The sequence below is a fragment of the Pelagimonas sp. genome, assembly GCF_050633425.1.
Lineage (GTDB): Bacteria > Pseudomonadota > Alphaproteobacteria > Rhodobacterales > Rhodobacteraceae > Pelagimonas.
The window spans coordinates 57672-171790 of sequence record NZ_JBOEGM010000002.1 but is presented as its reverse complement, the minus strand read 5'-3'; the positions used below and the strand labels follow the sequence as shown (position 1 = coordinate 171790).

Annotated in this window: 109 protein-coding genes (2 of these 109 cut by a window edge); 54 read left to right on the top strand and 55 right to left on the bottom strand. The window is 55.6% G+C overall.

All coding sequences use genetic code 11. The annotated features are described in order from the left end of the window. A protein-coding gene (locus tag ACRBB0_RS00805; RefSeq protein ID WP_431372482.1) for an RNA-binding protein crosses the window boundary here: on the top strand, positions 1-533 show its 3' portion. It extends 118 nt beyond the left edge of the window; the window shows 533 of its 651 coding nt (coding positions 119-651); its start codon lies off the left edge, out of view; its stop codon occupies positions 531-533. 8 nt (positions 534-541) lie between these two features. After that, positions 542-3034, top strand: a complete 2493-nt coding sequence (gene infB / locus ACRBB0_RS00800) for a translation initiation factor IF-2 (RefSeq protein WP_431372481.1) — start codon at positions 542-544, stop codon at positions 3032-3034. Between the two features lie 72 nt (positions 3035-3106). On the opposite strand, the gene ACRBB0_RS00795 is transcribed toward infB, so the two are convergent. From ACRBB0_RS00795 to ACRBB0_RS00780, 4 genes are all read right to left on the bottom strand, one after another. Continuing rightward, positions 3107-3250, bottom strand: a complete 144-nt coding sequence (locus ACRBB0_RS00795) for a hypothetical protein (protein WP_431372480.1) — start codon at positions 3248-3250, stop codon at positions 3107-3109. Positions 3251-3410: 160 nt separating this feature from the next. Then, positions 3411-3809 (bottom strand): 8-oxo-dGTP diphosphatase MutT, encoded by a 399-nt coding sequence (gene mutT / locus ACRBB0_RS00790; protein ID WP_431372479.1) that lies wholly within the window; start codon positions 3807-3809, stop codon positions 3411-3413. A gap of 13 nt (positions 3810-3822) precedes the next feature. Beyond that, complete coding sequence (gene argJ, locus ACRBB0_RS00785) at positions 3823-5043, bottom strand: bifunctional glutamate N-acetyltransferase/amino-acid acetyltransferase ArgJ (RefSeq protein ID WP_431372478.1); 1221 nt, start codon at positions 5041-5043, stop codon at positions 3823-3825. Then, entirely contained in the window at positions 5044-5892 is an 849-nt protein-coding gene (locus tag ACRBB0_RS00780) for a peptidylprolyl isomerase (protein ID WP_431372477.1), read from the bottom strand. 144 nt (positions 5893-6036) lie between these two features. Here ACRBB0_RS00780 and secA point away from each other — a divergent pair, with 144 nt between their 5' ends. The 3 genes from secA to ACRBB0_RS00765 all read left to right on the top strand — a co-directional run bounded on the left by secA (position 6037) and on the right by ACRBB0_RS00765 (position 11486). Continuing rightward, positions 6037-8790 (top strand): preprotein translocase subunit SecA, encoded by a 2754-nt coding sequence (gene secA, locus ACRBB0_RS00775; protein WP_431372476.1) that lies wholly within the window; start codon positions 6037-6039, stop codon positions 8788-8790. A gap of 130 nt (positions 8791-8920) precedes the next feature. Further along, on the top strand, positions 8921-9892 hold the full coding sequence (locus ACRBB0_RS00770; RefSeq protein WP_431372475.1) for a translocase: 972 nt from the start codon (positions 8921-8923) through the stop codon (positions 9890-9892). Positions 9893-9926: 34 nt separating this feature from the next. Then, the gene (locus ACRBB0_RS00765) at positions 9927-11486 is read left to right on the top strand and encodes a phosphate ABC transporter substrate-binding/OmpA family protein (protein WP_431372474.1); all 1560 of its coding nucleotides are present in this window, start codon (positions 9927-9929) and stop codon (positions 11484-11486) included. 12 nt (positions 11487-11498) lie between these two features. On the opposite strand, the gene radC is transcribed toward ACRBB0_RS00765, so the two are convergent. From radC to dnaK, 3 genes are all read right to left on the bottom strand, one after another. After that, entirely contained in the window at positions 11499-12263 is a 765-nt protein-coding gene (gene radC, locus ACRBB0_RS00760) for a RadC family protein (RefSeq protein WP_431372589.1), read from the bottom strand. Positions 12264-12383: 120 nt separating this feature from the next. After that, a complete protein-coding gene (gene dnaJ / locus ACRBB0_RS00755) occupies positions 12384-13544 on the bottom strand; it encodes a molecular chaperone DnaJ (protein WP_431372473.1) in 1161 nt (386 codons plus the stop codon). A 78-nt stretch (positions 13545-13622) separates the two neighbouring features. Next, on the bottom strand, positions 13623-15548 hold the full coding sequence (dnaK, locus tag ACRBB0_RS00750; protein ID WP_431372472.1) for a molecular chaperone DnaK: 1926 nt from the start codon (positions 15546-15548) through the stop codon (positions 13623-13625). A gap of 206 nt (positions 15549-15754) precedes the next feature. Between dnaK and ACRBB0_RS00745 the strand changes: the two genes are divergently transcribed. Further along, positions 15755-16384: an alpha-ketoglutarate-dependent dioxygenase AlkB family protein gene (locus tag ACRBB0_RS00745; protein WP_431372471.1), complete on the top strand. Its 630-nt coding sequence runs from the start codon at positions 15755-15757 to the stop codon at positions 16382-16384. Here the strand turns inward: ACRBB0_RS00745 and ACRBB0_RS00740 are convergent. The 3 genes from ACRBB0_RS00740 to ACRBB0_RS00730 all read right to left on the bottom strand — a co-directional run bounded on the left by ACRBB0_RS00740 (position 16381) and on the right by ACRBB0_RS00730 (position 18541). After that, positions 16381-16989, bottom strand: a complete 609-nt coding sequence (locus ACRBB0_RS00740) for an SH3 domain-containing protein (protein WP_431372470.1) — start codon at positions 16987-16989, stop codon at positions 16381-16383. The genes ACRBB0_RS00745 and ACRBB0_RS00740 overlap by 4 nt on opposite strands. A 12-nt stretch (positions 16990-17001) precedes the next feature. Beyond that, positions 17002-17601: a COG3650 family protein gene (locus ACRBB0_RS00735; RefSeq protein WP_431372469.1), complete on the bottom strand. Its 600-nt coding sequence runs from the start codon at positions 17599-17601 to the stop codon at positions 17002-17004. A gap of 109 nt (positions 17602-17710) precedes the next feature. Next, entirely contained in the window at positions 17711-18541 is an 831-nt protein-coding gene (locus tag ACRBB0_RS00730; RefSeq protein WP_431372468.1) for an ABC transporter permease, read from the bottom strand. Between the two features lie 124 nt (positions 18542-18665). Between ACRBB0_RS00730 and cysQ the strand changes: the two genes are divergently transcribed. From cysQ to ACRBB0_RS00690, 8 genes are all read left to right on the top strand, one after another. Continuing rightward, entirely contained in the window at positions 18666-19463 is a 798-nt protein-coding gene (gene cysQ, locus ACRBB0_RS00725; RefSeq protein ID WP_431372467.1) for a 3'(2'),5'-bisphosphate nucleotidase CysQ, read from the top strand. A gap of 3 nt (positions 19464-19466) precedes the next feature. After that, the gene (locus ACRBB0_RS00720; RefSeq protein WP_431372466.1) at positions 19467-20690 is read left to right on the top strand and encodes a glycosyltransferase family 2 protein; all 1224 of its coding nucleotides are present in this window, start codon (positions 19467-19469) and stop codon (positions 20688-20690) included. A gap of 148 nt (positions 20691-20838) precedes the next feature. After that, on the top strand, positions 20839-21732 hold the full coding sequence (gene galU, locus ACRBB0_RS00715) for a UTP--glucose-1-phosphate uridylyltransferase GalU (RefSeq protein ID WP_431372465.1): 894 nt from the start codon (positions 20839-20841) through the stop codon (positions 21730-21732). Positions 21733-21737: 5 nt separating this feature from the next. After that, on the top strand, positions 21738-22721 hold the full coding sequence (gene galE, locus ACRBB0_RS00710) for a UDP-glucose 4-epimerase GalE (protein ID WP_431372464.1): 984 nt from the start codon (positions 21738-21740) through the stop codon (positions 22719-22721). Beyond that, the gene (locus ACRBB0_RS00705; RefSeq protein ID WP_431372463.1) at positions 22702-23886 is read left to right on the top strand and encodes a glycosyltransferase family 4 protein; all 1185 of its coding nucleotides are present in this window, start codon (positions 22702-22704) and stop codon (positions 23884-23886) included. Before galE ends, ACRBB0_RS00705 begins: the two co-directional genes overlap by 20 nt. 53 nt (positions 23887-23939) lie before the next feature. After that, complete coding sequence (locus ACRBB0_RS00700; protein WP_431372588.1) at positions 23940-24950, top strand: glycosyltransferase family 2 protein; 1011 nt, start codon at positions 23940-23942, stop codon at positions 24948-24950. Beyond that, a complete protein-coding gene (locus ACRBB0_RS00695) occupies positions 24947-26647 on the top strand; it encodes a beta-1,6-N-acetylglucosaminyltransferase (RefSeq protein WP_431372462.1) in 1701 nt (566 codons plus the stop codon). Before ACRBB0_RS00700 ends, ACRBB0_RS00695 begins: the two co-directional genes overlap by 4 nt. Before the next feature lie 9 nt (positions 26648-26656). Next, complete coding sequence (locus ACRBB0_RS00690; protein ID WP_431372461.1) at positions 26657-28087, top strand: nodulation protein NodH; 1431 nt, start codon at positions 26657-26659, stop codon at positions 28085-28087. 75 nt (positions 28088-28162) lie between these two features. Here ACRBB0_RS00690 and ACRBB0_RS00685 read toward each other — a convergent pair whose 3' ends face one another. The 6 genes from ACRBB0_RS00685 to ACRBB0_RS00660 form a co-directional block, all read right to left on the bottom strand. Beyond that, positions 28163-28627, bottom strand: a complete 465-nt coding sequence (locus ACRBB0_RS00685; protein WP_431372460.1) for a PTS sugar transporter subunit IIA — start codon at positions 28625-28627, stop codon at positions 28163-28165. Positions 28628-28667: 40 nt separating this feature from the next. Then, positions 28668-29231, bottom strand: coding sequence for a ribosome hibernation-promoting factor, HPF/YfiA family (gene hpf, locus ACRBB0_RS00680; RefSeq protein ID WP_431372459.1), 564 nt, complete (start codon positions 29229-29231; stop codon positions 28668-28670). Between the two features lie 265 nt (positions 29232-29496). Continuing rightward, positions 29497-30255: an LPS export ABC transporter ATP-binding protein gene (lptB, locus tag ACRBB0_RS00675; protein WP_431372458.1), complete on the bottom strand. Its 759-nt coding sequence runs from the start codon at positions 30253-30255 to the stop codon at positions 29497-29499. Then, positions 30255-30737 carry a lipopolysaccharide transport periplasmic protein LptA gene (gene lptA, locus ACRBB0_RS00670; RefSeq protein ID WP_431372457.1) on the bottom strand — a complete coding sequence of 161 codons (483 nt, stop codon included), beginning with the start codon at positions 30735-30737 and terminating at the stop codon, positions 30255-30257. The genes lptB and lptA overlap by 1 nt, the downstream gene beginning before the upstream one ends. Positions 30738-30747: 10 nt before the next feature. Beyond that, positions 30748-31353 (bottom strand): LPS export ABC transporter periplasmic protein LptC, encoded by a 606-nt coding sequence (lptC, locus tag ACRBB0_RS00665; RefSeq protein WP_431372456.1) that lies wholly within the window; start codon positions 31351-31353, stop codon positions 30748-30750. A 19-nt stretch (positions 31354-31372) separates the two neighbouring features. Beyond that, positions 31373-31987 (bottom strand): ribonuclease D, encoded by a 615-nt coding sequence (locus tag ACRBB0_RS00660; protein WP_431372455.1) that lies wholly within the window; start codon positions 31985-31987, stop codon positions 31373-31375. A 952-nt stretch (positions 31988-32939) separates the two neighbouring features. Between ACRBB0_RS00660 and ACRBB0_RS00655 the strand changes: the two genes are divergently transcribed. Both ACRBB0_RS00655 and ACRBB0_RS00650 read left to right on the top strand, forming a co-directional pair. After that, on the top strand, positions 32940-33629 hold the full coding sequence (locus ACRBB0_RS00655; protein ID WP_431372454.1) for a sugar transferase: 690 nt from the start codon (positions 32940-32942) through the stop codon (positions 33627-33629). A 115-nt stretch (positions 33630-33744) separates the two neighbouring features. Further along, on the top strand, positions 33745-34143 hold the full coding sequence (locus ACRBB0_RS00650; RefSeq protein WP_431372453.1) for a VOC family protein: 399 nt from the start codon (positions 33745-33747) through the stop codon (positions 34141-34143). Here the strand turns inward: ACRBB0_RS00650 and ACRBB0_RS00645 are convergent. The 4 genes from ACRBB0_RS00645 to ACRBB0_RS00630 form a co-directional block, all read right to left on the bottom strand. After that, entirely contained in the window at positions 34140-34685 is a 546-nt protein-coding gene (locus ACRBB0_RS00645) for an NADPH-dependent FMN reductase (protein ID WP_431372452.1), read from the bottom strand. The genes ACRBB0_RS00650 and ACRBB0_RS00645 overlap by 4 nt on opposite strands. A 113-nt stretch (positions 34686-34798) precedes the next feature. Further along, on the bottom strand, positions 34799-35467 hold the full coding sequence (locus ACRBB0_RS00640; RefSeq protein WP_431372451.1) for an OmpA family protein: 669 nt from the start codon (positions 35465-35467) through the stop codon (positions 34799-34801). A 125-nt stretch (positions 35468-35592) separates the two neighbouring features. After that, positions 35593-36438, bottom strand: coding sequence for a methylated-DNA--[protein]-cysteine S-methyltransferase (locus ACRBB0_RS00635; RefSeq protein WP_431372450.1), 846 nt, complete (start codon positions 36436-36438; stop codon positions 35593-35595). 73 nt (positions 36439-36511) lie between these two features. Further along, positions 36512-37477 (bottom strand): Hint domain-containing protein, encoded by a 966-nt coding sequence (locus tag ACRBB0_RS00630; protein ID WP_431372449.1) that lies wholly within the window; start codon positions 37475-37477, stop codon positions 36512-36514. A 114-nt stretch (positions 37478-37591) separates the two neighbouring features. On the opposite strand from ACRBB0_RS00630, the gene nth reads away from it, so the two are divergent. Both nth and ACRBB0_RS00620 read left to right on the top strand, forming a co-directional pair. After that, positions 37592-38236: an endonuclease III gene (gene nth / locus ACRBB0_RS00625; RefSeq protein ID WP_431372448.1), complete on the top strand. Its 645-nt coding sequence runs from the start codon at positions 37592-37594 to the stop codon at positions 38234-38236. Further along, complete coding sequence (locus ACRBB0_RS00620) at positions 38233-39225, top strand: adenosine kinase (protein ID WP_431372447.1); 993 nt, start codon at positions 38233-38235, stop codon at positions 39223-39225. Before nth ends, ACRBB0_RS00620 begins: the two co-directional genes overlap by 4 nt. Positions 39226-39327: 102 nt before the next feature. Here ACRBB0_RS00620 and polA read toward each other — a convergent pair whose 3' ends face one another. The 3 genes from polA to ACRBB0_RS00605 all read right to left on the bottom strand — a co-directional run bounded on the left by polA (position 39328) and on the right by ACRBB0_RS00605 (position 43451). Continuing rightward, a complete protein-coding gene (gene polA, locus ACRBB0_RS00615; protein ID WP_431372446.1) occupies positions 39328-42126 on the bottom strand; it encodes a DNA polymerase I in 2799 nt (932 codons plus the stop codon). A gap of 123 nt (positions 42127-42249) precedes the next feature. Then, positions 42250-43161 carry a pirin family protein gene (locus ACRBB0_RS00610; protein ID WP_431372445.1) on the bottom strand — a complete coding sequence of 304 codons (912 nt, stop codon included), beginning with the start codon at positions 43159-43161 and terminating at the stop codon, positions 42250-42252. Positions 43162-43271: 110 nt separating this feature from the next. Next, a complete protein-coding gene (locus ACRBB0_RS00605; protein WP_431372444.1) occupies positions 43272-43451 on the bottom strand; it encodes a zinc-finger domain-containing protein in 180 nt (59 codons plus the stop codon). A gap of 75 nt (positions 43452-43526) precedes the next feature. On the opposite strand from ACRBB0_RS00605, the gene ACRBB0_RS00600 reads away from it, so the two are divergent. Beyond that, positions 43527-44444 carry an ABC transporter ATP-binding protein gene (locus ACRBB0_RS00600; protein ID WP_431372443.1) on the top strand — a complete coding sequence of 306 codons (918 nt, stop codon included), beginning with the start codon at positions 43527-43529 and terminating at the stop codon, positions 44442-44444. Positions 44445-44584: 140 nt separating this feature from the next. Here the strand turns inward: ACRBB0_RS00600 and ACRBB0_RS00595 are convergent, their stop codons facing one another. Beyond that, positions 44585-44953, bottom strand: a complete 369-nt coding sequence (locus ACRBB0_RS00595; RefSeq protein WP_431372442.1) for a histidine triad nucleotide-binding protein — start codon at positions 44951-44953, stop codon at positions 44585-44587. Positions 44954-45036: 83 nt separating this feature from the next. Then, complete coding sequence (locus ACRBB0_RS00590; protein ID WP_431372441.1) at positions 45037-46614, bottom strand: DUF5928 domain-containing protein; 1578 nt, start codon at positions 46612-46614, stop codon at positions 45037-45039. Between the two features lie 142 nt (positions 46615-46756). Here ACRBB0_RS00590 and ACRBB0_RS00585 point away from each other — a divergent pair, with 142 nt between their 5' ends. Continuing rightward, positions 46757-47575, top strand: coding sequence for a sulfotransferase family protein (locus ACRBB0_RS00585; protein WP_431372440.1), 819 nt, complete (start codon positions 46757-46759; stop codon positions 47573-47575). A 128-nt stretch (positions 47576-47703) separates the two neighbouring features. Here ACRBB0_RS00585 and ACRBB0_RS00580 read toward each other — a convergent pair whose 3' ends face one another. Continuing rightward, the gene (locus ACRBB0_RS00580) at positions 47704-48285 is read right to left on the bottom strand and encodes a DUF1285 domain-containing protein (protein WP_431372439.1); all 582 of its coding nucleotides are present in this window, start codon (positions 48283-48285) and stop codon (positions 47704-47706) included. Positions 48286-48354: 69 nt separating this feature from the next. Between ACRBB0_RS00580 and ACRBB0_RS00575 the strand changes: the two genes are divergently transcribed. The 4 genes from ACRBB0_RS00575 to ACRBB0_RS00560 are packed head-to-tail and all read left to right on the top strand — an operon-like array spanning position 48355 to position 55029. Beyond that, positions 48355-49362, top strand: coding sequence for an AAA family ATPase (locus ACRBB0_RS00575; protein ID WP_431372438.1), 1008 nt, complete (start codon positions 48355-48357; stop codon positions 49360-49362). Continuing rightward, a complete protein-coding gene (locus ACRBB0_RS00570; RefSeq protein WP_431372437.1) occupies positions 49359-50237 on the top strand; it encodes a DUF58 domain-containing protein in 879 nt (292 codons plus the stop codon). The genes ACRBB0_RS00575 and ACRBB0_RS00570 overlap by 4 nt, the downstream gene beginning before the upstream one ends. Beyond that, positions 50234-52993, top strand: coding sequence for a DUF4159 domain-containing protein (locus tag ACRBB0_RS00565; RefSeq protein WP_431372436.1), 2760 nt, complete (start codon positions 50234-50236; stop codon positions 52991-52993). Before ACRBB0_RS00570 ends, ACRBB0_RS00565 begins: the two co-directional genes overlap by 4 nt. After that, positions 52990-55029: a DUF7408 domain-containing protein gene (locus tag ACRBB0_RS00560; protein WP_431372435.1), complete on the top strand. Its 2040-nt coding sequence runs from the start codon at positions 52990-52992 to the stop codon at positions 55027-55029. Before ACRBB0_RS00565 ends, ACRBB0_RS00560 begins: the two co-directional genes overlap by 4 nt. Before the next feature lies 1 nt (position 55030). Here the strand turns inward: ACRBB0_RS00560 and ACRBB0_RS00555 are convergent, their stop codons facing one another. From ACRBB0_RS00555 to ACRBB0_RS00545, 3 genes are read right to left on the bottom strand one after another with little or no spacing between them, the layout of a single operon-like run. After that, entirely contained in the window at positions 55031-55405 is a 375-nt protein-coding gene (locus tag ACRBB0_RS00555; protein WP_431372434.1) for a hypothetical protein, read from the bottom strand. A gap of 35 nt (positions 55406-55440) precedes the next feature. Next, positions 55441-56151 (bottom strand): DUF599 domain-containing protein, encoded by a 711-nt coding sequence (locus ACRBB0_RS00550; RefSeq protein ID WP_431372433.1) that lies wholly within the window; start codon positions 56149-56151, stop codon positions 55441-55443. Beyond that, on the bottom strand, positions 56152-56562 hold the full coding sequence (locus ACRBB0_RS00545; protein ID WP_431372432.1) for a CopD family protein: 411 nt from the start codon (positions 56560-56562) through the stop codon (positions 56152-56154). 119 nt (positions 56563-56681) lie between these two features. Here ACRBB0_RS00545 and ACRBB0_RS00540 point away from each other — a divergent pair, with 119 nt between their 5' ends. The 8 genes from ACRBB0_RS00540 to ACRBB0_RS00505 all read left to right on the top strand — a co-directional run bounded on the left by ACRBB0_RS00540 (position 56682) and on the right by ACRBB0_RS00505 (position 64324). Continuing rightward, positions 56682-58130 carry an FAD-linked oxidase C-terminal domain-containing protein gene (locus ACRBB0_RS00540; protein ID WP_431372431.1) on the top strand — a complete coding sequence of 483 codons (1449 nt, stop codon included), beginning with the start codon at positions 56682-56684 and terminating at the stop codon, positions 58128-58130. A gap of 50 nt (positions 58131-58180) precedes the next feature. Beyond that, positions 58181-59311, top strand: a complete 1131-nt coding sequence (locus tag ACRBB0_RS00535) for an FAD-binding protein (RefSeq protein ID WP_431372430.1) — start codon at positions 58181-58183, stop codon at positions 59309-59311. Continuing rightward, the gene (locus ACRBB0_RS00530) at positions 59311-59658 is read left to right on the top strand and encodes a hypothetical protein (RefSeq protein ID WP_431372429.1); all 348 of its coding nucleotides are present in this window, start codon (positions 59311-59313) and stop codon (positions 59656-59658) included. The genes ACRBB0_RS00535 and ACRBB0_RS00530 overlap by 1 nt, the downstream gene beginning before the upstream one ends. Before the next feature lies 1 nt (position 59659). Beyond that, complete coding sequence (glcF, locus tag ACRBB0_RS00525) at positions 59660-60943, top strand: glycolate oxidase subunit GlcF (protein WP_431372428.1); 1284 nt, start codon at positions 59660-59662, stop codon at positions 60941-60943. A 179-nt stretch (positions 60944-61122) separates the two neighbouring features. After that, entirely contained in the window at positions 61123-61854 is a 732-nt protein-coding gene (locus ACRBB0_RS00520; protein WP_431372427.1) for a trypsin-like serine peptidase, read from the top strand. Then, positions 61851-62657 carry a trypsin-like serine peptidase gene (locus ACRBB0_RS00515; protein ID WP_431372426.1) on the top strand — a complete coding sequence of 269 codons (807 nt, stop codon included), beginning with the start codon at positions 61851-61853 and terminating at the stop codon, positions 62655-62657. The genes ACRBB0_RS00520 and ACRBB0_RS00515 overlap by 4 nt, the downstream gene beginning before the upstream one ends. Before the next feature lie 132 nt (positions 62658-62789). Beyond that, positions 62790-63263, top strand: coding sequence for an Hsp20 family protein (locus ACRBB0_RS00510; RefSeq protein WP_431372425.1), 474 nt, complete (start codon positions 62790-62792; stop codon positions 63261-63263). 101 nt (positions 63264-63364) lie between these two features. Next, on the top strand, positions 63365-64324 hold the full coding sequence (locus tag ACRBB0_RS00505) for a LysR family transcriptional regulator (RefSeq protein ID WP_431372424.1): 960 nt from the start codon (positions 63365-63367) through the stop codon (positions 64322-64324). Here ACRBB0_RS00505 and mbfA read toward each other — a convergent pair. Continuing rightward, positions 64264-65235: an iron exporter MbfA gene (mbfA, locus tag ACRBB0_RS00500; RefSeq protein ID WP_431372423.1), complete on the bottom strand. Its 972-nt coding sequence runs from the start codon at positions 65233-65235 to the stop codon at positions 64264-64266. The two genes, ACRBB0_RS00505 and mbfA, sit on opposite strands and share 61 nt — an antisense overlap. A 378-nt stretch (positions 65236-65613) precedes the next feature. Between mbfA and ACRBB0_RS00495 the strand changes: the two genes are divergently transcribed. From ACRBB0_RS00495 to ACRBB0_RS00470, 6 genes are all read left to right on the top strand, one after another. Continuing rightward, complete coding sequence (locus ACRBB0_RS00495; RefSeq protein WP_431372422.1) at positions 65614-66228, top strand: TetR/AcrR family transcriptional regulator; 615 nt, start codon at positions 65614-65616, stop codon at positions 66226-66228. 44 nt (positions 66229-66272) lie between these two features. Next, the gene (gene fghA, locus ACRBB0_RS00490) at positions 66273-67106 is read left to right on the top strand and encodes an S-formylglutathione hydrolase (RefSeq protein WP_431372421.1); all 834 of its coding nucleotides are present in this window, start codon (positions 66273-66275) and stop codon (positions 67104-67106) included. Between the two features lie 62 nt (positions 67107-67168). Beyond that, on the top strand, positions 67169-67636 hold the full coding sequence (locus tag ACRBB0_RS00485; protein WP_431372420.1) for a YaiI/YqxD family protein: 468 nt from the start codon (positions 67169-67171) through the stop codon (positions 67634-67636). Then, on the top strand, positions 67633-68253 hold the full coding sequence (locus ACRBB0_RS00480) for an HAD family hydrolase (protein WP_431372419.1): 621 nt from the start codon (positions 67633-67635) through the stop codon (positions 68251-68253). The genes ACRBB0_RS00485 and ACRBB0_RS00480 overlap by 4 nt, the downstream gene beginning before the upstream one ends. Then, positions 68250-69158, top strand: coding sequence for an ornithine cyclodeaminase family protein (locus ACRBB0_RS00475; protein ID WP_431372418.1), 909 nt, complete (start codon positions 68250-68252; stop codon positions 69156-69158). The genes ACRBB0_RS00480 and ACRBB0_RS00475 overlap by 4 nt, the downstream gene beginning before the upstream one ends. Beyond that, positions 69155-70060, top strand: coding sequence for an alpha/beta fold hydrolase (locus ACRBB0_RS00470; protein ID WP_431372417.1), 906 nt, complete (start codon positions 69155-69157; stop codon positions 70058-70060). The genes ACRBB0_RS00475 and ACRBB0_RS00470 overlap by 4 nt, the downstream gene beginning before the upstream one ends. On the opposite strand, the gene ACRBB0_RS00465 is transcribed toward ACRBB0_RS00470, so the two are convergent. Next, on the bottom strand, positions 70057-71295 hold the full coding sequence (locus ACRBB0_RS00465) for an MFS transporter (RefSeq protein WP_431372416.1): 1239 nt from the start codon (positions 71293-71295) through the stop codon (positions 70057-70059). The two genes, ACRBB0_RS00470 and ACRBB0_RS00465, sit on opposite strands and share 4 nt — an antisense overlap. A 139-nt stretch (positions 71296-71434) precedes the next feature. On the opposite strand from ACRBB0_RS00465, the gene zapE reads away from it, so the two are divergent. After that, a complete protein-coding gene (gene zapE, locus ACRBB0_RS00460) occupies positions 71435-72505 on the top strand; it encodes a cell division protein ZapE (RefSeq protein ID WP_431372415.1) in 1071 nt (356 codons plus the stop codon). A 76-nt stretch (positions 72506-72581) separates the two neighbouring features. On the opposite strand, the gene ACRBB0_RS00455 is transcribed toward zapE, so the two are convergent. From ACRBB0_RS00455 to ACRBB0_RS00430, 6 genes are all read right to left on the bottom strand, one after another. Beyond that, positions 72582-73289: a LysM peptidoglycan-binding domain-containing protein gene (locus tag ACRBB0_RS00455; protein WP_431372414.1), complete on the bottom strand. Its 708-nt coding sequence runs from the start codon at positions 73287-73289 to the stop codon at positions 72582-72584. A 211-nt stretch (positions 73290-73500) separates the two neighbouring features. Beyond that, on the bottom strand, positions 73501-74079 hold the full coding sequence (locus ACRBB0_RS00450) for a LysM peptidoglycan-binding domain-containing protein (RefSeq protein WP_431372413.1): 579 nt from the start codon (positions 74077-74079) through the stop codon (positions 73501-73503). A gap of 16 nt (positions 74080-74095) precedes the next feature. Further along, the gene (locus tag ACRBB0_RS00445) at positions 74096-74668 is read right to left on the bottom strand and encodes a rhodanese-like domain-containing protein (RefSeq protein ID WP_431372412.1); all 573 of its coding nucleotides are present in this window, start codon (positions 74666-74668) and stop codon (positions 74096-74098) included. A 131-nt stretch (positions 74669-74799) separates the two neighbouring features. After that, entirely contained in the window at positions 74800-76074 is a 1275-nt protein-coding gene (locus ACRBB0_RS00440) for a bifunctional folylpolyglutamate synthase/dihydrofolate synthase (RefSeq protein ID WP_431372411.1), read from the bottom strand. Then, positions 76071-77012, bottom strand: a complete 942-nt coding sequence (gene accD, locus ACRBB0_RS00435; protein WP_431372410.1) for an acetyl-CoA carboxylase, carboxyltransferase subunit beta — start codon at positions 77010-77012, stop codon at positions 76071-76073. Before accD ends, ACRBB0_RS00440 begins: the two co-directional genes overlap by 4 nt. A 96-nt stretch (positions 77013-77108) precedes the next feature. Next, positions 77109-77999, bottom strand: a complete 891-nt coding sequence (locus ACRBB0_RS00430) for a CPBP family intramembrane glutamic endopeptidase (RefSeq protein ID WP_431372409.1) — start codon at positions 77997-77999, stop codon at positions 77109-77111. Between the two features lie 111 nt (positions 78000-78110). Between ACRBB0_RS00430 and ACRBB0_RS00425 the strand changes: the two genes are divergently transcribed. Further along, complete coding sequence (locus tag ACRBB0_RS00425; protein WP_431372408.1) at positions 78111-79037, top strand: AEC family transporter; 927 nt, start codon at positions 78111-78113, stop codon at positions 79035-79037. An 82-nt stretch (positions 79038-79119) separates the two neighbouring features. Next, positions 79120-80100: a DUF3137 domain-containing protein gene (locus ACRBB0_RS00420; protein ID WP_431372407.1), complete on the top strand. Its 981-nt coding sequence runs from the start codon at positions 79120-79122 to the stop codon at positions 80098-80100. Here ACRBB0_RS00420 and ACRBB0_RS00415 read toward each other — a convergent pair. Next, a complete protein-coding gene (locus ACRBB0_RS00415) occupies positions 80097-80585 on the bottom strand; it encodes an N-acetyltransferase family protein (protein WP_431372406.1) in 489 nt (162 codons plus the stop codon). The two genes, ACRBB0_RS00420 and ACRBB0_RS00415, sit on opposite strands and share 4 nt — an antisense overlap. A gap of 334 nt (positions 80586-80919) precedes the next feature. On the opposite strand from ACRBB0_RS00415, the gene ACRBB0_RS00410 reads away from it, so the two are divergent. The 3 genes from ACRBB0_RS00410 to serB all read left to right on the top strand — a co-directional run bounded on the left by ACRBB0_RS00410 (position 80920) and on the right by serB (position 84521). Beyond that, positions 80920-81465 carry a hypothetical protein gene (locus tag ACRBB0_RS00410; protein ID WP_431372405.1) on the top strand — a complete coding sequence of 182 codons (546 nt, stop codon included), beginning with the start codon at positions 80920-80922 and terminating at the stop codon, positions 81463-81465. Positions 81466-81859: 394 nt separating this feature from the next. Further along, on the top strand, positions 81860-83518 hold the full coding sequence (locus tag ACRBB0_RS00405) for a Y-family DNA polymerase (protein WP_431372404.1): 1659 nt from the start codon (positions 81860-81862) through the stop codon (positions 83516-83518). Between the two features lie 139 nt (positions 83519-83657). Continuing rightward, positions 83658-84521 carry a phosphoserine phosphatase SerB gene (gene serB, locus ACRBB0_RS00400; RefSeq protein WP_431372403.1) on the top strand — a complete coding sequence of 288 codons (864 nt, stop codon included), beginning with the start codon at positions 83658-83660 and terminating at the stop codon, positions 84519-84521. 4 nt (positions 84522-84525) lie between these two features. On the opposite strand, the gene ACRBB0_RS00395 is transcribed toward serB, so the two are convergent. Further along, positions 84526-85527 carry an asparaginase gene (locus ACRBB0_RS00395; protein ID WP_431372402.1) on the bottom strand — a complete coding sequence of 334 codons (1002 nt, stop codon included), beginning with the start codon at positions 85525-85527 and terminating at the stop codon, positions 84526-84528. A 177-nt stretch (positions 85528-85704) separates the two neighbouring features. Between ACRBB0_RS00395 and ACRBB0_RS00390 the strand changes: the two genes are divergently transcribed. Further along, positions 85705-86241: an invasion associated locus B family protein gene (locus tag ACRBB0_RS00390; RefSeq protein ID WP_431372401.1), complete on the top strand. Its 537-nt coding sequence runs from the start codon at positions 85705-85707 to the stop codon at positions 86239-86241. 35 nt (positions 86242-86276) lie between these two features. Here ACRBB0_RS00390 and ACRBB0_RS00385 read toward each other — a convergent pair whose 3' ends face one another. Together ACRBB0_RS00385 and ACRBB0_RS00380 are read right to left on the bottom strand one after the other, a co-directional pair. Continuing rightward, positions 86277-86981 (bottom strand): helix-turn-helix transcriptional regulator, encoded by a 705-nt coding sequence (locus ACRBB0_RS00385; RefSeq protein ID WP_431372400.1) that lies wholly within the window; start codon positions 86979-86981, stop codon positions 86277-86279. Positions 86982-86996: 15 nt separating this feature from the next. Further along, positions 86997-87302, bottom strand: a complete 306-nt coding sequence (locus tag ACRBB0_RS00380; protein WP_431372399.1) for an antibiotic biosynthesis monooxygenase family protein — start codon at positions 87300-87302, stop codon at positions 86997-86999. Positions 87303-87455: 153 nt separating this feature from the next. On the opposite strand from ACRBB0_RS00380, the gene rlmN reads away from it, so the two are divergent. Next, complete coding sequence (gene rlmN / locus ACRBB0_RS00375; protein ID WP_431372587.1) at positions 87456-88646, top strand: 23S rRNA (adenine(2503)-C(2))-methyltransferase RlmN; 1191 nt, start codon at positions 87456-87458, stop codon at positions 88644-88646. A 40-nt stretch (positions 88647-88686) separates the two neighbouring features. On the opposite strand, the gene ACRBB0_RS00370 is transcribed toward rlmN, so the two are convergent. The 8 genes from ACRBB0_RS00370 to ACRBB0_RS00335 form a co-directional block, all read right to left on the bottom strand. Further along, positions 88687-89511, bottom strand: a complete 825-nt coding sequence (locus ACRBB0_RS00370; RefSeq protein ID WP_431372398.1) for a shikimate dehydrogenase — start codon at positions 89509-89511, stop codon at positions 88687-88689. Further along, a complete protein-coding gene (locus ACRBB0_RS00365; protein WP_431372397.1) occupies positions 89508-91442 on the bottom strand; it encodes a beta-galactosidase in 1935 nt (644 codons plus the stop codon). The genes ACRBB0_RS00370 and ACRBB0_RS00365 overlap by 4 nt, the downstream gene beginning before the upstream one ends. Then, positions 91439-92044 (bottom strand): 2-dehydro-3-deoxy-6-phosphogalactonate aldolase, encoded by a 606-nt coding sequence (locus ACRBB0_RS00360; RefSeq protein WP_431372396.1) that lies wholly within the window; start codon positions 92042-92044, stop codon positions 91439-91441. The genes ACRBB0_RS00365 and ACRBB0_RS00360 overlap by 4 nt, the downstream gene beginning before the upstream one ends. Then, positions 92041-92949, bottom strand: a complete 909-nt coding sequence (locus ACRBB0_RS00355; RefSeq protein ID WP_431372395.1) for a 2-dehydro-3-deoxygalactonokinase — start codon at positions 92947-92949, stop codon at positions 92041-92043. Before ACRBB0_RS00355 ends, ACRBB0_RS00360 begins: the two co-directional genes overlap by 4 nt. Beyond that, positions 92946-94994: an alpha-galactosidase gene (locus ACRBB0_RS00350; protein WP_431372394.1), complete on the bottom strand. Its 2049-nt coding sequence runs from the start codon at positions 94992-94994 to the stop codon at positions 92946-92948. Before ACRBB0_RS00350 ends, ACRBB0_RS00355 begins: the two co-directional genes overlap by 4 nt. Next, positions 94991-95839, bottom strand: a complete 849-nt coding sequence (locus ACRBB0_RS00345) for a carbohydrate ABC transporter permease (RefSeq protein ID WP_431372393.1) — start codon at positions 95837-95839, stop codon at positions 94991-94993. The genes ACRBB0_RS00350 and ACRBB0_RS00345 overlap by 4 nt, the downstream gene beginning before the upstream one ends. A gap of 117 nt (positions 95840-95956) precedes the next feature. Next, positions 95957-96862 carry a carbohydrate ABC transporter permease gene (locus ACRBB0_RS00340; RefSeq protein ID WP_431372392.1) on the bottom strand — a complete coding sequence of 302 codons (906 nt, stop codon included), beginning with the start codon at positions 96860-96862 and terminating at the stop codon, positions 95957-95959. Between the two features lie 118 nt (positions 96863-96980). Beyond that, positions 96981-98231, bottom strand: coding sequence for an ABC transporter substrate-binding protein (locus ACRBB0_RS00335; RefSeq protein WP_431372391.1), 1251 nt, complete (start codon positions 98229-98231; stop codon positions 96981-96983). 150 nt (positions 98232-98381) lie between these two features. On the opposite strand from ACRBB0_RS00335, the gene ACRBB0_RS00330 reads away from it, so the two are divergent. Together ACRBB0_RS00330 and ACRBB0_RS00325 are read left to right on the top strand one after the other, a co-directional pair. After that, a complete protein-coding gene (locus ACRBB0_RS00330) occupies positions 98382-99173 on the top strand; it encodes an IclR family transcriptional regulator (protein ID WP_431372390.1) in 792 nt (263 codons plus the stop codon). A gap of 16 nt (positions 99174-99189) precedes the next feature. Next, positions 99190-100248 (top strand): ABC transporter ATP-binding protein, encoded by a 1059-nt coding sequence (locus ACRBB0_RS00325; protein ID WP_431372389.1) that lies wholly within the window; start codon positions 99190-99192, stop codon positions 100246-100248. A gap of 59 nt (positions 100249-100307) precedes the next feature. On the opposite strand, the gene ACRBB0_RS00320 is transcribed toward ACRBB0_RS00325, so the two are convergent. Together ACRBB0_RS00320 and ACRBB0_RS00315 are read right to left on the bottom strand one after the other, a co-directional pair. Beyond that, complete coding sequence (locus ACRBB0_RS00320; RefSeq protein ID WP_431372388.1) at positions 100308-100814, bottom strand: DUF5946 family protein; 507 nt, start codon at positions 100812-100814, stop codon at positions 100308-100310. Positions 100815-100852: 38 nt separating this feature from the next. Next, entirely contained in the window at positions 100853-102070 is a 1218-nt protein-coding gene (locus ACRBB0_RS00315; protein ID WP_431372387.1) for a threonine synthase, read from the bottom strand. A gap of 195 nt (positions 102071-102265) precedes the next feature. Between ACRBB0_RS00315 and modA the strand changes: the two genes are divergently transcribed. Genes modA through modC form a run of 3 tightly spaced genes read left to right on the top strand, consistent with a single transcriptional unit; the run spans position 102266 to position 104821 of the window. Continuing rightward, entirely contained in the window at positions 102266-103042 is a 777-nt protein-coding gene (gene modA / locus ACRBB0_RS00310; protein WP_431372386.1) for a molybdate ABC transporter substrate-binding protein, read from the top strand. Between the two features lie 4 nt (positions 103043-103046). After that, complete coding sequence (gene modB / locus ACRBB0_RS00305; RefSeq protein WP_431372385.1) at positions 103047-103739, top strand: molybdate ABC transporter permease subunit; 693 nt, start codon at positions 103047-103049, stop codon at positions 103737-103739. Continuing rightward, positions 103736-104821 carry a molybdenum ABC transporter ATP-binding protein gene (gene modC, locus ACRBB0_RS00300; protein ID WP_431372384.1) on the top strand — a complete coding sequence of 362 codons (1086 nt, stop codon included), beginning with the start codon at positions 103736-103738 and terminating at the stop codon, positions 104819-104821. Before modB ends, modC begins: the two co-directional genes overlap by 4 nt. On the opposite strand, the gene ACRBB0_RS00295 is transcribed toward modC, so the two are convergent. After that, a complete protein-coding gene (locus ACRBB0_RS00295; RefSeq protein ID WP_431372383.1) occupies positions 104818-105594 on the bottom strand; it encodes an aldolase/citrate lyase family protein in 777 nt (258 codons plus the stop codon). The genes modC and ACRBB0_RS00295 overlap by 4 nt on opposite strands. 76 nt (positions 105595-105670) lie before the next feature. Beyond that, positions 105671-106060: a 5-carboxymethyl-2-hydroxymuconate Delta-isomerase gene (locus tag ACRBB0_RS00290; RefSeq protein ID WP_431372382.1), complete on the bottom strand. Its 390-nt coding sequence runs from the start codon at positions 106058-106060 to the stop codon at positions 105671-105673. Between the two features lie 205 nt (positions 106061-106265). Between ACRBB0_RS00290 and ACRBB0_RS00285 the strand changes: the two genes are divergently transcribed. The 3 genes from ACRBB0_RS00285 to ACRBB0_RS00275 all read left to right on the top strand — a co-directional run bounded on the left by ACRBB0_RS00285 (position 106266) and on the right by ACRBB0_RS00275 (position 110654). Next, complete coding sequence (locus ACRBB0_RS00285) at positions 106266-107210, top strand: MYG1 family protein (protein ID WP_431372381.1); 945 nt, start codon at positions 106266-106268, stop codon at positions 107208-107210. 14 nt (positions 107211-107224) lie between these two features. Continuing rightward, entirely contained in the window at positions 107225-107848 is a 624-nt protein-coding gene (locus ACRBB0_RS00280) for a glutathione S-transferase (RefSeq protein WP_431372380.1), read from the top strand. Positions 107849-108209: 361 nt separating this feature from the next. Next, positions 108210-110654 carry an ATP-binding protein gene (locus ACRBB0_RS00275; protein WP_431372379.1) on the top strand — a complete coding sequence of 815 codons (2445 nt, stop codon included), beginning with the start codon at positions 108210-108212 and terminating at the stop codon, positions 110652-110654. A gap of 915 nt (positions 110655-111569) precedes the next feature. On the opposite strand, the gene lpdA is transcribed toward ACRBB0_RS00275, so the two are convergent. Then, complete coding sequence (lpdA, locus tag ACRBB0_RS00270; protein ID WP_431372378.1) at positions 111570-113303, bottom strand: dihydrolipoyl dehydrogenase; 1734 nt, start codon at positions 113301-113303, stop codon at positions 111570-111572. Between the two features lie 11 nt (positions 113304-113314). Next, positions 113315-114119 carry the 3' portion of a dihydrolipoyllysine-residue acetyltransferase gene (gene aceF / locus ACRBB0_RS00265; protein ID WP_431372377.1) on the bottom strand. It continues 446 nt past the right edge of the window, so the window shows 805 of its 1251 coding nt (coding positions 447-1251); its start codon lies off the right edge, out of view; the stop codon is at positions 113315-113317.

The following is a 114119-nucleotide window of genomic DNA, read 5'->3' as shown; positions in this document are numbered from 1 at the left end:
GAATCGTTCCCGATCTTGCTGGAAAATTGCCCGGTCGGGGCGTATATGTAAGTTCTGACCGCAAATCGCTGGATATGGCCCTGACCAAGGGTTTGTTCCAGCGGTCACTAAAACAGCCGGTCCAAGTGCCCGATGGCATGATGGATTTGCTTGAACAGATGTTGACGCGGCGGGTGATCGATATGATCAGCCTCGCTCGGAAATCTGGTGACGCGGTCGCAGGCTATGAAAAGGTTAAGGATTGGCTGGGTAAAGAAGAAGCCAGCGTGCTGATCCAAGCCAATGACGGCTCTGAGCGTGGCAAGTCCAAGCTCAGCACACCTTATGGTGGCACCTATATTGGGTGGCTGACGGCAGATGAGTTGGGAATGGCGTTTGGACGTCAATCTGTGATACATGCGGCGCTTGGCACTGGCGGTCTGGCCTCACGTGTTGTAGAGGAAGCCCAAAGATTGAAGGGTATGCGTGTTGAGGCGTCCAAATCTGGGACGAAAAGCACGGATCGCGGCGGCAGCGGCCGCCGGAAAGGATAAGAAGCTTCATGAGCGATAACGACGGCAAAAAGACATTGGGTTTGCGTGGTGGGGCCCGTGCGGGCAACGTGAAGCAGAGCTTCAGCCATGGGCGCACCAAGAACGTCGTGGTGGAAACCAAGCGCAAACGCGTTGTGGTGCCCAAGCCGGGTGCCGGCGGCGGAAGAGGTCCGGGCGTAGGCCCATCCGGCGGTGGCGGTAAGCGCCCCGCAGGCATCACAGATGCGGAAATGGATCGTCGTCTCAAGGCGTTGCAGGCTGCGAAAGCCCGCGAAGCCGAAGAGACAGCCAAGCGCGCGGCCGAAGAAAAGGCCCGCGAAGAAGAGCGGAATCGTAAGCGCGCTGAGAACGAAGCTAAGGCAAAAGAAGCTGCCATAGCCGAAGAACGTGCGCGCCAAAAAGCCGAAGACGAAAAGCGGAAAGCTGAGGAAGCTGCGGAGGCCGCGAAACGCGCCGCTGCAGCCCCTGCGCCAACGCCGGCCCGTGGTGCTGATGACGCTCCGAATCGCAACAAGCCCAAAGAAGCGACACCGCGTCGCGACGACCGTGGCAATGACCGCAATGATCGTAACGCACGTAATACACGTGGCCGCGACGATAACCGCCGGTCCGGCAAGCTGACACTGAACCAAGCCCTGGGTGGCGGTGGCAACCGCACCAAATCCATGGCCGCGATGAAGCGTAAGCAAGAGCGCGCCCGTCAAAAAGCCATGGGCGGCACGCAGCAGCGTGAAAAGGTTGTTCGTGACGTTCAACTGCCTGAGGCGATCACCGTGGCGGAACTTGCCAACCGGATGACCGAAAAGGTTGGTGACGTTGTTAAGGCGCTGATGAATAACGGCATCATGGCGACGCAAAACCAAACGATCGACGCGGATACAGCGGAATTGATCATCGAAGAGTTTGGTCACAAAATCACCCGCGTTTCCGACGCGGACGTGGAAGACGTGATCCAGCAAGTCGAAGACAAGCCCGAAGATCTGCAGGGGCGTCCCCCTGTCATCACGATCATGGGCCATGTTGACCACGGTAAAACCTCGCTGCTCGACGCGATTCGTGACGCGAAAGTCACGGCTGGCGAAGCCGGCGGGATCACTCAGCACATCGGTGCCTACCAGGTCAAAACCGACAGTGGTGCCACGCTGAGTTTCTTGGACACACCGGGCCACGCGGCCTTTACCTCGATGCGCTCACGCGGTGCTCAGGTGACGGATATCGTGGTTCTGGTTGTTGCGGCTGACGATGCTGTGATGCCACAAACCGTTGAGGCGATTAACCACGCTAAGGCGGCTGGCGTTCCAATGATCGTGGCGATCAACAAAATTGACCGCCCAGCAGCCAACCCAACCAAAGTGCGCACCGATCTGTTGCAGCACGAAGTTGTGGTTGAGCAAATGTCTGGTGAAGTTCAGGACGTCGAAGTTTCGGCCATCACGGGTCAAGGCCTTGATGAACTGCTCGAAGCCATCGCGCTACAGTCCGAAATCCTGGAACTCAAAGCCAACCCAGATCGCAACGCCGAAGGCGCGGTGATTGAAGCACAGCTTGACGTTGGCCGCGGCCCTGTTGCCACGGTACTGGTTCAGAACGGGACGCTGAAATTGGGCGATATCTTTGTTGTGGGTGAGCAGCACGGTAAGGTCCGCGCCCTGATCAACGACAAAGGTGAGCGGATCAAGGAAGCCGGTCCTTCGGTTCCCTGTGAGGTTCTTGGCCTCAACGGGACACCGGAAGCAGGCGATGTATTGAACGTTGTTGAAACCGATGCGCAGGCCCGTGAAATCGCGGAATACCGTGCAAACCTTGCCAAGGAAAAACGCGCTGCCGCCGGTGCCGCGACGACCTTGGAACAGCTGATGCAGAAAGCCAAAGAAGACGAGGATGTTTCCGAACTTCCCGTTTTGGTCAAAGCAGACGTTCAAGGGTCTTCGGAAGCCATCGTTCAGGCTCTGGAAAAAGTCGGCAACGGCGAAGTCCGTGTCCGCGTCTTGCATTCCGGCGTTGGTGCGATCACCGAATCCGATGTCGGCTTGGCCGAAGCATCGGGTTGCCCGGTTATCGGCTTCAACGTACGTGCAAACGCCTCGGCGCGGAACTCAGCGAACCAAAAAGGCGTGGAAATCCGTTACTATAGCGTGATTTACGACCTTGTGGATGATGTCAAAGCGGCGGCCTCTGGCCTGCTCTCCAAAGAGATCCGCGAAAACTTCATCGGCTACGCGACCATCAAGGACGTGTTCAAGGTTACCGGCGTTGGCAAAGTTGCGGGTTGTATCGTCACCGAAGGCGTTGCCCGCCGTTCGGCTGGTGTACGCCTACTGCGCGACAACGTCGTTATCCACGAAGGCACGCTGAAAACACTGAAGCGCTTCAAAGACGAAGTTGCCGAAGTTCAGTCGGGTCAGGAATGCGGTATGGCCTTTGAGAACTACGATGATATCCGCGCTGATGACGTGATCGAGATCTTTGAGCGCGAAGAAATCACCCGGACGCTCGACTAATTACTCGTCCGGTCGAAAGCAAAGAGCCCCCCGAGATGATCGGGGGGCTTTTTGTATTTTGAGCTTATAAATTCACGCTGCGATTTTGATCGATTTAACCGGGTGACCGGAATAAATGCGATCGCCAACCCGGACACAAATACGCCCGTCTGGCAGTGATTTTTCGAATTGGCCTTGGACCGAAACGCAACTTCCAAGGATGATCGTTCTAAGCATAGCAGTTCTCCCCAAAGTTCTGTGATTACAAAAATTAAGTAAGAATGCTTAAAACTTTGTTCAACCAACGCACGCTCCCGGTCGCGGAAACGTTAACTCACGTAAAAACATACAAAAATGCTGCAACTTTTTTTGAACGGCACCGACCGGGCAACAAAAATCAGAGCCAATCCCGCAGAATCGGTATCAGCGGGACATCCGCAGGTGGCATCGGGTAGTCGCGCAGCTCATTGGCGCGCACCCATTTAAGCGTCTGGCCTTCACGCGCCTGCGGGATTCCCTCCCATTTGCGACAGGCAAAAAGCGGCATGAGCAAATGAAAGTCATCGTAACTGTGCGACGCAAAGGTCAAAGGCGCGAGGCAGCTCGCCCATGTATCAATGCCCAACTCTTCCTGCAATTCACGAATCAACGCGACTTCGGGAGTTTCGCCCGCTTCGACTTTACCGCCTGGGAATTCCCACAGACCGGCCATAGATTTTCCCTCTGGGCGTTGCGCCAACAAAACACGGCCATCAGGGTCGATCAGAGCGACCGCGGAAACAAGGATCGTTTTCATTTTGTAGGGTCCGTTAAGATCGGTAATCAGCGTTGATCGTGATGTATTGATGGGTCAAATCACAGGTCCAAACCGTTGATTGCCCTTGGCCGAGACCAATATCAACGGTGATGTCGATCTCTTGCTCTTTCATCAAGGCTGCACCGTCTTCTTCGCGGTATGTGTCTGCGACCCAACCGTTTTCAGCGACCAAAACATCGCCGAATTTGATCGACAAAAGATCACGATCAGCCGCCGCGCCCGATTTCCCAATCGCCATAACGATGCGGCCCCAATTGGGGTCTTCGCCGGCCACGGCCGTTTTCACCAAAGGAGAGTTGGCAATCGCCAAAGCGTGCGTGCGGGCATCCGCATCCGAATTCGCACCAGTGACCTTGACGGTCACAAATTTGGTGGCGCCTTCGCCGTCGCGGACGACCTGATGCGCCAGATTCAAGAACACGTCGTGAAGCGCATCGGCAAAATCTGCATTGTCCGTCACATCGACACCCGACGCACCGGTTGCGGCGGCCAGCAAGGTGTCAGACGTTGATGTATCGCTGTCGACGGTGATGCAGTTAAAAGTGCGCTCATTTAACCCACTGACCAGTTTTTGCAGATCATCACGGGCGATTTTGGCGTCGGTGAAGATATAGACCAACATCGTCGCCATATCGGGTGCGATCATGCCAGACCCTTTGGCGAACCCGGCGATTTGGACCGTGTCACCATTGATCTCAACCGACGCTGACGCGCCTTTGGCAAAGGTGTCTGTGGTCATGATCGCTTCGGCGGCACCCTTCATGCCTGTGCTGCTCAGCGTGTCGCTGAGCGCGCCCAGTTTGGCAGTGATCCGGTCATGGGGCAAACGCTCTCCAATCACGCCGGTCGACGAGGTAAACACCCGCGTTTCGGGGAGGCCTGTTGCATCAGAAACAGCAGCACAAATCGCCGCGACCGAGCCATCCCCGGCCTTGCCGGTGAAGGCGTTTGAGTTGCCCGAATTGACAATAATCGCCGCGCCAGCGTCGCTCTCAAGACCAATTTTCGTCTGACAATCCAACACATTAGACGACCGAGTGGCAGAACGGGTAAACACCCCGGCCACCACCGACCCAGGATCAAGCTGCGCCAACATCACATCGGTTCGACCCTGGTATTTGATACCAGCGGCAATGGCGGCAAACCGCGCGCCTTTGATGACGGGCAAATCAGGGAAGCTTGGGGGGGCCAATGGCGACCGGGGCAATGTCATTTAGTCCTCCAACATATCGACTTTGGACAGGATCGACGTATCAACGTCTTCCTTTTTGGTCCGGCTGACGTCAGCCAGGCCAACCAGATCATCAATCTTTTTGGACACTTCTTTCTGGCGGATTTGCGATTCGAGACCCGCACGCACCATTTCAAGCGTCGGGGCTTCTTTGATGCGGGTTTCGTTCAGCTTGATCACATGCCAGCCAAATTGCGTTTTGACCGGGCCTGCGATGCCGCCGGGCTCCATGTTGTCAACCGCGTCTTGGAACGGGGCGACCATCATGCCCTTGCTGAACCAACCAAGCGACCCGCCATTGGGACCGGACGGGCCAGTGGATTTCTCTTGGGCCAACGAGGCGAAATCTGCACCGCTCGCCAGCTCAGCAACCAACGCCTGCGCGGCTTCTTCGGTTTCCACCAGAATATGCGACGCGTTGAACTCCATCCCTTGTTCAGACGTCATGTATTCCGCTTCATAGGCAGCCTTGACCGCCTCTTCGGTTACGGCTTGGTCCGCCAAAGCGGCAATCACAACCGACGCCAGTTGCGTGCGGCGCTCATTGTCCAATGCAATCCGAACCCGCGCGGTTTCTTTGGCCAGCGGATCTGCAGACAACACTTGTTGTTGAATCAACTGATCCAAAATACCGTCCCACAACACATCATCGCCAAGCTGCTGGTACTGGTCTGGCAACAAAGCGCGCACCATCAGCATATGGCCCAGCGTGATTTCAACGCCGTCCACCGAAGCCATCACGCTGTCGACTGTGAGCTCTTCGGCCTGCGCCGGAACGGCAAAGCTGACCGCAAGAGCCGCTGCACCCAGAAAATTGCGGGATTTTAACATCGTTTTGGTCCTTCAAGACGGGCCGCGGGCTGCGCGGCGTTGACACTGCATAGCACGGCCCTTACATGCCGAAAGGGCTTTGTTTGGGCCGGTCGTTTCCTTCCGTCATATTGGCTGTGTGCGCGCCGGGCAAGCAGATGCCTCATGACGATAGATGAAACAGGTAGATCAGGCATGTTTGGAAAACTCGCGCGGAAGGTGTTCGGCACCCCGAATGACCGCAAGATCAAGGCCACCCGCCCGCTGGTGGAAAAGATCAACGCGCTGGAGGCCGAGTTTGAAAAGCTCGACGATGCCGGCCTGATCACAAAGACCGAAGAATTCAAAAAGCGAATCGCGGATGGCGAGTCGCTTGATGCGTTGCTGCCCGAAGCCTTTGCCAACTGTCGCGAAGCCGCCAAGCGCGCTTTGGGATTGCGCGCCTTTGATGTGCAGCTGATGGGCGGGATGTTCCTGCATCAAGGCAATATTTCGGAAATGAAAACGGGTGAGGGTAAAACCCTCATGGCAACCTTTGCCGCCTATCTGAACGCCCTGACCGGGCGCGGCGTGCATGTTGTGACCGTGAACGATTATCTGGCCCGCCGCGATGCGGAGTGGATGAGCAAGGTTTACGGCGCGCTTGGCATGACCACCGGCGTTGTATACCCCCGTCAGCCCGACGAGGAAAAGAAAGCCGCCTACGAGTCAGACATCACCTATGCCACCAACAACGAGCTGGGTTTTGACTATCTACGCGACAATATGAAGTCCGAACTCACTCAAATGAGCCAGCGTGACCATTATTTCGCCATCGTCGATGAGGTCGATTCGATCCTTGTTGATGAAGCCCGAACACCGTTGATCATTTCCGGCCCGGCCGAAGATCGCTCCGAGCTTTATGTTCAAATCGACAAGCTGATCCCGGATCTGACCCCTGATCACTATGCCGTCGACGAGAAAACCAAAAACGTTACCTTCACCGATGAAGGCAATGATTTCCTCGAACAGCACCTGCAAGCGCGCGGCCTGTTGCCTGAAGATCAATCGCTTTACGATCCTGAATCGACCACAATCGTGCACCACGTCAACCAAGGTTTGCGGGCACATGTTCTGTTCACCAAGGACAAAGACTATATCGTTCGCGACGGCGAAGTTGTGCTGATTGACGAATTCACCGGCCGGATGATGGCGGGTCGGCGTTTGTCCGAAGGTCTTCATCAAGCGATCGAAGCCAAAGAAAACTGCAATATTCAGCCTGAAAACGTCACCCTCGCCTCGGTGACCTTCCAGAACTATTTCCGCCTCTACGACAAATTGGGCGGCATGACCGGGACTGCGGCGACCGAAGCCGAAGAATTTGCCGAAATCTATGGCCTTGGCGTCATCGAAGTCCCGACAAACCGCCCCATCGCCCGGATTGACGAAGACGACAAAGTCTATCGCACCGCACGCGAAAAATTTGAGGCGATTGTCGAAGAGGTCAAGCTTTCACACGAGAAGGGTCAGCCGGTTCTGGTTGGCACGACCTCGATTGAAAAGTCCGAGATGCTCAGCCAAATGTTGACAGCTGCCGAGCTGCCTCACAACGTTCTGAACGCCCGTCAGCACGAGCAAGAAGCCCAGATCGTTGCCGATGCCGGCAAATATGGTGCCGTCACCATCGCGACAAACATGGCTGGTCGGGGAACCGACATCAAACTTGGCGGCAACGTCGAGTTCAAGATTATGGAAGCCATTGCCGCAGATCCCGAAGGTGATCCAGAGGCGATCCGACTTCGGATCGAAGAAGAGCACACCGCTGACGAAGCGTCGGTCAAAGAGGCCGGTGGCCTTTACGTGCTGGCGACTGAACGCCACGAAAGCCGTCGGATCGACAACCAGCTGCGCGGTCGTTCGGGCCGTCAGGGTGACCCAGGCCGGTCCTCCTTCTTCCTCAGCCTAGAAGATGACCTGATGCGCATCTTTGGCTCTGAGCGCCTCGACAAAGTGCTGTCGAGCCTTGGGATGAAAGAGGGCGAAGCGATCATTCACCCATGGGTGAACAAGTCACTAGAACGCGCACAGGCCAAGGTCGAAGGTCGCAACTTTGACATCCGTAAGCAGTTGCTCAAGTTTGACGATGTGATGAACGATCAACGTAAGGTGATCTTCTCCCAGCGCCGCGAGATCATGGAAACCGAGGATCTGTCGGAAATCGTACAAGACATGCGTCACGAGGTAATCGACGAGCTGGTCGACATCTTTGCGCCTGACAAGACCTATGCCGAGCAGTGGGACATGCAGGGGCTTTATGCTGCCTCGATCGAAAAGCTTGGGCTTGATCTTCCGCTTATTGGCTGGGCCGATGAAGACGGCGTTGATCAGGATGTGATCCGCGAGCGCCTCGAAGAGGCCAGCGACGCGTTGATGGCAGAAAAGGCCGAGGCCTTTGGGGCTGACACGATGCGCCAGATCGAAAAGCAGTTCCTGTTGCAGACCATTGATGGCAAATGGCGTGAGCACCTGTTGACGCTTGAACACCTGCGTTCGGTCGTGGGCTTCCGTGGGTATGCCCAGCGTGATCCGCTCAACGAATACAAAACCGAGGCCTTCCAGCTGTTTGAAAACCTGCTCGAATCCTTGCGCGAAACCGTCACCACGCAATTGTCTCAGGTCCGTCCGATGACCGAGGATGAGCAAAAGGCGATGATGGCGGAAATGATGCAAAAGCAGCAGGCTCAACAAGCCGAAATGATGCAAGCTGCCGACAAGGCATCTGGCGGCGAGGCGGCTGCGCCATCCTCGGGTGATCACACTCCTCTGATCGCAGGCTTTGACGAAAACGATCCGTCGACTTGGGGCAATCCCGGCCGTAACGATCCATGCCCATGCGGCTCTGGCAACAAGTTCAAACATTGCCACGGACGTCTGGCGTAAACAGGAATATGGCGGGGTCAGCGGCCAGATTTGCCGCGCATTAATGCCCCAATGACTCCGCCACCCTGCCCTACACCTGCCACGTTTCCCTGCCAAGTTGACCTCCAATCGCAACAAACGGGAGGCCGACATGGCTCGTCTCAAGAGTTATCTACTGGCTGGTACGACCTTGGTATGCGCCTTGGGAATCGGCTATGTCATGCAATTCGGCCTTGCCCTCCCCGGACAGGGAAAAACGGCGCAATCAAAGCCGTTGCAGGTTTCGGATATCACCGAAGTCTCCTCTGCCACGGCCTTGCCATTGCCTCCGACAGATTTGCAGTTCGACATCGAAATGCCGAACCAACCCATCGAATTGGCTGCGGCTGATCCAGGTCTGATCGGCACTGAATTGCCGCAAGACAACACCGTCGAAAGCTTTGGTTGCGATGTCCGCATGGAGGCAAGCCCGGCGGCTGGTGCGATGGTCAAACTTTCGCTGTCCTCCGCGTGCCACGCGAGTGAACGTGTCACCATTCACCATCAGGGCATGGTTTTCACCGAGGTTATGCAACCCGATGGCTCGCTTGATCTGACAGTCCCCGCCCTTGCAGAGGCCGCTGTTTTCATGGCGTCTTTCCCCGGTGGGGATGGCGCGATGGCAACCGTCGAAGTCACTTCGATGCCATTCTACGACCGGGTCGTTTTGCAATGGAAAGGCGACGCAGGCCTACAACTGCACGCCCGCGAGTTTGACGCCGACTACTTCACAGACGGCCATGTTTGGGCCGCCACCAGCGGAGATCTCTCAGCGACCGCACGCGGCGAGGGCGGCTTTCTGACCCGTCTGGGACAATCGGAAGCACCCGAAGCCCAGTTGGTCGAAATCTACTCCTACCCCACTGGTGCCACCAAACGTAGTGGTGAGATCGCTTTGTCGGTAGAAGCCGAAGTCACAGGAGCCAATTGCGAAACCCGCGTCGAGGCGCAAACATTTGAGCTTATTGGCGGAGCTGACCTTCGTGTCCGCGACATGACGTTAGAAATTCCCGGCTGCGACAGCACAGGTGACTTTCTGGTGTTGAATAATCTTGTCCAAGACCTGACAATCGCCGCGAGGTAATTCGCGTCAACTCAGGATCTGGGCAGGGCAACACATGCACATTTTGCGTGCGGCGATCATCGCCGCACTTTTCTTTTTCGGCTCGGTTTGCGCAGCCTTTGCGCAAGATATCACCTTGCGATCCCGCGATGGCTCTATTGAGCTGACCGGAACGTTCCTCGGCTTTGATGGCGAATTCTACCGGATCGACACCAAATTCGGGGAGCTGACCGTCGACAGCTCGGGCGTGCTGTGTGATGGGCCTTCTTGCCCCTCCCTGACTGACTATGTCGCGAGGCTGACAGTGTCCGGCTCGGCGACGATGGGAACTGTGCTCATGCCAGCCCTGCTCGAATCTTTCGCGCTCCGCAATGGTCTCAACGCCAAACGCGAGACTTTGGACGATAGGCGGTTTGCATATATTCTGAGCGACCTTCGAAGCAAAAAAGTGGTGGGTATCTTTACCTTCAGGGTCACCAATACCGATGAGGGTTTCGCCGATTTATTGGCCGGAGAAGCCGACCTTGTCATGTCATTGCGCGAAATCCGCCCTGCTGAAGTCACCTTGGCCCGAGAAGCGGGATTGGGCAACCTTGAGACCCCCAACCGCGCCCGCGTGCTTGCCCTGGACGCGCTGGTGCCGATCGTGGCCGCAAATAACCCTGTCACCAAAATTTCCCTCTCGGACCTGAGCCGCATTCTATCAGGCAAATTGACCAACTGGCGCGAGCTCGGAGGCCCAGATGCGCCGGTTTCCGTGCATCTGCGTGATGCGCGGTCGGGTCTGTCTCAAGGGCTCGAAGACCGGGTCCTGACACCGGCCAACGCCACGTTGACGCCGAACGCCCTGCACCACGACAGTAACGCAAAACTGGCCAGCGCGGTTGCCCGCGATCCATTTAGCCTTGGAATCGCTAGCTTTTCGGACATCGGAAATGCCAAGCCTCTTCTGATTGGTGGCGATTGCGGGTTTTCTTTGCGGGCCGCGCGGCGGTCTATCAAAACCGAAGATTTCCCGCTCACCACGCCGATGTTCCTATACGTGCCCGCCCGGCGCTTGCCTGCTTTGGCACGTGAATTCCTGACGTTTACCCGCACACCGCCTGCCCAAATCGTCATCCGCCGAGCCGGATTTGTTGACCAAGCACCAGAGGAAGTCCCGGTCGATCTCCAGGGCAATCGCTTTGCTAATGCCGTGCTAGTCACCGAAGATGACGCCGCACTCGCCGAGCTCAAGCGCATGACCCGGAGCCTCTCGGCCATGCGCCGGTTGACCACCTCCTTTCGCTTCGAAACAGGATCGACCCGGCTCGATGCGCAGTCGCGCTCGAACGTGCAACAGCTGGCCCGATCCCTCGAAGCTGGGATTTATGATGGGCGCAAATTGGTTTTTGTCGGGTTTTCCGACGGTGTTGGACCGGCAGCAGGCAATCTTAAAATTGCGCGCAAAAGGGCCGAAACCGTGAGACGCGCCGTCGAGCAAGCCGCTGAAACCGCCGATCTTGATCAAATCGAGGTGATCACAGATGCCTTTGGCGAAGCTATGCCAATGGCCTGTGACGAAACATCCTGGGGCCGTCAAGTAAACCGCCGGGTGGAAGTGTGGCTGCGCTAGGTCCGGCACCTTTTACAACAGCCCTTCGGCCTTAAAGCTGAGTTCCTGGGATTTCCCAATCACCAGATGGTCGTGCAGCGAAATACCAAGCACCTCTGCCGCCTCTCGAATTTGTTCCGTCATTTCAATGTCAGCACCGCTTGGGGTAGGATCGCCGGATGGGTGATTATGGACAAGGATCAACGCCGTCGCGTTGAGCTCCAAGGCCCGTTTCACCACTTCACGCGGGTAAACAGGGACATGATCAATCGTCCCGCGCGCCTGTGCTTCATCCGCAATCAGCACGTTCTTGCGATCTAGATACAGCACCCGAAACTGCTCCACATCTGCATGGGCCATCGCGGTTTGACAGTAATCCAACAATGCGTCCCAACTGCTCACAACATGCTTTTTGAGCACTTTGGCTTGCGCCAAGCGATGCGCCGCGGCCTCAACAATCTTGAGTTCCGTGATGACCGCATCACCGACGCCCGCGACGCCTTGCAACCGGGCTTTGGGGGCTGAGACGACTCCATTAAAGTCTTGGAAAACATCAAGAAGTTGACGTGCTAAGGGTTTCACATCCCGCCGCGGGATCGCGCGAAACAGAACCAGTTCCAGCAACTCATAGTCTGGCAAGGCCTCAGGCCCACCAATCATAAACCTCTCTCGCAACCGGGCGCGATGATCCTTGATATAGGATGGCAAGGCTTTGGTATTTGGGACAGGCTCCATGGGCGCTTCGTCCAAATCAAACAGCGCAGCTTGCGAATCTGAAAAATGTGGTCCTCGGGTCATGATGCGAGGGTGACGTGTCTTGGTGAACAAGGCGTTAATGTTGCCAAGCTGTTCCCACATCCATAAAAAAACGGCACCCAAAAGGATGCCGTCTTTTAGGGTCACGTGCCGGGCCGGGGGTTACCCCTTCATGGCGTCCCAGAAGCTTTTGACCGACGAGAAAAAGCTTGAGCTTTCGGGGTTGTTATCCTCCGCAAGCCCTTCAAACTCTTTCAAGAGTTCCTTCTGGCGTGAGGTCAAGTTCACTGGCGTTTCAACGGCCAGTTCAATGAACATATCCCCAACACCGCCTCCGCGCAGCGCGGGCATACCTTTGCCACGCAGGCGCATTTGACGGCCAGACTGGCTTCCTGATGGGATTTTGACGCGCGAACGTCCACCATCAATTGTCGGCACTTCAATGTCGCCACCCAAAGCCGCAGAGGTCATCGACACGGGCACGCGACAATGCAATTCGCCACCTTCGCGCTCGAAAATCTTGTGCTCGTCAACTTCGATGAAGATATAGAGATCGCCCGGAGGGCCACCCCGCATCCCAGCTTCACCTTCACCAGCAAGACGAATACGCGTCCCGGTTTCGACACCGGCCGGGATGTTGACCGACAAGGCGCGCTCTTTTTGAACACGGCCATTGCCGCCGCAGGCCTTACATGGGTTCTTGATGATTTGGCCAAGACCGGAACAGGTTGGGCAGGTCCGCTCAACCGTGAAAAAGCCCTGCGTTGCCCGCACCTTGCCCATGCCAGAACAGGTTGGGCAGGTGGTTGGCTCCGCGCCGCCTTCAGCGCCTGATCCGTCACACTCGCCGCATTGAACCGATGTCGGGACATTCAGCGTTTTCTGCATGCCAGCAAAGGCATCTTCGAGCGTTATCCGCAGGTTATAGCGCAGATCGGCCCCGCGAGAGGCCCGTTGCCGTCCGCCGCCGCCGCGCTGCCCACCCATGAAATCGCCGAACAGATCGTCGAACACATCCGAAAACGCGCTGCCGAAATCGCCGGGTCCGCCACCGCCGAAACCGCCACCGGGACGGCCGCCGCCGCCACCCATGCCACCTTCAAACGCAGCATGACCATAGCGGTCATAGGCTGCTTTTTTCTCAGGATCTTTGAGGACGTCATAGGCCTCGTTGATCTCTTTGAACTGAGCTTCTGCATTCGGGTTGTCCGAGTTACGGTCCGGGTGCAGTTCTTTGGCCTTCTTGCGATAGGCTTTCTTGAGCTCATCCGCAGAGGCACCTTTGGCGGCACCAAGCAGATCATAATAATCACTTTTGGACATCTACGTCCTCCTTTCCAGGAAAGGAAAAGGGCCAGTCCGGTACCCGGACCGGCCCCCGATCAGTGTCACAAACCGGCCTTAGCCACGCTTGTCATCACCCAGATCTTCGAAGTCGGCATCAACGATATCATCGTCGGCACCGGCAGGACCTTCAGCATCCGCAGCCGCGGGCTCTTCGCCTGCTTCTTCGGCTTGGGCTTTGTAGATCGCTTCGCCAAGACGCATCGCAACCTCGGTGACGTTCTGAATGCCACCTTTGAGCTTGTCCGCGCTGATATCGTCTTTCTCAAGGTCATCCTTGAGCGCCGCAACGGCCAGTTCGATCGCCTCAACAGTGGACGGATCAACCTTGTCGCCATGCTCTTCGACCGATTTCTCGGTAGAATGCACAAGGCTCTCGGCTTGGTTGCGGGCCTCGACGAGCTCTTTGCGCTCTTTGTCGGCCTCGGCGTTGTCTTCCGCCTCTTGAACCATCTTTTCGATGTCCTCATCCGACAGACCGCCAGATGCTTGGATTGTGATCTGCTGCTCTTTGCCGGTTGCCTTGTCCTTGGCGCCCACGGACACGATGCCGTTGGCGTCAATGTCAAAGGTCACTTCGATCTGTGGCATGCCGCGTGGCGACGGAGGAATGTCTTCGAGGTTGAACTGACCGAGCATTTTGTTGTCAGCCGCCATCTCGCGCTCACCCTGGAAAACCCGGATGGTCACAGCCGACTGGTTGTCTTCGGCGGTCGAGAAGACCTGAGACTTTTTCGTCGGGATGGTGGTGTTGCGGTCGATCAGACGGGTGAAGACACCGCCCAGAGTTTCGATACCCAAGCTCAGAGGTGTTACGTCCAACAGAACAACGTCTTTGACGTCACCCTGCAGAACACCGGCCTGAATGGCCGCGCCCATGGCAACAACTTCGTCAGGGTTCACACCCTTGTGCGGCTCTTTGCCAAAGAACTTGGTCACTTCATCAAAGACGCGTGGCATACGGGTCTGACCGCCAACCAGAACAACTTCGTCGATGTCAGCCGTGGTTAGGCCCGCGTCTTTCAACGCAGCCTGGCAAGGCTTGATAGAGGCTTTGACCAGATCGCCCACAAGGCTTTCCAGCTTGGCACGTGTCAGTTTCACAACCAGGTGCAAAGGTGCGCCTGTGGCCGGGTCCATGGTGATGAACGGCTGGTTGATCTCGGTCTGAGTGGCCGAAGACAGTTCGATCTTGGCTTTTTCAGCGGCTTCTTTGAGACGCTGCAGGGCCATTTTGTCTTTGGTCAGATCGGCGCCATGCTCTTTCTTGAACTGGTCCGCGAGGTAGTTGACGATGCGCATGTCAAAGTCTTCACCGCCAAGGAAGGTGTCGCCGTTGGTCGATTTCACTTCGAACAGACCGTCGTCGATTTCCAGAATGGTCACATCGAACGTGCCGCCACCAAGGTCATAGACCGCGATGGTTTTGCTTTCTTTCTTGTCGAGACCATAAGCCAGCGCAGCCGCTGTTGGTTCGTTGATGATCCGCAGCACTTCGAGACCGGCGATTTTACCGGCATCTTTGGTGGCCTGACGCTGAGCATCGTTAAAGTACGCAGGCACGGTGATAACCGCCTGTGTGACTTCTTCGCCAAGATAGCTCTCAGCGGTTTCTTTCATCTTGCCGAGAATAAAGGCCGAGATTTGCGATGGGGAGTATTTCTCACCCTTGGCTTGCACCCAAGCATCGCCATTGCCGCCATCAACGATAGCGTATGGAACGATGTCCTGATCTTTGGTGACTTCTGCATCAGTGACGCGACGACCAATCAGACGCTTGACCGCGAAAACGGTGGCCTCTGGGTTGGTGACAGCCTGACGTTTGGCTGGCTGACCAACAAGACGTTCGTCGTCAGTAAATGCGACAATAGATGGTGTTGTGCGCGCGCCCTCTGCGTTTTCAATGACGCGGGCGGCTGAGCCATCCATGATGGCAACACAAGAGTTCGTTGTACCGAGGTCGATACCGATCACTTTACCCATGTTCGATCCCTTTCTTAACAGGCGATATCACGTTGCGCTGGACCCGTAGCGGCATCCGACACCCCGTATGGCAGGAACGCCGGTCCGGCCGGATCCGGCGCGTTCGGAGGGTATATAAGGAGCCGCATTTGCCCGTGCAAGCACCTGCGCACAGCCAAATGCGCAGAATTGCTTGGCTAACGTTAGGAATCGCGAAAGAAAGAGCTATGGAACGCGCAAATTTACCACCAATTCGCCAAAAAGGCTTTGTCATCCATTCCGGTTTGCTTGCCCGAAGGGAACAAGAATCGCTGGTGGAAGAATTGCGGCAGGTGTTGAAATCCGCGCCATTGCTGCAACCGGTGACATCGCGTGGCAAACCCATGTCGGTGCGTATGAGTGCCGCTGGTGACTTTGGTTGGATCAGTGATCGGCGGGGATACCGGTATGAGGCAGCGCATCCAAATGGTGCCCGTTGGCCCGCCATTCCGGCCTCAATCCTTAAAATTTGGTATAAAGTTGAAAGCTGTCAACTTCTCCCAAAACGCGACCCGGAATGCTGTTTGATCAACTGGTATGGGCAAGACGCGCGCATGGGGATGCATCAAGATCGAGATGAGGCAAATTTCGACTATCCAGTGGTGTCGATCAGCCTGGGCGACGACGCCTTGTTTCGCATGGGCAATGTTGAACGCGGCGGGAAAACCGAGTCGATCTGGTTAAAATCAGGCGATGTCGTTGTGATGGGAGGGGAGGCCCGGTTGGCCTATCACGGCGTGGATCGGCTGCGCTTTGGGTCCTCCACCCTGCTGCCACAGGGCGGGCGGATCAATCTGACGCTGCGGGTCGTAACCTAAGGTGCCATCAGGCTACAGCACCCATGCATCATCTGCTGCTGCTCACCAGTGACAAACACTGTGGCTTCGAGACCGCTAAACGCGTCGATCATCGTGCTCCAGCATTGGGCGTTTTCGATCAGAGCCGAGACATGCAAAGAGCCATCGCTGGCCATAATCGCCTTGGCCTTGGTGTTTTCCGAAGCGGTCACGATGGGGCCAGAGGCAAGGTGGCGTCCCGGTCCTTCATAGCCTGCGCGATACATCACACCATCGCCGTCGGCATATCGCAGCGACCATGCCGCTTCTGACCCTGAGCATTGCAAATAGGGCCAGTCCGGGAAGGTCGCACCGGGAACCGCTTGCAAATAACGCGCAAAGACCCAGCCCATCCCCGCCTCGCCCGCGCTGACCTGCGCCCAGCGGCCGGATGCATCGAAGGCTTCAATCTGAACATAGGCATCGTTGTGTTCCAACACGCCGATCACTTCGCCCTTGGACGACGGTTTGGATCGAATATTGAGCGTATCGTCAGAGGCGACATCAATGACATTGTAAAGTGCCGGGAAATCTGCGGCGACGGCCGGTCCGGCCAAGCAAAGACAAATTGCGATGAATCTCAACATAATGTGGGCTCCTTAGTCGACTTGAACTGTGCAACAGCCCGACAATACCTCGGTCAGGTAACCGCCAATGACCACGGTGCCATCAAGACCAAACAAATTGTCCGACATCCCATCGGAACAGATTTCCTTGCTCACAACAACGGTGATGTTTTCCCCCTGCCCGGCCCCTTGGATCGCATAGGGTTCGGGTCGTGCGGATGCCGCTTGGAGAGAGCCGACAATGAAACCGCGATCCGAGCCTTCGGGTGTCGACAAAACCGCCGTTTCGCCCTGAGTTATGTTGAGCGACCAGAATGGTTCGGTGCCAAAGCAACGCAGGTTCTGCGCCTCTGGCAAGGATGACTGCGGTTGCATTTTCAGAAATTTCATCGAGGCCCAGCCCGTGCCCCCGTCAACATTAACGCGCCCCCAATTGCTTTGCTCTTCGATGACTTCAATACCCTTGGCATCATAGGCCAACGTCCCGATAATGTTGGCCCCGCCCATCGGGCGGGTGCGCACGTTGAGAGTATCATCGGACGCGACTCCGGTGACGTCAAACAACGCAGGCAAATTATCGGCGTAGGCTCCGCAAGTGGTCGCCAGCAGCACGGCAAAGGCACGAATGAGCATCAATATCTCCTTTGGGAACAGTGCGCACATGCGTTCGCACCCCTTCAATCACACAGGAGAGTAGCGTTTCAGGTTACCGATCCAAAGTCAGGAATCCCACCGCTTGGGGTCAGCGGCGCGCACCCCAAGAGGCCGAGGCGTGTTTGCGGGTGTAAAATTCGCCCATCAGGCCGATCATGATCAAAACGATCGACAGATACAGAGCATATTCCCAGCTTGAGTTGCGTGGGTTGTAATCCAGAAACGCATATCCGCGCGACTGATCAATACAATGAAACAGGGGGTTCCAATCAAACATGGTCAGCATGTAGGGCGGCAACGTGTTGGCCACGAACATCTTCCCCGATGCGATCATGTTGGCACGCTGATACACCGTCGAGAGAATGCCGACCGGCGTTGGGAACCAGGGCTTAATGGCCAGAACAATCATGCCAATGGCCGCGCCCGAAAACCAGGCCAACAAGATCATCGCCAAACCGCCAATGGGATCGTGGATTTCTTTTAGAACACCGGGGGCAAAGGCCACATCATAGACAAACAGAACCGCAAACAGCGACAAAAGCTGAATATAGAGCGTGCTGACCATGGCCGAGGCAATCGCAATCGCCGTGTTCATCGGCGCGTGCTGCATCATCGGGCTGGCGGGTCCTTCAGACCCCGACACCGCGCCCAAAGTCTTGGAATGGGTCATATACAGGAAGATCCCGGTCATAATGTAGACCATAAAATCTCCGCGCAGCGCCGTGCCGCGAAGACCCAGAATCTGGAACATCACATAGAAGGCCATCACAAAGACGACGGTCTGAAGCATGTTCATAAAAATCGCCATAAAGGCGTTGCCGTGCGATTTGCGCACTGAGCGGACCGAATTATGGTAGATAAGCTCAGCAATATAGATCGCGGAACTCAGCCGTGACCGAGGTGTGGTAATCTGAAACATGGGTCGCTGCTCCGATACGCGGCCTGTATTATGGCATTCTTGCCCTTCTTGTTGATTGCCACCATAAGACCCAAAGGCTTTCAAATCAATAAAACCCGCAGGTTTGCGGGAAGGAGCATTTTTCGTGGACTATTCTGATCTGACAACAGTGATCCGCAAGCTGGCCCTAGAGGCCGGTGACAAGATCATGGAGATTTACAACGCAGATGATTTCGACGTCAAAGTGAAGTCCGATGACAGCCCCGTCACAGAAGCTGATGAAGCAGCCGATGCGCTGATCTCGGCCGGATTGCGCGCAGCCTTTCCTGATGTCGCGTTGGTGACTGAGGAGCAAGCGGACAGCCACGGGGTTGATGCAAAAACCTTTTTGATCGTTGACCCGCTGGACGGCACCAAAGAATTCATCAAGCGCCGCGGCGATTTTACGGTGAATATTGCCTTGGTCGAAGATGGTGTGCCTGTGCGCGGTGTGGTCTATGCCCCGGCCCGCGAACGGATGTTCTACACCTTGGCCGATGGCTCTACTGTCGAAGAAATGGGCCCGTTCAACAAAGACACCCCCGGCGAGACCAAGCCGATTTCGGTGAGCACGCCGGATAACTCGGCGCTGATGCTTGTGGCCTCAAAGTCGCACCGCGATCAGGCGACCGAAGATTACATCGCCAAATATGCCACCAAAGACAGCAAAAGCGCCGGTTCTTCCTTGAAGTTCTGCCTTGTTGCCACAGGTGAGGCAGATCTTTACCCACGCGTTGGTCGCACCATGGAATGGGACACCGCCGCAGGTCAGGCCGTCTTGCATGGCGCTGGTGGCAAGGTGGTGCGTTTCGACGATCACAGCCCTCTGGTCTATGGCAAAGACGGGTTCGCCAACCCGTTCTTTATCGCCTACGCACCGGGTGTTGAGCTGAAAAAGGCCTGATCCATGGCCCTGCCCGTCAGCGTGGTGGTCGTCAGCCGGGGCCGCCCTTTGGCCTTGGCACACTGCCTGACAGGATTGGCGCAACTGGACTATGCGCCGTTTGAAGTGATTGTTGTGGCGTGCCCGGATGGGCAGGCCATCACCCGCGCCCGCGCCGATGCCGATAAGATCAAGCTGGTCGCATATGATGAGCCAAATATCTCGGCGGCCCGCAATTTGGGCATTGAACAGGCCGCGGGCGATATTGTCGCGTTTATCGACGATGATGCTGTTCCCGAACCTTTGTGGCTCACACATTTATGCGCCCCTTTTGAAACACCCGATATCGCGGCATCTGGGGGCTATGTCATTGGCCGAAATGGTATTTCTTTTCAATGGAAAGCGCGAACCGTCGACAATACCGGAACCGCCTCTTCCCTGATCCTCCAAGACATGACCCCGGCCGTTCCGGTGGTCTCCGCCGGCCAGACCGTCAAGACCGAAGGCACCAATATGGCGTTTCGCCGTACGGTCTTGGCCGAGCAAGGCGGCTTTGACCCCGGATTTCATTTCTACCTTGATGAAACCGACCTGAACATGCGGATTGCCCAAGCTGGGTTCAAAACCGCAATTGTTCCATTGGCCCAGGTGCATCACGGTTTTGCAGAAAGTGAACGGCGCAACGCCGCGCGTGTTCCCAAAGATCTGACCCAGATCGGGGCGTCTCAGCGCTTGTTCTTGCGTAAATACTGCCCGCAGGCGGATCAGGAACGGGCATGGATTGCCTTTTGCGAAGAACAGCGCCTGAGGCTCTTTCGCTTTGCCAAAAACCGGCAATTAAACGCCGATCAGATCCGAAATTTGCTACGCGAACTGCAAGATGGCGGTGCCGAAGGGCAGAGACGGGACTGCATCAATTTACCGCCCATTTCGGCTGCAAAATCGGCTTTTCTTGCATTTAGCGGACGACCAAACGCACCACGCCGCGTGCTTGCCGGGCGAATTTGGCAAGCCCGAAAACTGCGCCGAGAGGCGGCGAAAATGGTCAAAGACGGCGCGATTGTCAGCCTGTTTATTTTTCGCCCAAGCCCCCGTTTTCACAAGGTTTATTTCCGAGAAGGTGGCTATTGGGAGCAATTCGGCGGGCTGTTTGGGCGCAGCGATCGAGATCAGCCATTTTGGCGCTATCGGCGGTTTTCCAATCGTGTCAATGAGGAGCTGGCTCGCGTCAAAGGGGTGCGCGGTTAAAATTTAGTCATAAACAAGCGTTAAGCAGCATAACTACAACGAATTCGAAACAATCATTAGATATCGCTCTGGGTACATCACAAATTGGTGGATACCACCAAAGTCACATGCGATAACCGAGCCAAAGTGTAATTTTAGGAGTAGACCGATGCGCAAGAAGGTCACGAAAGCCATTTTTCCAGTCGCAGGTATGGGAACACGCTTTTTGCCCGCGACAAAATCGGTACCCAAGGAAATTATGACCTTGGTTGACCGCCCATTGGTACAATATGCAATTGACGAAGCCCGCGCCGCAGGCATCAAAGAATTTATATTTGTGACCTCACGCGGCAAAGGCGCGCTGGAAGATTACTTTGACCACGCGCCGCAGCTTGAACAAGAGCTGCGCAAAAAGGGCAAAGACGATCTTCTCGACACCCTTAAATCAACCAATATGGATAGCGGCGAAATCGCCTATATTCGCCAGCACCGGGCGCTTGGACTGGGTCACGCCGTGTGGTGTGCCCGTCGGTTGATCCACAACGAACCCTTTGCGGTTATGTTGCCCGACGATGTGATTGCAGCGGAAAAACCCTGCTTGCAGCAAATGGTTGAAGCCTACGAAGAAACCGGTGGCAATATGGTTGCCGCGATGGAAGTTCCTGCTGAAAAGGCATCAAGCTATGGTGTTTTGGATGTCGAAGAAGACATGGGCAGCATTGTCAAAGTCAAAGGCATGGTTGAAAAACCCGCCGCAGGAAAAGCCCCGTCCAACCTCGCTGTGATCGGCCGTTATATCCTGTCGCCAGACGTCTTCCGTCATTTGAACAAAATCAAATCGGGCGCAGGCGGTGAAATCCAACTGACCGATGCGATTGCCCGCGAAATCAGCGATGGCAGCGGCGTTTATGGATACCGTTTCCGGGGCCAGCGTTTCGATTGCGGCTCAAAAAGTGGTTTCTTGCAGGCAACCGTCTCCTTTGGCCTGTCCCGCGATGATCTGAAAGACGATCTCGAAGGGTACTTGCACGAGATTATGGCCGCTCGCAAAGCGGCGGAATAATCAACGTGACGCATGTGCTTGTGACAGGTGGGGCTGGCTATATTGGCAGCCACGCCTGCAAAGCGTTGAAGGCCGCTGGTTTTACGCCCGTGACGTTTGACAATCTGTGTACCGGCTGGAAAGACGCGGTCAAATTTGGGCCGTTCGAACAGGGTGACCTCAAAGACCGCGCCCGTCTCGACGAGGTCTTTGCCAAATGGCAGCCCGTCGCCGTGATGCATTTTGCCGCCCTGAGCCAAGTTGGCGAAGCGATGGCTCAACCGGGTATGTATTGGCGCAACAACGTCGAAGGATCGCTCACCCTGATCGAAGCCGCGGTCGATGCGGGGTGTTTGGATTTTGTGTTCTCTTCGACCTGCGCAACCTATGGCGAGCATGACAATGTTGTGCTGGATGAAAACACCCCACAAGAACCGCTAAATGCCTATGGCGCGTCCAAACGGGCGGTGGAAAACATCTTGCGTGACTTTGAAGCCGCGCATGGGCTGCGCCATGTGATTTTCCGCTATTTCAATGTGGCCGGTGCCGATCCCGAGGGGGAGGTGGGCGAACATCATCGCCCCGAAACCCATCTGATACCTGTCATGCTCGAAGCCATTGATGGCAAACGTCCGGCGCTGACGGTGCATGGCACTGATTACGACACGCCCGACGGCACCTGCATTCGCGACTATGTGCATGTTTGCGATCTGGTCGATGCACATATTCTGGGCTTGAAGTGGCTTCAGGATGGTCGTGGCAGCCAAGTATTCAACCTTGGAACCGGCAGCGGATTTTCGGTGCGCGAAGTGATCGACTCTGCGGGCACTGTGACCAATCTCGAAGTGCCCTGCTCGGACGGGCCACGCAGAGCGGGCGATGCAACCAAGCTTGTCTCCGGCTCAACCCGCGCTGGAGAAGAACTCGGCTGGTCCCCGGATCGCTCAACTATGGCGCAGATGATTGCCGATGCCTGGCGTTGGCACAAAAATGGCCATTACGACGCATAACCCCCCAACACGGCTGCTTGACCTCACAAGGTTGATCAGCCGTGCAGGGCGCGCGATGACGGGGGTGGACCGCGTTGAATTTGCCTATCTTGAGCGGTTGCTGGGAGAAGGGCCGCTCTTTGGTCTGATTCGCAGCTCGTTTGGCTACATTTTGCTTGATCAAGAAGGGTGCCAACACGTTCGGGACCGGATGATTGATGGCGCATGGGGGCCACCAGATCGGCTCGCGAAACTGCGCAAGGGGCTGGACCCAACACGCGCGCGGGCCGAGGCGTATTTGCGCCGTATCTGCTTGGATCGTTGCTTGCCGATGCGCCTGTCACGCATGCTAAGCCGACATCTGCCCATAGGCGTTCACTATCTGAATATCGGTCATTCCAACCTGTCCGAACGGGTCATATCCGCGCTGCGATTGCGCAAGTCACGGATCGCAGTCATGGTACACGACACGATCCCTTTGGACTTTCCACAATACCAGCGACCGGACACAACTGACCGGTTTCGTGCATTTTTTGACAGGGTTTGTCGGCGCGCGGATCTCATTCTATGCAACTCGTATCAAACGGCTGATGACATGGCCCGACACGCCAAGGGCGCGCTGCCCGAGATCGCGGTTGCTCACCTTGGGGTGCCGGTTCCGAAAACGGGAACCGCGCCATCAGGTGCCTGGACCAAACCGTATTTCGTCAGCCTCAGCACCATTGAACCCCGCAAAAACCACGCGCTTTTGCTGGATATTTGGCCTCAAGTACTTGACGCTCACCTGATCATCTGCGGGCATCGCGGCTGGGAAAACCATGATGTTTTCGCAAAGCTGGACGCCAAGCCAAGCCGCGTTCATGAATTGAACGATCTACCCGACGATCAGTTGTTTGCTTTGTTGCAAGGGTCAGCGGGCCTGTTGTTTCCCAGCTTTGCCGAAGGATATGGCCTGCCTCCCATCGAGGCCGCCGCCCTGCACGTGCCTGTACTATGCAACGATCTCCCCATCTACCGAGAAATAATGGGAAATATTCCCGTTTACGCAGACGCTTCTGACAGGTATCTTTGGCAAACAACAATAATACAGATGGCAGAGGCACATCGAACAGGCTTAGGTGGTACTCCGGCGTTTATTCCTCCCTCTTGGGATGAGCATTTCAAGACCGTCTTAACCTTGATCTGATAGCTGCCATCTAAAACGAGTGGCCGGGAACCGGCTTGGACAAGGGCAGACGATTGGGCGCATGGCAGTCATACCGGCTTCGGGTTCAGCGAAAACGCTGGCGCATACGGGCGTTTCGCAAACGTCGTGACTTGCGCCCTGTTGCCAATCGCACCGCCGATATTGCCCCATCTGACATCCTCCTGTTTTCGACCCAACGCAACGAGGGCGTGCGACTGCCTTGGTTCCTGAAATACTATCGGGATATGGGGGTGAACCACTTTTTCTTTGTCGACAATGACAGCACGGATGGCTCGCTCGATTATCTTGCAAAACAGCCAGATGTGTCTGTCTGGACAACCCAAGCCAGTTACAAACGGTCCCGCTTTGGGGTTGATTGGCTGAATTGGTTGGCGATGAAATACGCCCATGATCACTGGACACTGACCGTCGACCCGGACGAGCTGTTTTTATACCCGTTTTGTGACACGCGGCCACTTCGCGCTCTGACCGACTGGCTGGATGCGTCTTCGATCAAATCCTTTAGTGCGATGTTGCTGGATATGTACCCGAAAGGGCGCATTGATGCGCAGCCATACCATGCGGGGCAAAACCCGCTTGAGATCGCATCTTGGTTCGATTCCGGGAATTACACCGTCGAAAAGAACAAGCAATTTGGTAATTTGTGGATTCAAGGCGGGCCACGGGCGCGGATGTTCTTTCAGGACAGCCCGAAACTTGCCCCTGCCCTCAACAAGATTCCGCTGGTGAAATGGAACCGCCAATACGCCTATGTCAGCTCCACCCACAACCTGCTGCCGCGTGGCCTCAATCAGGTTTACGATGAATGGGGGGGCGAAAAGGCGAGCGGGATCCTGCTCCATACCAAGTTTCTCGACACCTTTGCCGCCAAAGCCGAAGAAGAGTTGGCGCGCAATCAGCATTACGGGGCAAGCCGCGAATACATTGCCTATGCAGACGGCGTAAAAGACAACCCGGATTTGTGGTGCAAATGGTCTGAAAAATACATCAACTGGCGACAACTTGAGATTTTGGGGCTCATGTCCAAAGGAAACTGGGCATGAGCGTCGGGATCATCATGCTCGTGCACACCGCATTGGACCGCGCCGAAGAAGTGGCACGCCATTGGACGCGGGGCGGTTGCCCGGTGGTGATCCATGTCGACAAAATGGTTCCCCGCGAAACCTATGACGGCTTTGTCGCGCGCCTGTCGGACGTGCCAACGGTCTTGTTTTCCAAAAGGCATCGGTGCGAATGGGGCACCTGGGGTTTGGTCGCGGCGTCGCAAGATGCCTCCGAACTCATGCTGGCAAACTTCGAACATGTGCGGCATGTTTACCTGTCTTCCGGGTCATGCCTCCCCCTTCGGCCGGTCGAAGAGCTGGTGGATTATCTCGGACAACGTCCCCGCACGGATTTTATCGAAAGCGCCACAACCGCAGATGTTCCCTGGACCGTCGGCGGGCTGGATCAGGAACGCTTTACGATGCATTTCCCATTCAGCTGGCGCAAGAACCGGTATTTATTTGACAAACTTGTCGAATTTCAACGCGCTCTTGGATACCGACGCCGCATTCCGGGCGGCCTTGTACCCCATATGGGGAGCCAATGGTGGTGCCTGACCCGTCAAACGCTCTCGGCGATCCTACAAGATCCAGAGCGCGAGCGGTTTGACAACTACTTTCGTCACGTTTGGATTCCCGATGAAAGCTACTTCCAAACGCTATCACGGTTGTATTCGACAAATATCGAAAGCCGGTCTTTGACCCTGTCCAAGTTCGACTTCCAAGGCAAGCCACACATCTTCTACGACGATCACCTGCAGCTCCTGAGGCGGTCCGATTGCTTTGTAGCACGTAAAATCTGGCCAGAAGCGGCCCGGCTTTACGATGCCTTTTTGACAGATCCGAACGGGGCCATGTCCTATCAGGAGCCAAATCCCGGCAAGATTGACCGCATCTTTGCCAAGGCCGTTGACCGTCGAACGCGCGGCCGTCCGGGACTGTTCATGCAAAGCCGCTTCCCCAATTTGGGCTGGGAAAACGGCGTCACGGCGGGACGTTACTCCGTGTTTCAGGGCTTTGCAGAACTGTTCCAAGATTTCGAAAGTTGGCTTAGCCGAGCCACTGGTGCACAGGTGCACGGCCATCTCTACGGACCAGATGGCGCTGAGTTTTCTGGCGGCCAGACGGTTATCAACGGCGCTCTGTCAAACAACGCAAAGCTGCGTGATGCAAACCCGCGAGCGTTTTTGACAAATCTGCTTTGGAACACCCGTGGAGAACGGCAATGTTTCCAATATGGCCCACATGACAACCCCAAAATCAACTGGCACATATCCCGGGACCCCAATGCCCAAATCAGTGTTGTCTCAGGGGCTTGGGCGGTTCCGCTCTTTAAATCGAATGCAAATTTCGCCGAAATTCGTGCCGAAGCTGCAGCGCTTCAGAAGATCGAAAGCAAGATGCTTAATGAGTTGCGCAGCCCCGACGTCAAAGCGCGGGTGCGCATCTGGACGATGGCAGAATTTATTGAGGCACCGATGGAACCCCTTCAGGTGATTATCGACGAAATCGGTCAAAAGAGCCTGCGCCGTTTGGCAGAGGCCCCCCGGCTGGAAGATCTCACTGGATTTGGTCAGTTCTTGCAAAACTTGAAGAACCAAGGGATGCATCCGTATCTGATGGGGGATTTCCCTGTCGACCCGGCTCCGCGCAACTTGCCCGGTGGTCATCGCAAACCCTACTTGATCAAGAAATAGGCCTATTGAATGTCTGATCGTTTCGATTGTTTCGTTGTGTTTGCAGAAATGCGCACCGGGTCCAATTTTCTTGAGGCCAACCTGAACACGTTTGAGGGCATCAGTTGCTACGGCGAAGCTTTCAACCCACATTTCATCGGTTATCCCAATTCCGAAGACATTCTGGGTATTTCACAAAAAGAGCGTGATGTTGACCCGCTGCGCCTTTTGGATCAAATCCGCACGGCCAACCCCGATGAAATTGGCGGTTTTCGCTATTTTCATGAACACGATCCACGCATTCTTGACACCGTTCTAAGTGACCCGAAAATTGCCAAAGTCGTTCTGACCCGAAATCCGGTAGACAGCTATGTCAGTTGGAAGATTGCACAGGCCACAGGCCAGTGGAAGCTGACCAACGTGAAATCGCGAAAAGACGCCAAGGCCCAATTCGACGCAGATGAATTCGAACAGCATTTGGCAGACTTGCAGGGGTTTCAGGTCGACATAATGAACAGCCTGCAACGCAGTGCCCAAACCGCCTTTTATGTTGCCTACGAAGACCTGCAAGACGTTGAAATTATGAATGGCTTGGCGCGTTGGCTAGGGGCCACGTCGCAGCTTGACGGGCTCAACACGCATCTCAAACGGCAAAACCCACAACCGGTTTCCGAAAAAGTTACAAATTTTGAGGACATGGAGCAGTCCCTGTCGCGGCTCGATCGGTTTAACCTGACCCGGACCCCCACGTTCGAACCGCGTCGGGGCCCGGTGGTTCCGTCCTATATTGGCGGGGCGAAAACACCGCTGCTTTACATGCCAATCCGTTCAGGCCCTGAGGCTTCGGTCCGCAAATGGCTATGCGATTTGGATGGCGTAGACGAGAATGCGCTGGACAAAAATTTCAAGCAAAACACTCTGCGGGGCTGGAAGCGCCAGCGACCGGGACATCGCAGTTTCACGGTGATCCGCCATCCTTTGGCGCGGGCACATGAGGCCTTCTGCTCCAAAATATTGACCACAGAAAAAGGCAGTTTTGCAGGTATTCGCAAAACCTTGCGCCGCGCGCATAACCTGCCCATTCCTGAGGGTGAGCCGGGAGATGACTATACTCTCGAAGCACACCGGACCGCCTTTACAGCCTATCTGGCCTGGGTCAAAGCCAACCTGGCGGGTCAAACCGGCGTCCGCGTTGATGGTCACTGGGCAAGCCAAGCGCAATGCTTACAGGGGATGGCCGATTTCACGCTCCCTGATATGATCATTCGTGAAGATGAAATGAGCCTGTATCTGCCGGCCCTCGCGATGCAAGTAGGCCATGCCGCACCAATTGAGCCGCAACCATATCCCAACAAAGCCCCGTTTTCACTGACCCAAATATATGACGACCAGATCGAGAGCCTTGCCCGCGACGCTTACGCACGGGACTATGTGATGTTTGGTTTTGATAACTGGGCCTGAAATGCAAATCGCCTGATGGCCAAGCGCTCAGCTTGGCAGACGACCGCAAAACATGCGGGCGCTTGATTGCTTTGCTTAAGCGGCTTTGACGGACTCTGTTTCAGTCAAAATCGTGTAAAGCGTCGCAGGGTCGAGATTGGCCCGCAATTTGGCGCATAGGCTGGATTCGCGCAAATTCCGCGACACCAATGCCAAGGCTTTTAAATGCTCGACACCCGCATCTTCGGGGGCAAACAAGGCAAACGCCAAATCCACCGGCTGACGGTCAACTGAGTCGAAATCCACCGGTTTCTCGAGCACCAAAAAGGCTCCGACAACCGAATCCAGCCCGGAAATACGAGCATGTGGCAAGGCAACACCCTGCCCGACACCTGTTGGGCCAAGCGTTTCACGCTCCATCAAGGCATCAACAATCTGTTGAACCGGCAAACCATAAGCCGAGGCCGCCAGTTCGGCGACCTCGTGCATGAGCCGTTTCTTACTTGATGCCGCAGAAATAGATTTAACGGCCTCAGGCTTGATGAGATCAGCGAATTTCATAGTCTACCTGTATCAAAAGCGCTTATCTCGACGGCTCGGCTTATGGATCAATCCAACCGATATTGCCGTCCTCACGTCGATACACGACGTTTACGCCATCCTTTTTTTCGTTGCGGAACACCAGAACCGGCGCGCCTGCCAATTCCATCTGCATCACGGCTTCACCCACGGTGAGCGAGGGGATCTTTGTCTCCATCTCGGCCACAATAATGGGCTGCAGCGACTCAGGCTCTTGTGCTTCCGAATCCGTATCGCTGGCGAGGATATACGAGGATGCCCCGGAGATTTCAACGGGCTCTGTCCGATCTTTGTGATGGTCTTTCAACCGGCGCTTGTACCGCCGCAGCTGCTTATCAAGTTTTTCACCGCAAGCATCAAAGGCTGCATAGATTTCGGTGGCATGTGCTTTGGCAGCGGCCGTCAGGCCAGTGGACAGGTGCACAGTGGTTTCGCAAACAAATTCATGTGCGCTTTTGGAGAATATGACATTCGCATCCGTTGGCCTTTGCGAGTATTTTTGAAGCACAGCCCCCAGTTCTTCTTTCACGTGGGTTTGCAGCGCGTCGCCTATATCGATGTGCATTCCCGTGATCTGATAGCGCATATTACATCCTTTTTGTTTTTGGCAAGCAACACGATAGACGCAGGCCAAGGCCTACCAATCGAACAGTCGCTTTTCAGGAAAGACACTTGGTTGAGGATTGTCAAAACCCGTCCCCTAAAACGGAAACATTGATCAGACAAACATGCAGCAAACCAAAATGCCATAACCCATTTGACGGTGGAAACGAGGCGAGAGTCAATGATCCCGATCAAGAAAAATCCACACAAGGTCAAACAGAGCGTCGAAGGATTGAGACAAACCGCACTCAACCAATGCGAAAGTTCTCGCCCAAATAGACGCGACGTACATTTTCGTTGCGCACGACCTCTTCGGGGGTGCCAGACATCAAAACTTGGCCGTCATGCAAGATGTAGGCTCGATCGACGATCTCAAGAGTTTCACGCACATTGTGGTCGGTGATCAGGACGCCAAGGCCTCTGGTCTTAAGATCTGCGACCAGGTGACGAATATCGCCAACACTGATCGGGTCGACACCCGCAAAAGGTTCGTCCAGCAGCAAATATTTCGGATCAGCCGCCAAACAGCGCGCAATTTCGACTCGTCGCCGTTCCCCACCAGACAGAGCCAGCGCAGGCGCACGGCGCAGGTGCTCAATAGAAAACTCACCCAACAATTCTTCAAGCCGCTCGCGGCGACGGTGCCGGTCTTTTTCGGCAATATCCAAAACCGCACCAATATTGTCCTCGACAGACAAACCGCGAAAAATCGACATTTCTTGCGGAAGATACCCAATTCCCAAACGGGCGCGGCGGTACATCGGCAGATAGGTCGCATCGCGACCATCAATCAAAACTTGCCCCCCCTCGGGGTTCACCAAGCCAGCAATTGCATAAAAGGATGTGGTTTTACCTGAGCCATTCGGGCCCAAAAGCGCGACCGCTTCGCCGCGGTTCAAGCGCAGGGAGACATCGCGGATGACGACACGTTTGGCATAGCTTTTGCGCAAATGTTCGATGACCAGCCCGGCTTGGCCGTCTGTTACTGTTAATTCGGGACCGGCCATTACTGCCCGCCCTGGTTGAGAACCGTTTTGACACGACCGGACAATTGCGCGGTGCCGGACTCAAGATTGACGGTCATCTTTTGGGACGTCAACGCGCTGGCCCCTTGGGTCAAGAGCACGTCGCCGGACATAACAACAACGCCTTTTTCCAATGAATAATCCGCACGTTGGGCCTCGGCCGCTTCGGAGCCGCTGACCATTGTCACACCGCCGGTTGCTTCCATCCGTTGGATCTTCTGCGCGGTTTGAGAATACACAACCAAAACACGAGGGGCCGCCAGGCGCATCTCACCCTGAGCAATCACAACATTACCGGTATAAAGTGCGGTGCCGTCCTTTTGATTGACTGACAGGGAATCTGCCGTGACCTCAACAGGCGCATTGGTGTCTTGGTTGCCGCCAAACGAAACCTGCGCGCCCTGAGCCATGGACATGACGGGCACAATCAACGTGATGAAGAGAAAGGCGATCAATCTGGTCATACTAAGACACTCACTTGTTTTGCGGCAGATATAGCAGTTTTACACCGCCAGTGAACAATATTTGCACATCTTCACTACCTTCAACGGTCTTGATGCGCATTTTTCCGGCGGCCAGTGTCCCCAAAGGCCCCTCGCCCTTTACGGGACCAACGCTTTCGGCGTCGATCTGATCTATGGCTGAGATTAGAGTTTCCGTTAACAGATTATAGCCTGTCGAGCTTTCAATATGAACACCGCCGTGCAGGGTGACCTTTTGTTCACCGTCCTGCAACGTCGCCAGTTCAGATTTCAACCGAAGCTCCGACCCGTCGACCATCTGCATCCGCGCAGAAACTTCTTTCGCTTCTATTTCGCCGGACGGTTTGGGCAAAGCTGAACGCGCAGTCATGGTTAACGTGTCACCGCGTGCGGTCGTCCCGGCATAATAGGGACCGCTGACCATTTCCGTCATGGTATCACCCGCACGCTGCAGCGTTTCGGCAAAGGGGATTTTGTTCACCGGGTCAGTGCTGCGCGAAAACAGGAAAATCGTCGACAACAGGCCCAGTGCCACCAAAGGCAACAGGATTTTCAACCAGGCGATAACATGGGAATAGAGCCCCTGGGCACGGGCCATGGGTTAGGCCTTTCTCTGCTCAGGCATGGGCAAAAATATCCGTATCGGACCATCCTTCGAGGTCCAATAGTGCGCGTGTTGGCAGGAAGTCAAAGCAGGCTTGCGCCAGCTGGACCCGCCCCTCGCGTTCAAGCCGAACGTTCAATACCTCACGAAGCTTGTGCAGGTGCAACACATCCGAAGCGGCATAGTCAATCTGGGCTTTGGTTAAATTCGGCGCGCCCCAATCGCTTGATTGTTGCTGCTTAGAGATATCCACCCCGATCAATTCCTGCGTCAGATTTTTCAGGCCGTGACGATCCGTATAGGTGCGAACCATCTTGCTGGCGATCTTGGTGCAATAAACCGGAGCGGTCAGCGCACCCAAGGCATTATACATCGCAGCGATGTCAAAACGCCCATAATGAAACAGCTTCAAAACGTCTGGGTTCGTTAAAATGCGCTCAAGATTTGGGGCCGATGTTTGTCCTTGAGCAATCTGAACAAGGTGCGCGTGCCCATCTCCGCCAGAAAGCTGAACAACGCACAGCCGATCGCGGCGCGGGATCAAACCCATGGTTTCGCAATCAATTGCCACAATTGGGCCCAATTCCAAATCGCCGGGCAAATCGCCCTGATAGAGGTGGTTTGTCATGGGAGCCCTTTCTTTGTGGCCGATACCGAAGCCCTTAAGACCACATATCCACCGAGAGGCAGGCTTTCAACAAGGCGACTTGGGCGGCTGCGCCACATTTCGCCGGGCCTCTGCCCAATTCGGACCAGATTCGGGCGAAATTGGGCTCAAATGTGGCAAAGTCTGGCCCCGATTCGGACATACTCCTCACGCTTTTTCGAAAATTGTAACAATCCGTGATCGTTTTCACTCGTGTTCAGATTGTCACCAAATATAACGCGTTTAGGAAGGCCTTTACGCACGCGCCTTGTTGGGCGGATCGGCTTAATCGGCCCAAACGGGCAATTCAAAGCGAAAACGGTGGTTTGTACTGTTTCCGCAATCGTCGAAATTCCCGCAATGACCGCCCCCGTATTGCCATGATTCACCGGAGGAACCGCGCAGGATCATTCGACCGTTTCCAGTCGAGATACAATAAGCCTGCAATTTTCTGATTATCGTTTCCAAGTCTTTGCATGGCCCAAAGCCCCCAAAGTGCAAGAAAAATGACGCCAAGTAGCATCAGGGCCTTGAAGAGGGGAATAATTGGGCGATGTCTTCACATGTGAAAATCGCGGCGTGACAGCCTGGACAACCCCTTAATACCACTACATATTTCAACCATAACGTGCGGATCCAAGCTGGTGTTGACGCAGAAGCGCCTCATTGTCATAACAAAGAGGTCGAGCGGATATGACAAATTCACGTCACATTTCGCACAAACCGGCACCTGGGGGTTGGTGCTTCACTTCGGGAGTAAATGGTCAGTCTGCTGCTTTAAACTGCGCCTAGATCTGTAAAACTTGAGGCGATTTCGCCGAAACCTTTCAACGTTCCGTCTGCTCGGAGCGCCGGTTGAGTTTTGCCTGATACAAGCCAGAACCGCTTCAGGTCCTGAACAAGCTTCCGTCACGATTGGCTCTAGGAGGTCAACTTGACACTGCACATTCGCCAGCCGCTGCCCACGGCAACCATTGACGCTCTGATCGACGAAGCCATCTTTGCTAAGTCAAGCACGTCCTCCTATAGCGACCATTTCAAGCGTGCACTTGATGTGACATTGGTTCTGATTTCCGCACTGCCGGTTTTGTTCTTTGTTCTGATCTTCGCAGCCTTGGTTGCTTTGGACGGCAAGTCGCCATTCTACATGCAAAAGCGCGTTGGTCAGAACGGTCGCATTTTTCGCATGTGGAAACTGCGTTCTATGGTCACCAACGCTGACGAAGCCTTGGCCAATCACCTGGCAAACGATCCTGCCGCTCGGGTTGAGTGGGACCGCTTTCAGAAACTGAGCCACGACCCGCGCATCACAAAAATCGGCCGCCTCATTCGCAAAACCTCCATCGACGAGCTTCCACAATTGCTCAACGTCCTGCGCGGCGACATGTCTTTGGTTGGCCCGCGTCCAATGATGCCTAGCCAGCAGGAAATCTACCCTGGCACCGCCTATTATGCGCTTCGCCCCGGTATCACAGGTTTCTGGCAGACTTCCGTTCGCAATGAATCGAGCTTTTCCGAGCGTGCCGCATTTGACACCGCCTACCTGCGCGAACTGTCCTTTGCCACCGACGTTAAGACGATCCTGAAGACCTTCAAGGTCGTGGCGCGCGGCACCGGCTGCTAAACCTAAGCCACCTTATATATGCAGCAAGACCAAGCCCTACCCTCGTGGTGGGGCTTTCCTTTTGTTGACCTCAAAGGCCCCGCCGCGCATGTTGCGCCAACAAAAGGAGACCCACATGCCCCCAAACATTATGTTCTTGGATCATCTGGTTTTGACGGTGACCGACGTGATCGCCACCTGCAAATTTTATGAAACGGTGCTTGGGATGCAGGCGCGCTCCTTTACTCCGAGCGATGGCTCAACCCGTTGGGCATTGAGCTTTGGGACGCAAAAGATCAATCTCCACCAAGCCGGAGCAGAGTTTGAACCCAAAGCCCAAGCCGCGACGCGGGGAAGCGCCGACCTCTGCTTTCTCTCCGATCACCCTTTGTCTGACTGGCAATCACATTTGGCGATTAGTGGGGTCAAAATAGAAGAAGGCCCCGTGCCGCGAACCGGGGCGACGGGGCCTATCATGTCTATTTATATACGAGATCCCGACGGGAACTTGATCGAGATTTCGAACCGAGTTTAGGCGCGCAGCGCTTCGGCACGCAATTTGTCCATCAAGACCTGCAGGTTTTCGACAGTGATCTCGTTGGTCAGCTTTCCGGCCTCGTCAAACTGGTTGAAAGATTGCGCCAAACCAATCTCTGGACCAATCACAAAGAGCGGCTGCGAATAGACCAGCGCTTCACGGGTCGAGACTTGGGCACGCTCACCCCCGGACCGGCCCGCAGCCGCCGAGATGATGGCAACCGGTTTCCCGGCCCACGGGTTGCCTTCAACCCGGCTCACCCAGTCAAACGCGTTTTTCAGGACACCGGGAATGGATTTGTTATATTCAGGCGTCGAAACGATAATCGCATCCGCCGCGGCAATTTGATCTGCAAGGGTTTGAACAACCAAGGGCACACCTTCAGCGCTTTCAAGATCGCCGTCATAAAGCGGAAAACGGATATCTCCGAGCGTGAATTCTGCCGCTCCGAACAGCCGCGCAGCCTCTGTTACGAATTTGGTGTTCGTTGAATCCTTGCGCAATGCGCCGCTAATACCAACGAGTTTCAGGTCTGACATTTTCGTTTCCTATCATCTTGTTACCCAAGACATAGAAAAAAGGGAACGCCACGTCTATTCGCAGCGTTCCCATATCTATCGTGCATTTCCGCACCAATGTGCGAAAAGTAACGTTAAGCGTTCGGGAGGATGACGATTTCGACCCGACGGTTTTGCGCCTTGCCTTCAGGCGTTAGGTTCGAGGCAATAGGCTGGTCTTCACCTCGGCCAATCGATTGCACACGGAACGAAGGCACACCTTCGGACAGCAGAACGTTGGCGACAGACCGCGCGCGACGCTCAGACAGGTCAAGGTTATACGAGGCATCGCCATCGCTATCGGTATGACCGATCACCTGCGCCGTGGTGTCAGGGTAAGCCAACAGGCTTTGAGCCACATCGCGCAAGTCAGCGGTCAATGTCGGACGCAATTCGGCACTGTCAGTGGCAAAGAGAATGTCTTGTGGCATCGTCACGATCAGGCGATCACCGGTGTTGCGGATGCCAACGTCATTGCCCAACTGCTGGCGCAACTCAGCCTCTTGCTTATCCAATTGGTTGCCGATCAGACCGCCAGCCGCGGCACCAACCAAAGCACCAGCAACAGTGGCGCGATTACGCTCGCCCTTATCATCACCACCAGCAAGCCGGCCTGCGATGGCCCCCATTCCGGCACCAATCAGGGCTCCGGTTTTGGCTTTGCGGTTGGGGTCAGATTCGTCAAAAACCGGACCGGTGGTACAAGCGGTCAGGCCAAGAGCGGCCACAACGGCCAGAATTACGGGGGAAGTTGCCCGGATCATAATATGCCTCTTCAGGTTATTGCCCCTATTTTGTGGGGGCTTTCGTTGCTGCTATACAATAACATGAGGGCTTGGCGCACGGGTGTCACGGGGAAATCGGCAATTTGCCGCCCAAAAGCCGGTGCTTAGGCTTCTACCCGCGCAGCCTCCCAGGCAAGGATGGCACGCTTGACAGGCAACCCCCAATGGTAACCGCCCAATCCGCCCGATTTGCGAAGAGCGCGATGACACGGAATGAGGAAACTGATCGGATTGCGGCCCACGGCGGTTCCCACCGCCCGAACGGCCTTGGGTTTGCCGATATTATTGGCAAGCTCGGAATAGCTGGTGACATGCCCCGATGGGATGCGCATCAAAGCTTCCCAAACCTTGAGCTGCATAGGCGAGCCGATCAAAAACAACGGCACTTCACCGTCTTGTTGCACCCCAAATGCCCTGTGAACCCAAGGCCGCAGAAACATTGGATCTTCGACAAAGTCAGCCTTGGGCCAGCGCGACAGTAGGTCTTCAAAGGCGGCTTCTTCGCCGCTTTCAGACGCAAAGGCGATTCCGCAGATACCCTTGGCCGTTCCTGTCACCAATGCCGGGCCAAACGGGCTTTCGAACCAGCCCCAAAAAATGGTCAGGCCAGCCCCACCTTTGGCATAATCGCCGGGGCTCATCGCTTCCCACCTGAGGAAAAGGTCATGCAAACGGCCACTGCCTGACAATCCCGTGGCATGGGCGGTTTGTAGGGTTGTAAAACGTTCGGACAGAAGGGCCTTGGCATATCCAAGGGTCAAATATTGCTGAAACCGTTTCGGAGACACCCCGGCCCACCGCGTAAAAATTCGCTGAAAATGCGCCGGGCTCATCCCCATGGCCGATGCAAGTTCATCCAGAGTGGCGTGTTCCCCCATCCCGTCGATCATTTCAATCGCACGGCGCATGACTTGGAAGTGATAACCTTCCTGAGGCAAATCTTCGGGCATCGCAGTCTCCTTGGCATCCAAAGAAAACCTAGCGATCCTGCGACAGCCATGCGACCCGGATTTTGCGGTTTCCTCAGGCGGATTGTTTTCTGCAATCTTTCTGACCGGCCAAACGCAATTTAACCAACAGGCTGGCTTGGTCAGCGGTCAGGCAAGGCCGCGCAGATTGGCCATGATAAATGCCGCGCGGCGGACAGGTGCCGGTTATCGCATCCGCCCCCAAAGAAGGCGGCGCGATATGAAGACTTTCCGACCAAATCCCGTTGGCCAAAACCACCTGATGGCGATGAAACAGCAATTGGTGGTAAACATAGTTCCGCGCGGTCAGGGCTGGCAATTTGGGGTCAGCAAGACATTTTGCGTCAACAAAAACTTCGTCTTCTCCAAAGAGTAACTGCACATCGGCACCGGCTAACAAAATTCGGTGTGCCGGTGACGTCTCGAGATAGCCATTTTTCGCCCCCATTCCAAACAGATCGGCCCGAATGCTCACAGGGGCAAACCGGGGTTTTTTACGCATCAAAAGACGCGGCAAAGTCAATCGGCCCACCCAGCGCAATGGTTGGTATCCGTGATCACGGGTCAAGATTTTGTCCCCCCGTGACAGCCGCGAAATCGGAACATCGCCATAGTCTGTGGCGACCATCGTGTCCGAACCAAAACAATGCATATCAGACAAAAACGCATAATCATCACAGGTTTCATCACGTGAATTATAAGTGCCCAAAAGCCGATAAGACACGCCCTGTTGCAACGGCGCAGTCGCGGTGTAACCGGCCAAAACCCCATCAATTTCGAGCCGATCAATGTATATGATTTCGCCTCCTGGTCCTTCGAGTTCATAATACTCGTCAAAGAACAGGCTCCGGTCTGCCGCACCAGTTGTCACTATTTGATCGTGTGCCTGATCCCTTTTCTGATCAGGCAGCTCAATTTCAAATCGATGCAGGCGCGGGTCAAAATCCGGGCGCACGCCCCAAGAATTGCTTCGCGGGGTATAGATGATGGCCTCGGTCGTGTAAGCGATTTGCGTTGGCATGCCGCTCTTTCAAATAATTTAGCGTGTCCTTCTTCGCATAATGGCGTTTCGATGTGATTAACCGCGACGTCGCGGGCCTTGCGCCTGCGGGCCAAAGACGGGCATACCGCGCATATGGCCAAGCAGATGAATTACCAAACCCTGCGCGAAATCTTTACGCGCTTTCAGGACGGCGAACCCGAACCAAAGGGCGAGCTTAATCACACCAATGCCTATACGCTGGTTGTCGCCGTGGCGCTGTCTGCGCAGGCGACCGATTCAGGGGTCAACAAAGCGACCGAAAAGCTATTTCAGATCGCAGACACACCACAAAAGATGCTCGATCTTGGCGAAGACGGTGTGATTGAGCATATCAAAACCATTGGTCTTTTCCGTCAAAAAGCCAAAAACGTCATCAAAACAGCGCGCATTCTGGTCGAACAATTCGGCGGCGAGGTGCCCAATTCACGCGCCGCGCTCGAAAGCCTGCCCGGTGTTGGCCGCAAGACCGCCAATGTGGTGTTGAACATGTGGTGGGGCCATCCCGCACAAGCCGTCGACACCCATATTTTCCGGGTCGGAAATCGCTCGGGCATCTGCCCGGGAAAAGACGTGGTCGCCGTTGAACGCGCCATCGAAGACCATATTCCCGTTGATTTTCAAAACCATGCGCATCACTGGCTGATTTTGCATGGCCGTTATATTTGTGTGGCACGTAAACCAAAATGCAAGGCCTGCCACATAAACGACCTATGCCAATTCGAGGATAAGACCGAATGAAAAAGTACCAAGTCGTCGGCATCGGGAATGCCGTTGTTGATGTGTTGACCCGATCCGAGGACACGTTTCTTGACCTGATGGGCATTCAAAAAGGCATTATGCAATTGGTCGAACGCGACCGCGCTGAAACGCTCTATGCCGCGATGTCGGACCGCGTCGAGGCGCCCGGCGGATCCGTTGCCAACACGTTGGCAGGCATCGGTAATTTGGGCCTGCCCACCGCGTTTATCGGGCGTGTTCATGACGATGCTTTGGGGCATTTCTATGCTGATGCGATGGTCAAGGGCGGCACCGATTTTGTAAATGCGCCAAGCAAGGATGGTGAATTGCCAACCTCGCGGTCAATGATCTTTGTGTCCCCCGATGGGGAGCGGTCGATGAACACATATCTGGGCACCTCTGCCGAACTCGGCCCCGACGATGTCTCTGATGACGTGACCCACCAGGCCGAAATCATTTTCCTCGAAGGGTATCTCTTTGACAAGGACAAGGGCAAAGATGCCTTTTTGCGTGCCGCGCGGACCTGCCGAGCCGCGGGTGGCAAAGCGGGCATCGCCATTTCAGACCCTTTTTGCGTTGAACGTCACCGCGAAGATTTCCTCAAACTGATTGCCAACGAAATGGATTTCGTCATCGGCAACGAAGAGGAAATTCGCTCTCTTTATCAAGATGATAGCCTTGAAAAGGACCTTGCGCGCGTCGCTGAGGTTTGCCCATTGGTAGTATGCACCCGCTCTGGTGACGGGGTGACGATCATTCACAACGGCACACGATACGACATTCCAGTCACCAAAGTTGTCCCCGTCGATGCCACCGGTGCCGGGGATCAATTTGCCGCTGGCTTCCTTTATGGATTGGCATCAGGCGCGGATATGGAAACCGCTGGGAAAATGGGCTGCGTTTGCGCGGCCGAGGTGATCAGCCACATGGGACCGCGCCCAGAAGCAAATATGCAAGCCCTGTTCCGCCAAAACGGACTGATCGGCTAAACGACATACTACACCGTTTATCAGAGCGGGCAGTCTGGCAACAGGCCGCCCGCTTTTGGTGTCCATCTGATCCAGCGTGCCCGGCATGGCACGCAATGCCGATCAGTGCGCCTCTGCCCAATTTGCCCCCTGTCCGGCATCTACCACCAAGGGCAAGTCAAGCTTGACCACGGGGTCAGCCGCGCCTTCCATGACCGACTTGGCAGTGGCAATCAGGTCGTCAACCGCGCTTTCTTCGACTTCGAACAGCAATTCATCATGCACCTGCAACAGCATTTTTGCCGGCAGGTTTTCAATTGCGTCCGGCATGCGGATCATGGCGCGGCGGATAATATCTGCGGCGGTACCTTGGATCGGGGCGTTGATCGCGGCGCGTTTGGCAAACCCGGCGCGCGGGCCTTTGGCGGCGATTTCAGGTGTATGGATCACCCGACCAAACAGGGTTTCAACCCGCAGGTTTTCTTTCGCAAATTCAACCGTTTCATCCATATAGCGACGAATGCCCGGAAAACGTTCGAAGTAGCGATCAATAAAGCCCTGCGCCTCGCTACGCGGAATGCGCAGGTTTCGCGCGAGCCCAAAACCTGAAATTCCATAGATCACGCCAAAGTTGATAGCTTTGGCTTGCCGACGAATGTCGGGCGTCATCTCATCCAGCGGCACGTTAAACATCTCGGACGCGGTCATGGCGTGAATATCATGGCCTTGTTTGAATGCATCTTTAAGCGCATCAATACCTGCCATTTGCGCCAGAACACGCAATTCGATCTGGCTATAGTCCAGCGAAACCAACACCTTGCCCTCGGGCGCGACAAAAGCTTCGCGGATGCGGCGGCCATCTTCGGTACGCACCGGGATGTTTTGCAGATTTGGATCAGTCGACGCCAAACGACCGGTATTTGCCCCAGCAATCGAATAGGATGTGTGGACACGGCCGGTGTCAGGGTGAATATGTTCCTGCAAGGCATCCGTGTAGGTCGATTTCAACTTCTGCAACTGCCGGTAGTCTAGCACACGGGCGGCAAAATCATGCTCCGTTGCCAAGTCTTCGAGAACATCCGCCGGGGTCGACCACTGACCCGTTTTGGTTTTCTTGCCGCCTTCAAGCGCCATTTCTTCAAAAAGAATCGCCCCGACCTGCGCCGGGCTTTGCACGTTGAACTCTCGACCGGCCAATTCGTACAATTCGGCCTCAAAACCAGCCATTTTCTGCGCGAACGCGTTGGACATGCGCGACAAGACATCACGATCAACCGCGATCCCGTCCATCTCCATCTTGGCCAAAACAGGGACCAGCGGACGCTCCAACGTTTCGTAGACACGCGTGACGGACGAGCGGTGCAAAAGCGGTTTGAACAATTCCCACAGGCGCAGCGTAATGTCGGCATCTTCGGCCGCATATTTCACCGCATCAGCAACCGGGACCTTGTCAAAGGTGATGGCGCTTTTTCCCGTCCCCAGCAGTGATTTGATCGGGATTGGCGTGTGGTCCAGATAACGATCAGACAGCGCGTCCATGCCGTGGTTGTGAAGCCCACCATGCAAGGCATAACTGAGCAACATTGTGTCATCAATTGGAGCAATATCAATACCATAGCGTTTGAATACCTTGGCATCATATTTCATATTCTGACCGATTTTGATCACGCTTGGATCTTCGAGCAACGGCTTGATTGCGTCCAGCGCAGCCTGCAGCGGAATCTGCCCTTCGGCCAACTCATCAGTGCCAAATAAATCATCCGCCGCCGAGGCGCGGTGCGTCAACGGGATGTAGCACGCCTCTCCTGCTGTGACACAGAGCGAGATCCCAACCAAATCACAGAGCATTTCATCAAGGCCCGTTGTTTCGGTATCTACCGCGATCCAGCCGGTTTCGCGCGCCTTGTCGACCCATTTCGCCAAGGCTTCAAGATCGCTCACACACTCGTATTTTTCCGGGTCGATCGGGGCTTGTTCGGGGCGAGGCGCATCCTCGGCGACAGGCGCATCAGCAATGACCGGCGCATCAGCCCCCAAGGACGCGGCCATACGTTTGGTCATGGTGCGGAATTCCATTTCCGCCAAGAATCCAAGCAACGTATCTGCCTCAGGCGCTTTGACCTCCATCTCGGAAATGGTGAAATCGAGATCCATTTCACAGTCGAGCTGAACCAGTCGCTTTGACAACTCAATCTGATCACGTTTGTCGATCAAGGTCTGGCGTCGTTTGGGCTGTTTGATCTCTTCGGCACGATCCAATAGCTCTTCGAGAGAGCCATATTCATTGATCAACAACGCAGCCGTTTTGATACCAATTCCCGGTGCGCCAGGCACGTTGTCAACGCTATCACCGGCCAGCGCCTGCACATCGACAACGCGTTCTGGCGCGACACCGAATTTTTCATGCACTCCGTCGCGGTCGATGCGCTTGTTCTTCATCGGATCGAGCATTTCGACCCCGTCACCGACCAATTGCATCAAGTCTTTGTCGGAGGACACAATCGTCACCCGGCCACCAGCTTCGCGCCCCTGACAGGCCAGTGTCGCCATGATGTCGTCGGCTTCAAACCCTTCAACCTCGTAGCAGGCGATATTAAAAGCCCGCGTCGCATCTCGCGTCAGTGGAAATTGCGGGCGCAAGTCCTCGGGGGCGGGCGGACGGTTGGCCTTGTACAGGTCATACATATCGTTGCGAAACGATTTCCCGGAGTGGTCAAAAATAACCGCGACATGGGTGGGCGCATCGGGGCCCGACTGCCCTTCGGCATATTTCTGCAACATGTTGCAAAAGCCAGCGACGGCTCCGACGGGCAGACCATCTGACTTACGCGTCAGTGGCGGCAGCGCGTGGTAAGCCCGAAAAATAAAGGCCGATCCATCGATCAGATGCAGATGGCACCCTTTGCCAAATTCGCTCGCCATAGCGCTTACCCCTTGTTCCGCGTTCCACCTAGGTAGTGCCATGTTGTTGGCAATTCTGCCAGCCGATGTTTGCGCCAGCGCCCCGGTTTCTTGCGCAAAAAACCGGGGGCTCAGGCTGCGGTGTTAGTGTTGCGGTTTAACAAAGGTTCCGTTGCGCAGATCAGCCATGGCTTGCTGCAACTCGGCTTGGGTATTCATCACAATTGGCCCATGCCAGGCCACGGGCTCTTGGATTGGTCGTCCAGCGATCAGCAAAAACCGCACGCCTTCTGGCCCAGCTTGAACAGTGACCTCGTCGCCATTTCCAAAGCGCACCAACGTACGGTTTCCGGTCAAGTCGCGAATGTTAAGCTCTTGCCCTGCAACCTCTTTTTCAACACGCACCCCGATTGGATCAGCGGCGTCAGAAAACCGGCCAGCGCCCGCAAACACATAGGCAAACGCATTAGACCGGGTGTCGACCGGCAGGGACTTGCGTACCCCCGGCGGCACAGAAACATCTAAATACAAAGGATCTGCAGCAATCCCATCAACCGGGCCACGCTTGCCCCAAAACTGACCCGTGACAACTTTGACCCGCGTGCCGTCATCGTCAATAATCTCAGGTACATCAGAGCCTTGGATGTCTTGATAACGCGGGGCGGTCATCTTGAGAGACGCGGGTAAATTGGCCCAAAGTTGAAAGCCATGCATCTGCCCCGTCACATTTCCGCGGGGCATTTCCTGATGCATGATACCAGACCCAGCAGTCATCCATTGCACCGAACCTGCGCCCAGAACTCCACGATTGCCAAGACTATCACCGTGTTCAACCTCACCTTCCAAGACATAGGTGATGGTCTCGATGCCGCGATGGGGGTGCCACGGGAACCCCTTTTCATACAAGCGCGGGTCATCGTTGCGAAAATCGTCCATCATCAGGAACGGATCGGTTTCATTGGGATCACCAAAACCGAACACGCGGTGCAAATGCACGCCGGCCCCCTCCATTGCAGGACGGGCGATATTTGTTGCAGTTACAGGACGAAAGGTCATCACAACTCTCCTTACGGTTCGTTTAAAACCATAAGCAGCATGCATCTATTCGCCAATATCAGACCAGCGCACAGGAGTGGTGCGCAGGATTGGCGGGAAGAGAGGCCTGTTTAGACTTTGCCTTCAAAATCTTTGTGCACGAATTTGCAATCGCAATAGGGGCATTCAACCCAGCCATGCTCGGTCGGCATCTGTAGCCAAACGCGCGGATGGCCAAGAGCCCCCTCGCCACCATCACAGGCCACGCGGAATTTATCCACAATCTTTGTCTCGGGTGCCTGAATCGTCATGGCTTGGTTCCCTTTTCTCGAACACTGGCGTAACAGCCTTATGAGCCAACCAAGCCGCAGGAGCAAGCACGCGCAATGACACAGGACGCGATCCGCATCAGCAATCTGCAAAAGACGTACGAAGGTGGTAAACAAGCCCTTAAAGGAATTGATCTAACTGTACCGGCTGGCTCGATCTTTGGCTTGCTTGGGCCCAACGGTGCCGGCAAATCGACTCTGATCAATATTTTGGCCGGTTTGGTGGTGAAGTCGGCAGGTAAGGCCGAAATCTGGGGATGGGATCAGGATCAAAACCCACGCCAATCACGCGCGGCCATTGGCGTCATGCCGCAGGAATTGAACCTCGACCCGTTCTTTTCGCCCTTTGGCGCATTGGAAGTGCAAGCCGGGCTGTACGGTGTGCCAAAATCGCATCGCCGCAGCGACGAGATTTTGGAGATGGTTGGGTTAACCGACAAACGCGACGCCTATGCGCGTACCCTGTCAGGCGGTATGCGTCGCCGTTTGCTTTTGGCTAAGGCGCTGGTGCACCACCCGCAAATCTTAGTTTTGGATGAACCGACCGCAGGTGTCGATATTCAACTGCGCCAAATGCTGTGGGAAAACATCCGCAAGCTGAACCAAGAACGCGGCATGACCATCATTCTCACCACCCATTACCTCGAAGAAGCTGAGGAAATGTGTGACGAGATTGCAATCATCGACCAAGGCAGTTTGGTTGTGAGGGACAGCACCGCAAACCTGCTCGGCCAGCTCGACGCCAAAACGATGTTGATCACTCCCGAACACGTGCCGGAATCACTTCCGACTGGCGAAGGGCTAAATGTTGAGACCCGACCAGACGGATCCTTTGCCGTGAATTACAATGCCAAACAAACCCGCGCCGAAGACGTTCTGAACGCGGTTCATTCCGCCGGTATTCGTATCCGCGACGTGCGGACCGAACAGGCCGACTTGCAGGATGTGTTTTTGTCTCTGACCAAACATCAATAAAAAACGCCTGACCGGTTTTCCGTCTATCCCCACAGATCGAACAACCGGCGCATTCCGGCAAGCGAGGAGGCAAAAGCCATCTGGCTTTTGACGAGACACTGAGCGCGGGCCATGGCCCGCACCGTTTTGCAACCGCCTCTTTAAGCGCGGGCAAGCATGCGGCCCAGTGGGCGGCCTGCAAGGATATGCACATGCAAATGTGGGACTTCTTGCACGCCATCATTGCCAGCATTAGCGATCAGACGAAAGCCATCCGCCTCAACCCCTTCGGCCTTACAAACCTCTCCAACAGCGCGAATATAATCGACAATTTCGGCTTCCGAAGCGGTCTGTGCAAAATGATCAAAGCACACATAGGGCCCTTTAGGGATCACCAAGACATGGGTCGGGGCTTGTGGGTAGAGGTCGCGAAAAGCCAGAGAATGCTCTGTCTCATGGACCGTATTATTCGGGATTTCGCCCCGCAAAATCTTCGCAAAAATATTCTGATCGTCGTAGACGTAGCCCATGTCCCAATGCCCTCAACACGTTTGGTGTTCAAATTCTCTGCCACGGTATTGCGCAAAAACCGGCCCGGCTCAATCCGCGTGATTCAATCCGCATAAAGATGGTCGTGATTGACAATCTCATAGGCCTTCTCTTCGGGGATCGACAAAAACTTGGACACGATGCTCGCATTCTTGTCGAGCGTTTCGATCTCACGCATATGCATCACATTATCCAGTTTCGCGTCACGAATCCGGTCGCTCTCATGCACCATGTCATTACGCACCGTCGGCAAAAGACGTTGCAACGTCTCTGGCGGCGTGCGTTCACCCGCCAATCCGACCCGCATCGCATGGCCAATCAGGTATTCGTCCGAGAATTCACATTCTATTTCCAAGATGCGGGTCAATGACCGGTCGCGACCGAAATCTTCAAGAAGATCAAGGTTGGCCGGATCCATACAGACGATCAATCGGTCGGTGTCATAATAGTCAAACAACATCCGCATCAACGCGCGCCGATGTCGATGACGTTTGCCCATCGTTGACTGAATCCCGCCGAGGTCAGGCAAAGCGCAACTGTCTTCGTTAAACAGGTACTCAATGCAGGGAATGTTGGTCATCTGGCGGATACGATCCAGCAACCGCTTGGCGACATGCCACTTCTTACACACGACGATGAGCAGTTCCCGTTCACGCCCGAGCGAGCTTTCTTTTTCCCAAAACCGCGAAGCAAAACGCCGCCCGATCCGCCCTTTGCTTGTCAAAAAGTTGTACAGTGACCGCCCTTCGTTCGAGATCTTAAAGCGCTGGCCCTCAGACGAATACAGCACCCCAAGTCGCCGTCGCAGCTCAGTTGCCTCCGGGCTGATCTTGCGGGCGAACAGAAAATCCTGGCTCAGCAGCAGGTCATAATGGTCATTATAAAAGACCACCGGCATGCCGTATTCCGAAAACATCAAGAACGTCAGCGTGCGGCCTTCGATTTCATTTTCAGGCACAAGGTGGCGCACGAGCGTTTGAAAAAACGTCTCGTCTGGAATCCAGGTGGTGCGGAAAAAGCTCATCACGTCTTTGCGTTTCTTGATGAAATCCAAGATCCATTCGACGGTGCGCCGCCGCAAACACCACCATTGCGACCCGATCATAATCTCAAGGTCTTCTGGAATTTTCCGGGTCAGACCAAGGCGTTTTTGAGCTTCGAACATCCAATAGAAACGGCGCTTTTGTGTGCGTTCGTTGAACCAGTGCCGGTAAATCAGACGCTCTTCTTTCCAGCCTGTCTTGATCCAGTCGGACTGAAAATAGTCGTAGCTTTCGATATAATCACAGTCACGCCGATCCAAGAATTCATGCGCATATTCGGCGGATTTGATCGCAACACAATCCCCTGAAAGCATGTAGAAATGCGTGGCACGCGGGAATGCTTCGACGGCGGATTGCACAGCGTAAATGGATGCTTCGACAAGGCTCCATTCGCCCCACCCACATTTGATTCGCTTGTGGGCAAAGGTCACGTTGGGATTGTCGCCAAGCGCGGCGACGATCTTTTTGAAGTCTTCGGGATTGGCACGCGCATCAAAGTGGATCGACATATAGTCGCCCACAGCGGTGAGGCTTTGCGCCTGTTTTATGATCGCATCTGGGTCTTTATGACACAGCAGGATGAAGGCGATTTTTGCCATTTAGGAAACCATCTGCCCTATTTTTGCCTGATTGTTTATGTTGATAGCCATGAACAAGCGTTGAATAAAGCCGATTATTTTGCTTTTTTGGGGCACAAAGGGCGTCAAAAACCAAAAGACGCGGTAGCTGGAGGCAGCAGGTATGGGTTTTCCTGGGACCTGGATGACCGAGAGTCAGAGTATGGTGTATCGGGTTGTTCCCAAATGTGCCTGCTCGACCATTGGTCAAATCATGTACTTCTCCGATCACGGAGAATTTTTTGACGGTGACATCCATGATGCGACCGACGGTTTACACAAGTGGGCGCGCGCCGAAAGCCAGCCGGCTATCAAGGCGAATGTGAAAACACGCACCAGCTATGCCTATACATGCGTCCGCAACCCCTACACCCGGATTCTATCTAGCTTTTTTGACAAGATCTGCGGCATTCAGCGCAATGGGCGCCGCTATCGTGGCAATCTGGTCCCCTTGTTGATCCAAAAGTACGGGATCGACGTCGGCGGCGACGACGGCAAGCAGGAATTCGATCAGATCAAGAGCTTTCGTCGGTTTTTGCTGTTCACGCGTGACACCATTCGGTGGCGCAGACCGATGGAGCCCGACATTCATTGGTCCGCCATGTCTGGCCATGTCAGCACGTTTATTGTGAACGGTGGGCGTTACAACAACATCTTTTGGACGGAAAAGTTCAACGAGGGCATGCAAAGCGTGCTGGATGCGGTGAACACCCCCCATGAGGTCGATTTGGACAATATTCCACGGTTCAATGAATCCGAAGGACATGGACCAAAGCGCGCCCATCCCGTTGAAGACTACTTTGACGACATGTCGATGCATCTCATCAAAGAAATATTTCACCGTGACTTTGCGCTGTTCAAATACGACTTCGACAATCCGGGCAACAAAATGCCGATTGGTGAGATCGATCTGGATGAGGTGCACGCCAAACTAGGCGACTGAAACAGGTGATCAACACGCGTTTTGACATCATGTCGCCGGTCGCGATGAGATGTCAAAATTAAGCGAGGGCACCAGTTTAAAATTCCCCCGCAAAGGAACCGCACCAAGCGCGGTTTTGCCCAGAGGCGTTAAAGCCCCTCAAGCTCGGCCGAAGGGATCACCGGAAAGAACTGCCCTGAGGACCAGAGCCCAAACCAACCCTCATGATGGTCACCCAAATCCACCAGCCGATAAAAGCTTTTGCGGTCAATCAACGCCTCTAAATTGGCGCGGATCAAGACATAAGGCGACGGCTCCCCTGTTTTGAGGTCCCGCTCAACCCGAATAGGGTTGTCCGGCCCTGCAACAGCCTGATCTCCAACATGGGTATGAAAGGTCAAAACTTGGTGCTGTCCGCCACCCGCCACCTCAAAATCTACGGCAAGAAACGGCGCGTCATCTACGGTGATTCCCACCTTTTCGACCGGCGTCACAAGAAAATAGCTGTCGCCATCCTTGCGCAGGATCGATGAAAAAAGTCGCACAAGCTCAAATCTGCCGATGGGAGTACCAAGGTAGTACCACGTGCCATCCCGAGCGATCCGCATGTCCAGATCACCGCAAAACGGTGGATTCCACTTGTGAACAGGGGGCAAACCCCGCCCCTTGGCCGCTTTGACCGAGGCCGCGATGCCTTCCGCCGAGGGGGTCACAACATTTTGTCCGCTCATATCTTTTGCCATTTCCAACACACACGATACATTCATATCTAATACGATTGATTGCAATGGAGAGTTCTCATGGCCGATGCCGAAAATCTGGTGGCTGATATCGAGGCGCTAGAGGAAAAACTGGCTGAGGCCAAACGATCTATCAATGCGCGTTTCATCGGCCAGAACCGTGTGGTTGAGCTAACCTTGTCCGCGCTGCTGTGTGGCGGACATGGGCTTTTGATCGGCCTCCCCGGGTTAGGCAAAACCCGCCTTGTGGAAACGCTCAGCACCGTCATGGGGCTTCATGGCAACCGGGTTCAGTTTACGCCCGATTTGATGCCTGCCGATATTTTGGGGTCTGAGGTTTTGGAAACCGGGGCCGATGGCAGCCGCGCCTTCAAATTCATTCCCGGCCCAATCTTTTGCCAATTGATGATGGCCGACGAAATCAACCGCGCGTCACCGCGGACACAATCGGCGTTGCTTCAGGCGATGCAGGAAAAGCAGGTGACGGTCGCGGGGGAAACCCGTGCGCTCGACGCGCCGTTCCATGTCTTGGCCACTCAAAACCCCATCGAACAAGAAGGCACCTATCCGTTGCCCGAGGCCCAGCTAGACCGGTTTCTTGTTCAGATTGATGTGAACTATCCCGACCGTGACACCGAACGTGACATTCTGTTGGCGACAACGGGCACCGAAGAAGAAGAGGCCCATCAGGTCTTTTCCGCACAAGAATTGATCGCCGCGCAGAACTTGCTGCGCCGCATGCCAGTTGGCGACGCAGTGGTTGAGATGATCCTCGATCTGGTTCGCGCCTTTCGCCCCGACGACCCGTCTGCGCCGGATCGCGTCCGTGACTTAGTGGCATGGGGGCCCGGACCGCGTGCCGCACAAGCGCTTATGTTGACCGTTCGGGCACGGGCCTTGTTGCAGGGCCGTCTGGCTCCGGCACCTGAGGATGTCATCGACATGGCGCGTCCGGTCCTGACACACCGCATGGCGCTGACCTTCTCGGCGCGGGCACGTGGAGAAGATCTCGGGGCGCTGATCGACGAAGTGGCCGCCGAGATCACGCGCTCTGAGGCCGCCGCGTGAGCCAAAACATCGCCCATTTGCGTAGCCGCGCCCAAGACGAAGCAAGCCGTTTCCCGGCCTTGTTGGCCCGTGCCGAACAGTTGGCCGGCACGGTTTTGCTGGGCGATCACGGACGCCGACGCGCCGGGATGGGGGATGATTTCTGGCAATACCGCCCGATGCGTGCAGGCGACAGTTTGCGCTGGATCGACTGGCGCCGCTCGGCCAAGGGCGACGATCAATTTGTGCGCGAACGTGAATGGCAAGTGGCCCAAAGCCTTCAGCTTTGGGTCGATCCTGGCGCGTCCATGCGCTTTTCGTCATCACAGGAGTTGCCGACCAAAGCCGACCGCGCACAGCTCATCGCTTTGGCCGTCTCTGTTTTGTTGATCCGGGGCGGTGAACGCGTTGGCATGACCGGATGGGACTTGCCGCCACGCCGCGGCGAGGCTCAGGTCTTGCGCTTGGCCGAAATGCTCAGCCGCGAAGATGGGGCCGATTATGCCGAGCCCGAAGCACGCGGGATGCTGCCCCATGCGCGGGCGATGTTCATCTCGGATTTCATGGGGGATTTGGCCCCTGTAGAAGCGGGTCTGACCAAAGCGGCAGATCGCGGTGTCACGGGCGTCTTGGTTCAGGTCCTCGACCCTAGCGAAGAGGCGTTTCCGTTTCACGGGCGCACCATTTTCGAAAGCGTCGGCAAATCCATGGCACATGAGACGCTCAAAGCCGGAGAGTTGCGCAACCGCTACTTAGAGCGGCTGGCCGAACGCAAAGATCGCCTTGAGTCGCTATGTCGATTAACGGGATGGCAATATCATTGCCATCACACCGACAAAACCGCGCAATCGGCGCTGTTGTGGTTGTATCGGGCGTTGGACGGAGGGCACGGATGACCCTGTTTGGTTTACTAGGTTTCACAACCCCATGGCTGCTGCTTGCCCTATTAGCGCTGCCAATCCTTTGGGTGATCTTACGGGCTGTTCCACCGGCCCCGGTCCGCCGTCTTTTTCCCGGCGTGGTATTGCTTTTGGGGCTCAAGGACGATGATCAGGTCACCGATCGCACCCCTTGGTGGTTGTTGCTATTGCGCATATTGGCGGTTGCGGCGGTCATTATCGGCCTGGCCGGGCCGATCCTGAACCCTGAGCCCAAACAGCAAACGGCAGGCAATGCGCCACTTTTGGTGATCATGGATGCAAGCTGGGCCTCGGCCAGTGATTGGCGTGTGCGGATCCGGGCGCTTGATGGCTTGCTCGCCAAGGCGGGTCGTGACGAACGCCCGATTGCTCTTTTGCGCTTGACCAATCCCGAACCCGTCCAATTTTCCAGCGCTGATGTTTTGCGCAGCCGGTTGTCGGGTATTCAACCTGAACCCTGGCAACCCAACTCTGAGACAGCAACCCGCGCCATTGCCGCCCTGCCTGATACTGAGTTTGACAGCTATTGGATGTCTGATGGCTTGGATCGTCAGAGCCGGGCCGGTTTGCTTCGCCTGCTCGAAACACGCGGCGAGGTGCAAGTGTTTGAAAACCCGCGTGCATTGCTAGCCTTGGGGCCTGCCACTCTCGCGGATGGGCAGCTCAACCTCACACTGCAACGCCTGACCCAAGGCCCCGAACTCGAGGTGACCTTGGCAGGTCACGGCACCGATCCCTCGGGCAACCCAGCCGTTTTATTTGAAGCACCTGTCACTTTTGAGGACGGTGCATTGGCAGCCGAAACCAAACAATCACTCCCTGCCGAATTGCGTGCCCGCATCAACCGATTTGAGATTATTGGCGCCCGTCATGCTGGGGCGGTCACGCTTCCCGATGACAGCCTGCGCCGTCGCGAAGTCGCTCTGATTGCCGGGCGCGAAGGGCGTGAGGGTCTGCAATTGCTCGACCCGTTACACTACCTCGTCAAGGCCCTCGCTCCGACTGCCGACTTGCTGAACGGATCGCTAAGTGACGTGCTTCTGGCCAACCCGGATGTGATCGTTTTAGCCGATGTCGCAACGCTTGCGCCGGGCGAAGAGGCCGCAGTGTTGGAATGGCTCGACAAGGGCGGGTTGTTGCTTAGGTTCGCCGGTCCTCGGCTCGCGGCAAGCGATATCAGCCGTACCTCCGAAGACGCATTGATGCCGGTCCGTTTGCGGGCGGGTGGGCGCACAGTTGGCGGTGCCATGAGCTGGGGCGAGCCGAAATCGCTCGCCGCTTTTGAAACCGAAAGCCCCTTTGCGGGACTGATCATTTCCGACGAAATCGCAGTTACCAGTCAAGTCTTGGCACAACCAGATCCGGCACTGGCGGAACGGGTGATCGCCCAGCTGAGCGACGGAACCCCCCTCGTCACGCGCAAAGCCGTGGGCCAAGGTCAAATTGTGCTGTTCCATGTCACAGCAAATGCCGAATGGTCCAACCTGCCCCTGTCCGGCCTGTTTGTGCAAATGCTGGAACGGCTGGCGATTTCCTCAAGTGCTGGTGCCACCGAAGCCAGCTCGCTTGAGGGTACAATCTGGCAACCGATCTCAGTTTTGGACGCCTTTGGGGTGCTGCGCGATGGTGAAACCCTGCCGGGTGTGGATGGTCTCGATCTCGCAGAGGCCGCGCTCAACACGGACCTGCGACCGGGCCTATATCAAGGCGAAAACAGAAGCATAGCGCGCAATGTCATCAGCGCTGAAAACGAACTTGCCCGGATGCAATGGCCCGATCACATCGCCGTCGAAGGATTGAGCAGGCCCCAGGAAACACCGCTTGGCGGCTGGCTTTTGGCTGTTGCGATTGCGCTTATGGTGGCCGATGTCATCGCATCATTGGCGCTGTCAGGGCGTCTGATTGGCGCGCGCGCGGCCTTGGGATTGGTACTGGTCCTGATGCTTCCTGTGGAAAGCTGGGCACAATCAACGGATGATCAAATCGCCATTGCGGCCACATCAGAAGTGGTATTCGCGCATGTTTTAACGGGCGATGCAAAACTGGATCAGCTCGCTGCTGCTGCAATGCGCGGGTTGTCGGACACCCTGTTTTATCGCACATCCGTCGAACCCGCGCACCCGATGGCCGTCAATCTTGAAGACGATGAACTGGCCTTCTTCCCCTTCATTTACTGGCCGATCTCTCCTGATCAGGCGACCCCATCGGATGTGGCCTATGCCAAGCTGAACGCCTATTTGCGATCGGGCGGGATGATTTTGTTTGACACCCGTGACGCTGATATAGCCGGTTTTGGCACCGCGACACCCAATGGCCGCAAGCTGCAACAACTGGCCGAGCGTCTTGATATTCCACCGCTTGAGCCGATCCCCCAGGATCACGTTTTGACCCGAACCTTTTACTTGCTTCAAGATTTTCCGGGCCGTTACACCGGCCGCGATGTCTGGGTCGAGGCTGCCCCACCGGATGCGGAATTGGTCGATGGTATGCCGTTTCGCAATCTCAACGACAATGTGACGCCGGTGGTGATTGGTGGCAATGACTGGGCCTCGGCCTGGGCCGTTGATGAAACAGGCGCACCGCTGGTCCCACTTGGCCGAAGCTTTACCGGGGAACGTCAACGCGAGATCGCCAATCGCTTTGGCGTCAACCTCGTGATGCATGTGCTGACCGGAAACTATAAATCGGATCAGGTCCATGTGCCTGCGCTTTTGGACAGGTTGGGCCAATGACCGGACAAATCGTTTTTGACCCACTGTTGCCTTGGGCGCTGATCTTTGCGCTTGCTGCACTGGCCTTGGCTGGCGCTGTGTTGGCGCTGGTACGTGGTTTGTCCGGCTGGGCGATGCGCCTTTTGGCCGCTGTTGTCTTGGCCGCGGCTCTGGCGCAACCGTCTTATCAGGTCGAAGATCGGGCGGAATTGTCCGACATTGTGTTGGTTCTCGAAGATCAGAGCGCGTCACAACGGCTTGATGATCGCGCCGATGTCACCGCAGCGGCGGCGATCCGGCTTGAAGCGCAACTCGCCGCGCGACCCAATACCGAAATTCGCCGCATCACCATTCCCGACGGGGCCGAGAATTCCGGCACACGGTTGATGTCGGCACTCTCTGCCGCCTTGGCTGAGGAACCGCGCGGTCGAATTGCCGGTATCTTTGTGCTCTCTGATGGACGGTTGCATGACCTTGAGCGCGCGCCAGACCTCCCCGCGCCTCTGCATCTTTTGCTAACCGGGCGCGACAGTGATTGGGACCGTCGGCTTAGCGTCCGAAACGCCCCCGGTTTTGCCATTTTGGGCGAAGAGGTGAAGCTTACTCTGCGTATAGACGATGACGGAGCCGCGCCGGATGCCTCTCAAACTCAGATTCTGATTTCCGTCGATGGGGCCGAACCGCAAAGCTTTTCGGTGCCGATTGGCAAAGATCTGGAAATGCCGGTGACCTTGCCACATGGCGGTATGAATGTGATCCAATTCACCGTTCCGACCGCCGAGGGTGAGCTCACTGATCGGAACAATACCGCGCTTGTGCAGATCAACGGGGTACGTGACCGGCTGCGTGTGCTGCTTGTTTCGGGTGAACCACACGCAGGCGGGCGTACGTGGCGCAATTTGCTCAAGTCCGACAGCTCGGTTGATCTTGTACATTTCACCATTCTCCGCCCGCCTGAAAAACAAGACGGTGTGCCGGTGAATGAGCTGTCTTTGATTGCCTTCCCGACACGTGAATTGTTCTTGGAAAAGATTGATGATTTCGATCTGATCATCTTTGATCGCTATAAACGGCGCGGGATCTTGCCGTCGATCTACCTCGATAATGTCCGCAACTATATTGAAAATGGCGGCGCAGTTCTTGTGGCCGCAGGCCCTGATTTTGCTTCGGCGGATTCGCTGTATCGCTCGCCTTTGGGGGATGTGCTTCCTGCCGAGCCAACCGCGCGCGTTATTGATCAGCCGTTCCAACCGACCGTCACCGAATTGGGCCTGCGCCACCCGGTGACCGCGGGCATGACAGACGGTGAAAACTGGGGGCGTTGGATGCGCCAGATTGAGGTCGAACCCGACACTGGATCGACGGTCATGGAAGGTGTTGACGGGAAACCGTTGTTGGTGTTGGACCGTGTCGGCGAAGGGCGCGTCGCCCTTCTGGCCTCCGATCAGGCCTGGCTTTGGAGCCGTGGTTTTGAAGGGGGCGGTCCGCAACTTGACCTGCTGCGCAGGCTGTCACATTGGATGATGAAGGAACCTGAGCTTGAGGAAGAAGCGCTCTGGGCAGAGCCAAATGGCCAGACCATGCGCATCATTCGCCGGTCTCTCAAGGCTGACATTGGCCCGGTGACCATCACCCGACCTGACGGCACGACCGAAGAAATCACCTTGGAAGAAACCACCCCCGGACGGTTTGAGGCGCTGTATGATGGGCTTGAGATTGGTCTTTATCGTCTTGCTGAAGGCAGCCTCAAAGCGGTGATCGGCCTCGGCCCGGCGGCCCCCAAAGAATTTGAGCGCACAATTGCCAGCGGGGCCCCGTTGGCCGAACTCATCGCGACCCGGCGCGGTGGTGTTGTCCCCTTGCAAGACGGTGTGCCTCAGATCAGATCAGTGCGATCAGGGCGGCCCGCTGCCGGACGCGGCTGGGTTGGCATCACTCCGCGTGAGGCCTTTGAAACCATGGACGTGCGCCAATCGCCGCTGCTGCCGGCGTGGTTCGTTCTCATCCTTGCTGCTGGCTTGATCGTTGGCGCGTGGCTGCGCGAAGGGCGCAATTGACTTAGTCGAGCCGCAGCTCAAAAACCTCATCAGACCACCCATCAACCAAACAGCGCGCGCGGATAAACACCGTTTTTGTTCCGGGTTTTGTACCGAGTTTTGTACCGAGTTTTGTACCGGCCGGAATATCGACGCCAGACAGGCTGCGGGTAAACGGCTGTTCCGTCACATGCGGATGGGCAAGAACGCGCAAGCCAAGCACCTTGCCCGTGGCATCTTCGATACGCCACCCGTCTGCATAATGATCCCAGCCAGTGTCTGGATGGGTCAGAGTCACCGAAAAGCGGCCTGCACCATCGGTGGTGGCCTCTGTGACAACCGGGGCATCCGCCCAGGCTGCTCCGGCAGCAAACAAAAAGGGAATCGCGTGTTTCATGCGCGCAACTTAACAGGCCAGCCTATCCCGCAAAGTCACGAGGGCGTGTGATCACTGCTATTGAGCAAAACTTCGCGGGAATGGGAGGCAAACTCGCGGCGGATGATGACCAACAGCGTGAAAAACGTGGCAATCAATAGGGGAATCGCCCCCCCAAGCCACGCGGCAGATGCGATGCCAAAATAGACCGAACGCAGCCCACGGTTATAGGCCTTGGCCGCCGTGATATTGATTTCGGCGGCCTTCACAGCGCGCGGCATAGCGACTGGGTCAGATGGGTCATTGGGGACAGCCGCCATCAAAACCGAACAATAGCCAAACAACCGATGCGACCAGACGAACTTTAAAAACGCATTTGCCGCCATCACCAACATCAAGATCAGCTTAAGTTCCCAAACGACCACCGGATCGGCGCTGGCGGTGAGGTCTTGGGCAACGCCGCGCAATCTGTCTGCATTGCCCAGCAAAGCAAAACCGCCTCCAATCGCGATCATGCTGGCCGAGGCAAAAAACGCGGTGCCTTGTCGCAAGCTACTGACGATCTGGCTGTCGAAAATGCGCGGGTCACGGGTGACAAATTCACGAAGCCACAGACGGCGATACTCAGACATCAGTTTTGACGTCGATGGGCGATTCTTTGGCGGGTTTTCGATGAGCCAGCTTAGGCTAAGCCATAAGGCCAGAAAAAGCCCGACAGCGCCAAGATCAAGCGGTTCAAGCGCATCAATGACCGTGTTCCACCCCATTTAGAACGGCTTAACCACAACGGCCCAAAGAATGGCGATGGCTCCAAAGACGCTGACTTCGTTGAATATCCGCAAAAACATCTCGGATTCGGTGAACACGCCTTTGCGCGCACGCAATACCAAACGCCCAGTCCAGATGTAGTGACCCGCCAAAGCGGCCACCAGCGTCAATTTCAGATACACCCAAGCAGGCCAACCAATGTCATGCGCCATCCAAAGCCCGGTGATCAATGCGATCACACCAAGCCCAGCCGAAAAGCGATACAGCCGTATGGTCAAATCGCCCAGCGGACCAAATTCGCCCAACCGATCCCATTCACGCTTCCAATAGATCAGCGCACGCGGCACAGCAAAGATCGACGTCATCCATCCCATGACGCAAAGCAAGTGTATGATTTTCACCCATTCCATGGGCGCAACTGACCTATCTCAGGTGTAAAGTGCAAGGTCAGAGTCAGGTTGCGACAAGTTTCCTCTCGCAATTTTGGAATTTTGGTTATATTAGTTTACCAATTATCGCGAGGTGCCCCATGCAAATGCCCGAACCAGATGGCTCTGTCCTAGCACGCAAAGCCCAAATCGTCGCCCGATTACAGTCGGTTTTGCCGGACCGAGCCGTGATCTCGGACGAAGCCGAGACCCGCGCCTACGAATGCGACGCCCTGACCGCCTATCGCTGTGCCCCCTTGGTCGCGGTGCTGCCAGCCAATACCCAAGAGGTCAGCGCAGTTTTGAAAATATGCCACGAGATGGGCGTACCCGTGGTGCCGCGCGGCTCAGGGACTTCGTTGGCGGGTGGGGCATTGCCCACTGCGGACTGTGTCATTTTGGGCGTTGCGCGGATGAACGATGTGCTGGAAACCGACTATGACAATCGGTTCATTCGGGTTCAAACTGGACGCACCAATCTTTCGGTAACAGGCGCTGTCGAAGAGAACGACTTCTTCTATGCACCCGATCCGTCATCGCAGCTGGCCTGCGCCATCGCTGGTAATATTGCGATGAATTCCGGCGGGGCGCATTGTCTGAAATACGGTGTCACCACCAACAATCTGCTGGGCGTCACGATGGTTCAGATGGATGGCACTGTGGTTGAAATCGGGGGCGCGCATCTTGATTCCGGTGGGCTTGACCTGCTCGGGCTGATTTGCGGCTCTGAAGGGCAGCTTGGTGTTGTGACCGAAGCCACTCTGCGTATTTTGCGCAAACCCGAAGGTGCCCGACCGGTTCTCATGGCGTTTGACAGCAATCAGGTCGCCGGTGAATGTGTCAGCGACATTATCAAGGCCGGTGTCTTGCCGGTGGCCATCGAATTCATGGACCGTCCGATTTTGGAATTGGCCGAAAATTTCGCCAAAGCAGGATATCCCGATTGCGAGGCTCTGTTGATTATCGAAGTCGAAGGTGCAGATGCCGAAATCGACGAACAACTGGCCCTGATCCTCGACATTGCCCGACGGCATAACCCTATTGAACTGCGCGAGGCCCAAGATGCCGACGATGCAACCCGCATCTGGCTGGGCCGCAAATCCGCCTTTGGGGCTGTGGGACAAGTCGCAGATTACATGTGCCTTGATGGGACCATCCCGGTGTCGGAATTGCCGCGCGTTTTGACAGGAATTTCGGAACTGTCCAATAAATATGGCTTGCGGGTTGGCAATGTTTTTCACGCAGGCGACGGCAATATGCACCCTCTGATCATGTTCGACGCGAACAAACCCGGTGATCTGGAATTGTGTGAACAGATGGGGGCCGACGTGCTGCGTTTATGCGTCGAAGTCGGAGGCTGTCTGACCGGAGAGCACGGGGTCGGCATCGAAAAGCGCGATCTGATGGTGGATCAATTCACCCCCGAAGACCTTGAGGTTCAGATGGCGGTCAAAGACGTGTTTGACCCGAAATGGCTGCTGAATCCGGCCAAAGTTTTCCCGCTCGCCGCGTCAGAATCGCGACGAACCCGCGCGATCGCGGCGGAGTAATGGCCACCCCGCCTGCACTGAAATGCATTCCCCGGAGTTAACCTGTTAAAATGACGACATATTCACCGCAAACCGAAGCAGAATTGGCCGAATGTATTCACGCCGCAGACGCCCCGTTGCGCATTCAAGGCGGCGGGACACGACCGGTTGGCCAAGTTGTTGCGCATGATTTGGTTGAGATGTCGCAAATGGCGGGCATCACATTATACGACCCCGGCGCATTGACCCTGGTCGCGCAGGCGGGCACGCCTTTGCAGCAGATTCAAGACACCCTGTTGGCCGAACGCCAGCGTTTGGCTTTTGAGCCGCAAGACTTGCGTGGTCTGTTGGGCACCTCTGGCCAATCAACCATTGGCGGCGTTGTTGCCAGCAATAGCAGTGGCCCACGCCGTATACAGTGCGGGGCGTGCCGCGATTTTGCTCTTGGGGTTCGGTTCGTCGATGGCGCGGGCACGGTTCTGAAAAACGGTGGTCGGGTGATGAAGAATGTCACCGGCTATGATCTGGTCAAACTGCTGAGCGGAAGCTGGGGCACGCTCGGTGTTTTGTCCGAAGTCAGCCTGAAAACCCAACCCACGCCCGAAACCTCGGCCTGTATTTTGATCAATGGGCTGTCAGATGCCGAGGCCGTTGCCGCGATGTCACAAGCCCTAAGCTCCCCCTTTGAAATCACCGGGGCCGCACATGCGCCGGTTGGCGTCGATGGCCTGCCCGTTACGATGCTGCGGATCGAAGGGTTTGATGGCTCGGTCAGTTATCGCACTGAAAAGCTGCGTGACATGTTTGGCACATTTGATGTGTCAGTCGAACGCGACCCCGAACGTTTGCAAGCCGGCTGGCGCTGGGTGCGTGATGTTGAAATGATGCACGGGCAATCCGGCGATGTCTGGCGCATCAGTTGCAAACCCTCGGATGGGCCCGATCTTGTGAGCCGCTTGAATGCAAAATCGGTGCTGTATGACTGGGGGGGTGGCTTGATCTGGGCTTTGATGCCCGAAGGGCGCGATCTTCGCGCAGTTTTGGGCGCATTTGGCGGCCATGCCACCCTGATGCGCTCTGGCGCGACAGACCCAACGATCGCAACATTTCAACCAGAACCCGCCGCCCTGGCAACGCTTTCCACATCTTTGCGCGCCAAGTTCGATCCCAAGGGAATACTGAACTCTGGGATTATGGCCTGATGGATGTGAACACGATCATTGCTTTTGCTGTTACCTTTGTTGTGGGACCCGCGCTTTGTGCGTGGTTGCTTAGGCTGCCCCCGCGCCTTGGGACCATGGCCGTGATTGGTTTGTTAATTGGTGCTGCGATTTGGGCAGCGGTCCACTTCCAAAATACCGCAGACAGCAATCCCTTTCTCCCGCTTATCGCCATGTGGTTGGCCTGGGTTCTTGGGGTTGGCATGGTAGGGTTGGCTTTGTTGCGGCCCTTCTCAGATCCGCGGATGCGGCGCTGGATCACCTTTATTGCCTTGATGGCGACCACTTTGCCCTGGTTCGGATTGGCCACGGCACAAATGATGGCATGACATGCAAACAACCTTTACTGATGAACAGCTCAAAGACCCGGCCACAGAACGTGCCAATGAAATTCTTCGCAGCTGTGTGCATTGCGGTTTTTGTACCGCCACCTGCCCGACCTATCAGGTTTTGGGTGACGAATTGGATAGCCCGCGGGGCCGTATCTATTTGATCAAGGATATGCTCGAAAACGAACGTGTGCCGGATGAGAAGACAGTCCAGCATATTGACCGTTGTCTGAGCTGCCTTGCCTGTATGACCACTTGCCCGTCTGGCGTGCACTACATGCATCTGGTTGATCATGCCCGTGCCTATATCGAAAAGACCTACAAAAGACCGATGTCTGATCGGCTGTTGCGTTGGGTATTGGCCAAGATCCTGCCGTATCCCACACGGTTTCGACTGGCGCTCTTGGGGGCGAAAATCGGACGTCCATTTGCATTTTTGATGCCTGATGCCCGACTGCGGGCGATGCTCGACATGGCGCCAAAGAACATCCCCCCCGTGAGCCGCAATGACGACCCTCAGAGCTTCGCCGCCGAGCGTCCGCGCAAAATGCGGGTCGCGCTCATGACGGGCTGCGCGCAAAAAGCGCTGAACACTGACATTAACGATGCCACTATCCGATTGTTGACCCGACTGGGGTGCGAGGTAGTGGTCGCCAAGGGGGCCGGGTGTTGCGGTGCGCTTACACATCATATGGGCAAAGAAGATCAAAGCCACGCAGCGGCGGCGGCTAATATCAATGCCTGGGGGGCCGAAATGGCCAGCGATGGCCTTGATGCGATTGTGATCAACACAAGCGGTTGCGGCACCACGGTCAAGGACTACGGCTTTATGTTTCGCAACGATGGCTTGGCCGATGGGGCCAAGGCCGTCTCTGACATCACGATGGATATCAGCGAAGTTTTGATGAAGCTTGACCTACCTGAAGGTCCGGCGAAGGGGATGAAAGTCGCCTACCACGCAGCGTGCTCGCTTCAGCATGGACAGCAAATCAAGACCTACCCCAAGGATCTCTTGAAACGTGTGGGTTTTGAGGTGGTTGAGCCAAGCGACAGCCATCTGTGCTGTGGGTCGGCTGGCACCTATAACCTGATGCAGCCAGAGATTTCCGGGCAGCTCAAGGAGCGAAAGGTACGAACCCTTGAAGCCAAGCAACCCGACGTCATCGCGGCTGGCAATATCGGGTGCATGATGCAAATTGGCTCCGGGACCGACACACCGATTGTCCACACGGTTGAGCTTTTGGATTGGGCGACCGGAGGGCCCAAGCCCCCAGCCCTGCGGTAGACAAATGCCACAGTTCGGACGAAAATCTCGTTTTCGGAAATCACGGTTCGGCGGAATGCTCATTTTGCCCTAATTTTGCCGCAACCTTTGGGTAGGTACTGGCAAAACGGGGATCAACATTGCGCGCTTTTTTAACGATCTGTCTGATTTTGTGGGGGAACTCTGCGGTAGCAGAGGGATTGTTCTCCATAAACACCTTCCAAGACGGCCGTAAATGGGAGGCCGTTGGCCGACTCGAAATCTCGGGTGAGGCGTTTTGCACGGGCGCGCTCATCTCACCATCCTTAGTTTTGACAGCGGCCCATTGCCTGTATGACCCAGTCGAAGGCACCCGTGTCCCGGTCAAAGAAATTCAGTTTCTCGCCGGGTGGCGATATGGCCGGGCCTCAGCCTACCGCCATGTTCGCAAGGCCGTCCCGTTGCCCGACTATGACTACACCGGATCGTCAAATACGTCGCGGGTGCGCAATGATCTTGCTCTGATCGAACTGCAACATCCTATTCGCAACACCACCATCGACCCTTTCGAAACCGACACCCGCCCCGAGAATGGCGCGCAGGTTGGCGTGGTTTCATACGCGCATAACCGTTCCGAAGCGCCATCATTTCAAGAACTATGCCAAGTCATGTCACAGCAAGACGGCATGTTGATCTTGTCCTGTGCCGTTGAGTTTGGGGCCTCGGGCTCCCCGGTTTTCTCCTTTGATGACACCGGCACCCCGCGCATCGTGTCGGTCGTATCCGCCAAAGCGCAGGCCAACGGCAAACCCGTCTCCTTGACCGCTCCATTGAATGAATCACTCGGGACCTTAATGGCCGAGCTGGAAAACTCTGGCGAAAAGGGCGTCGGCGTAACCCCCATGGCCGCTGGCAGTCGCCGAGACATAGGAGCCAAATTTATAAAACCATGAAACAGTTTTTAACGATTGTTCTCTTTTTGCTCACATGTGCCCCGGCTGCTTTTGCCTTTGATGTTATGGATCGGCGCGGGGAATTGCTCGGGTGGGAAGGTGTCGGCCGGGTAGACTTGGGAGGCGGGTCATATTGCACCGGCACTCTCATTGCCCGCGACGTTGTTCTAACGGCCGCACATTGCGTGTTTAACGAAAAAGGTCGGCTGCGTTCTGCCAGCTCGATGCGTTTTAAAGCCGGGTACCATCATGGCAAAGCAATCGCCGTTCGCCGGGTGACCAAACTGGTTGTCGCCGAAGGCTATAAGCCCAATAAATCTGTGCAATTTGGAGCCGACCAAATCTCAAAGGATGTCGCACTCCTCAAGCTTGACCGCTTTATCGTTAGCGCCGAGGCGGACCCTTTTAAACTGCAAACCAACGCCACGCCGGGCAGCATCGTCAGTGTTGTGTCTTATGGCCAAGGACGTGATGAGGTCCTGTCACGACAGGCTAAATGCAAGGTCACGAACACCTATTCTCGCGGTATACTCGGCATGGATTGCAACGTGACCTTTGGCACATCGGGCGCCCCGGTTTTTGTACGCAACGACGGGCGGTTACGCATTTTGGCCGTGGTATCCGCCATGAGCAAGGACCGCGACGGCAAGAAAGAAGCTTTGGGTGTCCTTGCCTCTGGCATGGTCAAGGAACTGATGGCTGAGCTTCGCAATGACGCCTCGCGCCCGAAGCCCACCAAAGGGGCCAGGAGGATTTCTGTTGGCGAACGCTCCGCCGGTGGCGCGCGTTTCCTCAAACCTTAATCCCCTCTTGAAACCCGGTTTTTCCGTTCCCATCTGATTGTCATCGGGGTGCCTAACGCTGGGCCTCGAACCTAAACAATCGCCTGTCCCAAATGGGAAGGTGCCAACAAGGATCGCTCAACGGAGGATTCCATGCGACATTTTGATTTTGCCCCCCTGCACCGTGCTTCAATCGGTTTTGACCAGATTGCCGATATGATGGACCGCGTTCTCGCCAACGACACACCGCAGCAAGGCTACCCTCCTTATAACATTGAAAAAACTGCTGATGACGCATATCGTATTTCGCTTGCCGTCGCCGGATTTTCCGATCAGGATTTGGCCATTGAGGTCAAAGAACACTCATTGGTCGTGACCGGTCGCAAAGCGGATTCCGACAAGGCCAAGGCCTATTTGCATCGCGGCATCGCCACACGGGCATTTGAGCGCAGTTTTCATCTCGCGGATCATGTCCGCGTCGTGAGTGCCAGCCACGAAGATGGCATGTTGCACATCGATCTGGCCCGCGAAATCCCCGAAGCGCTCAAACCGCGTCGGATTGCGATTTCGACTCCCAAGACCACCCCGGTGGACAAAGACTTTGTTGACACGCAGGCGGTAAACTAACCCCCGTTTCCCCCTGTTGTTCGATGGCCCTGGCATCTCCTCCTGCCGGGGCCATTTTGTTTGTCATTGACTGTTTGCATGGCTGATCTATGCATGAACGCATGGATTGGAGATCAGTTAATTTTGATTGGAACCGTGCGCGGGCCTTTTTGGTCACCGCCGAAGAGGGCTCATTGTCTGCCGCAGCGCGGGCACTTGGCATGGCTCAGCCAACACTGGGTCGTCAGGTGGCCGGACTCGAGGAAGAACTTGGCGTCACCTTGTTTGAGCGGGTGGGCCGAGGGTTAGAGTTGACCGAAGCGGGGAAAAACCTTCTGGTTCATGCCCGCGCCATGGGGCAAGCGGCGCAAGAAATTTCGCTGACCGCAACTGGACAATCCGAAGAGATCGCTGGCCATGTCGCCATATCGGCAACCGAGCTCTATTCGGTGTGGGTGCTGCCCCCCATCGTGCGACACCTCCGCGATATTGCCCCCAACATCACAATCGAAGTTGTGGCCTCAAATGAAATCAGTGATCTCAAACGCCGCGAAGCTGATATCGCCATTCGCAACACCCGCCCCGAAGATCCCGATCTTATTGGCAAACTTCTTGCCACAGATACCGGTACGTTTTTCGCGGCCCCATCCTATTTGAAACAGCTTGGGCCAGTGACCTGTTTGGCGGATTTGGGACAGGCCGAATTCATTGGCTTTGGCGATTTCGAATCCTTTGTTCCCGCTCTGCAGCAATTTGGCATTCCTCTGACAAACGCCAATTTCCCAACCCGCTCCGCCTCGCATCACACGCATTTGGAACTGGCGCGGGCCGGCCTTGGTATCGGCATCGCCTCGTGTTCGATGGGGGATAACCTGCCCGGTTTAGAGCGGGTTTTGCCGAGCGAGCCGGAATTTGAGTTCCCGGTTTGGCTTGTTGCGCATCGCGAATTGCGCACCAATCCTCGGGTTCGTCTGGTTTGGGACGTGCTGAAAGAGCTGGTCCCGCAGATTATCCGCGGCGATTACCCCGAGCCAATCAAAGCCCCTGCCGCAAAAACCAAGGCCCCGCCAAGTACAACTTGAAATGCAGCCCGCCAAAACGGGGTGTCCATGAATTTGTTTTGGATCCAGGCAATGGCCCAGAGCTCAACAAAAACAATGATGAACGCCAACGAAGTCGCAGTCCAAAAATCTGGGATCAGATAGGGTAGCGCGTGACCCAGTCCACCAAGCGTGGTCATGATCCCCGACGCGAAACCGCGTTTAATCGGCGAGCCACGACCAGACAATTGCCCGTCATCCGACGCCGCTTCAGTAAAACCCATGGAAATCCCGGCACCAACAGAGGCTGCGAGCCCAACAAGGAAAGTTGTCCAGGTGTCTTGCGTTGCAAAAGCGGTCGCAAAGATCGGAGCAAGAGTCGAGACAGAGCCATCCATGAGTCCGGCCAGACCCGGCTGAACCCATGTCAGCAAAAACTGACGTTTGGCCGTGGCATCTTCCTCTTCAACACCCTCCGCAGGCATGTTGCCGGTCATTTGCTCAGCCGCATTTTGGTGCCCGGCCTCGGCGGCGGCGAGATCTCCCAGTAACTTGCGAGTGCTCGCATCACTGCTGCGCGCAGCCGCCGCGAGGTAAAACCGCTCAGCGTCTCGCTCCATCGCGGCGGCCTCTTCGCGGATACGCTCAAGGCTCAGGTTCTCCACCAGCCAAACCGGGCGGCGCGCATAGTAACCCGCCACATGTTCCCTTCTAATCAAAGGGATAACCTCTCCGAACCGTGCCTGATGCAACCCAATCAACGATGCGCGATGGTTGTCTTCTTCGACTGCCATCCCGTCAAAAACCTGCGCGGTATCAGGATAATCAACGCGCAGGCGTTCCGCGTAACTCCGGTAAATTCTGGCATCATCTTCCTCGGACGAAATCGCCAGAGCCAAGACCTCTTGTTCTGACAGATCATCAAACCGACGGCGTTGGGTCAAAAATCGCATATTCGGGCCCCTGTTTAGAATGACTCTAATGTAATCAAAAATGGCATGGCTGCAATGCAGAAAACTAAACCATACAGTTCAGTTTTCACTTGCGAAACTGAACGACTCGGTTTAGATAACTAAACGAAGTAGTTTAGAAGGATATCTACAATGCGTTCCGTTGCTCTTGCCGCCCTCCTCGTTTTATCCACCAGCGCAGCAGCTTTGGCTTTCCCAACCATATCCTTGCCCGACCTTTCGTTCCCTGCCCCGTCGGGTGACGTGACCCAAGGATGCTCAAATCTCGCAACTGGTGATATTGTTTGCGAGTAACACTTGCTTCCTTGCCGCGAGTAAACTGCCGCCTCTATAAAGGGGCGGTGAGTGTAGGGAAAAAACATGACTGCTGATACCGGCGTCCGCAAAGGGCGCAAATTCGATCAGGTGCTTAGCGGTGCGCGCGAGGTGTTCCTGCGCGACGGCTTTGAAGGTGCTAGCGTCGATGATATTGCCCGCCAAGCGGGCGTGTCCAAGGCCACCCTATACAGTTACTTCCCTGACAAACGGTTGCTCTTTATGGAAGTCGCCTCGGCTCAATGCCGTGCGCAAGCTAATGATGCACTGATGACCATGGACCTAAGCGCCCCGCCTCGCATCGTGTTGGGCCAGGCCGGTCGCATGTTTTTGACCTTTTTGTTTTCGGATATGGGCCAACGCATGTTTCGCATCTGCGTCGCAGAATCCGACCGCTTTCCAGAAATCGGCCGCGAGTTTTATCAAAGCGGCCCAATGGTTATGCGCCACGCTGTCATTGAATACCTCTCTGCCGCGCTTGCCCGCGGCGAGCTTAAAATAGACGACATGGCGCTTGCTGCGGATCAATTTGCCGAGCTGTGCAAAGCCGACCTGCACCCCCGCCTCATGTTTGGCATCCAATCCTCTGTCAGCGATGAAGAAATTTCGCGGATTGTGGATGGCGCTGTCGAAACCTTCATGGCACGTTACGGCGCATAACAGGCCTCTCTTTTTGAGGCCTTGATCTGCCTTGGAGAGCGTGCATGCAGACAATTTCGGAAAATCGGTGTTTTGGTGGGGTGCAGGGCGTTTACAGCCATGCCTCCGAAGCCTGCGGATGCGATATGACCTTTGGTTTATTCCTACCGGATGCCGCACAAATGGGGGCGGTTCCGGTGCTTTGGTATCTGTCGGGCCTGACCTGCACACATGAAAACGCGATGGTCAAAGCCGGTGCACAGGCATGGGCGGCCGAAGAAGGCATCGCGTTGGTCTTTCCCGACACATCACCACGCGGCGACGAGATCGCGAATGATGACGCTTACGACCTTGGCCAAGGGGCGGGGTTTTATGTGAATGCGACCCAAGCACCATGGGCCCCGCACTTTCGTATGTGGGATTATGTGGCTGAAGAGCTGCCCGCCCTGATCGGCAAGAACTTTGCCGTTGATATGGAACGTCAGGCCATCACCGGGCATTCCATGGGCGGACATGGTGCGCTGACATTGGCCATGGGCCTGCCAGGGCGCTTCCGGTCTGTTTCGGCGTTTTCACCGATCACACATCCAAGCGCCAGCGACTGGGGACGCAAACAGCTGACCGCATATCTGGGCGACGACGAAGCCAAATGGGCCCCACACGACGCAACCTTGCAGATGCAGGCCGTCGGCTTTGATGGCCCGGTGTTGATCGACCAAGGCTGCGATGATCAATTTCTAGATCTGCTCAAGCCCGAAGCGCTGAGTGCTGCCATGGCTGCCCGCCGCCAGGACGGCACCTTTCGGATGCAAAAAGGCTATGATCACAGTTACTTCTTCGTCTCAACCTTCATGGAAGACCACGTGACGTTTCACGCCAACGCCCTTTACGCCGACTAACCCAACCTAGCTATGTAGCGCGGCATGTGTCTCTGGCCTTGCCGCGTTACCGGACCTGATTCATGACCCAAACCACCCTATATATTGACGCCGACGCCTGCCCGGTCAAAGCCGAGGCCGAGCGCGTCATCACCCGCCACAAGGTTCCTATGAAGCTTGTCTCAAACGGCGGATTGCGCCCGCCAGCCAATCCTTTGGTCGAAACCGTGATCGTGCCGGACGGCCCGGATGTTGCCGACATGTGGATCGCAGATCGCGCCGGCAAAGGCGATGTGGTGGTCACCAGCGACATGCCCTTGGCGGCGAAATGTGTCGAAGCAGGCGCGCAGGTTCTGCGCCATGATGGATCGGCCCTGAACCAGGCCAATATCGGCCAGCAATTGGCGATGCGTGATCTGATGTCCGATCTCCGCTCAGCTGATCCGTTTCGCCAGGGCGGAGGCAAAAGCTTTTCCAAGGCTGACCGCTCGCGGTTTTTGGATTCCCTGGAGCGCGCGCTTAGAACCGCAAAGAAAGAGGCAGGGCAATGACACCCCAAGCAGTGATTTTCGACATCGGCAATGTGCTGATCGAATGGCAGCCCGAGCGCTACTATGACGCCAAAATCGGCGAAGACCGCCGCCGCGCGATGTTTGCCGCGGTGGACCTGCACGGTATGAACGACGCCGTCGACCGGGGGGGCGATTTTCGCGACACCATCTATGCCACCGCCGAGGATTACCCAGAGTTTCGTGATGAAATACGGATGTGGCATGATGATTGGCTTGAGCTTGCCAAACCTGCGATCCCGCAGTCTGTCCGCTTGCTCCGGGCATTGCGCGCGCAGGGCACCAAGGTCTTTGCCCTGACCAATTTCGGCATTGGAACCTGGGCGATTGCAACGCCGGTTTATGGTTTTTTGAACGAGTTTGACCATGCCTATGTGTCGGGCCACATGGGCGTCATAAAACCCGAGGCGCGCATTTATGAGATGGTCGAGGATGACTGCGGACTTGATCCTGCGGCGCTGCTCTTTACCGATGACCGTATCGACAACATCAATGCCGCCATGGCGCGGGGTTGGCATGTTCATCATTTTGAAGGGTCACAAGGTTGGGCCGATTGCCTTGTGCGGCATCGGCTTTTGACACCGGAGCAAGCCAAATGATCACTTATATCCCCTTTGCCGAAGGTGAGGCCAAGCTTGATTGGCTCGCATTGACCGACGCCATCGAAGCTGGTCATGCCCTGCCCAAAGCCGACATCACCGATACGTTTTTGTATCGCGGCCAAGACACGCTCTTGAACCGATCCGCTTGGATTGACGGGCTGGGCCTCGCGGTCAAAGCCGCCACGATTTTCCCCGGCAACCCGGCCAAGGGTGACCCGATGGTCAACGGTGCGGTCAATCTATTTTCCGACAGCCACGGCGGGCTTGAGGCGATTGTGGATTTCCACCTTGTGACCAAATGGAAAACCGCTGGCGACAGCCTTTTGGCGGCGCGCAAACTCGCCCGCCCCGACAGCAAGCGCATCTTGATTGTCGGCGCGGGGACCGTGGGTCGGTCTCTTCACGCGGCCTATTCCGCCGCCTTCCCTCAGGCCACATTTGCACTTTGGAACCGCTCGGAAGCCTCGGGTCAGGCCATGGCAGACGATCTGGGGCTGGATTGGATGTCCGATCTCGAAACCGCCATCGGCGAGGCCGATATTGTGACATCGGCAACCATGGCCTCTACGCCGTTTATTCGCGGAGATTGGCTCCAACCGGGGACGCATCTTGACCTGATCGGGGCCTATCGGCCTGACATGCGCGAGGCCGATGACACCGCCTTGCAACGCAGCCGAGTGTTCGTCGACAGCTTTGACACAACGCTCGAACATATTGGCGAACTCAAAGACCCACTTGCGTCGGGCGCGATCACCCGTGACCATGTGCTGGCAGACTATTACGACATCACCGCGTTCAAACGGCACAGTGATGACGACATCACGCTGTTCAAAAACGGCGGCGGCGCGCATCTTGATCTGATGGTCAGCCGCTACATTTTTGACCGCTGGAATGCCGCATGATTTTTGTGTGGCTGGTTATCACAGCAGGTCTGTTTAGCGCAGCCGCATTGCCGATCTATCGCGAATTCAAACGCCGCCCCAAACCCAAAGCCACCCCAATGGCTCAGCTGTCAGAGGGAGCCACACATTACCAGTGGTTTGGAGAAGAAGACGGACCGGTCGCGGTTTGTGTTCATGGGCTGTCGACACCGTCGATCGTGTATCATGATCTCGCCGAAGAACTTGCTCTGATGGGGTACCGGGTTTTGATTTACGACCTCTATGGTCGCGGTGCCTCGGCCACGCCAAAGAAACGCCAGACACCCGAATTCTTTGCGCAACAATTGACCGACCTTTTGGCAGATCAAGGCATCACAGATGATGTCACCCTGTTTGGCTATTCCATGGGTGGGTGCATCGCCTCGCATGCGGCTGCCGCTGACCCAGATCGCTTTCGCGAACTCATTTTGCTGGCACCTGCCGGGATGACCATCGACTTGGACCGCCCAACACGCTGGGCCGTGGCAACACCTTTGATCGGGGATTGGGCCTTTCACCTCATCTACCCACGCCGCCTGAGTGATCAGCTAAAGCGGGAAGCTCAATCAGGGAGCAAACCAACAGCAATCCTTGATGAGCAATTGGCCGAATTGGGGCGGCGCGGCTTTGTCGGATCTGTCCTGTCCTCTCTGCGCGGCACGCTTCGCTCCACCCAAGAAAACACGCATCGCAGCTTGGCAGCGACCGATCTGCCTGTGACCGCCATTTGGGGCCGCGACGACAAGGTTATCCCGCTTCGCGCGCTTGGCACACTGACACAGTGGAACCGAAATGCGCGCCAAGTCGTGATTGACGGGGCCGGCCATGGTTTGCCGCACACACATGTGGACGAGATCGTTGTCGCGCTCGAGGAAGAGGCTTAAGCCGCAACAGCCTTGGGCGCGCGATTTTCCTTTATCGGCAGGTGTACGAGGGCACTGAACGCCCCGACCCCAACCCCGATCCACCAAACCATCGTGTAATCGCCATAGATGTCATACATCTTGCCGCCCAGCCAAACGCCAAGAAAACCGCCAATCTGGTGGGACAGGAAGACAATCCCGTACAGAGTCCCCATATAACGCAGCCCATAGAGATGCGCCACAAGACCGGATGTCAGGGGCACAGTCGCAAGCCAAAGCGCGCCCATGCTTGCCGAAAAGACGATGACAGTTATCGGGGTGATCGGCATCAGAATAAAGATCGCCGCAATTATGGTGCGCAACGTGTAGATCCCGGCCAGCAGGTATTTCTTGGAATACCGGCTTCCAAGCCAGCCAGCGCTCAGCGTACCGATGATATTGAACACGCCGATAAACGACAGCGACACCGCGCCAAGCATCGACGTTGTCGAAATCCCGATACTGTCAAGCAACCCGCCCGCCATGATCGGCCCACACATTTCCCGAACGAAGGCAGGAAAATGCGCCGTGATGAACGCCAATTGGTATCCGCAGCTGAAAAAGCCCAGAAAGATGAGCGTAAAGGACGGATCGCGCGCAGCTTTGCCAAGGATTGCCCCCATGCTTTCTTGCAGTTCAGCCTTGGAGGCCGCAGGGGCCCGCATCAGCGGAAGCAGCACCAAAACCGACAGGATGGCCGCGGCGAAAATCAGGAAAACTTGCTGCCACGGCATGGCGCTCAGCATCCATTCGGCCACCGGGGCGCCGAAAATCTGCCCCGCGCTGCCCGCCGCCGTGGCGACGGCAAGGCTCATGGAGCGGTTCTCGTCGCTGCTGGCGCGGCCAACAACAGCCAAGATGACGCCAAACCCCGTGCCTGCAATGCCGAAACCCACCAAGATTTCGTACATTTGATGCGCTTCCGGGGTGATGGCCATGCTCGACAACACCAACCCCGCCGCATAGGTCAAAGCGCCCAAAACAATGGCTTTGCTATCACCCATTTTTTCCGCCAATGCGCCAAAGATCGGCTGCCCAATGCCCCAGGCCAGGTTTTGAATGGCAATCGCCAAACTAAATTCAGACCGCAGCCACCCAAACTCATCGGCAATCGGGATTTGAAACACCCCAAAACTTGCCCGAATGGCAAAAGAGACGAGAATAATCGCACATCCGATCAACAGAACCGGTGTGAACAATGGGGTACGGCTTGGCATAATGTGCGCTCCTATAGCCGAGCCAACCTGACCAACCAAAACATTTCCGTCAAATCGAAATATTTCATGGTTCACATAAGGATTGTTTATGCATTTTTGCCCACTACCCTTTGCCGGAAAGTTTGGATAAGCCCGCATTATGGATAGCCTGCTCGATATATATCACGCCCGCGTTGCTGCTGGCACACTCAAAAGCGACGATGCCCAACTGGCCGCCTTGCCTGAGTTGGAACGCATTCGCGACGAATTAGCCAAACCCGTGAAACGCGGTTTTTTCCGCAAAGCGCCAGAGCCGCCCAAGGGATTGTACCTGTGGGGTGGCGTTGGTCGGGGCAAGTCCATGTTGATGGACCTGTTTGTTGATGCGCTGGATGTCCCCGCCCGCAGGGTGCATTTTCACGCCTTCATGCAAGAAATTCATACCGATATGCATCGGCTTCGGTCCGATGGTGTCGAAGATCCAATCAAGCCTGTCGCCAAAGCCGTCAGTGACGCCGTGCGCGTGCTCGCGTTTGACGAAATGCAGATCACCGATATCACCGATGCGATGATCGTCGGCCGCTTGTTTGAGCAATTGTTCGAAGCAGGTTGCGTTATTGTCACGACGTCCAACCGGATCCCGGATGACCTGTACAAAGATGGGCTGAACCGTCAGCTATTCTTGCCCTTTATTGACCAACTCAAAGACAAAATGGTGGTCAAGGAGCTGATTTCTGAACGCGACCACCGGCAGGACCGTCTGCAAGGCGCGCAGGTTTATTTCAGCCCGGCAAATGCCGATGCCCGCAAGCAAATGGACATCCTATGGGAGGAATTGACCCATGGGCTTGAGGAAGCGCTGACGTTGACGGTCAAAGGCCGCGAGGTGAAATTACCGCGCTATCATAACGGCGTTGCACGGGCCCCGTTTTATGATCTGTGTGGCAAGATGCTCGGCCCCGGCGATTACCTGAAACTGGCCGAAAACGTACGGGTTTTGATGATCGAGGACATTCCGCAACTTGGTCGCGGCAACTTCAACGAAGCCAAACGCTTTGTCACGCTGGTCGATGCTTTGTACGAAGCGAATGTCTGCCTTATCGCATCGGCAGCAGCCAAGCCCGAGATGCTATATGTCGAAGGGTCAGGTAGCTTCGAATTTGAACGGACCGCCAGCCGGTTGCGGGAAATGCAAAGTGCCGATTGGGGGGCGCAGGCGTTCAAAAAGTAATCGCAGACAAAAATCAGGGTCCCGTAGGACCCTGAAGACTGCTCTTTGGCTTATAGTCTGCCTGCTTATTATCTCTTCAATTTGTCTCAGGGACGCGCAGCACCATACCGGCGCGCAGTTCACCAGGATCGGCCAGAACATCCGGATTGGCGTTCAGAATCTGTAAATAGGCTACCGTGGTGCCATAAAACCGAAACGCGATACCGGGCAGGCTGTCGCCTTCCTTGACCGTGTAGGTGCGCACGATGGCTTTGGGGGCTTCAGCGGCGGCGGTTTGCTCATCCGCAAGGGCACGAATTCGGGCCACGGGTTCAGGTGTCGGAGTAACCTGGACTGGCGTGCCGGTCATCGCAGCACCCTGCGCCTGAAACGCACCGATGATGCCATAGCTCATGACCGTAACTGCGTCGTCTTTGACCGCGGCTTTTGGTGCGGGAGGCGTCGTCAGCACAGCGGCCGGTTTGGGCGCAGCCGGAACGGGGACCACGGCCGGAACCTGTGGGCGTAGATTTGCGGGACGGGCCACCGGGCGAACCGGCGGAATTTGTGCAACTTCAACCTCAAGCGCGGCCACAACCGGTGCGGGCGTTGGGGCGACATTCACCGGTTCGCTCAACACAACACCAGATTGCACCAGAGCAGGCTGCAAGCTGAGAGTCGCGGGTTCCGAACGGCTCACTTCGTTGAAGTCATTGGGCCCAGAGGTTGATCGGTCATCCAATCCCCAAAGAACGGCCCCCACCATTGTGACGGTGCCAAAAGACAAAGCGATAAGCCGGATCATGCGTGCCCCCAAAAGCCGGGCACGTTGTCGGACTGGCCGACGAAACGATGCGAAACCATGTGTATTCCCCCAAAGAACCGCGATTTATGAAAGTGGCAGCTTTCGAAGCGGTTGGCTTGGTTATAGGCGAATCACCTGATTGCCGTCAACATTTAGTAAGCACGTCAAGTGCTATGAATGACACATGCAAACAACCACAAGGGCTTGCGGTCTATTTGATAGGCAAAATGAGGGTCTGACCGGCACGCAAATCGTCTGGGCGGCTTAGGATCGTCTGATTTGCTGCAAACAAGGGGCCGGTCATATTAACGTCGCCATAGATCCGTTCAGCGATAGACACGAGGCTGTCGCCGGTTTGCACAACGTAAACTTGTGGTGTCACAGTCGCCGTGGGCACGGCCCCGTTTGGCGCTTCGTCCAACGAACGGCGCACGATTGTGTGCAACAGGCTTCCGGGTTGGCCCGGCGCGCTTTCGCGGCCCGTTGCATGGTTGAGGCTCGACAACGTCTGCCACGTCATTTTACGCAGCGATTGATCATCCATGTCACCCTGGGGCGCGGCCACAACGACAGGGCGCTGTGTTTGCGACACAACCGGAGCCGGCGGCAATTGCGAAACGCCAGCGGGTTGCTGATCTGGGACCGGCGCAGAAAGGGCCGGTTCAGCACGTGTAACAACCGGTTCGGGCAGCGGGTCTTGGTCTGCACGTCGGCCTGAACCGGGTTGAAGCACCACAAGAGCCACCGTCACGACGACAAACCCAAGGGCCAGAAGAACCATTCTAATCATAATCTACTCCTCGCGCTCATCGGCTTGCCGCTGTGCTCAGGCCAAGACCCACCCACGCGTTCAAACCACCGCGGTAATATTTCAACTTGGTCGCCGGATATCCGGCCTCCAAGAGACTGCGGACGGCCTCGGCGGCATCCGCATCATCCGGGCCGGTGCCAAAGACCACCAAATCAAACGCCGCAGAAAAATCGCCCGAGCGCACGCCGAGCGCATTCAAGAGATCATCCCGATAGGGATTGCCGGGGCGCAGTGTTGCTGAAGGGACATTGACGGCACCTGGCACTGTGCCGGCAGCATAGCCTTCGGGCAGGCGCGTATCGACCAAAAGGCCCGAACCACCAGCCACAAACAATTCTAGAAAGTCGAGCATTTCCAGCTCGCCAATGGTGCCAACACCTGGTGCGGCTTGCATCGGTTGCAGACAGGCCGGTGGGCAGGCAGCCCCGGACCGAAAAATAGAGATCGAAGCACCGTTGACCGTCATCTGAAACCGATCACGATCCTCAGAAATACGGCTGTCTTGTGCGCTAACCGGCAGAGCCAGCGCAATCGCGGCAACTGCGGTCAGAAAAAGACCATGGTTCATCTGCTCGTCCTCTGGCAGCCTTTTTGGCCGTCACTTGTTATACTTAATTCAAAATATAGGGCAGAGCGTACGAATCAGTCAATATGCTGGGGCCAACCACAAGGATCATTTCCCTGTGTTTCAGCGTCATTTCAGCCGATTTCACGTAAAACATGGCCCGCAAGGTACAAAGAGCCGCAGATAAGCACCCGTGCGGTGGGCTCTTGGGCGGTGATTTTCGCCAATGCCTGCGCCACATTCGGGGCAATTGTCGCATCAAGCCCGACACCCTGAGCCATCTCGGCGGTTTTTTCGGCGGGCAAAGTGTTGGCTTCGCCGGGAATAGAGACCGCGATCAGCTGCTGCGCCTGCACTGCCAAAGGGCGCATATATCCGCTGGCGTCTTTGGTGTTGAGCATGCCGCAAATCAAAAAGGTCGGGCGGGATGGCAGACCTGCCAAATGCTTGGCCAGTGCCTCGCCGGCGGCAGGATTGTGCCCGCCATCCAGCCAAAGCTCTACGTCAGGCGCGGCCGCAACCAAGGGACCGGCCCGCAAACGCTGCATCCGAGCCGGCCAATCCGCATCCGTCATCGCCCCTTCGAACGCAGTCTCGCCCATTTTCAAATGCCGAAGCACCGCCAAGGCGGCCCCGGCGTTCTGAATTTGATGCGCCCCCGGAAGGTTCGGCAATGGCAAGTCCAACAGGCCGGTTTCGTCCTGAAAGACCAAACGCCCGCGTTCCTGATATACGTGCCAATGTTGGCCGTGCGCGATCAGCGGCGCACCCAATGCCTGCGCGCGCGCCTCGATCACATCCATCGCCTCATCCGGCTGGGGACCAACAACACAGGGCACACCGCGCTTGATAATCCCGGCCTTTTCACCGGCGATTTTGGTCAAGGTGTTGCCCAGAAATTGTTCGTGGTCGATGGAAATGGGCGTGATCACCGTCATCGCGGGCTTTTCAACAACATTCGTTGCGTCCAGACGCCCGCCGAGCCCCGTTTCCAGCAAAGTGAAATCCGCCTCACAACGCGCCATCGCCAAGATACCCGCGCAGGTCGTGATCTCAAAATAGGTGATCGTCTCGCCGCCATTGACCGCATAACATTCATCCAGAATGGCGCTGAGCGCCTCTTCGGAAATCAGCTCTCCGGCCAAACGAATTCGTTCATGAAACCGCGCAAGATGGGGCGACGTATAAGCATGCACGCGGCGACCTGCCGCCTCAAGGCCCGCGCGGATCATCGCTTGGGTCGAGCCTTTGCCATTTGTGCCAGCCAGATGGATCACTGGCGGCAAATCGCGTTCGGGATTGCCCAGCGCACCCAACAACCGCCAGACCCGATCCAAGACCAGATCCATCACCTTGGGATGCAGCGCCATCATCCGCTCAAGGATGACGTCTGATCCGGCACTCGTCATTTCTTTTTGGCCTTATCGGCTTGGTCAGTGTCAGCCCCTTGGGCCATGTCCTCGGGTCCGGGGGCCGGAAGGTCACCCCATGTTGGCGGGGTCTGCTTCATCAACATCCGGCAAATCACGATCAGCTCATCCCGGATTTCGCGGCGATCGGTGACTCGATCAAGCATCCCGTGTTCCAGCAAATATTCGGCACGCTGGAAGCCTTCGGGAAGTTTTTCGCCGATGGTTTGCTCAATCACCCGCGCACCTGCAAAACCGATCAACGCGTTGGGCTCGGAAATCTGCACATCCCCGAGCATCGCATATGAAGCAGTTACACCACCCGTCGTTGGATGCGTCAAAACAACGATATAAGGGAGGTTCTTTTCCTTGAGCATCTGCAACGCAACCGTTGTGCGCGGCATTTGCATCAGACCCAAAATACCTTCTTGCATCCGGGCACCGCCTGCGGCGGAAAACAACACAAACGGACGGCCAAGTCGCGCAGCCTCTTCTGCGGCGGCGACAATCGCATTGCCCACATACATGCCCATCGACCCGCCCATAAAGCTAAAGTCCTGGGCAGCGGCCACAATTGGCGTGCGACCAATTTCGCCAGTCCCGACCAGCATGGCTTCTTTTTCGCCGGTCTTTTTCTGCGCCGCTTTCATGCGGTCAGGGTATTTCTTTTGATCGCGGAACTGCAGAGGATCGGTGATCGGCTCTGGCACGTCGACTTCATTATACACGCCGCCATCAAACAGCGCGTGAAAACGGTCACGCGGGGTGATGTGCATGTGGTGGCTGCAATTTGAACAGACATTCAGGTTGTCGCTGATCTCGCGGTGGAACAGCATCGTGCCACATTCGCTGCACTTCGACCAAAGGTTCTCAGGAACTTCGCGGCGCGAAAAGATCGAGTTAATACGTGGACGAACGTAGTTTGAGATCCAGTTCATAGAGCACCCTGCCGAAATTTGTCATTCACTGGCTGACCCCAAGCGGCCCCAATCAGCGATTTGGCCTGATTTAAGCCCGGCTGCGACAAATTGCAATCACACCCGCACCGCCAGCCGCGCCGCCAGCCAATAAATCACGATAAATAGAAACTCGGCAGGCATGTCGGCGCGAATGGTGGCTTCAGCTTCGGGCCCATAGGAGAATTGCCACAGCGCAAGACCCGACATATCGCCATTGAGCGACACCACTCCCAGCGCCGTGAAATTATTGGCGAGATGCAAGGCAATCGCCGGACCCAACGTGCCGGTGCGCGCAGTCAGATCGGCAGCGGCGACCCCAAATAGGAACGACCAGATGACAAAAAACCGGGCATTGGCCCCATAGACTTCAGGTTGATAATGCAGCACCGCGAAAATCAGCGATGGAACAAAAATCCAGACCGCCGGATTGTTGAAACGCGCGGCCAGCTGTGATTGCAAATAGCCGCGAAAGACAAGCTCTTCTGCCCCGGTTTGAATCAAAAGTGCCAAAAGTGTCAAAGGCAACAATTGCAACCACGTCCCAAGTGCAACACCGGGCAGCAACACCTCTGCGCTCACAAAGCGCAGCACAACAAACGCAGCCAAAGTGACAAGCGCCAACATGCGCAGCACTTGCCAAAACTGCCGGGTTGCGGCGCGGCGCGGCCCGATCAGGCCGATAAATGCGCGCTTGTTCACCAACTCGCACGCGACAATCGCGCCAAGCCCCATGCTGCCGGTTAACACCAAAACGGCCAGCAAAGACGCAGCTGTGTCGGCCCGTTGAATACCCGAAACCAGATCAAAAAAGGTCTCGGCAGACAAAAAGGCGCGCAACACCGCAAAGACCCCTTGGATCACTGCAAAGTGCAAAGAGATGATAACTATGATCCCCACCACCAAACGCCCCAGCCCGGCTGACGGGCGGGCTGGTGTGACCAAACGCTCAAATGGGGCGTATTTCATTACAATGTCTCTCTCGGCTTGGCACGCATGATCGTCACAAGTTGACAGCTGTCAACTTTTGTCTGTGCGCCGATTGATTGACGCGACGCTCTGGCATGCTACCAACCAGATATGATCGATGTCTTGCTCAAAACATTGCCATTTTTCGGCTTAATCGGACTGGGCTATGGCGCGGCCCGCACGCGCTTCTTTGACGAGATCGCAACAGCGCATCTGACCAAATTTGTGTTCTATTTTGCGTTATCAGCGATGCTTTTTCGGTTTTCTGCCACCCTGTCGCTCGCTGAAATCTTTGATGCACGCTTGGCCGCCGCCTATTTGTGGGGCACAGGATTTGTCTACGGCGTGGTCATGGCGGTGGCGTTCTGGCGCGGCTTGGATACACCAACGGCCGCAATCGAAGCCCAAGCTGGATCAATTGGGAACACCGGGTTCCTTGGGGTTCCGATGTTGGCGGTGCTCTTGGGGCAAGACGCCATCGGCCCGATCATTTTGATCTTGTCTATTGATCTGATTGTGTTTTCATCGCTGCTGACCATTCTAGTGACAGGATCACGGGAAGGCCGATCCAAAGCAGATGTGGTGCGCTCTATTGGCCTTGGCTTGGTCAAGAATCCAATGATTACGTCGATTTCATTGGGGCTGTGCTTTTCGGCCAGCGGGTTGCATATGCCCGATGTCATCAATTCCTTCTTGACCACGCTGGGAAATGCGGCAACGCCCGGTGCTCTCTTTGCCATCGGGGCCTCTTTGGCAACAAAATCCGCCGAACGACTTCAAATCGCTGGCTGGATCAGTTTTGCCAAACTGATCTTGCATCCTTTCTTCGTGGCCTGCGCCGCTTTTTACTTTTTCCGCGTCGATCCCTATGCCGCATCTGTGGCGATTTCGGCCTCGGCTTTGCCCGTTGCAGGCAATGTTTTTATGCTCGCGCAGCATTATGGCATTGCACCACAACGTATCTCAGCCGCCATTTTGATCTCGACCGCAGTCAGCATCTTGACCGTCAGCCTGATCATTTCAGCCGTCACGATTTAGGGTCAGGTATTACTGGCCTGACAGCGTAAATGCATTCGCATAGCCTCAGCATAGAAATTTCTAACAAAGGCATTTTCTCGCCATGGATTTTATCGAACGCCACCCAATTGAAAACGGGTTTGCCGAAGTGTTTTATGACAGAATCGAACCTGAGCTGAACATGCTCGAAAGTCAAAGGCTCGCGATGCTGGCCAATGGCAAGCGCAAGTTCCTGGTTTGGGCAGGCGTTGGCTTGGCATTGGCTGCGGGGGCCTATGCCAACCTGCCCGGCCATGATCTTCAATGGGTGAGTGTGGGTGTTGCAATCCTTGGTGGTCTTGGGGTCGGGGCGATGGCCCGCTCGGCGGCAACCAAGAGTTGGGGCAGCAGTATTTCGAATGTCGTTATGCCGCCGATTTGCGATTTCTTGGGGGACACGCGATATGATCGGCGGGCACAGAACGGATTTTCGCTCGGGCGGTTAAAATCGCTGTCTTTGATCAAATCCTATTCCAAGGCGTATCTCGAAGACCGGATTGATGGAAGCTATGACGGCGTCGACTATGCCATGGTCGAAGCGCGGTTGATCGACGAGGATCGCGATGCCGACGGCGACCGATCTGACACCCAGGTTTTTCGAGGTTTGTTGTTTCGGATCAAATTGCCAGACCCCGCCCCGACAACCATGTTAATCACCCGTGATTACGGCAAAATAGGCAACAAATTGGCCGGGATGTTTTCGGGAAAGTCCGGGCGCGGCATGCCACGTGTAGAAACCGGACATGGCAAGTTTGAAGACCATTTCGAACTGCATGCCGATGATGCCGAGGCCGCGCTTGCCTATTTGCCGGATGCGTTTTTGGACAATCTGATGGAGATTGCCACAACCGAAGCAGATGGCGGCCCCAAGGATTTGCGCGCAAGTTTTCATGACGACAGTTTATGGCTGGCACTTGGGCGTAGCCGCCCGTTTCTTCAAATGCCCTCGGCGAACAAACCTGTCGAAACGCTGGTTGACGAATTGCACAATGTTTTTGAGGATTTAAACTTGGTCCGTCGGATCATTGCCCAGCTCAAAACCTAAAGCTTGCGATACATCACCAGTGCATCCACATAGCCTTGTTCGGGGTGATTAAACGCCTCGGGCAAGCGCCCCACAACATCAAAACCCGCCCGTTCCCATGTGTCGATGGCACGGGTGTTGGTGGCTATGACCGAATTGTATTGCATGGCCCGAAAGCCCAGATCCTTGGCCGCAACCAAGCTATGTGCCAGCATCGCGCGCGCCACACCTTTGCCACGCGCCCGAGCCGCAGTGATATAACCACAATTGCAAATGTGGCTGCCCGCGCCTTTGAAATTGCGCACCACATAATAAGTGCCAAGCAGCTCTCCATCTTCTTGGGCAACAAACACCTGTTTTTCGCCGCCGGTCCAATACTCCAGTGTCTGCGCCTCGCTCATGTCTGTGTCGATGGCATAGGTATCGCCAGCCTGAAACACCGGGTTGATCATTGCAAAAACCGCCTGAGCGTCTTGCGCAACATAGGCGCGGATTGAAACTGTCATCGTCTTTGTCCAAATATCCAAACTGAGGGGGCTTTTGCGTGAAAGATCGCGCCAATATGTGTCATACTGTTGGTGTTCGGATCAAGAGACCAAAACACAGCGAAAGCTGTCATCTCCGCCTTTATGCGCCGCGTCTGGTGCCGTGGGGTGGAGGCGCAAATTCGGTCATGCAAATACAATCACCTGTGCAATTTCGCGGCAGCAATTTCGCGCAAATTCAAACTAAAAAACCGGAGCAATCTGGCGGTTTTTGTGTGTCGGAAAATATCTCTTCATTTCTTGCGCATAGCCTTGGCCAACACACCGGTAACAAACAGAATGTTTGGAGTATTCAATGCAGATTTTGCCGACCCAAGCTGCGGGCCCTGTTGACCACAGGCATGCGGTGCCAACGACCAATCCGAACAAAGATAGCGATTTTGGCACTGTTATGCGCCAAAAGGAGGCAAAAGCCTCGGACCAGATTGCCACCAAGCGGACCGTGGATGAGCTTCGCGAAGAGATTGCAAGCATTCGAAATTTTGAGATCAAGCTTACCGATCAACTCAAGGACTTAGATGCAAAAATTGACGCGCTCCGAAACAGCCTGAAATCCGCAAAAGGAGAGATCGCAGAGTCCTTAACCCGGCAATTGAACGCCTTGATGGAGTTGAAAGAACAATTGTTAAAAGAAATTGCTTTGGCGCAGGCTGAAAAAGTGGAAAAGACAGAAAACCTAGATGGGCTTCATCTTACAGGCGAGTCTCACCAAACGCTTTTGGCACCGTTTGGTTTGCGCCCGCAAGCCGAGGACCTTGATCAGGTTATGCCCCAGGTCGTTCCTGCCCCATCTTTGGAACAACCGGATACTTGGAAGACCCGCAATCAGAACCAGATTTGATTGAGACCGCAACGGGTTAATCTCCTGTCTGGTTTCGGTTTTGGCACGCGCGCAGGACCCACCTCAAGTGGAGCGGCTTTGCGCATCCCGCGCCACGGCGGCTTGCTTGGCGTGAACTGGCCGTTTTCCTTAGCCCTCTCGCCCAGGATGACCCGAGCACCCTGGCTTTTGGTCATAACGGCCATCCGCGCCATGCGGGGTCGACGGCACCGCATATGGCACCGTTTGAGGGCTTGCGTCGTGATTTCGCTCTGCGCTCTGCTGTTGGCGCGGGGGTATTCGCATGGGGTTCTTCGCATGGGGTTCTTCGCATGGGGCAAGTGTAACCACATCGCAGACTCGACTCACAGCGCTGACGTGATTTAGAACAAATGGAGAACAATTTGCGATTCCCATGGCCCACAGACGTATCCTTTCCCTCTGGTTTCCCCGACTTGGGGCTGAACGGCTGATCCGAGCCGAACCCCATCTGTTGGGCAAGCCATTGGCGATTGTGCGTGATGAAGGGCAAGCTCAGGTCTTGTCGTCCCTGTCTCCCGAGGCCTCAAAGCTGGGCATTCACCTCCGACAACCGCTGCGCGATGCCTATGCCATGTGTGGTGATCTGATCACTCGCCCGCAAAGTTTGCGCCAAGAAGAGGCGTTTTTAGGGGTGTTGCATCGCTGGGCAGGCAAGTTTTCGCCTTGGGTGGCGGCGGCCCCGCCTGACGGGTTGGTGATTGATTTGACCGGTTGCGCGCATCTGTTTGGAGGTGAAGAAACGCTCGCCGAGCAGGTCGCTCTTGATTGCGTTGATCTCGGCCTGTCGGTTCGGATGGGGATCGCAGATACACTGGGTGCCGCCTGGGCTTTGGCCCGTTTCACGGCGCAGGATAGGGCGGGTTCGCATCGGTCTGGCGACGCCATCGACCAAGAAGCTCGCGCCACAAGATCGCGCGCGGGCAAACGCCGCCATTGGACCCGCGGCGGTGCAGCTCCGCGCAACGGACAGGACCCGGCCCGACAGGACCGCATCGCCCCGATTGGCAAAACCTGGCAGGTGATGTCACCGCTTCCCATTGCAGCCCTGCGCATTGATCCACAATTGGTCGATCAGCTTAACCGACTTGGGCTGCGCCGGGTGGGTGACCTGATGGGGCAGCCGCGCGCCGGGTTGGCGCGGCGCTTTGGCAGGGGGTTGGTCGACAAGATAGATCAGGCGATCGGCAGCGCCCCCGAACCCATCTCCCCCGCAAAACCACCCGAACGGTTTTCTGTGCGACTGTCTTTTCCCGACCCGATTGGCCTTGAAGAGGATGTCGCCGCAGGATTGCGGCGGATGCTGGAGCAACTGTGCGGCAAACTCAAAGCCAAATCACGCGGGGCACGGGTGCTGCGGATCGAGGCACATCGCTGTGATGGTTTGGTCGAATGGCAAGTGGTCAGCGCCGCCGTGGCGAGCGTTGACCCACATCGGTTGATGCCGCTTTTGCATATGAAATTGACAGAGATCGAGGCCGGGCCGGGCATTGACATGCTGCGTCTTGAGGCGGTGGGGCATGATGCCATGCAAGATCGCCGCATGGCCGGACACCAGGCCGCCGCCGCACGGGGTAAACAGCGCAAAGACCACGGTGCCGCGCTCGAAGACCTCCTCGGGCGGCTTGGAGCGCGGATCGGGATGGAGGCGATTACCCGCAAACACCCCGCCAGTAGCCACATTCCAGAAAAATGCGCCACAGTGCTGGCCGCCGCGTGGTCGGACCCGGCCGAGGATTGGCCCGAACCGCCAACCCCGCGCCCCCTCTTGATCTGGCCATCTGAAGCGGTCACGGCAGACGACAGCCCCACGCCGCCAGAGGTCTTTCAATGGCGCAGCAGACAATTTGAAACTCTGGCGGCAAAGGGACCCGAGCGCATTGCCCCAGAGTGGTGGTTGGATGAGCCGGCCTGGCGTACGGGCCCGCGTGATTATTGGCGCATTGTGACTGAACAAGGCGACCGCTTGTGGCTCTATTATGCCCATGGTGGCGCGATGTCATCGGGATGGTTTTGTCAGGGGGCCTTCGCCTGATCCCCATGGCCACAACGGCCAACCACGCGACTGGGCGCAGAATTTTTGCAAAAAAAAATCGCCCCTCTCCCCCGCAGACCTAGCCAAGCTGGGGGCATCATGCCAAAACCCGCCGCAAACGCGCCCAGAGGAACCTGCTATGCCCATCGTCTCGCTCATCGCCAAGCCCGGCCAACTGGATCCCGCCCTCGTAGACAATCTGCGCAATGCATGGGGCGGTGGAATGGCGGTTTGGCTTGCTCCGGATGAGGCCGCAGAGTTCCCTTTGGCTGACAGTCCCAGAAATTTTGACGAGGTTCGCGCCTCGATCCAAGATCAGGCCGATCTCAACATTGTGCCCGATGACAACCGACAAAAGCGCATGTTGCTGGCCGACATGGACAGCACCATGATCCAGCAGGAATGCATTGACGAGCTTGCCGAAGAGGCTGGCGTCGGTGCTTATGTCAAAGACATCACCGCCCGCGCCATGAATGGCGAACTGGACTTTGACGGAGCGCTCACAGAACGGGTGGCCTTGCTCAAAGACTTGCCGGAAAACGTCATCGATACTGTGGTTGCGAACCGCATCACCCTGATGCCCGGCGGCAAAACACTATTGGCAACGATGAAGGCCAATGGAGGCTACGCAGCGCTTGTGTCAGGGGGGTTCACCGCCTTTACATCGCGTGTCTCAAAGCTTCTTGGCTTTGATGAAAACCGCGCCAACACGTTGTTGATTGCCGATGGCAAACTGACCGGCGGAGTTGGCCTGCCGATTTTGGGCCGAGAAGCCAAAATCGAAGCGCTTGAGCAAATCTCAGAGCGGTTGGGCATCACAGAGGCCGACGTGATTGCCGTCGGTGACGGGGCCAACGATCTGGGCATGCTGGGACGCGCGGGAATGGGCGTTGCGCTGCATGCCAAACCCAGCGTACAGGCCCAATGTGCGTTGCGGATCAATCACGGTGATTTGACGGCGCTCTTGTATCTGCAAGGGTATCCCAAAGCGGACTTTGTCTAAGGCGTTATTGATCACACAATCCGGCGACGGGGCGAATGTCACCCGTCACCAACCCGTCCCAGTTTGTCACCGGCGGGTTTAAGAAGCGTTTGACCTCGGGGTTTTCAGCCTCCAGCACCCCAAGCCGCACCAATACCGCCGCAATCGCACAATTGGACGCGCGGGTTGCCCCATCTGCGATTTTCAAGGCAACACCCAAACCACGCCCAGGAATAATGGCAACAAAGAACCCTTCGGCCCCGGTTTTGATCGCCACAGGCTCTTTGGCCGCGCGCATCAACCCTGTGCAAGCCCGCGTTTCACCAGCAACCAGCTCTGGATAGGCGATCATGCCTTCGGTTAACTGCTCGGCCGCCGACGACATCGCATCGCTGCGCTGGCCAGCGCTTGCGAAAAAGGCCATCGCACGGGCCATCCCATGCATGGTGGTCGCGAAATTCGGGGCCGAACAACCGTCGATACCAAAGCCGGGGCTTTCCGCATCGGTCACGGTTTCAAACGCCTCGCGCACCGCTTTTTGCACCGGATGCAACAGATCAACATAATCAGGCCCAGCGCCAAGATGTTTGGTCAGGGTCAGAAAACCCGAATGTTTACCCGAGCAATTGTTATGCACACGACAGGGTTTTTGATCGGACCGGATCATCTCGAACCGCAACGCCTTGTCGCGCGACGCCTCTGTTCCGCATATCAAATCGTCACCATCCAGGCCCAACTCCGCCAGCCACGCGTTCACAGCCTCCACATGCAGCGGAGCGCCCTGATGCGATGCACAGGCCAAAGCCAGGCGATCAGGACCAAGACCAAACGCCTTGGCCGCGCCCGACATCACCAAAGGCAGAGCTTGAATCATCTTGGAGGAGCTTCTGGGCAACACCACGGCATCAGGGTCGCCCCAGGCGTCCACAATACCACCACTGCTATCACAGACCACGGCGTGCCCCATATGTTGGCTTTCGACAAAGGGGCCCCGGTGAATTTCGACCATCGGTTCAGGCGCGCGCATCATAGGTTCCTCGGGCTTAAGCAATATTCTGCCAACAGGGCTTTTCGTTTTTGGTTGTTTCAGGCTATTGTCATGCCGTCGAGAGAAAATATTTTACGCATGGGCTAAGTCGGGACAAAGCCGGACAAGCTGGGCGCAAAACGAGTGTAGAGGCAAGACAGCTTGGAGGCTGCAAGAATGATTTCAGGTCTTGGTCGCGTGATCGGAGCCGGCGCAGTAGCGCTGATGCTGACCGCAGGTATGGGCAGCGCGCAAGAAGCGAGCACAAACCGTGTAGATGCCATGACCGATTGGTCAGTCTTTGAGGGCGACAGCCCCAAGGAATGCTGGGCGGTCTCTACTTACAAGGAAAGCGTGAACACGGATTCGTCAGGCCGCATCAAAGCGGTGACCCGTGGTGATATCCTGTTGATGGTGTTTTACCGTCCAGGCGCGGGTGTCAAAGGACAGTTGGCCTTTACCGGTGGCTATCCTTTTGCCAAAGGGTCAACCGTGAATATAAACATCGGCGGCACTCAGTTTGAACTTTATACCGAAGGTGAATGGGCCTGGCCTGCCACACCGCAGGATGACGCCAAAATCATCACAGCGATGAAGCGTGGAGCGAATGCGGTACTCAGCGCGAAATCGGGCCGTGGCACCATCACCAAAGATACGTTTTCACTACTCGGCTTTACTGCCGCTGTTGAAGATGCCAGCAAACGCTGCCCCTAAGGCACTTTGAGATCTGAATTTAGAACAGGCGGGGGTTAAACCTCGCCTTTTTCTTGGTCTTCCTCAAAGCCTTCGCGCAGCACGTAATCACGCAGGCGCTTGCCCGGTTCATCTATGAAACTGCGCCCGGCATCGAGAACACCACGCATCCGATCAATTCGGAACACCCGAAAGTCGTCACGCGTTTCACACCATGCGGTGCAGGTCCAAACCTGGCCCCAATATTCCATCTGCAGCGGCCGGATAAAGCGGCGGCTTGTCTGGCCATCGGCGCGGGCATAGTCAATTTCCAACACCTGTTTTTCGCGGATCGCGGCGCGCACGACCGGCATATGTGCAAAACTGGCCTGAAGCGAATCCACGCCGAAAATCGCCATTCCCCAACCTTCGGCGGGCGGTTTACGGGCTTCGGGCATGACCTGATCCACTTTTTCGACCAGGCGCCGCGCAGCACGCTGAAGCTCGGGATCGGCAGAACGTTGCACCAAGGCCGCCCCCAAATGCAGCGCCTCAAGCTCAACTTCGGTCAAGGACACAGGCGGCAGGAAAATCGGAGCCCGCAGGATATAGCCGACGCCCCGTTCACCTTCGATTGGAATGCCAGACCCAATCAAGGTTTCAATATCGCGATAGATTGTACGGACCGACACTTCCAGCACCTCCGCAATGTCCGTCGCCTTGTGCAAACGGCCATCGCGAATGATCTGGATAATCTCAAAGAGTCTGTCGGTCCGCCGCATGATTTAACCCAAAGGTCAGTCTTCGCGCCCGGTCACGGTGAAGTGTTGCATTTCAAGAGTGCTTTCATCCAGCACGGCAACAAGGTCGGCCAGCTCCGGGTATTTGTCGACCTTGAATTCCTCATGCACCGCCAAAGCCGATGCCATGTCTTGCCATTCGACAATGTCGGCAAAGACACCATCTTCGGTATGGGCCAGTTTTCTCGACACAAATCCCGGCTGCGCCGTCGCAAAACTCAGGGATTTGGCCCAGGCGGCCAGTGCTTGATCAGGGGTGACGCCGTCTTTGACGCGATAGCGAACGATTTCTAGGACTGACATGTTTTCTCCTTATATCTGTCACCCCCCTTGTGACGCATGCCAACTGACAACACCCTGTCAGTTACCATTCATGCTCAAAGACATTTTCTTTTCATGCCTTTTCGTGTAAACGCGGCGTCTGACCCTCCCAAGACTCATACAGAGATCAAAGCCATGCCCGCCGACGCGCCAATCACGCAGGACGTATTGACCATTCCCCGCAAGCTGCCCGAGGGCGGGAAGCAAAACCTTGTCGGCCTGACCCGCGCTCAAATGCGCGAGGTGCTGATTGAGGCCGGGACCAAAGAAAAACAGGCCAAAATGCGCGTCGGGCAAATCTGGCAGTGGATTTACCAATGGGGCGTGCGTGATTTCGACAGCATGACCAATCTGGCCAAAGATTACCGCGCCATGCTGGCCGAGACCTTTGTCATCGAGATTCCCGAAGTGGTGTCCAAGCAGGTCTCTGAGGATGGCACACGTAAATACCTTGTGCGCATTGCTGGCGGCCATGAGGTTGAGGTCGTTTACATCCCCGAAGAGGGGCGCGGCACGCTGTGCATCTCATCCCAGGTCGGCTGCACATTGACCTGTACGTTCTGTCACACTGGCACCCAGAAACTGGTGCGCAACCTAACCGCAGGAGAGATCATTGGTCAGGTCATGATGGCCCGCGATGATCTTGACGAATGGCCGACACCCGGTGCGCCCAAGGATGAGACCCGCCTGCTCAGCAACATTGTGTTGATGGGTATGGGCGAGCCTTTGTACAATTTCGACAACGTGCGGGACGCGATGAAAATCGCGATGGATCCCGAAGGCATTCAGCTATCGCGCCGCCGGATTACGCTGTCGACCTCTGGCGTTGTCCCCGAGATTGCCCGCACGGCTGAGGAAATCGGCTGTTTGCTGGCGATTTCGTTCCACGCGACCGAAGATGAGACCCGTGACAAGCTGGTGCCGATCAACAAACGCTGGAATATCGAAGAACTACTGGGCGCCTTGGCGAGCTATCCCAAAGTGTCGAATTCCGAACGGATCACATTTGAATATGTGATGCTGCATGGTGTGAATGACACGGACGAAGATGCCCATCGCCTGATTGAGCACATCAAAAGCCACAATATCCCGGCCAAGATCAACTTGATCCCTTTCAACGAATGGCCCGGCGCGCCATATAAGCGGTCGTCCAACAACCGCATCCGCGCCTTTGCCAATATCATCTATCAAGCGGGCTATGCCTCGCCCATTCGCAAAACCCGTGGCGAGGACATCATGGCCGCCTGTGGTCAGCTGAAATCGGCAACCGAACGCGCGCGCAAATCCCGCAAACAGATCGAAGCAGAGGCCGGTCTAAACACTTAAGCCTCACCACTTAAGCCTCAACACTTAAGTGGTGAGATCGTTAGGTGTCTTGACGATTAAAGGACTCAAAGGTTTCGCGCATTTGGTCTGGGTCGGCAGTGTGGTTGGTAAAAAGCTCAAAGCTCAGCGCGGCTTGGTGAACAGCCATGCCGCGCCCTGACAAACACTGGCACCCAACCTCTTTGGCTTCGCATAGCAATTGGGTCTCCAGCGGAAAATACACAATATCCACCAACCAATGACACGGAGTCAGGTATTGCTTTGGGATCGCAGAACCAGGGTGGGATGCCATGCCCATAGGTGTCGCATTCACAAACCCATCGACCGGGCCGAGCTCTGACAAATCTGTCACCACCCGCACAGGTCCACCAAGCATATCAGCCAATCCGACCGCCAATTCTTTGGCCCTGTCGCAGATCAAAAGCTCTTTCACACCGAGATCAAGCAGGGCATTGGCCACGGCAAATCCGGCCCCGCCCGCCCCAACAACAACAGCCGTATTGAGCGAGGCGTCGGGCAACCCTTCTTGGAAACCGGCGGCAAAGCCGGGGCAATCCGTGTTGTGGCCGATGCGGGTCTCGCCTTCAAAAACCACGGTATTGACCGCCCCCACCTGTTCCGCAGTCGGCGAAAGCTGATCAAGCAACCCAACCACAGCTTGCTTGTAGGGATGGGTGATATTCAAACCCGAATAGCCGGCCGCCTGTGCAAGATCGAGCAACTCGGCAAGGGACCGGCTGTCATGGTCGGTATCGAACAGATCATAGCGAAGCTCAAACCCTTGCCGCTCGGCTTCGGTTTCATGCATGGCAGGACTGCGGGACACTTTGATGCCCTGTCCTATCAGCCCGACCTTGATACTCATGTCAGCGGCACCCGCAGCACACCGGCGGGTGGCAAACTATGTCCATCCACCTCTTTGGGCAACGTTGTGTGGTTAAACCAAAAACGTTCGCTCGCGGTTTCGCGGGTGCGGACGCCTTCTGGCATTTGGCGCATGTCCACCCCTGCCTCTGCGCCAATAAGCGCGACCAAACGGTCCATCGCGACCGGGTCGCCCCAACCGGCCATATAGGTCAGACGCCCCTGACGCATCGCCACGGGTGCTCCGGTTTCGGTTTGCATCATCACCTCACCCGAACCTTCGATCTCTTCGATGTAGCGGGTGACGGACCCTCCGTCCTTGAGTGCCAGCGGCATATCAGGCCGGAGCGTTTCAAGCCGTGCAACCGTAACATCCAACCCCGGCATGGCCGGTGGCAAAGGCGCGTGCGGCATGAGAAAATCAGCGTCCCGTGCAGCGGTACGCGGGCCAAGCACGACCTGCGCGTCGCTCTGGCTCAGAGCGGCCTTGATCGCATCGGGCATGTGCATCAGACCGGGGGCAAAAACCGCAGCATAGCCAGAAAATGCATCGGCACGCAAAGGAACCACGTCCACAGTGATCCCGGCGCGTCGCAGCGCGCGATACGTATCGAGAACCAGGAAGAAATAGCTCAGCCCTTTGCCCTGCGGCTGAACTCTCCACATCCAGTCTGATACATAATCAAAGACCAACGCCACTGGGGCTTGTTTGGGCTGTACCTCAGGCGCGCTGACCAGCTCATCGCGCACTTGACGTGCTTCGTGAATTGCGGGGGCGTCTTGGCTGTCGGGGCGCAACAGACCCGCATGCAATTGCTCTTGGGCAAACGGGGCCTGCCGCCAACGGAAATAACACACGGCCTCAGCTCCGTGGGCAAAGGCTTCCCATGTCCACAAGCGGACCATCCCCGGCAACGGAGCCGGATTGTAGGGAGCCCAATTCACAGGGCCGGGCTGCTGTTCCATCACCCACCAACGTCCCTGCTCCACAGGTTTGTTGCCCTTTGCCGCACCAACAGCGCGATAAAGATCATGGTGAAACGCCTGAAAATCGGGGTCGCCTTGACGCGCGTAATCAACTTGATGTTCAGGCGTGGCATCAAGGCGATCTTCTAAAAATCCGAGCGGATAGCTGTCCCAACTGGCGATATCGAGATCGGTGCCGACGTCGTAGTGATCAAAATCAGTGATCTTACCCATATAATTATGGGCGATCGGAGTCGGTGAATTTGCGCGAATAACGTCGGTCTGAACCCGGTTGAACATCACAACCTGATCAGAACAAAACCGATGAAATGCCAAAAGATGCGCCGGGTTTGGTTCGGTCACCGTCAAATTCGGCAAATCTATCTGATCAAAGGAATTGTATTCCATCGACCAAAAGATATTCCCCCATGCGTCGTTGAGCGCGTCGACACTCCCATATCGCGCGCGCAGCCAGTCGCGAAAAGCAAGGCGGGCCGCCTCAGAATAGCTTAGAACCGTGTCGTGGCATCCGTATTCATTGTCGGTCTGCCACGCAGCGATATAAGGGTTGGGCCCATAGCGTTCCGCGACAAGGGTCACAATGCGGCGGCATTCTTCAAGATAGCCTTTGTGGCTAAAACAATAGTGGCGGCGCGAACCAAATTTGCGCGGGTTGCCGTTTTCATCAATGGCCAGCATGTCGGGATGTTTGTCGAGCACCCAACGCGGCGGCGTTGCCGTTGGGGTGCCCAAAACCACCTTGAGCCCGGCTTTGCCAAGCACGTCTATCGCCCGGTCCAACCACTCCCATTGCAGATCACCGGGGGTGGGCTCGATCCGCGACCACGCAAACTCACCGATGCGAACCCATGTCAGGCCCGCCTCAACCATACGTTCAGCATCTTGCTGCCAAATGTCCTCGGGCCAATGTTCTGGATAGTAGCAAGTCCCAAGGGTGCGCTTCATGCAATAACCTCATCATAGGCGGCGACGATATCCTTGGCCAAATCAGCGACCTGTGCCGCACTGTAACCGGGCTTGTAAATATTGGAACCGATTCCGAAGCCGGTCGCACCGGCCTTGATCCATTCGCCGAAATTTGACGGACCAGCCCCGCCAACAGCATAGGTTTTGGTGCCGGTTGGAAGCACCGCTTTGAGAGCTGCAAGACCATCGGTGCCCAGCTTGAAACCCGGAAAAAACTTCAACCCGTCCGCACCATTGCGCAAGGCGCTAAAGGCTTCGCTCGGAGTGAGAACACCGGGATAAGACAACATACCAGCGGCCTTGGTCGCGCGAATGACATCCGGGAATGCATCGGGAGACACAACCATTTGCGCGCCAATGCTGGCCAGTTTTTCAACTTGAGAGACCTCAAGAACAGTCCCTGCGCCAATGACCGCGCGATCCCCAGCATGGGCCACCATCGCTGCGATGCTCTCAAACGGTTCAGGCGAGTTGAGCGGCACTTCGATCTTGGTGATCCCGGCCGAGATTAAAACATCGGTGATGTCGATCGCTTCGGCGGGTGTCAGGCCACGAAGAATGGCAATGATTTCGCGTGTCATTGAGCTTCCTTAAAACTGGCGTAGGCGGCAGAGAGACCGCGCAAAGTGATATCTTCGGCACTGATCGCGCGGGGCATCGCCCCCTGTGCATCCAGCGCAGATGTGTAGGCCGAGGCAATGCCGTCTTCGCCCAAAACCGCAACATCGCGGCCAAGCCAATAGGGACGCGCCGCTGTAAGCTCCATCCCAATCAACTGACCGGACAGGCGGGCGCGGGCCTTATCTGCGCCCAAACCATGCAGAAGCGATTCCGCACGCAGGGCAAACAGATCGCTGCCAAGTGACGCCGGATGGGACATGCCCTCGGAAACGGCGGACAAAAACGCGTCGTTGTCCCAACCCTCTGAGGCCAAGGAATGGCGCAAAACCGATTGCCCCCCAATGAGGGCGAACAGTTCGCCGGTCATAAAGGTGCGGAAACTGACCACTTCCTTGGCGCTGATATGAACCCATTTGTTATGTGTTCCGGGCAAGCACAAAACGCCGTCGAATTCCGGTTCGCCGGCTAGAAACCCGGCAATTTGAGTTTCTTCGCCGCGCATGACATCAGCTGGCTTGTCTTGTTTGATCCCCGGCAAAATGTAGACATCAAGGCGGGCATCCTGCGTCGGCACTCTGGTCGCCTGCGCCAAAGATGGGGCCTCACATGGGGCCGTCGCATATGGGGCCTCGCGCCATCCTTGACGAGAGCCAGCCATACCACAACACAGCACGGGCACAGGCCCCGTTGCCGGAAGTGACTGGCCGATCAAATCGAGCAATGCCCCCTCGTAGTTGGCGGCGGTCAACTGACTCATGCCTTTGCTGGAAGTCGCACGAGACAAGACGTTGCCCGCATCATCCATCGTCCAAACGCGCAAGTGTGACGTGCCCCAATCCACCGCTATCCAAGCAAGATCACTCACTGTAACTCTCCCTCAAGTACCCACATGGTTTCGGGAAAACTCCATGGCAGGGTCAGGCCATGGCGCATCAAAAAGGTTCCGCTGAGATCAACCGGACCAGTCTTAAGCGCCGGGTTGGCGCGCGACAGGCCCGGTGCCTCGTCGCGATTTCGTAAGCAAATACGATAAGTTCCATCCGGTGTCAGCCCGGTTAAACGCAGCGGTTTTGGCAGGATTTGGGTGCCACTGCTGCATTTTCCCGCAAAGACCACGAAACGCCTGCCATCTTCAGCCAGGTGTTGCTCGGCGATCACCGCAGGATCGTGGCTATCGAGCCGCAGAATATCCGCCCTGCGCATCCAATCGCGATTGTCTTTCCACCAACGGGTCACGTCACGCAGGACGTGTGCCTCTTCGTCCGTCAATTCACGCAGGTCCATTTCAAAACCCATATGGCGCTGCGCCGCGACCCAGGCGCGAAAGCGAATGTCGATCATCCGGCCCGAAGTATGGCATTTGCGCGGCCCGACATGAGACCCAGTTACAGCCGACGGCAACAGCAACGCCGCCTCGTGCTGTATCCGCAAACGCTCCAGCGCATCGTTGCTATCAGACAGCCAAACCCGCTGGGTCTGTTGCAAAATCCCGGCATCAATCCGACCACCACCTGACGCGCAGCTTTCGAATTCGACGGAAGGGTGCGCCCGTCGCAAACGGTTCATCAGTTCCAATGTCCCATCGGCCTGCGACGCATCTGGCGCTGGCAGCAAACGGTTGTGATCCCATTTGACATAATCGATGTCATGCGCCTCTAAAACAGCACTGATTTTACCGAACAGGTAATCCCGAACCTCTTGACGAGACATGTCCAAGACCCGCTGCTGGCGCCCTTCTATCTGATCCTTACGACCAAGGATCCAATCTGGATGTGCGCGCGCCAAATCGCTGTCCATGTTGACCATCTCGGGTTCGAACCAGAGGCCGAATACCATCCCAAGAGATTGAACATGTTCAATAATCGGCGTTAGGCCATCGGGCCATTTACGCGGATCAATGTCCCAATCACCAAGGCTTGTGGTGTCATCATCGCGCGTCCCAAACCACCCATCATCCAGCACAAACCGCTCAGCGCCAAGATCGGCGGCGCGCTTGGCAATGTCTTTAAGCGTGTCCAAATCATGGTCGAAATAGATCGCTTCCCAGCAATTGTAATGCACAGGGCGCGCGGTATCAGGCTTGGGCCACGTCACCACATCATCACGGATGTGCCGTTGGAACGCCGTCGCGCATCCGTTCAACCCAGTGTCAGACACACTGAGCAAAAGCGGTGCCGTTTTAAATCGGGTGCCCTGCCCCTGCGTGCCTGTCGCATGGCCCCACTGGATGTGGCGGCGACCATCCGGCAGTTCTTCGGCCAACATGACATGGCCACCTGGCCACCCGTAATGCATGCCAAAAGCGATGCCTTGGGTGTTTGTGCATGCCTCTTCGCAGAAAAACGCAAGCGGTGGATGCTCGTGCCCCGAACGGCCTGTACGCGCCTCGCGTTTGAATATTCCGGGTTGCCACGCCTGCCGTTCGGCTTGGAACTCACCAATCCAACGCCCTGCAAAGTGGCGAATATCGCCAGATTGCGGTCCCGGCAACACCGGCGCGGCCAGATGGTGAAGCACGATTGGCTCGTCCGCCGTTAGCTCAGTTTGCGCGCAGATCACGCCATTCGCGGCCTCGAACACAAAACGCACCGACAGGCCAAGCGCTTCGTCGCGGGCGGTGAAATAATGTCCATCCTGGGCAATCAGCCGAAACTCAGGATGTAGCTGTCGCCCGTCGCGATAGGCGATCAAACCCGGCTGGGCGTGCAGGCTGTCACCTTCAACGGGGCAGAGCGAAATTGGCGGCAGGGCGTCAATCATGCCGCCCGTCACATCCACCCGAGCCTGCGCAGAAACCGCCTCAAGATCACAATCAGGGAGGCTTGGCCCCCAATAGACAGCAGCGGGAACGCCACCGTCCGAGGCCAGAACCAACGTCTGGCAAAGCGCATCAATCCGCCAAACCGTCACTTGACCGCCCCAAGTGTCAGACCCGCAATAAAGTGGCGTTGCATCAAGAAGAACATCATCACCGGTGGTAGCGCTGCGACGATCGAGCCCGCGCTCATCAGATGGTATTGCGCGACGAACTGCGAGTTAAACGACGTGATACCCGCCGTCACCGGCTGCGCATCTGGCCCCTGGGTCAGAACAACCGCCCAAAAGTAATCATTCCAGATAAAGGTAAAGATCAGCACCGCCAGTGCAGCAATCGCGGGGCGCATCAGCGGAAGAACGACGAACCAAAAGATCCGCCATTCGGCAACGCCTTCTACACGCGCAGCTTCGATCAGCTCAAACGGCAATGCGCGGATGAAATTGCGCATGAACAAGGTGCAAAACCCAGTTTGAAACGCAATGTGGAACAGGACCAGGCCCAGTTTTGTATCATACAGACCGGCGGAAACTGTTAGATCCCGGACGGGCACCATCAAGATTTGGAACGGCACAAAATTACCGGCAATGAACAGGAAAAAGATCAGCAAATTGCCTTTGAACCGGTAAATGCCCAGCGCGAAACCGGTCATGCACGACAAGGCAACCGCCCCTATCACGGTTGGAACCGTGATCAGGATTGAGTTCCACAGGTAGCGCGGCATGTCACTTTCAAAGAAGACCTTGCCGTAATTGGTGAACAGCTCAAAAGATGATGGCATGCCCCAGTAGTTGCCGTTGGTGAAATCCGACAGGGGTCGGATCGAAAACAACCCAACGGCCAACAGCGGCAACAGCCACATGATCAGCGCCAAAGGCAACAGGGTTTGATAGGTGATCTGCGCCCCGCGCGACTGTTTTTGAATAGGCGTCGGAAACATCTCAGAACTCCCCCAAATCGCGGGCAATGCGCCCATGTTTCGTGTTGATCGACAAAGCCTCATTGGACGTATCCTGCCGGGCGGCCTTGCGACGGTGTTTGGCTTCAATCACCCCGATCATCTGCGTGCCTCCTTCTCATCGCGGTACATGGACCACAGGAAATAGGCGATGAAGAACAACATGATAAAGAACAGAACAACTGCGATGGCCGAGCCGTACCCCATGCGGAACCCATATTCGCTCAGGGCTTTTTCGAACATGTAGAACGACAAGACGCGGGTTGAGCCGAATGGGCCACCGTTGGTCATGATCGAGATCAGGTCAAAGGACCGCAACGCACCGATGATGGTCACAACAAAGGCGATGAAGGTGGCCGGGCGCAGCTGAGGCAGGATCACATACCACAGCATTTTAATCCCCTTGGCACCATCCAAACGACCGGCTTCGACTTGCTCAGGATCAACCGCGTTTAAACCGGTCAAATACAAGATCATGCAATATGCGGTCTGCGGCCAAAGACCGGCGGCGATAATGCCATAGGTCGCCAAAGTCGGGTCGCCCAACACATTGATTGTGTCCATGCCAAGCGTTGTCAAAACGGCGTTAAGCAAGCCTTCGCGAGGCAAGTAAAACCAAGAGAAAACCAAACCCACAACAACTTGAGAGATCACAAAGGGAAAGAAGAACAGCGATTTGTAAATCCGAATGCCTGTCACCGTCTGGTTCAACAGTAGCGCAATCACAAGCCCCGCTGGAATCGCCAACAAATATAGGACCAGCCACTTTACGTTGTTCCAAAGCGAGATTTCAAAATTGCGGTCGGTCAGAAGCTCTTCGTAGTTGCGTGTCCCGACAAAGGTCGCTTGTCCCAAGCCATCCCACTCGTAAAGCGAGATGTTAAAGCTCTGAAAAATTGGGATGATCACATAGGCCGCGAAAAACAAAATACCCGGCAGCAAGAACAGCAGCGGGGTTATAGTCATACGATTTCGCTTGGCCCAGCTATGGCTTGCTGTGCTCATGTTTTATCCTCCCACGGAACCGGCGAATGCGAAAAATGCGTCATGTCAGGCAACACAGAGCAGCTTGCGAATACGCCAAAAGGATGCGCCCAGCCGCAACAGCAGGGCGCAAAATGTTTTACTTGTAGATACGGCCGCGCGCCGCTTCGAGACGGTTCAGGATGTCCTCAAGGTTATCTGGGAAAACCATGAATTCCTGCAAACCTTCCATGCCAATCGACGCCATTTCCGCCGGGAAATCACGGTCAAAGAACTGAGCGATACCGCCAGTTGCATTATTCGACAGCATGTCAAAACCCTGATTCAGGAACTCGTCATCATCAACCGAAGACGCGGCGTTGACTGGCAGCTGACCAAGGCCATCACCGGCGTTGATTTTGGTCTGAACATCAGCTGAGGTCACATATTGCAAGAAGGCCCGAGCGGCCTCTTTGTTCTGTGCACCGGATGCGATGTGGAATGTGTCAGTCGGGGCATCTTCACCCATTGGCACATCCGCGATTTTGGGGAACTGATAGAAATCAATCTGCTCATCCGTCAGGCCACCATCACGCAAATGAGGCACAGCAAAGTTACCCATCAGGTAGGCGGTTGCTTCACCTTTGACCATGAATGGCAGAGCTTCTTGCCAGCTGTAGGTCTGGTGATCATCAATGAACGCACCCATGTCGATCAGCTTTTGCCAATTGGCGAAAGTTGCACGCACTTCGTCAGACGTCCACGACGCTTCACCAGTGGCCAGCTTCATGTGGAAGTCGAAGCCGTTGGTGCGCATGTTCATGTAGTCGAACCAACCGCCAGCAGTCCAAAGGAACTTGGTGCCGATGGTGTAACATTTACGGCCAGATTCCAGGATCTTTTCGCAGTTGGCGATTTCCTCGTCAAAGGTTGTTGGCTCAGACAGGCCCAGCTCTTTGAAGATATCTTCGCGGTAATAGATGCCCCATTGGTAGTATGTGTACGGAACACCATACTGTTTTCCGTCAAGGGTCATCGCGCCTTTGACAGCGTCCAGACCGGGCAGGTCTCCGTTGTCGTACATGTCCGAGATATCTTCGAACAGGCCAGCTTTGACATAGGGGCCCATACGGTTGGCGGCGTACCAGTTGATCACATCCGGCGGGTTTGCGGTCAACGCATTGCGGATCTGGCTTTTCCAAGCTTCGCGGTCGACAATATCAACTTCGACTTCAAGACCCGGATGCATGGCACCAAAGTCAGCCGCGAGGCCTTCCATGATTGCGCGCGGTGCCGGGTTTGACATGTCCGAAATGATACGCAGTGTGCCGCTTAGCTCGGCCATCGCCGGCGTCACGAGTGCGGTCGACAGGGCCAGTGCGCCTGCAACCGAAGCGAATTTCTTAAGCATGGTGTCCTCCCAATTGCTTTGTGTTGGTGTTCGTTACTTGGTTCCAAATAATGAAACATGTTTCCAACTATTGAAACTATGTCGGATTCGGGTTAGGACTGTCAACACTCTCGTTAAGTGCTGTAAACGAGAGGGCGGGAGGAGACGCATATGAACAGCCAAGTAAACCCGAAGGCATCCGCAGACGGAACCGTCGGTAAGGCATTGGAAGTGTTGGACATGGTCGCGGCCAAGGGGCGACCGGTGCGCTTTGGTGAACTCCTGAGCGAGTCTGTGCACCCCAAAGCCACACTGTATCGCTTGGTTCAAACCCTCACCAATCAAGGCATGTTGGCCTACGACGAAGCGCATCAAACCTATACGCCGGGGTTGAGGCTTGTTCGTTTGGCCCATGCGGCTTGGCAGCAAAGTTCGCTTGCGCCGATCGCGCGCCCCTTCCTTGATGACCTGTCACGCGAAGTCGGTGAGACGATCCATCTCGCGCAATTGGACGAGGGACAAGTTCTCTATGTCGACAAAAGAAACGCCCTAAAACCAATCGAAATGTTTTCTGCAGCGGGCAAAGTTGGCCCCGGATATTGCACCGGGGTTGGAAAAGCGATGATTGCGCATCTTGATGACGAAACCCGCGAAGCCGCCATCAACCGCCAGTCTTTTTATGTCCATACGCCGGGAACCATTGCTGATGCAGACGCGTTTCGCGCAGAGCTAGAGATCATTCGCGCCGAGGGCATCGCCTTTGACCGCGAAGAGCATGAACCCGGAATCATTTGTATTTCCGCCCCAATTCTTGGCACCACGGGACGTGTCCTTGGTGCGCTATCGATCACCACATCGACGCAAGTCAAATCGCTGGAAGAACTGACAACATTGCGTCCAGCGCTCACTCAAACCGCCCAAAAGATTGCGGAGGCTGCTGAATCCTGGCAGTTCCCTGCGTAAATTCAAGGAGACCACAATGTCTGGCGTCACGCTAAATAACGCTGTGAAGAAGTACGGCGATACGCAGGTCATCCACAATGTGGATCTGCAGATCGAAGAAGGTGAATTCTGCGTTTTTGTCGGGCCTTCGGGCTGCGGAAAATCAACACTTTTGCGCATGATCGCCGGACTAGAAGAGACCACAAGCGGCCAAATCAACATTGGCGCACGTGATGTGACGCAAATGGATGCAGCGGATCGCGGTGTCGCCATGGTTTTCCAGACCTACGCGCTCTATCCGCATATGACGGTCGAAGAGAACATGGGCTTTGGTCTCAAGATGAACAAAGTACCCAAAGCCGAGATCAAAGCCAAAGTCGGCGAAGCCAGCCGCATTTTGAAGCTCGACGATTATCTCAAACGCAAACCCAAGGCACTCTCTGGTGGGCAACGCCAGAGGGTCGCGATCGGACGTGCGATTGTGCGCGGCCCCGAAGTGTTTTTGTTTGACGAGCCATTGTCCAACCTTGATGCCGAATTGCGTGTCGACATGCGGGTGGAAATCGCGCGATTGCACAAAGAAATCGGCGCAACAATGATCTATGTAACCCACGATCAGGTCGAAGCCATGACTTTGGCCGATAAGATTGTGGTGTTGCGTGCTGGTGTCATCGAACAAGTCGGATCGCCCATGGAGCTTTATAAAAACCCTGACAATCGTTTTGTCGCCGGGTTTATTGGTTCGCCTGCGATGAACTTTCTACGTGGTGTCGTAGAGGGGGGAAAAGTGCGCTTGCTTGATCTCAACCGCACCATTGAAGCGGATGTATCGCTCCCTGCAGAAGGGAAACCTGTTCTGGTCGGCGTACGGCCGCAGCACTTGGAAATCTCCGAAGCGGGCGATGACCTGAAACTGGATATTCGCGAGCGTTTGGGTGGGGTTGCCTATGACTATCTGCTGACAGAAGGCGGCGAGAAAATCACCGTTGAAACGGATAGCGATGAGGAAATCGCCGAAGGCTCCAAGGTCACAATCGAATTTGCACTCGAAAACACCATGTTTTTTGACGGCGAAACAGAACAACGATTGCGGTGACATTTACGCAACGACGGTTTGGGCCTCGCGATTGGCCCAAACCCTACGGATCGCGCGGGTCACTTGGCCAAATGACGTTCCGCCCAGTCCGATATGTAAGCGTGATGGGCCGACCAATCCGCCCAAGTGACCCGCGCCCATTCTCTGATCTTGGCTAAATGTTCCGCCCCACCTGCATGTGGCACAACATCGGACACCGTCATTTGATAGGATGACGGCGGTTCCAAGCACCGCAAGCTGTGTTTGAAACGGCCCAACCCTAACATGACATCGTTGGTTTCCTTGGGCTGCATCTGACGCCCCAGCTGGAGGTACAAACGTGCCAAATGCAACCGCGTTGAATTGACCTGTGCACGATGCTGATCCACTCCTCCATGTTGAACCGCGAAACAATCGACGGTCAACCGATGCGTCGGCAACAATGCTGTATCGCTATACTCTAAAGCAAGAATCGTTGTGAACGCGTGAAAGCATGCCGACGACGACAACATGTAGGAATGCGTTGGCCCATCCATATCGGGCAACACGGCCCCACAGCCGACGCAGGCGCTTTTCTGGACATTCATTTCGATGTTCTCCGGCTCGTATATCGGTAGAGAATGCGTCAGAAAGCGCTAAAATCAATCTCTGTATCTTTGTCCAAGCGCCCTGAAACTTCGGGCAACGGGTATTTCAAACCGGTTGCACAATTCCACAGCACGGCGCGATCACTGTCCTTGATCTGCCCCGCCGCAAGGGCCTGTTTATACGCCACCGCCGTTGCCGCCCCTTCGGGACACAATAACAGCCCTTCTGTCGCCGCGATGGCATCCCGCATCTCCATGATGTCGTCATCGGGAACGGCGATGGCGAAACCGCCTGACTCGCGCACGGCGCGGATGATCAGAAAATCGCCGACTGCAATCGGAACCCGGATGCCCGCCGCCACAGTATGCGCGTTTGCCCACAATGGCGCATGTTCTTCCCCGTCTTCCCATGCCTTTACAATCGGTGCGCATCCTGTCGCCTGAACCGCGACCATGCGCGGCATCGGCCCGTCGATCCAGCCCATGGCCTTCAATTCAGCAAACGCTTTCCACATTCCGATCAATCCGGTTCCACCGCCCGTCGGATAGAAAATCACATCCGGCAATTCCCAGCCAAGCTGTTCTGCAAGCTCAAGCCCCATCGTTTTCTTGCCTTCGATCCGATAGGGTTCTTTGAGCGTCGATATATCAAACCATCCGACGCTTTCCTTGCCCTGGCCAACGATCTTGCCGCAGTCGTTGATCAACCCGTTGACCAAATAGGTGTCACCACCCTGTGATTGAATTTCGCGAATATTGATATCGGGGGTATCGGACGGGCACAGAACGGTCGATTTCATTCCCGCGCGCCCGGCATAAGCCGCCATGGCTGCGCCCGCATTGCCGTTTGTCGGTATCGCCAAGTGTTCAATCCCGAACTCCTTGGCCATGGACACCGCCAGACAGAGGCCCCGTGCTTTGAATGATCCGGTCGGCAAACGCCCTTCATCTTTGACCAAAACATTGCCCGGTTGCGCCCCCAAATGATGCGCACTTCGTTCAAGCGGAACAATCGGAGTCATCACTTCGCCCAATGAAACGCGGTTTTCAGCGGCTTCAACCGGCAGGAAATCTGAGTAACGCCAAAACCCCGGAGCCGCTGAGCGCGCCAGGTCTTCTTTGCTCAGCGCCTTTTTCATCGCGTCCAAATCGTAGCGCACAAGCAGGGGGCGGCCCGCCTCGGACAAGCCATGCACCTGCCCTGCTGGATAGATTTTTCCAGTCAGAGAACACTCCAGATGGGTGACGTAGCTCATTGCGCGGTCCTTTCGATGGGCCTTGGTTGGGTATTTTGGCGACGCTAGGGGGCCAAGCCGCCGCTCCGCAAGCGGGGACCCCCCGTTAAAGAAAACACAAATCGGCGATTAACCGGGGGCAAAACGGCTATTGGACTAAGGGCCAATACTTTTGCGCTAGATGCGAACGCGTCGACATGCCATTCAATAGGGGAAATGACTGGTCTCAGGAACAAATCGCAGGTTTTACGCTGGCTGAAATTGCTGGCCGTTGCGGCATTCTTGACCCCTTCAACCACGCAAGCCGACCAGATAACAGTCTTTGCTGCGGCAAGTTTGAAGAATGCTCTGGATGAGGTTGCCGAAGGGTTTGATGCCACGGCGGGTCATAGCACAACGCTGTCATATGCGGGGTCTTCGGTTTTGGCCCGGCAAATTGAGCTTGGTGCCCCGGCGGATGTCTTTATCTCGGCCAATCCTAATTGGGTGGGTTATTTGCAAGATCGGCGTGCAGTTTTACCCGAGACGCGGGTGGAATTGCTTGGCAATCAACTGGTTTTGATTTCACATCAAGCCCAACCCCCTGTGGATTGGGAAAGTTTGACCCTGCCCGACCTTTTGGGCGACGGGCATCTGGCAATGGCGTTGGTGCAGTCTGTTCCAGCAGGTATTTACGGCAAAGCGGCCTTGGAGACACTAGGCCAATGGGAAGACGTCGCCCCACAGGTCGCTCAAATGGATAATGTACGTGCCGCCCTTTCGCTTGTCGCACTGGGCGAGGCCCCGTTTGGCATTGTCTATGCAACGGATGCCAAAGCCGATCCGCGCGTACATGTTGTTGCCGACATTCCAACCAACAGTCACCCCGCTATTCATTATCCCGCCGTCGCAATCCACGATGGGGACGCAGCAGCGCAGTTTTTGAACTATATCCAAGGGCCAAATGCCCGAAGCGTTTTTGAGCGGCACGGGTTCACCGTGTCAGCGGAGTAGCGACATGGAGTGGTTAAGCCCCGAAGAATGGAGCGCCGTTGCCCTATCTTTGCGCGTATCCCTATGGGCCACATTGGCGGCATTGCCGTTTGGACTATTCATCGCTTATGCACTGGCCCGATGGGAATTTCCGGGACGGCAAATTGTCAATGGCTTGGTACACCTGCCATTGATCCTCCCCCCGGTTGTCACGGGGTATTTGCTCCTCCTGACTTTTGGAATTCGTGGCCCGGTTGGATCCATTTTGCACGAGATGGGCATCACCTTGGCCTTCCGCTGGACCGGCGCAGCCCTTGCAGCAGCAATTATGGGGTTCCCACTGATGGTTCGGGCGATGCGCTTGTCTATTGAAGCCGTCGATCCAAAATTGGAGCAGGCCGCCGCAACGCTGGGAGCGTCCCGATTTTGGGTCTTTGTCACCGTGACTTTGCCGCTTATTTTACCGGGAGTTTTGGCCGGCTCCATCTTGGCCTTCGCCAAAGCCATGGGCGAATTTGGCGCAACGATCACGTTTGTTTCGAACATTCCGGGGCAAACTCAAACGCTGCCATCCGCCATCTATGCGTTTTTGCAAGTGCCCGGCGGTGAAGCATCAGCCCTACGCCTTGTGATCATTTCGGTTGGGGTGGCTCTTGGCGCATTGATCGTGTCGGAAATTCTGGCGCAACGCATGGCGCAAAGGATTGGCACCAAATGAGCCTGTCCGTTTCCATGCAACATAACCTGGGAGAGACGAATTTTAGCCTAAAATTCGACGCACCGGATGGGTTAACGGTGCTTTTCGGACGTTCTGGTTCTGGCAAGACCACTATCATCAATGCCGTCGCAGGCCTGTTACATCCAGATCAAGGCCGCATTGAAGTTGACGGACGGATTTTATTCGACAGTGAAACATCGACCAACCTGCCGATCCACAAACGCCGCTTAGGCTATGTCTTTCAAGAAGCGCGGTTGTTTCCACACCTATCGGTTCAGCAAAACCTCACTTTTGGTCGATGGTTTGCACCGCGCCACGCGCGCAAGGAAAGCCTATCGCGCGTGGTCGACATGTTGGGTATCGGCGATCTGCTGGAGCGCAGGCCAAACGCCCTATCTGGAGGAGAAAAACAGCGGGTCGCCATTGGGCGGGCTTTGCTTGCTAGCCCTGATTTGATCCTTGCGGATGAGCCTTTGGCCGCACTTGATGACGCGCGCAAAGCTGAGATATTGCCGTATTTCGAGACCCTGCGCGATGAAGCGCAAGTTCCGATATTGTATGTCAGCCACTCGGCCGTTGAAGTCGCGCGATTGGCGACGACCGTTGTCGCCTTGCAAGACGGACGCGTCGCCCGTCAAGGCAGCGCCACCGACGTCTTAAGTGATCCGACCTTTACCCCGACCGGTGTCAGAGCTGCCGGGGCCATCCTCGAAGCTGTGATCAAGACCCATCATAAGGATGGTTTGAGCGAGTTATCAGCCGGCGGTATCGCTTTGTTCTTACCAAAGCTGCCAAAGCCTATTGGCACGCGCGTGCGGGTTCGCATTGCCGCGCAGGATGTGATTTTGTCGCGATCACGCCCAGACGGCCTTTCGGCGCTCAATATTCTGCCGGGCACAATTGACGCAATCCGCTCGGGCGAAGGCCCCGGAGTAATCGTATCACTGACGACACCCGCCGGAAAAGTCCTAGCCCGGATCACCAGACGATCCGCCGACGCAATGGGTTTGGGCCAAGGCACCCCCTGTCACGCCGTTGTTAAAACAGTTTCGGTCGCCCCGCAGGACGTCGGCGGCGCTTAGCCTTTGAGCTCTTGTGCCTTGCGCCCCAAGTCGCGCGCCGCTTTTGCGAACAGCAGAACGTCAACACCCGTCCCCACAAAGGTCGCGCCCAAATCAATGTAACGTTTTGCGGCCTCCAGATCGGTAGTTAAAATGCCCGCTGCCTTGCCGGACGCAAGAATTTTGGCCAGTGTTTCGGCAATGATCGCCTCGACTTCCGGGTGGCCAGCTTGCCCCAAATACCCAAGATCCGCAGCAAGATCAGCGGGGCCGACAAAGATCGCATCAATATGATCAAGCTTCAGAATGTCATCTAGTGCGGCCAATCCGTTGCGGTTCTCAATCTGCAAAATCAGGCACATCTGATCGTCGGCCGTGGTGGCGTAATTCTCAATCGCGTCAAATCCAGATGACCGCGCCAGCGCAGCGCCAACACCGCGCGTGCCACGGGGCGGGTATTGCACTGCGCGGACCATTTCTTGGGCTTGCTCGGCGCTCTCGACCATGGGCACTAAAACTGATTGCGCCCCAACTTCCAGAACTTGTTTGATCAAAGCAACATCGCCAACCGGCACGCGCACAACGGCGTGGGATGGGGATGGATCAATCACCTGCAATTGCCCCATAATTGAGCGCAGATCGTTGGGGGCATGTTCGCCATCCACCAGCAGCCAATCAAACCCCGCCGTGCCCATGATTTCGGCGGCATAGCTATTGGCAAGCCCGACCCAACACCCGACTTGCACTTGTTTATTGGCAAGCGCCAGTTTGAGCGGGTTCACGGGTGCAGGCATAACGGTCTCCTAGGCGATATTGTGTTCGGCGGTGCGGACGGCCTAATTCGGCGACAATCCGCCCCCCGGCGGGCATTCATGTCTGTGCTTTCAAATAGTCCCGGATATTTCCGGTTTTGGGCGACAGAGCCGGATCAATGTCGCGCATTTCCAGAGAAATCGCCAGAGAGTGATTTTCCATAAACTCCGATAAATAGGCCTGCGCCGCTTCAAACAAGACTTTCACGGCGTCTTCTTTGACATTCATCGGACGGCCAGCACGAAGACGCACAGAGATATCGACAAAACCGTGCTCCGGGTTCCCATCTGCGATGGCATAGTGATCGACCCGCAACGCCCGGACACGCACACCTGCGGTTGGAAAGGTATCAAGACTAGCAGCTGCACTGCGCACCACTTCGCAAAGCCCTGAAATGTCGACATGGGTTTCGATGTTGCCAGAATAATCGATGTGGAAATGTGGCATCATGCGCCCTTTACATGTTAAGTTTAAAAAAGTCCTAGCGACACCCGCCTAGCAGCGTCAAACCCTTTCTTAACATGATAATAAATTTTCCCATAGTGATGACCGCTTTCGGTTGTTACAAAAGCGGGACTAGAATAATTAAACATATGGGAAATATTGACCTTTAAGGTTGAATGATGCGACCAAGAGGCAGACGGTAGGGACTATGAAACCAAATTTCCTTGTCACACATTCGGGCGGATTTCATGCCGACGAACTTTGTTCCAGTGTTATTCTGACGGGCCTGTTTCCAGGTGCCCAAATCGTCCGCAGTCGCGCTCAGGAATGGATAACACCTTCTGATGACAGGGTCATTTACGACGTTGGCGGTACGTACAACCCGGATCTTCACGTCTTTGACCATCATCAGCGCAATGCCCCTATGAGGCCCACTGGCCAGCCATTTAGCTCTTTTGGATTGATTTGGTCGCATTTTGGCAAAGCGTATTTAACCCAACGGGGGGTCATTGAGGAACATCTTGAAGATGTATTCACCAACCTCGACCAGAGCTTTGTTCTACCGATCGATTTATTGGACAACGGCGCGATTGACCCGTCTACGGCGGGCCAGCTATCGGCCCTTACGCTGCCAAATTTGCTTGAAACGCTGAAGCCCGTGTTCGACACGAAAACCGTCGATGCAGAAGATATCGCTTTCGGCGAAGCACTAAAAATTGCGCGGGTCCTGATTGAAGCCCAAGTCGAACAACAGTCTGCACGGCTACGCGCAGAAGCAATCGTGACACAAGCGGTCAGCGCAACTGGTTCTTCCAAAGTGTTGGAATTGCCAAGGGGTATGCCATTCTATTCCGCAGTCAGGAAAGCAAACGCAGAGCATCTGCTCTTTGTTGTCCACCCAAGAGGACAGGGAGACTGGACGCTGGGCGGTATACGCCTGACTGACGACGGTTTTGATCTCAGAGCCGATTTGCCTCGTGAATGGGCCGGCTTGACGAATGAAAACCTAGAAAACGCGTGCGGGGTCAGAGGCGCAACCTTCTGCCATAACGGGCGATTTATTGCAGCCGCCAAGAGCCGCGAAGCTATCCTGCAAATGGCAGCATTAGCGGTGGAAGACGCCGAAAATAGAAGTCAGCAACTCCAAGGCTAAAGCAAAACCTGAAAATGGCCCCTACGTTATATTCTTTCAGACGCTGCCCCTATGCAATGCGTGCCAGGTTGGCAATTGCCAGTTCAGGTGTCCAAGTCGAATTGCGTGAAATTGTGCTTAGAGACAAACCCAAATCGTTTCTGGAAGCGTCGGCCAGTGGCACCGTTCCTTGTCTCTTAGAAGATGGCACTTCGATTGACGAGAGTTTGGACATTATGACATGGGCGCTGGCCAAAAGTGATCCGCAAGGCTGGCTCGACATGCCCAAAGAAGGATGGGATTTAATCTCGGAATGCGACATGGATTTCAAAAGCCACTTAGACAAAACGAAGTACGCAAGTCGATATCCCGACTCTGATGCCGCGTATCACCGGCAGCAAGCCATGCTATACTTGCGTAAACTGAACGCTCAAATAAATTCTTGGATATTCTCCACTCCTAGTATTGCTGATTTCGCAATTCTTCCGTTTGTTAGACAATTCGCATTGATAGACCGGCCTGAGTTTGATGCCTGCGACTTGGAAAACGTGAAAACATGGCTGGACAATTTCCTAGATTCGTCGGCCTTTCTGCAAATCATGACGAAATACGAGCGTTGGGAAGAGGAAACCCAAGGCATCGTCTTTTTAGCTCCATGACCATCGAATAAAGCCATATTTTTCTGCTCAAAATTGGAATTCCTTGGTTGTGCGAATAGAATTCGAATCTACGCCGTCCAAGTATGTGCGCGCCGAGCAGCCTGAAACCATGCATATCTTCAGGCCGCGTCCGGTATGTCCTGCGTCTTTCCGCATAACGCCACCTTGTACCAAGCACCAAACCAGCGGCGGTTGCGCCTCCTTAGCGCCCACGCTGCAACAGCTACTCAACCTCGGTTTATCACCTGTCGGAACGTGGCGTACGGTTCCCATAGGCGCGTTTGTATAGTGTACGCTTCGTTCAGAAATATCTGCTATACTCACTGAGCTCACACGAGGCATTCATGGAAGAGTTTTGTCAATGCAACCGACACATTTAAAAAGTGCCTGTTTCCACACGCCTCGTGATTTCTTGAGGTTTTTGCGATCTGGCGAAGCCGTTATCATCGTTTCGATGGCGGCACTGATCGGGGTCTTTCTTCTTGTATCAGCACGTATCTGGGCCGCGGAAGAAGACGCCTACGAGCGCGAGAAAGTGTCGGTCACCCGCGTGTTCGAAAGCTACCAGAAACGGTTGCTTTCAGGGCTAGAACGCTATGCAGCATCCAACGCAGCCTATCAAAACATAGACACAAAGTTCAATCCAGATTGGATCGAAAACCGCCTAACCAACGATTTTGCCTCTGTTTCTGAGTATAGCGCGACGTTTCTTGTCTCGCCCAATCAAGACGTTGTTTACAAGAAAGCTTTTGGTACCCAGGCCGCCGCCCTGGATGGTGTGTTGACGACCGAGGTTTTGCAGGCTCAACTTCGCGATATACGTAACAACTATCTGGAATTGCTCCCCAAGGTTACGCCAAATTCCAAAAGTTTCTCTAGCTATTTTGAAAAATTATCCCGAGTAGGCGTCATCCAAATTGGCGAAAACCACGGCGTTGTCTCGGCCTTTGCGATTGTTCCCGACCCCGGCGGCATTCCTGTCACACAGTCAGCCCCCTACATTCTTGTTACGGTGCACCTATTGGATGACGCTCATGTACTCCAAATCCTCAACAATCTGTCGCTCGAGGATCTGAGCATCGCGCGAAACATCCCTGTTGGCAAAAACGGCGTTTCCCTGGCCCCTAACCAACCACATATCAAGGCATTCTTGGTCTGGACCCCGATGAGCAAAGGCACGTCAATCCTGTTGCGATCAGCGCCAGTGGTCCTTGTCGCAATCGGAATGATTTTTTCGATTGCGCTGTTTTTCATTCGAAAAAGTACGCGGACCCGCCTAGAACTTTTGGAGGGCCGTCGTCAGTTAAATTCGGCTCTTGAAGCCGCAAAAATGAACGGCTTTTTGTTATCATCCCGACGTACGATTCAATGGCGCGATGACGTGCAATCCCTATTTGGTGCGCACAATAGAAATGATTTAGCGTCACTCGATCGTTTCTGTGAAAAAATTGTTCATCCCGATGATCGCGAGGCACTTTTGGGGGCGATCATTCACAGCCTCGAAAACCACACCCCCCTTGCTTTTGAATTTCGCGCAGTGCGCCCGAACGACGGCGAGGTGCTCGTGCTGCGTATGCACGCACAGGTGCTCGTTCAACCGGACAGGAAATCAATCTCCCTAGCGGGGGTCATTCAAGACATCTCCGAATACAAACTGCTGGCGGAAAAGTTGCGGCAATCGCAAAAGATGGAAGCCATTGGGAACCTAACAGGCGGAATAGCGCATGATTTCAACAACCTACTCGGAATTACGTTAGGCAATCTCGAGCTTTTGAAAGAAGACGCTCATACTACAACAAGTCATAAGTATGTGGATACAGCCATTGGGGCCACAAATCGTGCTGCTGACTTGACACAAAGCCTTTTGACTTTTGCGCGCAAGGCTCCACTTACACCCAAACCCCTTGACCTCAACGAAAGTGTTAGAGTGACACAGAGTTGGGCCACCCGAGTTCTGCCCGCGAATGTCGAGGTTGAGACCAGCCTTTTTGCAGATCTGTGGACCATCGATGCCGATCATTGCACGGTCGAAAATACTCTGTTGAACCTGATTTTAAACGCACGAGACGCAATGCAATGCGGTGGAAAACTAACGATAGAAACCGAAAATTTGTGGGTCGATCAAGCTTACTTGCAGTCACATTTTGAGGACCTTACCCCAGGCCGATACGTTATGCTCGCCGTAACCGATACCGGGTCTGGAATATCGAAAACCGATCAGGAGCGCATTTTTGAACCGTTTTTCACAACCAAGGAATTAGGCAAAGGGACGGGGCTCGGCTTGGCCTCTGTCCAAGGTTTTATGAAACAATCTGGAGGCATGGTCCAAGTCTATTCAGAGCTCGGGTATGGAACAACTTTCAAACTCTATTTTCCGGCCCGATCAAGCACCACAGAGGTTGAAGGTCCAAAGAAACGCATTTCGAAATCCATCAAAACCCGCGCACGTATTCTTGTCGCCGAAGATGAGCCTGAGTTACGTAAATTGAAAGTTCAGGCATTAGAAGCGGCCGGTCATGACGTCATTTCGGCCCATTCAGGTGATCATGCTTTGAAGCAATACGAGACTTCTGATCAAATTGACTTATTATTAACTGATATTGTGATGCCGGGGGATATTCAGGGGCCAAAACTTGCCGAAGTGTTGCGCGAGAAGCAACCAAATCTAAAAGTCGTATTTATGTCAGGATATCCTAACGGGGCGGCGCTTCACATGAATGAACTTCAGGCAGAAGATATTCGGCTTTCGAAACCCATAAAAAGGAACGACCTGTTAGCGGCAATTGAAAGTGCATTGTCCTGTTAAACTGAGTTCACAGGCCAGCCATTCATGACTTTTCAACACCTGATGGACGACAAAATCTACATCCCGCGCCACTGGGTTACTCGGCATGCTCTTTAGCCATGCGCTCAAGACAGGTTTTTTCACACTATCCCCTGGCGCACCCGTCCTATGTTTCGTCTTGGTGCTTGCCCCAGTGGTCTTTGTTGGATTGATCTCGTTTGCTCATCCGTCCCATTTAAACCTTTGAGCTCCCCCAAATTTCGGCCACTGCCACAAGCGACATTTGCCGTGAGCTTATCTTCAAGGCGAAGCGACGATAAGCGTACTGGCAGGTCGATCTACATCAGATACAGTCCGAATATTGGCGAGTAGCTCAGAAGTATACAGAATGCATGACGTCAGAACACAATGCCTTGTGCTGTTTCGCGGCGACAATTCATGAATGCACCGCATATGTAACGGCTTTCCCTCACAACACTTATCCCGCGTTCGGGAATACGAAGCCGTCACAAAGCGAATTCGTCGAATGCGAGTTTCCAGAATGTCTTGGCAAGAAAACGTTCGCGGGTATTTTCGGGCATCCCGACAGAAGGGTTTCGAAATGCACCGAAATCTCGATCAAATTACGTTTGAAATCGTAGGTTCCACAGCCGGAACACATGTCCAACTCCGCTTAAGTGAAGGGGCAAACCTTTCCACTGTTGAAGTCATGTGCGTTGCGCTACTTTTAGAGTAGCTTTGATGACACCCTAACGTTTTCTTTGCGGACATCGGCGCAACCGCAGCGAAAAATCATAGGGTCAGCAAAACCGACATCCACACCTTTTCCTCAGTCTGAAAACGGTTCTACATCAAAGGTGCTGTAACCGATTTACGCCCCTGTAAACCAGGTAAAAAGGCGGGGATTAACCCGCCTTTCTATTGCTGTATAGACAGTTATTTCTTGCGCTTTTTCGGTGGCATCAAATCAGTGATTGTACCTTCGAACATTTCGGCCGCAAAGTTCACCGTTTCCGACAGTGTTGGGTGCGGGTGGATGGTGTGACCAAGGTCAACCGCATCCGCGCCCATTTCAATCGCCAACGCCGTTTCCGAGATCAGATCACCGGCATTGGTGCCCACGATGCAGGCCCCGATGATGCGATCATCGCTTGGATCAAACAGCAGCTTGGTCATGCCTTCGCTACGGCCATTGGACAGGGATTTGCCCGACGCGGCCCATGGGAACACGCCTTTTTCGTAAGCAATCCCCTTGGCCTTGGCCTCGGTCTCTGTGACGCCACACCAAGCGACCTCAGGGTCGGTATAGGCGACCGATGGGATCAGTTTGGCATCAAAATGACGCTTATGACCGGCGCAAACTTCAGCAGCAACTTTGCCTTCATGAACGGCTTTATGGGCTAGCATCGGCTGACCAACCACATCACCAATCGCAAAGATATGCGGCTGGCCGGTGCGCTGTTGGCTATCGACGGCGATAAAGCCGCGATCATCCACCGCCACACCCGCCTGATCGGCAGCGATCAGTTTGCCATTGGGCTTGCGGCCCACGGCAACCAGAACCTTGTCAAAGGTGTCGGAAAACTGCTCGCCTTTGTCATCCTCAAAGGTGACCTTCATACCGGCGTCAAGCGCCTCAACGGCGACAACTTTGGTCTTGAGGAAGATGTTTTCGTAGCGGCCTTTGATGCGGGTCATCAGCGGTTTGACAATGTCTTTGTCCGCGCCGGGGATGATCTGATCCATCAGCTCAACCACAGTGATTTTCGCGCCCAAAGCATCGTACACACAGGCCATTTCTAGGCCAATGATACCACCACCCAGAACAAGCATCCGCTCTGGAACGTCCTTGAGTTCCAAGGCGCCGGTGCTGTCGATCACCCGGTCGTCTTCGGGGATAAACGGCAAGGCAACTGGCTCGGAACCGGCGGCAATGATACATTGATCAAAGGACACGGTTGTTGTGCCATCAGACCCAGTGACCGAAATCATGTTCGGGCCGGTGAAAGCTCCGAAACCACGCACCGTCTGAACCTTGCGGCCTTTGGCCAACCCGTCCAACCCGCCGGTCAACTTGCCAACAACGCTGTCTTTGAACGCGCGTAGCTCGTCCAAGTTCACCTCAGGCTTGCCAAAACTCACGCCATGCGACGACATTTCTTCGGCCTCGGTGATCACCTTGGCCACATGCAAAAGTGCCTTGGAGGGGATGCAACCCACGTTGAGGCAGACGCCGCCAAGACGGTCATCCTTCTCGATCAGCACAACCTTTTTACCAAGGTCCGCCGCGCGGAACGCTGCCGTGTAACCGCCCGGGCCAGAGCCCAGAACGACAACCTCGGCATGCACATCACCGGTGCCGGTGGCGGTGCCCGTCGCGGCAACGCTTGTCGGCGCAGCGGGGGCAGGTGCAGCTTCGGCCTTGGGGGCCTCGGCAGCACCTGCGCCTTCGAGAACCAAGATCAAAGACCCTTCGGAGACATTGTCCCCTTCGGCAACCTTGATCTCCTTGACCACACCCGCGGCGGGGGATGGCACTTCCATTGTGGCTTTGTCGGATTCCAGCTCGATCAGCGGGTCTTCCTCGGCGACGGTGTCACCCACCGAAACCAAGATTGCCACCACGGGAACCGCATCGAAATCACCAATATCTGGTACTGTAACGTCCATGGTTCTTCCCCTTACCACATCAACTTGCGCATATCGCCGAGCAGCGTCTTGAGCGTCACGCAGAAGCGCGCGGCCAAGGCACCATCGACGGCACGGTGGTCATAAGACAGCGAAAGTGGCTGCATCAGGCGTGGGATGAACTCTTCACCATTCCAAACAGGTGCCATTTTGGAGCGGGTCAGACCAAGGATTGCGACCTCGGGTGCGTTCACAATTGGGGTGAACGAGGTGCCGCCAATGCCGCCCAGAGATGAGATCGTGAAGGTCGCGCCCTGCATGTCCTTGGACTTGAGGTTGCCCTCACGCGCCGCTTTGGACAGGCTCATAAGCTCTTGTGAAATCTCAACAAGACCTTTGCGATCCGCATCTTTGATCACCGGAACCATCAAACCGTTTGGCGTGTCCGCCGCAAATCCGATGTTGTAGAAATCCTTTTTGATCAGCTTGTCACCATCCGGGTGGATCGAGCTGTTGAATTCCCAATGTTCCTTGAGCGCCGAGACCGAGGCCTTAACCACAAAAGACAGCAGGGTCACGCGATAGCCGTTCTCTTTGGCGTGCGTGTCCATTTCCTTGCGGTATTTATCAAGGTCGGTGATGTCCGCTTCGTCATTATGCGTGACATGCGGAATGTTGAGCCAGCTGCGGTGCAGAGCCGGGCCAGAGATCTTTTTGATCCGCGGCATTTCCACATCTTCAGTTGGACCGAATTTGGAGAAATCGACAACCGGGATTGGTGGGATGCCCATTCCGCCTTGCGCAGCGGCGGAGGCCACTGGCGACACGCTGGATTTCAACGCTTTTTCGATGTCTTCG

Coding starts and splice junctions, on each gene's coding strand:
- infB (WP_431372481.1), top strand. CDS start 542: ATGAGCGATAACGACGGCAAAAAGACATTGGGTTTGCGTGGTGGGGCC.
- ACRBB0_RS00795 (WP_431372480.1), bottom strand. CDS start 3,250: ATGCTTAGAACGATCATCCTTGGAAGTTGCGTTTCGGTCCAAGGCCAA.
- mutT (WP_431372479.1), bottom strand. CDS start 3,809: ATGAAAACGATCCTTGTTTCCGCGGTCGCTCTGATCGACCCTGATGGC.
- argJ (WP_431372478.1), bottom strand. CDS start 5,043: ATGACATTGCCCCGGTCGCCATTGGCCCCCCCAAGCTTCCCTGATTTG.
- ACRBB0_RS00780 (WP_431372477.1), bottom strand. CDS start 5,892: ATGTTAAAATCCCGCAATTTTCTGGGTGCAGCGGCTCTTGCGGTCAGC.
- secA (WP_431372476.1), top strand. CDS start 6,037: ATGACGATAGATGAAACAGGTAGATCAGGCATGTTTGGAAAACTCGCG.
- ACRBB0_RS00770 (WP_431372475.1), top strand. CDS start 8,921: ATGGCTCGTCTCAAGAGTTATCTACTGGCTGGTACGACCTTGGTATGC.
- ACRBB0_RS00765 (WP_431372474.1), top strand. CDS start 9,927: ATGCACATTTTGCGTGCGGCGATCATCGCCGCACTTTTCTTTTTCGGC.
- radC (WP_431372589.1), bottom strand. CDS start 12,263: ATGACCCGAGGACCACATTTTTCAGATTCGCAAGCTGCGCTGTTTGAT.
- dnaJ (WP_431372473.1), bottom strand. CDS start 13,544: ATGTCCAAAAGTGATTATTATGATCTGCTTGGTGCCGCCAAAGGTGCC.
- dnaK (WP_431372472.1), bottom strand. CDS start 15,548: ATGGGTAAAGTGATCGGTATCGACCTCGGTACAACGAACTCTTGTGTT.
- ACRBB0_RS00745 (WP_431372471.1), top strand. CDS start 15,755: ATGGAACGCGCAAATTTACCACCAATTCGCCAAAAAGGCTTTGTCATC.
- ACRBB0_RS00740 (WP_431372470.1), bottom strand. CDS start 16,989: ATGTTGAGATTCATCGCAATTTGTCTTTGCTTGGCCGGACCGGCCGTC.
- ACRBB0_RS00735 (WP_431372469.1), bottom strand. CDS start 17,601: ATGCTCATTCGTGCCTTTGCCGTGCTGCTGGCGACCACTTGCGGAGCC.
- ACRBB0_RS00730 (WP_431372468.1), bottom strand. CDS start 18,541: ATGTTTCAGATTACCACACCTCGGTCACGGCTGAGTTCCGCGATCTAT.
- ACRBB0_RS00720 (WP_431372466.1), top strand. CDS start 19,467: ATGGCCCTGCCCGTCAGCGTGGTGGTCGTCAGCCGGGGCCGCCCTTTG.
- galU (WP_431372465.1), top strand. CDS start 20,839: ATGCGCAAGAAGGTCACGAAAGCCATTTTTCCAGTCGCAGGTATGGGA.
- ACRBB0_RS00705 (WP_431372463.1), top strand. CDS start 22,702: ATGGCCATTACGACGCATAACCCCCCAACACGGCTGCTTGACCTCACA.
- ACRBB0_RS00695 (WP_431372462.1), top strand. CDS start 24,947: ATGAGCGTCGGGATCATCATGCTCGTGCACACCGCATTGGACCGCGCC.
- ACRBB0_RS00690 (WP_431372461.1), top strand. CDS start 26,657: ATGTCTGATCGTTTCGATTGTTTCGTTGTGTTTGCAGAAATGCGCACC.
- ACRBB0_RS00685 (WP_431372460.1), bottom strand. CDS start 28,627: ATGAAATTCGCTGATCTCATCAAGCCTGAGGCCGTTAAATCTATTTCT.
- hpf (WP_431372459.1), bottom strand. CDS start 29,231: ATGCGCTATCAGATCACGGGAATGCACATCGATATAGGCGACGCGCTG.
- lptB (WP_431372458.1), bottom strand. CDS start 30,255: ATGGCCGGTCCCGAATTAACAGTAACAGACGGCCAAGCCGGGCTGGTC.
- lptA (WP_431372457.1), bottom strand. CDS start 30,737: ATGACCAGATTGATCGCCTTTCTCTTCATCACGTTGATTGTGCCCGTC.
- lptC (WP_431372456.1), bottom strand. CDS start 31,353: ATGGCCCGTGCCCAGGGGCTCTATTCCCATGTTATCGCCTGGTTGAAA.
- ACRBB0_RS00660 (WP_431372455.1), bottom strand. CDS start 31,987: ATGACAAACCACCTCTATCAGGGCGATTTGCCCGGCGATTTGGAATTG.
- ACRBB0_RS00650 (WP_431372453.1), top strand. CDS start 33,745: ATGCCCCCAAACATTATGTTCTTGGATCATCTGGTTTTGACGGTGACC.
- ACRBB0_RS00645 (WP_431372452.1), bottom strand. CDS start 34,685: ATGTCAGACCTGAAACTCGTTGGTATTAGCGGCGCATTGCGCAAGGAT.
- ACRBB0_RS00640 (WP_431372451.1), bottom strand. CDS start 35,467: ATGATCCGGGCAACTTCCCCCGTAATTCTGGCCGTTGTGGCCGCTCTT.
- ACRBB0_RS00635 (WP_431372450.1), bottom strand. CDS start 36,438: ATGCCCGAAGATTTGCCTCAGGAAGGTTATCACTTCCAAGTCATGCGC.
- ACRBB0_RS00630 (WP_431372449.1), bottom strand. CDS start 37,477: ATGCCAACGCAAATCGCTTACACGACCGAGGCCATCATCTATACCCCG.
- nth (WP_431372448.1), top strand. CDS start 37,592: ATGGCCAAGCAGATGAATTACCAAACCCTGCGCGAAATCTTTACGCGC.
- ACRBB0_RS00620 (WP_431372447.1), top strand. CDS start 38,233: ATGAAAAAGTACCAAGTCGTCGGCATCGGGAATGCCGTTGTTGATGTG.
- polA (WP_431372446.1), bottom strand. CDS start 42,126: ATGGCGAGCGAATTTGGCAAAGGGTGCCATCTGCATCTGATCGATGGA.
- ACRBB0_RS00610 (WP_431372445.1), bottom strand. CDS start 43,161: ATGACCTTTCGTCCTGTAACTGCAACAAATATCGCCCGTCCTGCAATG.
- ACRBB0_RS00605 (WP_431372444.1), bottom strand. CDS start 43,451: ATGACGATTCAGGCACCCGAGACAAAGATTGTGGATAAATTCCGCGTG.
- ACRBB0_RS00600 (WP_431372443.1), top strand. CDS start 43,527: ATGACACAGGACGCGATCCGCATCAGCAATCTGCAAAAGACGTACGAA.
- ACRBB0_RS00595 (WP_431372442.1), bottom strand. CDS start 44,953: ATGGGCTACGTCTACGACGATCAGAATATTTTTGCGAAGATTTTGCGG.
- ACRBB0_RS00590 (WP_431372441.1), bottom strand. CDS start 46,614: ATGGCAAAAATCGCCTTCATCCTGCTGTGTCATAAAGACCCAGATGCG.
- ACRBB0_RS00585 (WP_431372440.1), top strand. CDS start 46,757: ATGGGTTTTCCTGGGACCTGGATGACCGAGAGTCAGAGTATGGTGTAT.
- ACRBB0_RS00580 (WP_431372439.1), bottom strand. CDS start 48,285: ATGAGCGGACAAAATGTTGTGACCCCCTCGGCGGAAGGCATCGCGGCC.
- ACRBB0_RS00575 (WP_431372438.1), top strand. CDS start 48,355: ATGGCCGATGCCGAAAATCTGGTGGCTGATATCGAGGCGCTAGAGGAA.
- ACRBB0_RS00565 (WP_431372436.1), top strand. CDS start 50,234: ATGACCCTGTTTGGTTTACTAGGTTTCACAACCCCATGGCTGCTGCTT.
- ACRBB0_RS00560 (WP_431372435.1), top strand. CDS start 52,990: ATGACCGGACAAATCGTTTTTGACCCACTGTTGCCTTGGGCGCTGATC.
- ACRBB0_RS00555 (WP_431372434.1), bottom strand. CDS start 55,405: ATGAAACACGCGATTCCCTTTTTGTTTGCTGCCGGAGCAGCCTGGGCG.
- ACRBB0_RS00550 (WP_431372433.1), bottom strand. CDS start 56,151: ATGGGGTGGAACACGGTCATTGATGCGCTTGAACCGCTTGATCTTGGC.
- ACRBB0_RS00545 (WP_431372432.1), bottom strand. CDS start 56,562: ATGGAATGGGTGAAAATCATACACTTGCTTTGCGTCATGGGATGGATG.
- ACRBB0_RS00540 (WP_431372431.1), top strand. CDS start 56,682: ATGCAAATGCCCGAACCAGATGGCTCTGTCCTAGCACGCAAAGCCCAA.
- ACRBB0_RS00535 (WP_431372430.1), top strand. CDS start 58,181: ATGACGACATATTCACCGCAAACCGAAGCAGAATTGGCCGAATGTATT.
- ACRBB0_RS00530 (WP_431372429.1), top strand. CDS start 59,311: ATGGATGTGAACACGATCATTGCTTTTGCTGTTACCTTTGTTGTGGGA.
- glcF (WP_431372428.1), top strand. CDS start 59,660: ATGCAAACAACCTTTACTGATGAACAGCTCAAAGACCCGGCCACAGAA.
- ACRBB0_RS00515 (WP_431372426.1), top strand. CDS start 61,851: ATGAAACAGTTTTTAACGATTGTTCTCTTTTTGCTCACATGTGCCCCG.
- ACRBB0_RS00510 (WP_431372425.1), top strand. CDS start 62,790: ATGCGACATTTTGATTTTGCCCCCCTGCACCGTGCTTCAATCGGTTTT.
- ACRBB0_RS00505 (WP_431372424.1), top strand. CDS start 63,365: ATGGATTGGAGATCAGTTAATTTTGATTGGAACCGTGCGCGGGCCTTT.
- mbfA (WP_431372423.1), bottom strand. CDS start 65,235: ATGCGATTTTTGACCCAACGCCGTCGGTTTGATGATCTGTCAGAACAA.
- ACRBB0_RS00495 (WP_431372422.1), top strand. CDS start 65,614: ATGACTGCTGATACCGGCGTCCGCAAAGGGCGCAAATTCGATCAGGTG.
- fghA (WP_431372421.1), top strand. CDS start 66,273: ATGCAGACAATTTCGGAAAATCGGTGTTTTGGTGGGGTGCAGGGCGTT.
- ACRBB0_RS00485 (WP_431372420.1), top strand. CDS start 67,169: ATGACCCAAACCACCCTATATATTGACGCCGACGCCTGCCCGGTCAAA.
- ACRBB0_RS00480 (WP_431372419.1), top strand. CDS start 67,633: ATGACACCCCAAGCAGTGATTTTCGACATCGGCAATGTGCTGATCGAA.
- ACRBB0_RS00475 (WP_431372418.1), top strand. CDS start 68,250: ATGATCACTTATATCCCCTTTGCCGAAGGTGAGGCCAAGCTTGATTGG.
- ACRBB0_RS00470 (WP_431372417.1), top strand. CDS start 69,155: ATGATTTTTGTGTGGCTGGTTATCACAGCAGGTCTGTTTAGCGCAGCC.
- ACRBB0_RS00465 (WP_431372416.1), bottom strand. CDS start 71,295: ATGCCAAGCCGTACCCCATTGTTCACACCGGTTCTGTTGATCGGATGT.
- zapE (WP_431372415.1), top strand. CDS start 71,435: ATGGATAGCCTGCTCGATATATATCACGCCCGCGTTGCTGCTGGCACA.
- ACRBB0_RS00455 (WP_431372414.1), bottom strand. CDS start 73,289: ATGATCCGGCTTATCGCTTTGTCTTTTGGCACCGTCACAATGGTGGGG.
- ACRBB0_RS00450 (WP_431372413.1), bottom strand. CDS start 74,079: ATGATTAGAATGGTTCTTCTGGCCCTTGGGTTTGTCGTCGTGACGGTG.
- ACRBB0_RS00445 (WP_431372412.1), bottom strand. CDS start 74,668: ATGAACCATGGTCTTTTTCTGACCGCAGTTGCCGCGATTGCGCTGGCT.
- ACRBB0_RS00440 (WP_431372411.1), bottom strand. CDS start 76,074: ATGACGAGTGCCGGATCAGACGTCATCCTTGAGCGGATGATGGCGCTG.
- accD (WP_431372410.1), bottom strand. CDS start 77,012: ATGAACTGGATCTCAAACTACGTTCGTCCACGTATTAACTCGATCTTT.
- ACRBB0_RS00430 (WP_431372409.1), bottom strand. CDS start 77,999: ATGAAATACGCCCCATTTGAGCGTTTGGTCACACCAGCCCGCCCGTCA.
- ACRBB0_RS00425 (WP_431372408.1), top strand. CDS start 78,111: ATGATCGATGTCTTGCTCAAAACATTGCCATTTTTCGGCTTAATCGGA.
- ACRBB0_RS00420 (WP_431372407.1), top strand. CDS start 79,120: ATGGATTTTATCGAACGCCACCCAATTGAAAACGGGTTTGCCGAAGTG.
- ACRBB0_RS00415 (WP_431372406.1), bottom strand. CDS start 80,585: ATGACAGTTTCAATCCGCGCCTATGTTGCGCAAGACGCTCAGGCGGTT.
- ACRBB0_RS00410 (WP_431372405.1), top strand. CDS start 80,920: ATGCAGATTTTGCCGACCCAAGCTGCGGGCCCTGTTGACCACAGGCAT.
- ACRBB0_RS00405 (WP_431372404.1), top strand. CDS start 81,860: ATGGCCCACAGACGTATCCTTTCCCTCTGGTTTCCCCGACTTGGGGCT.
- serB (WP_431372403.1), top strand. CDS start 83,658: ATGCCCATCGTCTCGCTCATCGCCAAGCCCGGCCAACTGGATCCCGCC.
- ACRBB0_RS00395 (WP_431372402.1), bottom strand. CDS start 85,527: ATGCGCGCGCCTGAACCGATGGTCGAAATTCACCGGGGCCCCTTTGTC.
- ACRBB0_RS00390 (WP_431372401.1), top strand. CDS start 85,705: ATGATTTCAGGTCTTGGTCGCGTGATCGGAGCCGGCGCAGTAGCGCTG.
- ACRBB0_RS00385 (WP_431372400.1), bottom strand. CDS start 86,981: ATGCGGCGGACCGACAGACTCTTTGAGATTATCCAGATCATTCGCGAT.
- ACRBB0_RS00380 (WP_431372399.1), bottom strand. CDS start 87,302: ATGTCAGTCCTAGAAATCGTTCGCTATCGCGTCAAAGACGGCGTCACC.
- rlmN (WP_431372587.1), top strand. CDS start 87,456: ATGCCCGCCGACGCGCCAATCACGCAGGACGTATTGACCATTCCCCGC.
- ACRBB0_RS00370 (WP_431372398.1), bottom strand. CDS start 89,511: ATGAGTATCAAGGTCGGGCTGATAGGACAGGGCATCAAAGTGTCCCGC.
- ACRBB0_RS00365 (WP_431372397.1), bottom strand. CDS start 91,442: ATGAAGCGCACCCTTGGGACTTGCTACTATCCAGAACATTGGCCCGAG.
- ACRBB0_RS00360 (WP_431372396.1), bottom strand. CDS start 92,044: ATGACACGCGAAATCATTGCCATTCTTCGTGGCCTGACACCCGCCGAA.
- ACRBB0_RS00345 (WP_431372393.1), bottom strand. CDS start 95,839: ATGTTTCCGACGCCTATTCAAAAACAGTCGCGCGGGGCGCAGATCACC.
- ACRBB0_RS00340 (WP_431372392.1), bottom strand. CDS start 96,862: ATGAGCACAGCAAGCCATAGCTGGGCCAAGCGAAATCGTATGACTATA.
- ACRBB0_RS00335 (WP_431372391.1), bottom strand. CDS start 98,231: ATGCTTAAGAAATTCGCTTCGGTTGCAGGCGCACTGGCCCTGTCGACC.
- ACRBB0_RS00330 (WP_431372390.1), top strand. CDS start 98,382: ATGAACAGCCAAGTAAACCCGAAGGCATCCGCAGACGGAACCGTCGGT.
- ACRBB0_RS00325 (WP_431372389.1), top strand. CDS start 99,190: ATGTCTGGCGTCACGCTAAATAACGCTGTGAAGAAGTACGGCGATACG.
- ACRBB0_RS00320 (WP_431372388.1), bottom strand. CDS start 100,814: ATGAATGTCCAGAAAAGCGCCTGCGTCGGCTGTGGGGCCGTGTTGCCC.
- ACRBB0_RS00315 (WP_431372387.1), bottom strand. CDS start 102,070: ATGAGCTACGTCACCCATCTGGAGTGTTCTCTGACTGGAAAAATCTAT.
- modA (WP_431372386.1), top strand. CDS start 102,266: ATGACTGGTCTCAGGAACAAATCGCAGGTTTTACGCTGGCTGAAATTG.
- modB (WP_431372385.1), top strand. CDS start 103,047: ATGGAGTGGTTAAGCCCCGAAGAATGGAGCGCCGTTGCCCTATCTTTG.
- modC (WP_431372384.1), top strand. CDS start 103,736: ATGAGCCTGTCCGTTTCCATGCAACATAACCTGGGAGAGACGAATTTT.
- ACRBB0_RS00295 (WP_431372383.1), bottom strand. CDS start 105,594: ATGCCTGCACCCGTGAACCCGCTCAAACTGGCGCTTGCCAATAAACAA.
- ACRBB0_RS00290 (WP_431372382.1), bottom strand. CDS start 106,060: ATGCCACATTTCCACATCGATTATTCTGGCAACATCGAAACCCATGTC.
- ACRBB0_RS00285 (WP_431372381.1), top strand. CDS start 106,266: ATGAAACCAAATTTCCTTGTCACACATTCGGGCGGATTTCATGCCGAC.
- ACRBB0_RS00280 (WP_431372380.1), top strand. CDS start 107,225: ATGGCCCCTACGTTATATTCTTTCAGACGCTGCCCCTATGCAATGCGT.
- ACRBB0_RS00275 (WP_431372379.1), top strand. CDS start 108,210: ATGCAACCGACACATTTAAAAAGTGCCTGTTTCCACACGCCTCGTGAT.
- lpdA (WP_431372378.1), bottom strand. CDS start 113,303: ATGGACGTTACAGTACCAGATATTGGTGATTTCGATGCGGTTCCCGTG.